The 111333-nt window shown below is 67.2% G+C and carries 118 protein-coding genes and 3 tRNA genes (1 of these 121 only partly in view); 56 read left to right on the top strand and 65 right to left on the bottom strand.

From position 1 onward, the window contains the following. The 5 genes from OQF70_RS00005 to OQF70_RS00025 all read right to left on the bottom strand — a co-directional run. On the bottom strand, positions 1–207 hold a 207-nt coding region (locus OQF70_RS00005; protein WP_280535202.1), incomplete at its 3' end, for a hypothetical protein. Further along, complete coding sequence (locus OQF70_RS00010; protein WP_280535203.1) at positions 192–1052, bottom strand: adenosylcobinamide-GDP ribazoletransferase; 861 nt, start codon at positions 1050–1052, stop codon at positions 192–194. The genes OQF70_RS00005 and OQF70_RS00010, both read right to left, overlap by 16 nt. Further along, entirely contained in the window at positions 1049–2065 is a 1017-nt protein-coding gene (gene cbiB / locus OQF70_RS00015) for an adenosylcobinamide-phosphate synthase CbiB (RefSeq protein WP_280535204.1), read from the bottom strand. Before cbiB ends, OQF70_RS00010 begins: the two co-directional genes overlap by 4 nt. Beyond that, positions 2062–2682 carry an HAD family hydrolase gene (locus tag OQF70_RS00020; RefSeq protein WP_280535205.1) on the bottom strand — a complete coding sequence of 207 codons (621 nt, stop codon included), beginning with the start codon at positions 2680–2682 and terminating at the stop codon, positions 2062–2064. The genes cbiB and OQF70_RS00020 overlap by 4 nt, the downstream gene beginning before the upstream one ends. A gap of 124 nt (positions 2683–2806) precedes the next feature. Further along, positions 2807–3412, bottom strand: coding sequence for a translation initiation factor IF-2 subunit beta (locus tag OQF70_RS00025; RefSeq protein ID WP_092815437.1), 606 nt, complete (start codon positions 3410–3412; stop codon positions 2807–2809). 222 nt (positions 3413–3634) lie between these two features. On the opposite strand from OQF70_RS00025, the gene OQF70_RS00030 reads away from it, so the two are divergent. The 5 genes from OQF70_RS00030 to OQF70_RS00050 all read left to right on the top strand — a co-directional run bounded on the left by OQF70_RS00030 (position 3635) and on the right by OQF70_RS00050 (position 7549). Then, on the top strand, positions 3635–4282 hold the full coding sequence (locus tag OQF70_RS00030; protein WP_280535206.1) for a zinc ribbon domain-containing protein: 648 nt from the start codon (positions 3635–3637) through the stop codon (positions 4280–4282). A gap of 217 nt (positions 4283–4499) precedes the next feature. After that, the gene (locus OQF70_RS00035) at positions 4500–4682 is read left to right on the top strand and encodes a ribbon-helix-helix domain-containing protein (protein WP_092813205.1); all 183 of its coding nucleotides are present in this window, start codon (positions 4500–4502) and stop codon (positions 4680–4682) included. 2 nt (positions 4683–4684) lie between these two features. After that, positions 4685–5884, top strand: coding sequence for a cell division protein FtsZ (gene ftsZ, locus OQF70_RS00040; protein WP_280535207.1), 1200 nt, complete (start codon positions 4685–4687; stop codon positions 5882–5884). A 164-nt stretch (positions 5885–6048) separates the two neighbouring features. Beyond that, the gene (locus OQF70_RS00045) at positions 6049–6879 is read left to right on the top strand and encodes an amidohydrolase (protein WP_092813198.1); all 831 of its coding nucleotides are present in this window, start codon (positions 6049–6051) and stop codon (positions 6877–6879) included. A gap of 115 nt (positions 6880–6994) precedes the next feature. After that, a complete protein-coding gene (locus OQF70_RS00050) occupies positions 6995–7549 on the top strand; it encodes a GMP synthase subunit A (protein WP_092813195.1) in 555 nt (184 codons plus the stop codon). 46 nt (positions 7550–7595) lie between these two features. Here OQF70_RS00050 and OQF70_RS00055 read toward each other — a convergent pair whose 3' ends face one another. The 6 genes from OQF70_RS00055 to OQF70_RS00080 all read right to left on the bottom strand — a co-directional run bounded on the left by OQF70_RS00055 (position 7596) and on the right by OQF70_RS00080 (position 9440). Then, positions 7596–7793: an HVO_0649 family zinc finger protein gene (locus OQF70_RS00055; protein WP_092813187.1), complete on the bottom strand. Its 198-nt coding sequence runs from the start codon at positions 7791–7793 to the stop codon at positions 7596–7598. A 97-nt stretch (positions 7794–7890) separates the two neighbouring features. Then, positions 7891–8160: a DUF3194 domain-containing protein gene (locus tag OQF70_RS00060; RefSeq protein ID WP_092813184.1), complete on the bottom strand. Its 270-nt coding sequence runs from the start codon at positions 8158–8160 to the stop codon at positions 7891–7893. Next, positions 8161–8544 (bottom strand): prefoldin subunit beta, encoded by a 384-nt coding sequence (locus tag OQF70_RS00065; RefSeq protein ID WP_092813181.1) that lies wholly within the window; start codon positions 8542–8544, stop codon positions 8161–8163. 78 nt (positions 8545–8622) lie between these two features. Next, positions 8623–8973: a KEOPS complex subunit Pcc1 gene (locus OQF70_RS00070; protein WP_303650979.1), complete on the bottom strand. Its 351-nt coding sequence runs from the start codon at positions 8971–8973 to the stop codon at positions 8623–8625. Between the two features lie 66 nt (positions 8974–9039). Further along, on the bottom strand, positions 9040–9174 hold the full coding sequence (locus OQF70_RS00075; protein WP_092813175.1) for a DNA-directed RNA polymerase subunit P: 135 nt from the start codon (positions 9172–9174) through the stop codon (positions 9040–9042). Further along, positions 9174–9440, bottom strand: coding sequence for a hypothetical protein (locus tag OQF70_RS00080; RefSeq protein ID WP_092813173.1), 267 nt, complete (start codon positions 9438–9440; stop codon positions 9174–9176). The genes OQF70_RS00075 and OQF70_RS00080 overlap by 1 nt, the downstream gene beginning before the upstream one ends. A gap of 128 nt (positions 9441–9568) precedes the next feature. Between OQF70_RS00080 and OQF70_RS00085 the strand changes: the two genes are divergently transcribed. Beyond that, positions 9569–10669 carry a TRC40/GET3/ArsA family transport-energizing ATPase gene (locus OQF70_RS00085; RefSeq protein WP_280535208.1) on the top strand — a complete coding sequence of 367 codons (1101 nt, stop codon included), beginning with the start codon at positions 9569–9571 and terminating at the stop codon, positions 10667–10669. Between the two features lie 63 nt (positions 10670–10732). On the opposite strand, the gene OQF70_RS00090 is transcribed toward OQF70_RS00085, so the two are convergent. The 3 genes from OQF70_RS00090 to OQF70_RS00100 form a co-directional block, all read right to left on the bottom strand. Then, positions 10733–11644: an SDR family oxidoreductase gene (locus tag OQF70_RS00090; RefSeq protein WP_280535209.1), complete on the bottom strand. Its 912-nt coding sequence runs from the start codon at positions 11642–11644 to the stop codon at positions 10733–10735. Between the two features lie 123 nt (positions 11645–11767). Next, entirely contained in the window at positions 11768–12646 is an 879-nt protein-coding gene (locus OQF70_RS00095) for an endonuclease V (RefSeq protein WP_280535487.1), read from the bottom strand. Positions 12647–12762: 116 nt separating this feature from the next. Further along, positions 12763–13701, bottom strand: coding sequence for a rhomboid family intramembrane serine protease (locus OQF70_RS00100; protein ID WP_280535210.1), 939 nt, complete (start codon positions 13699–13701; stop codon positions 12763–12765). A gap of 204 nt (positions 13702–13905) precedes the next feature. On the opposite strand from OQF70_RS00100, the gene OQF70_RS00105 reads away from it, so the two are divergent. Continuing rightward, positions 13906–14172, top strand: coding sequence for an HAH_0734 family protein (locus OQF70_RS00105; protein WP_280535211.1), 267 nt, complete (start codon positions 13906–13908; stop codon positions 14170–14172). Between the two features lies 1 nt (position 14173). Here OQF70_RS00105 and OQF70_RS00110 read toward each other — a convergent pair whose 3' ends face one another. Next, positions 14174–15262, bottom strand: coding sequence for a tubulin/FtsZ family protein (locus OQF70_RS00110; protein WP_280535212.1), 1089 nt, complete (start codon positions 15260–15262; stop codon positions 14174–14176). Positions 15263–15388: 126 nt separating this feature from the next. On the opposite strand from OQF70_RS00110, the gene OQF70_RS00115 reads away from it, so the two are divergent. The 11 genes from OQF70_RS00115 to OQF70_RS00165 all read left to right on the top strand — a co-directional run bounded on the left by OQF70_RS00115 (position 15389) and on the right by OQF70_RS00165 (position 28141). Then, positions 15389–16282, top strand: coding sequence for a hypothetical protein (locus OQF70_RS00115; protein WP_280535213.1), 894 nt, complete (start codon positions 15389–15391; stop codon positions 16280–16282). Beyond that, entirely contained in the window at positions 16279–16767 is a 489-nt protein-coding gene (locus tag OQF70_RS00120; RefSeq protein WP_280535214.1) for a hypothetical protein, read from the top strand. The genes OQF70_RS00115 and OQF70_RS00120 overlap by 4 nt, the downstream gene beginning before the upstream one ends. A gap of 93 nt (positions 16768–16860) precedes the next feature. Continuing rightward, on the top strand, positions 16861–18906 hold the full coding sequence (locus OQF70_RS00125; protein WP_280535215.1) for an ATPase, T2SS/T4P/T4SS family: 2046 nt from the start codon (positions 16861–16863) through the stop codon (positions 18904–18906). Further along, a complete protein-coding gene (locus OQF70_RS00130; RefSeq protein ID WP_280535216.1) occupies positions 18903–20720 on the top strand; it encodes a type II secretion system protein in 1818 nt (605 codons plus the stop codon). The genes OQF70_RS00125 and OQF70_RS00130 overlap by 4 nt, the downstream gene beginning before the upstream one ends. A gap of 79 nt (positions 20721–20799) precedes the next feature. Beyond that, on the top strand, positions 20800–21285 hold the full coding sequence (locus OQF70_RS00135; protein ID WP_280535217.1) for a hypothetical protein: 486 nt from the start codon (positions 20800–20802) through the stop codon (positions 21283–21285). Continuing rightward, a complete protein-coding gene (locus OQF70_RS00140; RefSeq protein WP_280535218.1) occupies positions 21266–21718 on the top strand; it encodes a hypothetical protein in 453 nt (150 codons plus the stop codon). Before OQF70_RS00135 ends, OQF70_RS00140 begins: the two co-directional genes overlap by 20 nt. Then, a complete protein-coding gene (locus OQF70_RS00145; protein WP_280535219.1) occupies positions 21715–22236 on the top strand; it encodes a hypothetical protein in 522 nt (173 codons plus the stop codon). Before OQF70_RS00140 ends, OQF70_RS00145 begins: the two co-directional genes overlap by 4 nt. Next, complete coding sequence (locus OQF70_RS00150) at positions 22223–25465, top strand: hypothetical protein (RefSeq protein WP_280535220.1); 3243 nt, start codon at positions 22223–22225, stop codon at positions 25463–25465. Before OQF70_RS00145 ends, OQF70_RS00150 begins: the two co-directional genes overlap by 14 nt. A 54-nt stretch (positions 25466–25519) precedes the next feature. Then, positions 25520–25948, top strand: coding sequence for a DUF5791 family protein (locus OQF70_RS00155; RefSeq protein WP_280535221.1), 429 nt, complete (start codon positions 25520–25522; stop codon positions 25946–25948). Continuing rightward, positions 25949–26842: an SDR family oxidoreductase gene (locus OQF70_RS00160; RefSeq protein WP_280535222.1), complete on the top strand. Its 894-nt coding sequence runs from the start codon at positions 25949–25951 to the stop codon at positions 26840–26842. It begins immediately after the preceding gene. Positions 26843–26965: 123 nt separating this feature from the next. Next, positions 26966–28141 carry a DHHA1 domain-containing protein gene (locus OQF70_RS00165; protein WP_280535223.1) on the top strand — a complete coding sequence of 392 codons (1176 nt, stop codon included), beginning with the start codon at positions 26966–26968 and terminating at the stop codon, positions 28139–28141. 39 nt (positions 28142–28180) lie between these two features. Here the strand turns inward: OQF70_RS00165 and OQF70_RS00170 are convergent, their stop codons facing one another. Then, a complete protein-coding gene (locus OQF70_RS00170) occupies positions 28181–28621 on the bottom strand; it encodes a DUF5788 family protein (protein ID WP_280535224.1) in 441 nt (146 codons plus the stop codon). 79 nt (positions 28622–28700) lie between these two features. Between OQF70_RS00170 and OQF70_RS00175 the strand changes: the two genes are divergently transcribed. Next, positions 28701–29534 (top strand): YkgJ family cysteine cluster protein, encoded by an 834-nt coding sequence (locus OQF70_RS00175; RefSeq protein ID WP_280535225.1) that lies wholly within the window; start codon positions 28701–28703, stop codon positions 29532–29534. A gap of 123 nt (positions 29535–29657) precedes the next feature. After that, positions 29658–30065 (top strand): TRAM domain-containing protein, encoded by a 408-nt coding sequence (locus OQF70_RS00180; RefSeq protein WP_280535226.1) that lies wholly within the window; start codon positions 29658–29660, stop codon positions 30063–30065. Positions 30066–30086: 21 nt separating this feature from the next. Here OQF70_RS00180 and OQF70_RS00185 read toward each other — a convergent pair whose 3' ends face one another. After that, positions 30087–30803 carry a methyltransferase domain-containing protein gene (locus OQF70_RS00185; RefSeq protein ID WP_280535227.1) on the bottom strand — a complete coding sequence of 239 codons (717 nt, stop codon included), beginning with the start codon at positions 30801–30803 and terminating at the stop codon, positions 30087–30089. A 197-nt stretch (positions 30804–31000) separates the two neighbouring features. Here OQF70_RS00185 and OQF70_RS00190 point away from each other — a divergent pair, with 197 nt between their 5' ends. From OQF70_RS00190 to OQF70_RS00200, 3 genes are all read left to right on the top strand, one after another. Further along, positions 31001–31273 carry a winged helix-turn-helix transcriptional regulator gene (locus OQF70_RS00190; RefSeq protein ID WP_092813118.1) on the top strand — a complete coding sequence of 91 codons (273 nt, stop codon included), beginning with the start codon at positions 31001–31003 and terminating at the stop codon, positions 31271–31273. 105 nt (positions 31274–31378) lie between these two features. Then, positions 31379–32335 (top strand): glycosyltransferase family A protein, encoded by a 957-nt coding sequence (locus OQF70_RS00195; protein WP_280535228.1) that lies wholly within the window; start codon positions 31379–31381, stop codon positions 32333–32335. A 32-nt stretch (positions 32336–32367) separates the two neighbouring features. Continuing rightward, positions 32368–33030, top strand: coding sequence for a hypothetical protein (locus tag OQF70_RS00200; protein WP_280535229.1), 663 nt, complete (start codon positions 32368–32370; stop codon positions 33028–33030). A 49-nt stretch (positions 33031–33079) separates the two neighbouring features. Here the strand turns inward: OQF70_RS00200 and OQF70_RS00205 are convergent, their stop codons facing one another. From OQF70_RS00205 to OQF70_RS00235, 7 genes are all read right to left on the bottom strand, one after another. Further along, a complete protein-coding gene (locus OQF70_RS00205) occupies positions 33080–33994 on the bottom strand; it encodes a class I SAM-dependent methyltransferase (RefSeq protein WP_280535230.1) in 915 nt (304 codons plus the stop codon). A gap of 49 nt (positions 33995–34043) precedes the next feature. Next, the gene (locus OQF70_RS00210) at positions 34044–34520 is read right to left on the bottom strand and encodes a hypothetical protein (protein WP_280535231.1); all 477 of its coding nucleotides are present in this window, start codon (positions 34518–34520) and stop codon (positions 34044–34046) included. Between the two features lie 70 nt (positions 34521–34590). Continuing rightward, positions 34591–35430 carry a deoxyribonuclease IV gene (locus OQF70_RS00215; RefSeq protein WP_280535232.1) on the bottom strand — a complete coding sequence of 280 codons (840 nt, stop codon included), beginning with the start codon at positions 35428–35430 and terminating at the stop codon, positions 34591–34593. Positions 35431–35535: 105 nt separating this feature from the next. Next, entirely contained in the window at positions 35536–36357 is an 822-nt protein-coding gene (locus OQF70_RS00220) for a biotin/lipoate A/B protein ligase family protein (protein WP_280535233.1), read from the bottom strand. 57 nt (positions 36358–36414) lie between these two features. Continuing rightward, positions 36415–37371, bottom strand: a complete 957-nt coding sequence (locus tag OQF70_RS00225) for a metal ABC transporter permease (protein WP_280535234.1) — start codon at positions 37369–37371, stop codon at positions 36415–36417. Beyond that, positions 37368–38153 (bottom strand): metal ABC transporter ATP-binding protein, encoded by a 786-nt coding sequence (locus tag OQF70_RS00230; RefSeq protein WP_280535235.1) that lies wholly within the window; start codon positions 38151–38153, stop codon positions 37368–37370. The genes OQF70_RS00225 and OQF70_RS00230 overlap by 4 nt, the downstream gene beginning before the upstream one ends. Before the next feature lie 29 nt (positions 38154–38182). After that, complete coding sequence (locus tag OQF70_RS00235; RefSeq protein ID WP_280535236.1) at positions 38183–39292, bottom strand: metal ABC transporter substrate-binding protein; 1110 nt, start codon at positions 39290–39292, stop codon at positions 38183–38185. 156 nt (positions 39293–39448) lie between these two features. On the opposite strand from OQF70_RS00235, the gene OQF70_RS00240 reads away from it, so the two are divergent. Both OQF70_RS00240 and OQF70_RS00245 read left to right on the top strand, forming a co-directional pair. After that, the gene (locus OQF70_RS00240) at positions 39449–39658 is read left to right on the top strand and encodes a hypothetical protein (RefSeq protein ID WP_280535237.1); all 210 of its coding nucleotides are present in this window, start codon (positions 39449–39451) and stop codon (positions 39656–39658) included. Positions 39659–39754: 96 nt separating this feature from the next. Further along, positions 39755–40189: an acyl-CoA thioesterase gene (locus tag OQF70_RS00245; protein WP_280535238.1), complete on the top strand. Its 435-nt coding sequence runs from the start codon at positions 39755–39757 to the stop codon at positions 40187–40189. A 194-nt stretch (positions 40190–40383) separates the two neighbouring features. Here the strand turns inward: OQF70_RS00245 and OQF70_RS00250 are convergent, their stop codons facing one another. Then, the gene (locus OQF70_RS00250) at positions 40384–40734 is read right to left on the bottom strand and encodes a type II toxin-antitoxin system PemK/MazF family toxin (protein ID WP_280535488.1); all 351 of its coding nucleotides are present in this window, start codon (positions 40732–40734) and stop codon (positions 40384–40386) included. After that, a complete protein-coding gene (locus OQF70_RS00255; RefSeq protein WP_280535239.1) occupies positions 40734–41105 on the bottom strand; it encodes a helix-turn-helix domain-containing protein in 372 nt (123 codons plus the stop codon). Before OQF70_RS00255 ends, OQF70_RS00250 begins: the two co-directional genes overlap by 1 nt. 227 nt (positions 41106–41332) lie before the next feature. Between OQF70_RS00255 and OQF70_RS00260 the strand changes: the two genes are divergently transcribed. Both OQF70_RS00260 and OQF70_RS00265 read left to right on the top strand, forming a co-directional pair. Next, positions 41333–42247, top strand: coding sequence for an RIO1 family regulatory kinase/ATPase (locus OQF70_RS00260; RefSeq protein ID WP_280535240.1), 915 nt, complete (start codon positions 41333–41335; stop codon positions 42245–42247). A gap of 237 nt (positions 42248–42484) precedes the next feature. After that, positions 42485–45088: a heavy metal translocating P-type ATPase gene (locus OQF70_RS00265; RefSeq protein WP_280535241.1), complete on the top strand. Its 2604-nt coding sequence runs from the start codon at positions 42485–42487 to the stop codon at positions 45086–45088. Between the two features lie 176 nt (positions 45089–45264). On the opposite strand, the gene OQF70_RS00270 is transcribed toward OQF70_RS00265, so the two are convergent. Continuing rightward, the gene (locus tag OQF70_RS00270) at positions 45265–46128 is read right to left on the bottom strand and encodes a hypothetical protein (RefSeq protein WP_280535242.1); all 864 of its coding nucleotides are present in this window, start codon (positions 46126–46128) and stop codon (positions 45265–45267) included. Next, the gene (locus tag OQF70_RS00275; protein WP_280535243.1) at positions 46125–46430 is read right to left on the bottom strand and encodes a hypothetical protein; all 306 of its coding nucleotides are present in this window, start codon (positions 46428–46430) and stop codon (positions 46125–46127) included. The genes OQF70_RS00270 and OQF70_RS00275 overlap by 4 nt, the downstream gene beginning before the upstream one ends. A 138-nt stretch (positions 46431–46568) precedes the next feature. On the opposite strand from OQF70_RS00275, the gene OQF70_RS00280 reads away from it, so the two are divergent. Beyond that, positions 46569–49667 (top strand): hypothetical protein, encoded by a 3099-nt coding sequence (locus tag OQF70_RS00280; RefSeq protein WP_280535244.1) that lies wholly within the window; start codon positions 46569–46571, stop codon positions 49665–49667. Between the two features lie 472 nt (positions 49668–50139). Here the strand turns inward: OQF70_RS00280 and OQF70_RS00285 are convergent, their stop codons facing one another. The 4 genes from OQF70_RS00285 to OQF70_RS00300 all read right to left on the bottom strand — a co-directional run bounded on the left by OQF70_RS00285 (position 50140) and on the right by OQF70_RS00300 (position 52822). After that, the gene (locus OQF70_RS00285; RefSeq protein ID WP_280535245.1) at positions 50140–50559 is read right to left on the bottom strand and encodes a hypothetical protein; all 420 of its coding nucleotides are present in this window, start codon (positions 50557–50559) and stop codon (positions 50140–50142) included. Positions 50560–50678: 119 nt separating this feature from the next. Then, entirely contained in the window at positions 50679–51347 is a 669-nt protein-coding gene (gene npdG, locus OQF70_RS00290) for an NADPH-dependent F420 reductase (RefSeq protein ID WP_280535246.1), read from the bottom strand. 54 nt (positions 51348–51401) lie between these two features. Beyond that, entirely contained in the window at positions 51402–52274 is an 873-nt protein-coding gene (locus OQF70_RS00295) for a TIGR01548 family HAD-type hydrolase (RefSeq protein ID WP_280535247.1), read from the bottom strand. Between the two features lie 74 nt (positions 52275–52348). After that, positions 52349–52822 (bottom strand): UPF0146 family protein, encoded by a 474-nt coding sequence (locus OQF70_RS00300; protein WP_280535248.1) that lies wholly within the window; start codon positions 52820–52822, stop codon positions 52349–52351. A 39-nt stretch (positions 52823–52861) separates the two neighbouring features. Between OQF70_RS00300 and OQF70_RS00305 the strand changes: the two genes are divergently transcribed. After that, positions 52862–53383, top strand: a complete 522-nt coding sequence (locus OQF70_RS00305; RefSeq protein WP_280535249.1) for an archaemetzincin family Zn-dependent metalloprotease — start codon at positions 52862–52864, stop codon at positions 53381–53383. 173 nt (positions 53384–53556) lie between these two features. On the opposite strand, the gene OQF70_RS00310 is transcribed toward OQF70_RS00305, so the two are convergent. Both OQF70_RS00310 and OQF70_RS00315 read right to left on the bottom strand, forming a co-directional pair. Continuing rightward, positions 53557–53937: a secondary thiamine-phosphate synthase enzyme YjbQ gene (locus OQF70_RS00310; protein WP_280535250.1), complete on the bottom strand. Its 381-nt coding sequence runs from the start codon at positions 53935–53937 to the stop codon at positions 53557–53559. Continuing rightward, a complete protein-coding gene (locus OQF70_RS00315) occupies positions 53937–55061 on the bottom strand; it encodes a DUF373 family protein (protein WP_280535251.1) in 1125 nt (374 codons plus the stop codon). Before OQF70_RS00315 ends, OQF70_RS00310 begins: the two co-directional genes overlap by 1 nt. Before the next feature lie 203 nt (positions 55062–55264). Here OQF70_RS00315 and OQF70_RS00320 point away from each other — a divergent pair, with 203 nt between their 5' ends. Continuing rightward, a complete protein-coding gene (locus OQF70_RS00320) occupies positions 55265–56263 on the top strand; it encodes a radical SAM protein (RefSeq protein ID WP_280535252.1) in 999 nt (332 codons plus the stop codon). A 75-nt stretch (positions 56264–56338) separates the two neighbouring features. Here OQF70_RS00320 and pyrE read toward each other — a convergent pair whose 3' ends face one another. Beyond that, positions 56339–56908, bottom strand: a complete 570-nt coding sequence (gene pyrE / locus OQF70_RS00325) for an orotate phosphoribosyltransferase (protein WP_280535253.1) — start codon at positions 56906–56908, stop codon at positions 56339–56341. A gap of 129 nt (positions 56909–57037) precedes the next feature. Between pyrE and OQF70_RS00330 the strand changes: the two genes are divergently transcribed. From OQF70_RS00330 to OQF70_RS00345, 4 genes are all read left to right on the top strand, one after another. Continuing rightward, positions 57038–57220: an HVO_0416 family zinc finger protein gene (locus tag OQF70_RS00330; protein ID WP_280535254.1), complete on the top strand. Its 183-nt coding sequence runs from the start codon at positions 57038–57040 to the stop codon at positions 57218–57220. A 271-nt stretch (positions 57221–57491) separates the two neighbouring features. Further along, complete coding sequence (locus OQF70_RS00335) at positions 57492–59039, top strand: single-stranded DNA binding protein (RefSeq protein ID WP_280535255.1); 1548 nt, start codon at positions 57492–57494, stop codon at positions 59037–59039. 201 nt (positions 59040–59240) lie between these two features. Next, positions 59241–59672, top strand: a complete 432-nt coding sequence (locus OQF70_RS00340) for a histone (protein ID WP_280535256.1) — start codon at positions 59241–59243, stop codon at positions 59670–59672. Between the two features lies 1 nt (position 59673). Then, complete coding sequence (locus OQF70_RS00345) at positions 59674–60678, top strand: histone deacetylase (RefSeq protein WP_280535257.1); 1005 nt, start codon at positions 59674–59676, stop codon at positions 60676–60678. Positions 60679–60777: 99 nt separating this feature from the next. On the opposite strand, the gene cca is transcribed toward OQF70_RS00345, so the two are convergent. Next, positions 60778–62175 carry a CCA tRNA nucleotidyltransferase gene (gene cca / locus OQF70_RS00350; RefSeq protein WP_280535258.1) on the bottom strand — a complete coding sequence of 466 codons (1398 nt, stop codon included), beginning with the start codon at positions 62173–62175 and terminating at the stop codon, positions 60778–60780. Between the two features lie 168 nt (positions 62176–62343). On the opposite strand from cca, the gene OQF70_RS00355 reads away from it, so the two are divergent. From OQF70_RS00355 to OQF70_RS00365, 3 genes are all read left to right on the top strand, one after another. Further along, positions 62344–62447 (top strand) — tRNA-Asn (locus OQF70_RS00355). A gap of 128 nt (positions 62448–62575) precedes the next feature. After that, positions 62576–62651, top strand: a tRNA-Ile gene (locus OQF70_RS00360). A 107-nt stretch (positions 62652–62758) separates the two neighbouring features. Then, positions 62759–63382 (top strand): MBL fold metallo-hydrolase, encoded by a 624-nt coding sequence (locus tag OQF70_RS00365; protein ID WP_280535259.1) that lies wholly within the window; start codon positions 62759–62761, stop codon positions 63380–63382. A gap of 73 nt (positions 63383–63455) precedes the next feature. Here the strand turns inward: OQF70_RS00365 and OQF70_RS00370 are convergent, their stop codons facing one another. Both OQF70_RS00370 and trxA read right to left on the bottom strand, forming a co-directional pair. Then, on the bottom strand, positions 63456–63605 hold the full coding sequence (locus OQF70_RS00370; RefSeq protein ID WP_280535260.1) for a 50S ribosomal protein L40e: 150 nt from the start codon (positions 63603–63605) through the stop codon (positions 63456–63458). Positions 63606–63740: 135 nt separating this feature from the next. Further along, the gene (gene trxA, locus OQF70_RS00375; protein ID WP_092813022.1) at positions 63741–64016 is read right to left on the bottom strand and encodes a thioredoxin; all 276 of its coding nucleotides are present in this window, start codon (positions 64014–64016) and stop codon (positions 63741–63743) included. Positions 64017–64133: 117 nt separating this feature from the next. On the opposite strand from trxA, the gene OQF70_RS00380 reads away from it, so the two are divergent. From OQF70_RS00380 to prf1, 4 genes are all read left to right on the top strand, one after another. Then, a complete protein-coding gene (locus OQF70_RS00380) occupies positions 64134–64295 on the top strand; it encodes a preprotein translocase subunit Sec61beta (RefSeq protein WP_092813019.1) in 162 nt (53 codons plus the stop codon). Positions 64296–64394: 99 nt separating this feature from the next. Then, entirely contained in the window at positions 64395–64988 is a 594-nt protein-coding gene (gene pdxT / locus OQF70_RS00385) for a pyridoxal 5'-phosphate synthase glutaminase subunit PdxT (protein ID WP_280535261.1), read from the top strand. Then, entirely contained in the window at positions 64985–65326 is a 342-nt protein-coding gene (locus OQF70_RS00390) for a phosphoribosyl-ATP diphosphatase (RefSeq protein ID WP_280535262.1), read from the top strand. The genes pdxT and OQF70_RS00390 overlap by 4 nt, the downstream gene beginning before the upstream one ends. Before the next feature lie 130 nt (positions 65327–65456). After that, entirely contained in the window at positions 65457–66707 is a 1251-nt protein-coding gene (gene prf1, locus OQF70_RS00395; protein WP_092813013.1) for a peptide chain release factor aRF-1, read from the top strand. A gap of 34 nt (positions 66708–66741) precedes the next feature. Here prf1 and OQF70_RS00400 read toward each other — a convergent pair whose 3' ends face one another. The 10 genes from OQF70_RS00400 to ahaH all read right to left on the bottom strand — a co-directional run bounded on the left by OQF70_RS00400 (position 66742) and on the right by ahaH (position 76299). Continuing rightward, entirely contained in the window at positions 66742–67122 is a 381-nt protein-coding gene (locus OQF70_RS00400; RefSeq protein ID WP_280535263.1) for a DUF6276 family protein, read from the bottom strand. Positions 67123–67233: 111 nt separating this feature from the next. Then, complete coding sequence (locus OQF70_RS00405; RefSeq protein WP_280535264.1) at positions 67234–67923, bottom strand: V-type ATP synthase subunit D; 690 nt, start codon at positions 67921–67923, stop codon at positions 67234–67236. A 248-nt stretch (positions 67924–68171) separates the two neighbouring features. Continuing rightward, complete coding sequence (locus OQF70_RS00410) at positions 68172–69590, bottom strand: V-type ATP synthase subunit B (RefSeq protein WP_092812995.1); 1419 nt, start codon at positions 69588–69590, stop codon at positions 68172–68174. 2 nt (positions 69591–69592) lie between these two features. Continuing rightward, positions 69593–71365 (bottom strand): ATP synthase subunit A, encoded by a 1773-nt coding sequence (locus tag OQF70_RS00415; RefSeq protein WP_280535265.1) that lies wholly within the window; start codon positions 71363–71365, stop codon positions 69593–69595. A 1-nt stretch (position 71366) separates the two neighbouring features. Next, positions 71367–71696, bottom strand: coding sequence for a V-type ATP synthase subunit F (locus OQF70_RS00420; RefSeq protein ID WP_280535266.1), 330 nt, complete (start codon positions 71694–71696; stop codon positions 71367–71369). Next, positions 71693–72739 carry a V-type ATP synthase subunit C gene (locus OQF70_RS00425; protein ID WP_280535267.1) on the bottom strand — a complete coding sequence of 349 codons (1047 nt, stop codon included), beginning with the start codon at positions 72737–72739 and terminating at the stop codon, positions 71693–71695. The genes OQF70_RS00420 and OQF70_RS00425 overlap by 4 nt, the downstream gene beginning before the upstream one ends. Further along, a complete protein-coding gene (locus tag OQF70_RS00430; RefSeq protein ID WP_280535268.1) occupies positions 72736–73314 on the bottom strand; it encodes a V-type ATP synthase subunit E in 579 nt (192 codons plus the stop codon). Before OQF70_RS00430 ends, OQF70_RS00425 begins: the two co-directional genes overlap by 4 nt. Positions 73315–73336: 22 nt before the next feature. After that, positions 73337–73591: a hypothetical protein gene (locus tag OQF70_RS00435; RefSeq protein ID WP_092812980.1), complete on the bottom strand. Its 255-nt coding sequence runs from the start codon at positions 73589–73591 to the stop codon at positions 73337–73339. A gap of 232 nt (positions 73592–73823) precedes the next feature. Beyond that, on the bottom strand, positions 73824–75962 hold the full coding sequence (locus OQF70_RS00440; RefSeq protein WP_280535489.1) for a V-type ATP synthase subunit I: 2139 nt from the start codon (positions 75960–75962) through the stop codon (positions 73824–73826). Between the two features lie 4 nt (positions 75963–75966). Then, a complete protein-coding gene (ahaH, locus tag OQF70_RS00445; RefSeq protein WP_092812974.1) occupies positions 75967–76299 on the bottom strand; it encodes an ATP synthase archaeal subunit H in 333 nt (110 codons plus the stop codon). Positions 76300–76450: 151 nt separating this feature from the next. Here ahaH and OQF70_RS00450 point away from each other — a divergent pair, with 151 nt between their 5' ends. Further along, the gene (locus tag OQF70_RS00450) at positions 76451–77986 is read left to right on the top strand and encodes a P-loop NTPase (protein ID WP_280535269.1); all 1536 of its coding nucleotides are present in this window, start codon (positions 76451–76453) and stop codon (positions 77984–77986) included. Between the two features lies 1 nt (position 77987). On the opposite strand, the gene OQF70_RS00455 is transcribed toward OQF70_RS00450, so the two are convergent. Together OQF70_RS00455 and OQF70_RS00460 are read right to left on the bottom strand one after the other, a co-directional pair. Continuing rightward, positions 77988–78698 (bottom strand): DUF502 domain-containing protein, encoded by a 711-nt coding sequence (locus tag OQF70_RS00455; RefSeq protein WP_280535270.1) that lies wholly within the window; start codon positions 78696–78698, stop codon positions 77988–77990. Positions 78699–78804: 106 nt separating this feature from the next. Next, entirely contained in the window at positions 78805–79644 is an 840-nt protein-coding gene (locus tag OQF70_RS00460) for a proline dehydrogenase family protein (RefSeq protein WP_280535271.1), read from the bottom strand. 204 nt (positions 79645–79848) lie between these two features. On the opposite strand from OQF70_RS00460, the gene OQF70_RS00465 reads away from it, so the two are divergent. Further along, complete coding sequence (locus OQF70_RS00465; RefSeq protein ID WP_280535272.1) at positions 79849–80391, top strand: CDP-2,3-bis-(O-geranylgeranyl)-sn-glycerol synthase; 543 nt, start codon at positions 79849–79851, stop codon at positions 80389–80391. Between the two features lie 28 nt (positions 80392–80419). Here OQF70_RS00465 and OQF70_RS00470 read toward each other — a convergent pair whose 3' ends face one another. The 4 genes from OQF70_RS00470 to OQF70_RS00485 all read right to left on the bottom strand — a co-directional run bounded on the left by OQF70_RS00470 (position 80420) and on the right by OQF70_RS00485 (position 86146). Then, positions 80420–82030, bottom strand: coding sequence for a carboxypeptidase M32 (locus OQF70_RS00470; RefSeq protein ID WP_280535273.1), 1611 nt, complete (start codon positions 82028–82030; stop codon positions 80420–80422). Between the two features lie 103 nt (positions 82031–82133). Continuing rightward, complete coding sequence (locus OQF70_RS00475) at positions 82134–83294, bottom strand: M20/M25/M40 family metallo-hydrolase (protein WP_280535274.1); 1161 nt, start codon at positions 83292–83294, stop codon at positions 82134–82136. A gap of 107 nt (positions 83295–83401) precedes the next feature. Next, positions 83402–84343, bottom strand: a complete 942-nt coding sequence (locus OQF70_RS00480) for a UbiA family prenyltransferase (RefSeq protein WP_280535275.1) — start codon at positions 84341–84343, stop codon at positions 83402–83404. 111 nt (positions 84344–84454) lie between these two features. Next, entirely contained in the window at positions 84455–86146 is a 1692-nt protein-coding gene (locus tag OQF70_RS00485) for a histidine kinase N-terminal 7TM domain-containing protein (RefSeq protein WP_280535276.1), read from the bottom strand. Between the two features lie 203 nt (positions 86147–86349). Between OQF70_RS00485 and OQF70_RS00490 the strand changes: the two genes are divergently transcribed. The 3 genes from OQF70_RS00490 (at position 86350) to OQF70_RS00500 (ending at position 91110) form a co-directional block, all read left to right on the top strand. After that, complete coding sequence (locus OQF70_RS00490) at positions 86350–88248, top strand: PINc/VapC family ATPase (protein WP_280535277.1); 1899 nt, start codon at positions 86350–86352, stop codon at positions 88246–88248. A 183-nt stretch (positions 88249–88431) separates the two neighbouring features. Beyond that, positions 88432–89580 (top strand): citrate synthase, encoded by a 1149-nt coding sequence (gene citZ, locus OQF70_RS00495; RefSeq protein ID WP_280535278.1) that lies wholly within the window; start codon positions 88432–88434, stop codon positions 89578–89580. 87 nt (positions 89581–89667) lie between these two features. Beyond that, positions 89668–91110, top strand: a complete 1443-nt coding sequence (locus OQF70_RS00500) for an FAD-linked oxidase C-terminal domain-containing protein (protein ID WP_280535279.1) — start codon at positions 89668–89670, stop codon at positions 91108–91110. On the opposite strand, the gene OQF70_RS00505 is transcribed toward OQF70_RS00500, so the two are convergent. Continuing rightward, entirely contained in the window at positions 91053–92603 is a 1551-nt protein-coding gene (locus OQF70_RS00505; RefSeq protein ID WP_280535280.1) for a stage II sporulation protein M, read from the bottom strand. The genes OQF70_RS00500 and OQF70_RS00505 overlap by 58 nt on opposite strands. A gap of 420 nt (positions 92604–93023) precedes the next feature. Between OQF70_RS00505 and ilvA the strand changes: the two genes are divergently transcribed. The 4 genes from ilvA to OQF70_RS00525 all read left to right on the top strand — a co-directional run bounded on the left by ilvA (position 93024) and on the right by OQF70_RS00525 (position 95085). After that, complete coding sequence (ilvA, locus tag OQF70_RS00510) at positions 93024–94235, top strand: threonine ammonia-lyase (RefSeq protein WP_280535490.1); 1212 nt, start codon at positions 93024–93026, stop codon at positions 94233–94235. 117 nt (positions 94236–94352) lie between these two features. Next, a complete protein-coding gene (locus OQF70_RS00515; RefSeq protein WP_280535281.1) occupies positions 94353–94733 on the top strand; it encodes a Rid family detoxifying hydrolase in 381 nt (126 codons plus the stop codon). Continuing rightward, positions 94734–94976: a hypothetical protein gene (locus OQF70_RS00520; protein WP_280535282.1), complete on the top strand. Its 243-nt coding sequence runs from the start codon at positions 94734–94736 to the stop codon at positions 94974–94976. A gap of 27 nt (positions 94977–95003) precedes the next feature. Further along, positions 95004–95085: transfer RNA gene (locus OQF70_RS00525), tRNA-Ser, on the top strand. 67 nt (positions 95086–95152) lie between these two features. Here the strand turns inward: OQF70_RS00525 and OQF70_RS00530 are convergent. Continuing rightward, a complete protein-coding gene (locus tag OQF70_RS00530; protein WP_280535491.1) occupies positions 95153–95671 on the bottom strand; it encodes a helix-turn-helix domain-containing protein in 519 nt (172 codons plus the stop codon). A 406-nt stretch (positions 95672–96077) separates the two neighbouring features. Between OQF70_RS00530 and OQF70_RS00535 the strand changes: the two genes are divergently transcribed. Together OQF70_RS00535 and OQF70_RS00540 are read left to right on the top strand one after the other, a co-directional pair. Beyond that, a complete protein-coding gene (locus OQF70_RS00535) occupies positions 96078–96554 on the top strand; it encodes a VOC family protein (RefSeq protein WP_280535283.1) in 477 nt (158 codons plus the stop codon). Positions 96555–96804: 250 nt separating this feature from the next. Further along, positions 96805–98412, top strand: a complete 1608-nt coding sequence (locus OQF70_RS00540; RefSeq protein WP_280535284.1) for a long-chain-fatty-acid--CoA ligase — start codon at positions 96805–96807, stop codon at positions 98410–98412. Between the two features lie 206 nt (positions 98413–98618). Here the strand turns inward: OQF70_RS00540 and OQF70_RS00545 are convergent, their stop codons facing one another. From OQF70_RS00545 to OQF70_RS00580, 8 genes are all read right to left on the bottom strand, one after another. After that, positions 98619–99104 (bottom strand): Zn-ribbon domain-containing OB-fold protein, encoded by a 486-nt coding sequence (locus tag OQF70_RS00545; protein ID WP_280535285.1) that lies wholly within the window; start codon positions 99102–99104, stop codon positions 98619–98621. Then, positions 99101–100291, bottom strand: coding sequence for a beta-ketoacyl synthase N-terminal-like domain-containing protein (locus tag OQF70_RS00550; RefSeq protein WP_280535286.1), 1191 nt, complete (start codon positions 100289–100291; stop codon positions 99101–99103). The genes OQF70_RS00545 and OQF70_RS00550 overlap by 4 nt, the downstream gene beginning before the upstream one ends. 2 nt (positions 100292–100293) lie before the next feature. Further along, the gene (locus OQF70_RS00555; RefSeq protein ID WP_280535287.1) at positions 100294–102234 is read right to left on the bottom strand and encodes a 3-hydroxyacyl-CoA dehydrogenase NAD-binding domain-containing protein; all 1941 of its coding nucleotides are present in this window, start codon (positions 102232–102234) and stop codon (positions 100294–100296) included. A gap of 126 nt (positions 102235–102360) precedes the next feature. Continuing rightward, complete coding sequence (locus tag OQF70_RS00560) at positions 102361–103068, bottom strand: ABC transporter ATP-binding protein (RefSeq protein ID WP_280535288.1); 708 nt, start codon at positions 103066–103068, stop codon at positions 102361–102363. Then, positions 103065–103943 carry an ABC transporter ATP-binding protein gene (locus tag OQF70_RS00565; protein WP_280535289.1) on the bottom strand — a complete coding sequence of 293 codons (879 nt, stop codon included), beginning with the start codon at positions 103941–103943 and terminating at the stop codon, positions 103065–103067. Before OQF70_RS00565 ends, OQF70_RS00560 begins: the two co-directional genes overlap by 4 nt. Further along, entirely contained in the window at positions 103940–105037 is a 1098-nt protein-coding gene (locus tag OQF70_RS00570; protein ID WP_280535290.1) for a branched-chain amino acid ABC transporter permease, read from the bottom strand. Before OQF70_RS00570 ends, OQF70_RS00565 begins: the two co-directional genes overlap by 4 nt. Beyond that, positions 105034–106056, bottom strand: a complete 1023-nt coding sequence (locus OQF70_RS00575; protein WP_280535291.1) for a branched-chain amino acid ABC transporter permease — start codon at positions 106054–106056, stop codon at positions 105034–105036. Before OQF70_RS00575 ends, OQF70_RS00570 begins: the two co-directional genes overlap by 4 nt. A 6-nt stretch (positions 106057–106062) precedes the next feature. Continuing rightward, on the bottom strand, positions 106063–107370 hold the full coding sequence (locus OQF70_RS00580; RefSeq protein ID WP_280535292.1) for an ABC transporter substrate-binding protein: 1308 nt from the start codon (positions 107368–107370) through the stop codon (positions 106063–106065). Between the two features lie 286 nt (positions 107371–107656). Between OQF70_RS00580 and OQF70_RS00585 the strand changes: the two genes are divergently transcribed. From OQF70_RS00585 to rpiA, 3 genes are all read left to right on the top strand, one after another. Then, entirely contained in the window at positions 107657–108727 is a 1071-nt protein-coding gene (locus OQF70_RS00585) for a methyltransferase domain-containing protein (protein ID WP_280535293.1), read from the top strand. A 109-nt stretch (positions 108728–108836) separates the two neighbouring features. Then, positions 108837–109961 (top strand): ORC1-type DNA replication protein, encoded by a 1125-nt coding sequence (locus tag OQF70_RS00590; RefSeq protein WP_280535294.1) that lies wholly within the window; start codon positions 108837–108839, stop codon positions 109959–109961. A 35-nt stretch (positions 109962–109996) separates the two neighbouring features. Next, positions 109997–110731: a ribose-5-phosphate isomerase RpiA gene (gene rpiA, locus OQF70_RS00595; RefSeq protein WP_280535295.1), complete on the top strand. Its 735-nt coding sequence runs from the start codon at positions 109997–109999 to the stop codon at positions 110729–110731. A gap of 126 nt (positions 110732–110857) precedes the next feature. On the opposite strand, the gene OQF70_RS00600 is transcribed toward rpiA, so the two are convergent. Beyond that, positions 110858–111025, bottom strand: a complete 168-nt coding sequence (locus OQF70_RS00600; protein WP_021075019.1) for a DUF1931 family protein — start codon at positions 111023–111025, stop codon at positions 110858–110860. 212 nt (positions 111026–111237) lie between these two features. On the opposite strand from OQF70_RS00600, the gene larB reads away from it, so the two are divergent. Next, on the top strand, positions 111238–111333 hold the 5' end (the start) of the coding sequence (gene larB, locus OQF70_RS00605) for a nickel pincer cofactor biosynthesis protein LarB (RefSeq protein ID WP_280535296.1). 726 nt of this gene lie beyond the right edge of the window; only the first 96 of its 822 coding nucleotides appear in the window; the start codon lies at positions 111238–111240; its stop codon lies beyond the right edge, outside the window.

The raw sequence follows: 111333 nt of genomic DNA on the forward strand, positions 1-111333 counted from the left end.
GTCTCTTCTTCCGACCAGTGGACCGCCGCCGCCTCTAACCCGCGGCCTCTCCTCGATCGCATCACCCGTCGGCTCGCCGGCGAGCCGGGTCCCTCGTCCGCCGCACAGGACGATCGCGGGAACGGGAACGTCGACGTGATCGTCGGCGGCTTCGGTGTGATCGTCGGCGGCTTCAGCGTGATCGTCGACAACTACACGATCGCCCACGCGATCACCCCCGCGTGCAGCGCCAGGGCGCGGCCGACCTCGTTGATCGCGCCGAAGACGTCCCCGCTGACGCCGCCGAGCCACGACCGCGTCCGATGGACGACCACCAGCGCGACCGCCGACCCAGCACACAGCGCGGCGATGACGGCGAGTAACGTCCCCGCCGGGACGTCGAACGGGGCCGAAAACGCGATCGTGACGGTCGAAGGAACGACCGCGACGGGGAGAACGACCGCGACGACCGGGAGTGCGACCGCGAGGGTCGGGAGCGCGTCGGCTGGGGTCGCCGGATCCGCAAGACCGGACCCTAATCCCTCGTGAGCTGCGGTTCCGAAACACGCCGCGAGCGCCATCCCGAGCTTCGCCCCGACCTCGGCCGCGAGGACGATACCGGCGGCCACGAGGGGGTTCATCGTCGGGAGCGCGATCGCGGCGGCGCCAAGCGTGGTCACGAGCAGCGTTACCCCGAGAAGGAGGACGCCGCCGACGCCGAGATCGGCGTCCGCTAGCACCGCCCGGCGGCGGTCCGGGTCGTGGGCTGCGACCGCGTCACCCAGATCCGCCAGTCCGTCGGCGTGGGTGACGCCCGAGAGGGCGTACAGGAGACAGAGATACCCCGCGACGATGGTCGGCCAGGGTATCGACGCGAGCCCGGCGGACAGGACGAACGCGGCGAGCGCGATCCCGATGACCCACCCGACGACGGGGATCGTCCACGGGGACGTCCGAAAGTCGTCCCAGTCGCTCCGGCGGCCACCGGGGATCGGGAGGCGGGTCAGGAACGTGACGGCACCGCGAACCGCGCCGATCCGCCGCCGTATCGGGCCTCGTGTCGACGACGTCATCCGGCGGTCACCACCCCCGGTCCCGCAACGAGCACGTCGAGAGCCAGACAGCAGCCGACCGCACTCGCGATTCCGAGCCAGGCTGCGCGATTCACGAGTCGGATGCCGCGCCGCGCCGCCGCTGCAGTCGGCAGATCGGCAGTCGGCTGGAGGATGTACGTCCCCGGCTTTTCGAGCCGAACGTCCAGGACCGACGCGATCGTCGCCATCGGCCACCCCGAGTTGGGCGAGTCGGGACCACGCGCCCACCGGCGAGCCGCGAGCAGCGACGCCGGTCGGCCGGCCGCGACCGCGATCACGATCGCCGACAGCCGCGCGGGGATCCACATCACGAGGTCGTCGAGGCGTGCCGGAGCCCAGCCGGCCCGGCGCGTGCGGTAGCCGAGCATCGAGTCGAGGGTGTTGACCCCCTTCACCCACGCCGCGGCACCGGTTGCCACGGCGAGGACGGAGCCGGTCGTGAGTGCACCCGTGGTAACGTCCGCGACGGACGCCACCACCGCTATCACACCCATAACCGCGGCGGCGGCCGTGAACGCGGTGAGAGGGGCGATCAGCCCATCTGCGAGGTTCTCGGCCGCGCTTTCGACCGCGGCGGAGCGAACGTGGGCCGCCGACAGCGTGTCCGCATCGCGTCCGGCAAGTGCGCGCAGTGCCTCGCGGGCGGCCGGGAGATCCGCGTCGGAGTCGGCAAGCGAGACGACGTGCCCGGCGGTCTCGACGAGCAGTCGCCGACTGAGACACGTGTACAGAACCACCCCGGCGAGAACGCCCGCCAGCAGGGGATCGACCCATCCGGCCACCACCACGGGGACCGCGGCGACGACGGCGAACCCGACAGGAACGAGGACGGCGATCACGACGCCGACCGACCGGGTGTCGGGAAGCGTCCGATCGATCCGGTTGACGATGGATCCGAGAACGGCGACCGGATGGACACGTGCCGGCGGTTCGGCGATCGTCGAATCGAGGGCGGCCGCCACGAGCACCGCGAGGGCGGCCGCCCGGATCACCGCCTGGCCTCCAGCCGGGTCGGGAGCTCCGTGAGCGAGGTCTCGGTGACGTCGATGAACCGTCCGCCGGCCGACTCGATACCCCCGTCAATGGCCGGATCGTCGCCGACGTGCGTGAGGTCGTCGACGGCGGAATCGAGCGCCGCCGCGGCTGCCTCGAAGGCGCGGGGATCGGGCTTGCGCCAGCCACAGCCGATGCTGGTCGTCACGGCATCGAACTCCCCACGAAGCCCGCTGCGGATGAGCGTTCGGGGGACGAGTTCCGGAACCGAACAGTTGGAGAGCAGCCCGACCGGACCGCGATCGGCGGCGGCTCGGATCGCCTCCAGGGCACCATCTCGGCGGGTCACGTCGGGGTCGAAGGCGGCAACGACCGCGTGCCGGGCGGCGTTGTCGGACACGTCGACCTCACGGGAGTCCAACGCGGCGGCGACGTGTGCCGGCAGCGGCACCTCGGCACCCTCTGGGGCGTCGATGTGGACCTCGCCGTAGGCGACGTGCCAATCGTCCGGAACCTGAACCCCGCGCGATTCGAGTTCGCGGGCGACCGCCTCCGCGGGATCGATCGGGTAGTCGATGTCGACGAGCGTTCCGAAGAGATCGAAAGTGAGCGCCACGTTGGCGGCCGTACGACGAGGATCGGATTGAACCTGTCGGTCGGTTCGATCGGCTGGAAGCGGTCCGATCGAGACGGCACGGAGCCCGTCCGATCGAGACGCTCGGGCGTCTACCCCCGGACGGCTAGACCTGTCGCGCGAACGCGAGGTTCCCCGAGACGTTCTCGATGTAGGCGCGGACGGTATCGCCCTCCTGGGCGCCGGGGACGAAGATCGTGTAGTCGCCGCGTTCGGCGACGCCGTCGCCCTTCCGGCCGGTGCCGACGATCTCGACCTCGTAGGTGGTTCCCTCCTCGACGGTCTCGGAGCGGCGCTGGGTCGTGGACGTCTGCTTGGCGACGGGACGGAAGGCACCACACGCCTCACAGCGAAGCATCGGCGTGCGGTCCTCGGTGACAAGGCGCGTGTCCGGAAGGCCACACTCCGAGCAGGTCACGTAGGAGGCGATGTAGGCGTCGAGGGCCGACTGAAAGTCGTCGGCTCGGAAGTTGCCGTTGTAGCGAGCGACGCCGTTCTCGTACTGGCCGGCGGTCCCCAGTTCGCGCTGGATGTTGGAGTGGACGTGCTCGGGGTCACGCGAGAGCGCGTCGGCGATCGCCGAGAGATTTGTCAATCGGGTGAAGGCACCGTCCTTCTGAGCGGTCGGGTCCGGGACCTCGAGGCGCTCGTCCGAGCCGCCGAGATCCGGCAACTCGTCGATCGCGCGGTCGAGACTGGCCTGGTAGTCCATACGGTCGGGAGACGGCCGTGACGGAAAGCGTTTCCGGGTTCGTCGATCCGGTGCGTTCCGGTCGGTCGATCGGTGCGTTTTCGAAGTCGCCGATCACGGACGCCGGGTCGAACAGACCGTCCCGATCGATCGGGCTGTCCGACGCTCGTGTGGCGACTGACGGACGACCGTCAGACACGGAGGAAGATACTTATAGGACCCACGGATATCCGTATTCGAGCGATGAGCAAGATCACGTTCCGCGCCGCCGACGACCTCGTCGAGCGGTTGGAGGAGTACGACGCCTCCAAAAGCGAGGTGATGCGCGAGGCGTTGCGCACCTATCTCGAGTCGGCCGAGCCGGCCGACGGGGAGCCCGGACGGGACGTGACTGCAGGATCCGGATCGTCGACGGGGGAGAACTCGGAGACCGCAAGCGGGATCGACGCCACGATCGCCGACCGTGTCGACGAGTTGATCGCCGATCGGCTGGATGCGGCACTCGACGACCGACTCGGTCGACCGGCCACTCCCGATCACGGCGCGTATACGCCCGCGAGCGGGTCCGATATCAACGTAAACGTCACACTCGACGGGGTTCGTGCCGACGAGTCGGCCGTCGAAACCGACGAGGACGCCGACCGATCGACGACGACCGACGAGCGTATGACACACGGGGACGAGTCGGCTGAACGCGCGCAAACGGACCGTAAAACGTGCGCAAGCTGTGGTGATGAAATGCCGGAAGACCACGTTTACTGTCCGAATTGCGGGGAAAAGCGATCGCATCGCGTGTTCTGTGAATGCGGCGACGAGATCCGGTCGGATTGGGCGTTCTGTCCCGGCTGTGGCCGAAGAACCCCTGCGGCCGACGTCCTCGATAACCCCTAAGACGGCGTAAACAGGTTTTTTCGGCCCGTATACGCCGTTTTCCCGGTGACGTCTTACAACGGGCGGTACTTTTAAGTATCTTCCATCTGTGCGTTCATCTGCGTAAGACGGTTGTCTTACAGACGGCCGCCGCGGCGGCGATCGGCTCGCCGTCCGGCGGTTTACGTGTGTAAGACCCAATGACACGCGATGTCACCGTCTTACCGGGGGAATGACAATGGAGCGTGTGACACTACGAATCCCGAAACAGCAGATAGAGGAGGTCGAACAGATGGTCGAAACGGGCGAGTTCCCGAACCGGAGCGAGGCGATCCGGTCGGCGGTCCGTGAGATGTTGAACGAACAGGACGGCGAATACAACAGCCGTCGGCGCACCGAGCGCAGCTGGGCGAAGGTGTAACGATGCAGGACATCGTTCAGGACGCCCTCGCCAACGCGGAAGCCGAACAGCGTGAGATGGACGTCGACGCCGACGGGGACGACGAGTTCGGCGATCCGCGGATCGTCATCGTCGGCGCCGGCGGAGCCGGGAACAACACGATCAACCGGCTGTACAACATCGGCGTGGACGGCGCCGACACCGTCGCCATCAACACCGACAAACAGCACCTGAAGATGATCGAGGCCGACACGAAGATCCTCGTCGGCAAGTCCCTCACCCAGGGGCTCGGAGCGGGCGGCGACCCCAAGATGGGCGAGCGCGCCACCGAGATGGCACAGGGGACGATCAAGGACGTCCTCGGCGATGCGGACCTCGTGTTCGTCACCGCCGGAATGGGTGGCGGGACCGGGACCGGCGCCGCACCGGTCGTCTCGAAGATCGCGAAAGAGCAGGGCGCGATCGTGGTCGGGATGGTCTCGACCCCGTTCAACGTCGAGCGGGCCCGGACCGTCAAGGCCGAGGAGGGCCTCGAGGACCTCCGCAACGAGGCCGACTCGATCATCGTACTCGACAACAACCGCCTCCTCGATTACGTCCCGAACCTGCCGATCGGGAAGGCGTTCTCGGTGATGGACCAGATCATCGCCGAGACCGTCAAGGGGATCTCCGAGACGATCACTCAGCCCTCGCTCATCAACCTGGACTACGCGGACATGTCCACGATCATGAACCAGGGCGGCGTCGCGGTGATGCTCGTCGGCGAGACCCAGGACAAGAACAAGACCCAGGAGGTCGTCAACGACGCGATGAACCACCCCCTGTTGGACGTCGACTACCGCGGCGCCTCGGGCGGGCTGGTCCACATTACCGGCGGTCCGGACCTGACGCTCAAGGAGGCCGAGGGGATCGCGAACAACATCACCGAACGCCTGGAGGCCAGCGCCAACGTCATCTGGGGCGCACGCATCCAGGAGGAGTACAAGGGGAAGGTTCGTGTGATGGCGATCATGACCGGCGTCCAGAGCGCACAGGTACTGGGTCCCTCGACCCAGAAGCAGGCCGACCGCTCCCGTGCCAGTCTCGACGGTACGAACGCCAACGACGGGCCCGGTGGAGCAGGCGGAACGAGCGCGACCGGCAGCGCCGACGCCGCAAGCTGGGAGTCCGACGGCGGCACCGAGCCGACCGAGAAGCAGAACGGACTCGACGTCATCCGATAGCCCGCATTCGGTCGAAACGACCCGAGCGACCACACTCGCTCGGGCCATAGAACCCGTTTCGGGTCACCACGCGATGGACGTGCCGCCCGACACCCGTTTTTTGCCGCCAGTCACCCACGTGAACGATCGACAGACACAGGTATCCGGGGCCGGACGTACGGACGATGCTCGGGTTGGAACACGGGTTCCGGATCGTCGACGTCCACGCGACGCTCGATCCGGACGAGGAGTCGGTCGCGGCCCACGGCCGCGACATCACGCCCGAGCGGCTCGAACGGGAGATGCACCAGGCCGGCGTCGTCCGCGCGATCGTCTCCCCGGGAAAACGACCGGACGGGGAGAGCTACCTGCGCGTGAACAACGCCGTCGCCCGGCTGAGCGTCGAGCGACCGTTCCTTGCGTTCGCCCGCCTCAACGGCCCCCGCGACCCGGGATCGACGCCGATCGGAAAACTGCGAAACCTGCGGACCGAACGCGACGATCACCACACCCGTCCCGACGACGTCGAGCAATACGCCTACGACGATCGGTTTCACGGCTTTATGCTGGCACCCGCCGTGGACGGGATCCCGGAGGATGACGTCCTCGAACGGCTCGCAAAGGCGGACCAGCCGGTGCTCGTCGACGGCGGGACGTCGTTTTCCCCGGATCGGCTCGCGGAGACGCTGCTCCCGTACGGGTTCCCGGTGGTGCTCGGGAGCTTTGGCGGGTATCCGCTCCGGGAGTCGATGATGCGGTCGTCCTTCGAGCACCTCCAGAAGTACGACCAGCTCTATCTCGACACCAGCGCGGTCCGGTTCCGGGACGTCCTGGAGACGGGACTGCTCGAACACCCCGACCGGATCCTCTTCGGGAGCGGCGTGCCGGACGTCCACCCGAACGTGGCGGTGATGGAGATCCTCACCCTCGACGTCTCCGAGGACTTCATGCGACGCGTGTTCACGAAGAACCCGTCACGGGTGATTCCGGGGCTGGCGGCCGGAGCGGATCTGTGAGATCTCCGGTATCGATCCAGATATGTGGATCAAGTAGCCGTATGATCGAACGAATAGGACACGTTCCTGTGTCGGGTTCCGATCCGCTTTTGAGTCGCTCGTCCCTATCCGAGGTATGACCCGTATCGTCGTGGTTGACAACCACGGACAGTTCACACACCTAGAACGGCGTGCCCTCCGGGATCTCGGCGTGGATACCGAGTTGATAGATAACGACACCCGGCCTGCCGACATCGACGCCGACGGCATCGTGCTCTCGGGCGGCCCCGACATCGACCGCATCGGTCGCTGCCCCGACTACCTCGATCTGGACGTGCCGATCTTCGGGATCTGTCTCGGAATGCAGATCATCGCCGACGAGCTGGGGGGCACCGTGGGCGGGGGTGAATACGGCGGCTACGCCGACGTCGATGTGGAGATCACCGACACGACGGACCCGCTCGTCGGGACGCTGGCTCCAGAAACACGGGTGTGGGCCTCACACGCCGACGAGGTGAAGACGGTCCCCGAGGGCTTCACTCGAACCGCCCGCTCGGACGTCTGTTCGATCGAGGCGATCGCGAACGCCGAGACCGACCGCTACGGGGTCCAGTGGCATCCCGAGGTCGCACACACCGAACGGGGCGAGGAGGTCTTCGAGAACTTCATCGAGGTCTGCGAGTCGCGCTGATCGACGGTCACGACAAGGCGTTTCTCACGGTCGATCCGCTCGCGCCCTACAGCTGATAGGTCCGCTGAGCGACGGCCCCACAGCTGTCACACGTGCGCCGGTACTGCACCTGGCTTCCGGTCGTGACTGCCTTCCAGGACGGATCCGAATGCACGTATCCACAGGAACTACAGACGTGGCTCGTCCTGTCGAGCCGGTCCCGCAGCCGGTCGAGCGCCGTCGTTCCGATCGCTTTCCCAGACATATGTTACCAATTAACACTCGAAGGAGAAATACGTACCGGTGGGATCGGTCGCATCGATGAGGGGGGATAAGACGTCGAAAAACGGCCGAAAACGCGATCAGGCTTCGAAGAGGTCGTCGACGGCGTCGGCAGCTGCCGCGACGGCCTCCTCGGCGACCGCCTCGGGATCGGCCTCGTCGTCGGGCGCGTTGAGGTAGACGTCGACGTCGAGGACGTCGTCCTCGAAGGTCACCGTAACGTCGAGGTCCTCGACGTCCGACTGGCGGTACTGGGCGAAGACGACGCCTTCTGCCGCCCGGGCGGCGGTCCGAACCACTTCGTCATCGGTCGGATCCGACGACCCGTCCGCGTCGTCTCGGTCGGTCATTTACGCGCCGCCCGCGCCCGGACCGCCGGGACCCATCGGGCCGCCGCCGGCGCCACCCTGCAGGAGCTGCTGGAGCTCCTCCTGGAGGCTCTCGAACTGCTGTTGGACGCGCTCCTCCTGCTTTTTGAGCTGCTCGACGCGGACCTCGAGGGAGTCGACCTTTTCGTCAAGGTCCTCGTGAGCGCTCTCGTAGTCCGTCTCGACGAGAATCTCGCCGACCTCGCGGTACATCGTGGCGCCCTCGTCGACGTCCTCGAGCGCCTCGAGGGCGGTCTTCGAGTCGTTGAGCGCCGACTGGGACTGCTCCTTCTGCTGGGCGACCTGTTGGGCCGTCTCCTGTAGGTCCTGCAGCTCCTCGATCTTCTCCTGTGCCTCCGGCGGCATATTGCCCTGCATAAACGGGAGGACACGTCCCGGACTGAAAAACCCACGTTCTTCGTCCCGCAGGGACGATCCCCCGGATCACGCCGTCGAACGCCGCGTGACGGCCGTTTCGGCTGCCGCTTCCGCGACGTCGACGAGCCGGATCCAACTGTTGGTCCCGGCGCGCAACGCGGTCAGATCCCGGGCGAGCACCCGAACGATCACGGTCGCATCCTTCCGAGCGAGTCGGACCCGTGATCGGGGATCGTCGACGCCGTCGATCTCGGGCGTGAGGGCGTTCGCGATCGTCCGTGCTCGATCCACGGATGAATACCGGAACCGGAGCGTGACCGCGTGAACGTATGGCGATTCCGCACCGGGTTGGTGATCGTCGATCTCGGCATCAGCGTCGATCTCGGCATCAGCGTCGATCTCGGCATCAGTTGGCATTATGGAGTCAGGATCGAAAGCGACCGCGAGTCACCGGCTCGACAAGCGGGGAGAAACGGGCAGCGACTATTCGACGGTGACTTCCTTGACGTCGCCGCCGCGTTCCTTCAAGAGCACGCGGTGACCGCAGTAGGGGCAGCGGACGCCGCCGTACTCATCGAGCGTGACGTCGCGCTTACAGCGGGAACACCGGTAACTCATTATTCCTCGTCCGCGAGTGCCGCGCGGATCGACCGCCGAACGGTGCGTCCGCCGGGCGTTTCGGGCCGGTAGGCGCCACCGGCGAACGTCTCGCCCGTCTCCTCGTTGACCCAGATGCCGGTTCCGATCCGGGTGACGTCGTCGCCGTCGACGGTCGCATTGCGCATATCCGCCTCGATCTCCTGAACGCGCTTCCGTGCGACGCGGCCGTATCGTGCGCCGAAACGACCCGAACTCCCGGTCGATCGTGCCTTCTGCTCAGCCATAGTACCGCTTGATACAGCCAGCACGAGTAAAAAGGCTACGAGTTGCCCTCGCGGATCCGGCTTGCGGGGTGACGACGGCACGTATCCACACCGACGGGCTGACAAAGCCGGCGCGCACAGGCGCCCGTATGGACGAAATCGACGTCGAGCCGGTCGACAGCGTCGATGCGGGATCACGAACCGACGTCGACGCCGACCTCCCGGCCGGGATCGACGCCCCCGAATATGTTCTCTACGGGGGCAAAGGCGGTGTCGGAAAGACGACGATGGCGGCGGCCACGGGCCTCTCCTCGGCCGCCGGCGGGGTCGACACGCTCGTCGTCTCGACGGACCCTGCCCACTCGCTGTCGGATACCTACGGCGTCGACGTGCCCGCCACGCCCGCCCGGATCCGCGAGGACATCCCGTTGTACGCCGCCGAGATCGATCCTGACGACGCCATGGAGGAGGGACTGTTCGGCACCGATGGCGACCCGCTCGGCGGGCTTGGCGACCTCGGCGAGATGGCCGGTGGGGCGGGTGGAGATCACGATGGCCTCGACGACCCTGCCGACGGACCAGCCGGCGGGCTGCTCGATGGAACGATGCCCGGCGCCGACGAGGCGGCGGCGATGCGCCAGCTGCTCGAGTATCTCGACGACCCGCGGTTCGACCGCGTGATCGTCGACACCGCGCCGACGGGACACACGCTCCGGCTGCTGGAACTTCCCGAGCTGATGGACTCGATGATCGGCCGGGTGATGAAACTCCGACAGCAGTTTTCCGGAATGATGGACGGCCTCACGGGGCTGTTCGGCGGGGACGGCGACGACCCCGACCCGAGCGAGGATCTCGACGCACTCCGCGAGCGGATCGAACGTCTGCGGGACGTTCTCCGTGATCCCGATCGAACCGATTTCCGCATCGTGATGATCCCCGAAGAGATGAGCGTGGTGGAGTCCGAACGACTCCGCGACCAACTCGGAGCGTTCGGTATTCCGGTCGAGACGATCGTCGTCAACCGGGTGATGGAGGATCTCGCGAACGTCGCCGACGTCGATCCGGAGTGGGTCGTCGCGCCGAACCTCGAGGACTGTGCGTTCTGTCAACGCCGCTGGCAGGTCCAGCAGAACGCCCTGGAACGGGCGAGCGACCTGTTCCGCGGCCGCGAGGTGAAACGCGTCCCGCTGCTGGGGGATGCGGTTCGCGGGGACGCGGCGCTTCGGGTCGTGGCCGCCTGCCTCGAGTGAGCCATCCGCGCCCGATACGGTAGCACCCGATAGGTAGCGGCAGGGGTAGGGGCCGGGGATCGCCTATCTCGTCACCTTGGTGAGGAGGTCGTAGGCGGCATCCAGCATCGGGTCCGGCAGGAACCGACCGAGAACCGCGACCCGGGGCAGCGTCCCCGGCTGGACGCGGGCGGGGGGCTGCGTCGCGCTTGCAGCGTTACAGATGGCGTCGGCGACCACCTCGGGTTCGACCGAGCCGGGGCCGTCGCCGGCGACGAGCTGGGTGTCCTCGAAAACCCGGTAGAACTCCTCGTAGGCGCCCGATCGGTCGATGCTGTCTCCGTCCTCCTCGTTCGCGTTCTGCTCGTCTCCGTCTGGTTCCGCCCCGTCCCCAGCAGCGACCTCCCGACCGGCGCGGTCCGAGAAGTTCGTTCGGACGGGACCGGGTTCGACGACCACGACGTCGACGTCGTACTCGGCGACCTCGTTCCGGAGCGCGTCCGACATCGCCTCGATCGCGTGTTTCGAGCCGGCGTAGACGCCGGTTCCGGGGAGCGCGATCCGGCCGAGGACCGAGGAGACGTTGATGATCGTCCCGTCACGCTCCCGACGCATCGAGGGGAGCACGGCCCTGATGAGCCGGTGAGGACCGTAGACGTTCACGTCGAACTGGTCGTGGACTCGGTCCGTGGGAACGTCCTCGAGGGGGCCGAACTGCCCGTACCCGGCGTTGTTCACGAGACAGTCGATCGCGCCCTCCTCGTCGAGGATCCGGTCGACGACGCGGTCGACGTCGTCGCCGTCGGTCACGTCCAGGGTCGCGAGTTCACACCCCTCCTCGCCGAGCGTCTGGATGTCCGCCGGGTTCCGCGCCGTCGCGTACACGGTCCAGTCCTCCTCGAGGAACGCGCGCGCCGTCGCACGCCCGATTCCCGACGAGCACCCCGTGATGAGTACCGTCCGTTGCACACCCGTGTCCTCGTACGGGAGCGCCATAACTTCCACCGTTCCGTCCGCGCCCACTTCATCCGTCCACCGTTCCGCCCCGTAGCCACGATCGTCGGACGGGGAAGGAAAGGAGAAAGGAGGGAACAGGACAGGACCCCTGCGCCGCTCGACTCAGGAGTCGGCGATCGACCGCTTGACCACGTCCGCGTACGCGTCGGCAATCCGGGTCGGTTCCGGCAGCTTGTATCCGGCACACAGTGCGTCGACGATGTCCACCGTGGTCGCGGCGGAGACGCGGTGGCCCGGGCTGACGTAGAGGGGATTCACCCGCCGGCTGTTCGGATACTGGCGCGACTGGAACGCGTGACCGATCACGGTCCCATCGACCGTATCGGTGCATCCCGTGGGGGATTCCACACGCCCATCGGCGCGGATCGGGGTCGACCACCCCTCGAGGCGCCCGTCGACGTCCGCATCGGGCGTGCCACAGAGGAGGCTCTTGGCGACGCCGACGCTCGGCAGGTCGAGCACGACGCCGATGTGGGTCGCGATCCCCGCCTGCCGGAAGTGGATCCGCCCCGAGCCATCCAATACCGCAAGGTCCGGATCGACGGACAGCGTCGCGAGCGCATCCAGGATCGGTCCGCCCTCGCGAAACGCGAGCAGCCCCGGGATGTACGGGATCGAAAGCGGCGAGACGGCGTGAGTCCGTTCGACGAGCCGCCCACCGCGAAACGCGACGACCGCCGAGACGACCGCGTCCTCGAGGAACGCCTGATCGATGCCGACGACGATCGGGGGATCGGAGGAAGAGATGGAAGAAGAGGAAGTGGAGGAAGAGGAGGAAGATGTGGAAGCGGAGGAGCACGACCCGGTAGCGGAGCCGAACCGTTCCTGAACGGTGTCGTGACCCGGTTCCGGAACGCCGTCGGTGAGATCGGTGGCCTCGTCGATCGCGATCGAGTCCGGAACGGCGGAGCCGCCGAATCCGTCAGCAAGGTCGTCCGTGAAGACCGCGGCGGCAGCGATCTCGCGCTGGAGATCCTCCATCTCCTCGCGGGACAGATCCGGATCCGGAACGAATTCGGAACGATCGAGATCGAGCGTGGTTCGGGGACGATCGTCCCTGAACGAGTCGTCGTGTGAGTCCGGCGGCGCCACGACGATCACCGCCGACGGCCGGGACCGCCTGGTCCGCCAGGACCTCCGGGACCTCCGGGACCGCCTGGACCACCGAACTGGAGCTGCGTGGGCGCACGCATCTCGTCCTTGACGCGCTTCCCGTACGCCAGCCCGACGAGGAGTCCCGCGAGATGTGCCCAGTGAGCGACCCCGCCGGCGACGCCACCGAGGCCGAAGAAGACGCTGACGACGGCGAAGCCGATCGTCAACAGCCACAGCGGCATCGGGATGAAGAAGTAGAGATACACTCGGAGGTGCGGGTTCAAGACGGTGAGTACCCCCATAATCGCCATGATCGCTCCGGAGGCACCGACGACGCCGGGGCCGACCGGACCGACCAGAAAGCCCATCCCGATCTGGGCGAGTCCGGCGAGGGCGCCGGCGCCGAGGAACAGCAGGGCGAACCGCTTCGACCCGATACGGTCCTCCACGGCCGGCCCGAAGAAGTAGAGGACGATCGAGTTGAGCGCGATGTGCGGAAAGTTCCCGTGTGCGAAGACCGCGGTGATCCAGGTCCAGACGTACTCCAGCCGCTCGGGGCGGAGGACGAAAAGCGACCGGGACAGCTCCTGGCTGATGAACCCGCTGACGAGGACCTGAAGCAGGAACGTCGTCCACATCAACCCGAGGAACAGGAACGTCAGATTCCCACGGAAGTACCCGAGGAATCCGCCCGTCGACGTCGTACGGGCAACGCGTGCCCGGATTCGGTCGGCCACCGATCCGGATCGCGGCGACCGTGTCTCGCCAGACGGGGAGTCGTCGAACCCGCTTTCGAAGACTCCGGAGGGATCGTCCCACTCGCCGAGTCCGGGACAGTCGTGGTTCTCCGGCAGCCGGTGGTCCGCACAGAACGTTCGTCCGCACCGGTGACACTGGTACGGGAGGTTCTCGTAGGCACCACACACGTCGCACGTCGCCATTACCGTGACGTTGTGGCGGCGCGGGTAAAGCGGTTTGGCCTCGACGACGACGATGAGAGATCGGGATCGAACGGAAGGCGCGGTCGAACGGAAGGCGGGGTCGGACGGAAGGCGGGGTCGACGAAGGCACGGTCGGACAAAGACACGATCGAAGCCAACCGGCCTATCGAAGCGATTAAGCGGCGGACACACGAACCGCGACCTATGCAGCACCTCATCATCCGTGGCGACCCCGGGATCCGCCGAGACGCGGTGATCAACTACGACGGCCAGGAGATGATCTGCTTTTCGGTGAACCGACAGGGCGACTGGCACGGCCCCGACGAACCCCAACTGTGGTGTACGATCGGCACTGAGGATGAGTACGAGACGTACGCGAAACGAGAGTACGTCCCGCACTGGCTCGAGACCGAGTCGATCGACGCCGAGGATCTCGACGTCATCAAGGCGAAAGGCGACCTCGCGGTCTAGGTCACAACAACCCGTCCAGGTCCTCGTTATCGAACGCGGCGGCCGGATCGCTCCGATCGCGGTCCTCGGTCTCCGTCTCGGCGGCCGCCTGTCTGGCGCGTTCGAGGAAGGTTTCGACGCGACCGGACCGTTGGATGCCGCCGAGAAGGACGATCGTCGCGAGCCGCTCGGACTGAAGCGGGAAGTCGCCGCCGCGAACCTCCATCGAGCCGGTTTCGTCCTCGAGCCATCGCCGTGACTTCTCGACGCCCTTGCGTGGGATCCGGTCGACGTCGCCGGCCGCGATCAACAGCGCGCGATCGGCGTTCGTCGCTTCGGGAACGCTGAGTCCGGTGGTCACCGCCTTTCGCGTCGTACTCAGTAGCGCGGTGATGTTCTCCGCCGGGTCTTCGGACGCAAGGGCACTCGCGTACCCGACCGCCGCGATCCCGCCGGCTCCGAGGGTGTTGATCACCTCGCTCGTGTCGACGACGGACTCCCCCACGCCCTCCGTCGCCTCGCCGGCGGCCAACAGCAACCCGATACGCTTGGCCAGCTTCCGGTTGAGACTCTCGTAGCCCCCCTCGACGCTGTCGTCGGCCGCCCGCCACGCGTCGTTATCGAGGAGGAGGGTGGCGTCCGCCTCCCGGATGAGCGTTTTCAGTGATCGCCCCGCGTTCACCTGGTACAGTGCTCCCTCATCCCGTGCGGGAAGCACGCCGAGGGCGTAGACGGGAACGTCGTAGACACGGCTGAGTTCACGCACGAGCACCGGCGAACCGCCCGATCCGGTGCCGCCGCCCAGCCCCGCGACGACGATGATCGCCTCCGCCTCGGCGGTGATCCGCCCCGACAACGCGTCGAGAACTTCGACCACGTCCTCGTCCATCACCGTCGCGCCGAGCTCGTTGTCGCCGCCGACGCCGTGTCCGTTGACACGGGATTGGCCGATCAGGCAGGTGTCGATCGGCAGGGGATCGAGATCCGTCGACGCGGTGTTGACCGCGAGGGCGCCCCGTACCGCACCGAATCCCATCTCAGCGTCGAACTCGGCCAGGGCGGTCGTGACCTTTCCGCCCGCCTGTCCGACGCCGACGAGGACGGCCTTCATACGGAATGATCCACACACCAGCGTATCAACGTTTCCCCGACGACACCGCGAGCGATCGAACGCGGCTATGCCGTCGACGACGCGTCGCCGCCGGAGGTTTATATATGGATCCGACACAGCGACCCTATGTCCGAACGTGACCCGGCGAGACCCGGACGGAGCGAAACCGCCAGTGTCGGGACGGGATCGACGGTCGATGGCGACGGTGGCGGAAACGGGGGCGTGATAACTGGGACCGGGGGATTCGCCGGCGGCGGCGATGTCGGTGATGGTGGCGGTGGCGGCGGTGGCGGTGATGGCGATGCTGGCGACGAGAGCACTGATCACCTCGCCGAGCGCGTCGACGCGATCGAGCGCGCCATCACGGGGGATGACGCCGATGTCGACCGCGGCGACCGAGCCGCGCTGGAGTCACGGGGTGCACTGGAGTCACGGGTTGTGGCGCTCGAAGGGACGATCGACACGATCGAGCAGCGTCTCGAGGAGCTCGATGCGGCGACCCAGGCGGTCCGTGGATACGTCGGCGGCGTTCGCGCCGTCAATCGCGAGATCGAGAGTCGGGCCGATCTCGCGCTGGCGAAGGCGACCCGCCTGGAGGAGGGCCAGACCGGACCGAAACGACCCCGGGAGACGGCCCCAACCGGGGAACCACACACATCGACTCGCCACACCGCGACCGACCGAAAGACGGCCACCACCGGATCGACGGACACCGACGGAAGCGAGCCCACCAGCCGCTGGAGCGAGCCCGACGACGGCGAAACCGCTGTCACCGAGCCGACCGAGACGGCCGGCGAAGCGACCGACAGCCGCCCGGATCGACCCGGCGTCAAACGAACCGGCGGCAAACGAACCGGCGGCAAACGAACGGACGGCGGCCAGTCCGATCCGAGCTATCCGCCGGCAGCCGCGGCAGCGGTTCCGGACGCCGACGAGGTCGGACGGGTTCCGGATCTGGCGGACGACACGCGTGAGACCCCCGAGTCAGGTGTTCTCGCGCGACTTCGAGACGTCCTGTGATCCGAACGGTGCTCGCAGTCGTCGTCGCCGTCGGACTCCTCGCGACCGCGTCGCCGGCGTTTGCGGACGCACAGCACCAGACGACACGGACCGAACTCGAGACCGTTGCGGAGCAGCTGGATCGGATCGCGACCGGACTGGCGACCGACTCGACGGCCAGCACCGAGCCGTCGCTTGCGGCACGGACGACCGTGACGATCGGGCTCCCGTCCGGGTTCGGGTCGGCGCCGATCGAGTGGGCACGGATCGGTTGTCGACGGGACGTCGTCCCCGCCCTCGAGTCGGACGGTCGCCCCGGAGCGGACTGCCGATTGACGTTCGCGTATCGACTCCGTGGATCCACGATCGACGCACACGCCATTCCGGACGCGACGCTTGCACCCGAGGTCTCGGCGATCGAGGTGACCACGGCGGGAACGGCCATCCGGCTTCGGTACGTTCGTCGTGGGAACACGGCGACGGTCGAACTGGCCCCGCTCGAGTGAGACCGGACGCCGGCCGAACCGGCCGCGGAGACCGGTGGATGCGTGCGACCGTCTCGGCCAACGGTTTAAATACGATACCGCGGCACTCGGCGTATGTCACCGGGTGAGCGGGTCGACGACCGCCGTTCGGATCGCCTCGATTCCGCACTCGCGGACGGTCTCGAGTCACACCTTCCCGATCGCGTCATCGACGGTCTCACGGCCGTTCAGCGGAGACTAGTCGATCAGACGGACGACGCGAAGTCGATCGTTCCCGCAAGCGAGGGGTGTACCTGCCGGGTGACGGTTCCCGAGTCGGAACCGGGCACCCGATCCGATCGGACGATTCTGGCGGTCGACGCCCGATCCTGTCCGGGCGACGGAACGCTGTCCTCCGAACCGGCGTGCCGGTCGACCGTGGTTCGTGCGCTCGCGAAACGCGACGTCGACGTCGTTCGTGTTCGGTCCCGGGGTCGACGCTGCAGCTACCGCGACCGATCGCTTGCGCTGTTGCTGGCGGCGGGGCGGTTTTACGATCGGATCTCCGGGATCGAACCGGGAACGGCCGACGTGGCCGCGCGGGACCCGCTTCGAGCCGCACACGATGCGATCGGCCGCGCCGGCCCGGTCGTCGAATCGGCGGCCGAAACGGGACTCATCGAGACGGCGCGATCGGTTTCGGGATACGAGGAGGCCCTTCGACCGTCCGTCTCGCCCGCGATCGCGACCGCCGAACTCACGCTCCAGCCACCGCCCGGAGCTCAGCTCGCTGACCGGTGGACGACGGACACCGGAGCGACGGTCCGGATATACGACCACGAGGGCGCGTTCAGAACGTATCACCTCACGCCGTCGGAAACGTCGCTCACAGGGCGGGAGCTGGAGATCGTGACCGCAGCCAGACGTCGACTTCTCGAGCGGGGCGGTGATGACGCGCGTGAACCGGTCCGGGCGATCAGGGCGATCGGCCGAGAGTACGACGTCCGGATGGACAACGAGCGGGAGCTTGCAAACGTTCTACGGCGACACACACGGGGATACGGCGTGTTGGAGGACGTCTTCGCGGACGATCGTGTCTCGGACGCGTTTCTGACCCCGCCCGTGGCGGAGACGCCGCTCCGGGTCGTCGTGGATGGCGAGCGATTCCCGACGAACGTACGGCTGCCGCCACGGGGAGCCGGAACGCTGGCCTCCCGGCTTCGTCGCGTGTCGGGGGAGGGGTTCTCACGGGCGTCGCCGACGCTCGATGCGACCCTCGAGACCGAGCACGGTCCGGTTCGTGTCGCGGCGACGACGCGGCCCGCAAGCGACGGCTACGGGTTCACGTTTCGCCGCGGCGGGACGACTGCGTGGACGCTGCCCCGGCTCGTGGATGCCGGGACGCTGCCCCCCGCGGCCGCCGGACTCCTGTCGGTCGCGATCGAACGCGGCGTCGCCGGGCTCGTCGCCGGCGGTCGCGGAGCGGGGAAAACGTCGACGCTCGGTGCGTTGCTGTGGGAGCTTCCGGCGTCGACCCGGGGGATACTGATCGAAGACACGCCGGAGTTGCCGGTCGATCGGCTGCAGGATGGCGGCCGTGACGTACAACGGCTCTCGGTCGGGGACGGACGCGAACTCTCCCCGGCGGATGCAGTACACACCGCGCTTCGCCTCGGGGACGGGGCGATCGTGGTCGGTGAGGTTCGTGGCGAGGAGGCAGCTGCCCTCTACGAAGCGATGCGCGTCGGTGCCAGCGGTGAAACGGTTTTGGGGACCATCCACGGAACCGATCCGGAAGCAGTTCGGGAACGGGTCGTCACCGATCTCGGAGTCCCGCCGACCGCCTTCGCGAGCACCGACCTCATCGTACTCCTCGATTCACACCGCGTGGTCACCGTCGTCGAGGTTCGATCCGGACGGGACGGGGTCGTCTTCGATCCGCTGTTCGAGCGGGACGGCGACGATCTGGTGGCAACGGGCCGGATCGATCGGGGAACGAGCCGACTCGTGAACGGCCTGGCCCGCGGAACGGAGTCGTACGCGGACGTACGAGCGGCGATCAGGGAGCGCTCCGCGACCATCGCTGCACACGTCGACGCCGGGCGAACGGCACCGGACGCGATCGGTGGCGGGAGTGGACGGTCGGCCGACACGAACGGTGACGGAGGTCGTCGACGATGAACGGTGGCCGGCAGGAGACGTTCCGGGGCGACGATCCGAAACCGACTGACACGGAACTCGCGCGGGCGCTCAGGTTCCTGGATGACGAACGGACGGCCGCGGACATCGAGCGGATCGCACGACGGATGGGGCTCCTCATCGGGTGTCTCGGATCCCTGATCGGTATTGCGATGACCGGCGGCATCGGTGTGATTCCGATCGCGGCGGCGATCGGCTGGGCGGCCTACGAGGGTCGCCGTCGAAGTCCCCGCTGGCTCGCCGCACTCCGGCGAACGCGTGCCCTGGGAGCTGCCCCGGGTATCGTCGGGCGGATCGTGCTCCGGATGCGGTTGGAACCGTCGACCGAGCGCGCGGTGGAGTTCGCTGCCGCGACCGGATCCGGGCCCCTCGCGGAGAGCCTCGCAGCGTCGGCCGCCCGCTCCAGATCGAACCCGGGATCCGGGCTTCGAACGTTCGCCGAGGAGTGGACGCCGTGGTTCCCCGCGCTCGAACGCGCCGGGACGCGGATCCGGGCCGCCGCATCAGCACCCAGGGAGCGACGTGAACGGGGGCTCGATCGCGCCCTCGAGGCGGTCACCGCGGGAACGACGGATCGGATGGCCGCGTTCATCGGGGACGTGCAGGCACCGGTGTCGGGGATCTACGCCTTCGGCGTCCTGCTTCCGCTGGCGCTGATCGCCCTGCTGCCGGCCGCACGGGCGACCGGGCTTCCGGTCGGTGCTTGGACGATGGGCGTGGTGTACGTCCTCGTGCTCCCGTCGGTGCTGCTGGCGGCGAGCGGGTGGCTCCTGTTGCGTCGTCCGGTCGCGTTCCCGCCGCCACGTATCGGACCGAATCATCCCGACGTACCGGCCGGATACGGGCGTCCGATCGGTGCCGGGGTACTTGCGGGGATCGGGGGATGGATCATCGGCGGAGCGGTGGTTCCGTGGAGTGCACCGATCGTTGCCATCGGACTCGGCAGCGGGGTCGGTATCGGCCTGTTCGCGCTGCCGCGACGCCGCGTCCTCAGTCGGGTTCGATCGATCGAGACAGCGCTCCCGGACGCGCTCTCGAGCATTGGCGGTGCCGTCGCCGACGGGGTCGCGGTTGAACGGGCGGTCCGACACGTCGGGGAGACGATGGACGGGCCCGCCGGTGCGGCGTTCGCCGCGGCCGGCCGGCGGAGTCGAACGCTGCGGGTCGACGTCGAGTCGGCGCTGGTCGGCGAGGAGGGACCGTTCGCCGACGTGCCGAGCCCCCGCGTTCAGGGAGCGGTCGCGCTGCTGTCGATCGCTGCACGCGAGGGGCAGCCGACGGGCGACGTGGTCATCGAACACGCCGACCAGCTCGAGGAGCTGCGATCGCTCGAGCGGGATGCGACCAGGCAGCTACAAACCGTCACCAGAACGCTGTCGAACACTGCAACCGTGTTCGGACCGCTGGTCGGGGGTGCGACGGTCGCACTCGCGGCCGGGATGGACGGCGGGGCGATCGCCGGCAGTGGCGGGCTGGATCCCGCGATGGGATCGATGTTGTCGGGGACGTCGGCTACGGGGGCTGGTGCCAGCGCACCGGCGGCAGCCGCTACAGCCGGGTCGGGGACAGCAACGAGCACGGGTGCAGCACCGATCGTCGATCCGATCCCGGTTCCGGTTCTGGGCCGGATCGTCGGAACGTACGTGCTCTTGCTGTCGGCCATCCTGACCGGCCTGTCGACCACCATTGCGAGCGGGCTCGATACGACCCTCATCGCGTACCGGATCGGCATTGCGGTGCCGACCGCGACGGGGACCTACATCGCCGCGTTCGTCGGCGCGGGGCTCGTGCTGTGAAGACGGGTGCTGTGACGATCCGCGCCGTGAAGACGGATGCTGTGAAGGTTTATATCGCATCCCGGGACCACCCCGGGGTATGATCGATGCACCGATCGAAACGTGGTATACGTGGCTGGGGATCGCGGCCGTCAGCGTCCTGGCCCTGGGAACGGCCGTGGGTATCCCGTCCGGACCGACACCCGACGCAAACGGCGTCGCGGACACCATCGACCGGGTCGCTGCCGACGAGTTCCCGGCGACGGCCGAACACGGGATCGCGGCCGATCGGATCCGGCTGTCCCCGACTCGGGTCTCCCTGCGCGGCCCGGGCGGGTCAACGACGGCACCGATCCGGTTCGGGCCGATAACCCCGGCCACGAACGCCGAAAGCGACGATCGGCTTCGGCGAGTGCTCCACGGAGAACCCCCACAGCGCGTCTTCGACTCGCCCGACGCGTTGGACCGCGCGGCGACCGTCTCACGGGGACGGTACGACCGGAACCCGCGATGGGAACGGGCACCGAATCGGCTCCGCGTTCGATCGATCCACTGGGAGGGACTGCGTGTCACGCTCGTCGGCTGAGTGCCGCAGCCGTGGGCCGGGAGGGCCTCCGAAACCCGGACGTGATCGCGGACAGACGGAACCGATCGCCGCGCTCGTTGCGCTGCTTGCGGTCGGCGTCGGCTTGGCGGTGTATGCCGGCGTGATCGCGGACGCCGATCCGGGAACCGATCGTCGTGCCACCGCGGATATCGTCCTCGACCGCGTCCACGATCGGGTCGTCGTGGCCGGCGTCGCACATCCGGACCGACTGGCGGTGCCGGCCGATTCGGGGATCGATCGGGGACGGATCGGGATCGTGATCGAGACCGCGGAGCGGCGCTGGCACGTGGGCGAGCGCCCCGCGACACGACCGTACCCACCCGACGCCGACGTCGCACGACGGTCGGTAAGCGTTCGGTCCGCACCGGGCCAGCAGCGACGAGGCGAACTCCGGGTGGTGGTCGGCCGATGACGAGCACCGTTCTCGACGTCGGGCTGTTCCTCCTGTGCGTCTCCGCAAGCGTTGGGACCGTCACGGGCGTCGTACCGACCGGGACCGATCCGGACCCACACGTCGACGACCTCGCCGACCGGATCGCGACGGAGACGGCGACGATCAGCTACGACACGGATGCGGGCCACGAGCGTCGCCACCACGCAACCCTCGCCGAACACCTGGCCCTCACAGCAGTCGTCTCCGAAGGCGGGAACGAGGGCGCACGTCGCTCGGAACGAACGTACCGACACGCCGTGTCAACCGCCGTCGAGCGACGACTCGACCCGCGAACCGCGGTCACGGTTCGTGTGCCGTCCACGATCGAAGATCCGGGTTCCGAGGACGGTAGTATCGATCGCCGGACCGCAATGGCCGTCGGCGGAGAGCCACCGTCGACGGCTCGTGTGTGGACCGCGGTCGTCGACGTCCCGATCGGGGAGGGCAACGCGACGACACGTCTCGTGGTACGGAGGTGGGATCGTGCGAGCGTCTGATCGGCCCACCATCTCGATCGCCGAGGATCGACGCGGGCGGGTTCCGTTCGCGCTCGTCGGAGTGTTGCTGCTCGTCTCGAGCACGGCGTACGCGAGCGGGCTCGCGACGACCGGCGTCACGGTCGACCGGTCAGTCGAGCGGGCGATGGACCGCGCGAGCGCCGACCTGACGCCGACGCTCCGGAGCGCGACCGCCGAGGCAGCGCGAACGGCGGCCGCACAACCGGTGACGCGTCCCGATCCGGCGCTCGCCGGAACCGTGATCCGGAACGAGTCCGCCTTCGAGGACGCGCTCCGGGTCCGGATCGGACTCGCAGTCGTCGAATCCATCGAGACGGCGACTGCTCGGGCCGGAGACGTACACGCCACGACCACGGTGTCGTTCGACGATCCGGTTCCTCCGGCTCACGACACCATCGACCCCCCGGAGGACGATGTGACGACCCTCGCGGAGGTTCGCGACGGCGTGACGATCGCGCCGGCGGCGAACGGAACCGCGCTGGCGGCAACCGTCCACAACGTGACGACCACCGCACGGCGGGGTGGGCGAATCGTCGGGAACCGGACCCGTGACGTCACGGTCGTGGTCCCGGTTCCGGTGCTGGCGGCCCACGAGCGGACCGAGCGTTTCGAGCGCGCGCTGAACCGTGGCGCGCTTGAGGGACCGGGTCTGGGCCGACAGCTCACGGGCCGGCTCTACGCGATCGCCTGGGCACGAGGGTACGCACAGCGGTTCGGCACGCCGGTCCAGAACGTCGTCGGAAACCGCCACGTCGAGCTGTCGACCAACGCCGGGATCACCGCGGTGCAACGGGAGTCGTTCGGGGCCGCCGATCCGAACGCGAGCGCGGGCGTCAGACGTGCCGCGGTTCGAACCGGACTCACGGACCTCCTCGAACCGACCAGCCTCGACGAGGGCGAGTGGAGCCGGTTCGTCCTCGAGACGTCGATCCCCGACCCGGACGACGCCGCGGAGACGGCCTCCGGGACCGCCGAAACGGTGATGGGCGATGGGAACGCGTCCGGCGCGGCCGGCGCAAGCGGCGTCGCCGATGCGACTGATGCGGCCGGCACGAACGGCATCGCCGACGCGACCGGTGTGAACGACGCAGTCGACGCGAGCGAAACGGCCGAAACCGTCACCGCCGGTCCGGCCGCGGACGCTGCACTGGTCGAGACCCTCGACCGGACGGGGTCGATCGCCGAATCCGCCTATCGGGTAGAAGCGACGCGGGAGGTCCGAACCGACCGGGTCGGTGGGCAGCCGTCTCCGCCGTCGCGCCGGTCACCGGGCGCGAACTGGACGTACGTCGGCGAACGGACCACGAGCACGGCGGACGCAGCGGGATCCGGCGGCGAGAACGGGTTCGAGACGGCGACGAGACGGGTGACGGTGGATCACCGAACGACGCGCTACTGGACGGACGGATCGAGCCAGCGGACGACGACGGTCCAGTGGAGTCAGCGATATCGAGTCACCGTCGCGGTTGACGGCCGGTACGCGCCGTCGGCCGGCGCTCCCGATCGGCCGACGTCGCCGACGTTCGAGCGCGGCGGCGCGATCGACGGTCCGAACCTGCGCGACGCGCCCGCAGCCGCCCGCCGCGATCTCGACGCGACGACCGTGGACTCGATCGCCGAACGGGCGGTCGAGTCCGGCGTCGAGACGCCGCGACGGACCGTGGTGTACGGGGATCGTCCCGCGGCCCTCTCGACGTGGATGCGTGACGACATCGCGGTGGTACACGAAACCGTTCGCGGGATCGAAACCACGGTCGAAATGCGTGAAGTCGCCGCCGGCGAGGCGAACCCCTACGGGGAGTTGGCGGCGACGATTCGGGCGAAGCGTCACCAGCTGATCGATGCACCCCGAACGTACGACGGAGCTGCCGACCGTGCCAGGGTGGCGGCTCGACGCGCGTACGTCGACGCGACGATCGCGAAGCTCGAACAACGTGCACGAACGGCCCGGGAGGTACACGCCGACGCCGAGGAGGCGGCGGCGACGGAGGGACGGAATGACGGGGGCACGAATGCTGCCGACGGATCGTCGCTCGGCGAGTACATCGCGGCGAGCGGGCGGACGACCGACACGGACCCGTACGAGATCGGCGAATCCGGGCCGGGCGGTGCCGTCTCGTTTCAGCCGGCCGGATCGCCGGGATACCTACCACGGACGACGATCGACGCAGCATCGCCAGCCGCCGATCCCGGTAGCCAAACCCGGCCCCTCGTGACGCGGAACGTGAACGTCTTCACCGTCCCATACGGGGACGTCGCCGGCGGGATCGTGGATGGGGTCCTCGATCTCGGATCCCGCGTCCCGCTCCCGCAGGCGGGGCGGACGCTCGCGGCGACCGAACGGACGCTCCGAGAGACCGACGACCATCCCGAGGAGCTGCGTCGATCACACGACCGTCTGGAGTCGGACGTTGCCGGATCGGTCGACCACATCGAGCGCCGTGTCGAACATCGGCTCGGTGGCACCACCGATCTCTCCGGGTCCGAACGACGGGCCGTCGTCGACGCGGCAAACGATCGCTACGCGACGACGGGAGCGCTCGCGACCGCGGTGGGGAACGGACAGTACGCGGAGACGATCGTCGCGGAGGTGGCACATCGAACGACCCTCACGGACGGTGAACGGGCACGTCTGGCCGCCGAGATCCGGACGACCCTGCGGTCGGCGATCGCCTCGGACCGAACGAGCGTCTCGAAATCCCGCGTCACCAGCGCGGGCGAGATCACCCGCAAAGTGGCTCGCAAACGGATCGAATCGGCGGTCGAGGACGAGCTGCGGCGAACGAGCGGCGAGGCGGTCGACCGGCTCGGCGAGGAACACGAGTGGGCAACCGAGGTGACCACACAGGTCGGGGCAGGCCTGCCGGTCGCACCGGTTCCGGGCTACTGGTACGCCACGGTGAACGTGTGGCACGTGGACGTCGCGGGAACGTATCCCCGATTCGTGCTCCGGTCGGACACGGGCCCACCCGGCGAGCCGTTTGAGTACGTTCGGGAGTCGGGGCGATCGACCGTCGCCGTCGACGGCGAGCGGGTGACGCTTGGATACACCGACCCGGTCCGGTTCGAAACGGGAACGACCGTGGTCGTCGCGGTCCCGCCCGGACCGCCCGGCGTCGGCGACGTGGACGGGACGTGGAGCGAGCGGTCCGCCGGCTGGCCCTGTCCCGGCCCGGAACGGCGGGAGTGCTCGGCCGGATCGGGATGAGGCCCGGACCGCGCCGACCGCAGTGGTTTTCAGCGCCGACGGCCGAGGATCGGTATGCTTCACGAAGTCACGCCGGCGGACGAGGCCGACACCGGCGCCGACGCGATACTCGACGCCTATCGGCAGGTCCTGCAGGAAGCAATCGATGCGGTGGGCGTCGAAACGGCACGAGCCGAGACGGAGGTTGACGGTGACCACCTCGAGGAGATCGCGGCGGGCGGCATCACCGACCTCTCGGTTGAGGAGGCGGCGTCGATCCTCGCGGTCGGGACCGACCGGGATCCGGACGCGATCGTGTATGAACTCCGTGATCACCTCCTGATGGGGATGACGACCGCAGTCGTCGACGTCGATACGCTCGCGGGAGCGATCGACGCCGATCTCACGGGACAGGAGCTCCAGCAGGCGCTCGAAGGGCGTACCCGGATGACGCTCGGACAGCTCGCGCAGATCAGCGCGGCGCTCGAGGATCGGAGCCCGTAGATGCGCGTCGCCATCGTGGGGTGTGGCTACGTCGGACTGGAACTCGGCCGCGGCCTCGTCGGGAACGGCCACGACGTCTGGGGCGTCCGTCGATCGGCGGACGGCGCGAGTGCGGTCGAGGCAGCCGGGCTCGTGTCGGTCCGAGCGGACGTCACCGATCCGGACTCGCTAGGCGTGCTTCCCGACGTCGACGCGGTCGTCTTCGCGGCGAGTTCCGGCGGCCGCGACGCGGAAGCTGCACGATCGGTCTACGTCACGGGACTCGAGAACGTGATCGCCGAGTACGGCACCCGCGAGACCGTTCCCGATCGGCTCGTCTACACCTCCTCGACCGGCGTCTACGGCGACCACGACGGCGACTGGGTGGACGAGTCGACGCCGATCGACCCGCAAACGGAGAAAACCCGTGTGCTGGCCGCGGCCGAACGCGTCGCGCTCGAGACGAGCGCCGACGTCGGGATCGACGGGACCGTCACCCGATTTTCCGGACTGTACGGCCCGGATCGATATCGCCTCGAGCGATACCTCGAGGGGCCGGTGACCGAGGGCTACCTGAACATAGTTCACCGTGACGACGCCGCGGGGGCGATCCGGCACCTTCTCGAAACGAACCAGGGACGCGGCTCGGTCGTGCTCGTCACCGACGACGAGCCGGTCGCGAAACACGCCTTCGCCGACTGGCTAGCCGACGAGTGTGGCGTCGATCGACCGCCGAAACGGTCGAAAGCCGAGCGGCTGTCCGATCCGGAAATATCGGACCGTGTCGCACGTCGTGTTCGGACGAGCAAACGCTGTACGAACGACCGCCTTCGGGAGCTCGGGTACGAACTCGCGTACCCGACCCATCGGGAGGGCTACCGGGAAGCGATCGCGGACTACCGGAGTGAAAACTGACTGCCGCGATGGGTGAGTGACTGTCGCGATGGGTAAGTGACTGCCGCGGTGGAGTGACGGCCGCCACCGAGACCGAAAACCGTCTGGGGGTTTCTTGTAGGCCGAGCCGGTGTGAGGTGGTGTATGGGACAGGTCACCGCGGGCGAGGAGTGGTTCGCTGCCGTCGAGCCGTTCATCCGCGAGAACCCCGAACTGACGGTGGCGACGGTTATCGCCGTCGTGGTCGTGCTCGGAAGCCTGTACGCGTTCGTTCGGCTGCGCCGGGCACACGGCGTCCGGTTCCGCCGACTGATCGCCGATGCCGACGAGCTGACGGTGCTGATGCATCCGAATCCCGATCCCGACGCGATGGCGGCCGCGGTCGGCGTCGTCGAGTTGGCTGCCCAGGTCGACGTTGACGCGACGATCCAGTACCCGGGGCAGATCCGCCATCAGGAGAACCGCGCGTTCCGGACGGTTCTCGACCTGGAGCTTGACCAGATCGACCACGTCACCGACCTCGCGTCCGAGTCGGTCGTTCTCGTCGACCACAACGAGGCGCGCGGGTTCGGCGGCGCTGACGGCATTCTTCCGCTGGCGGTGATCGACCATCATCCCGGTGACGGGGCGGGCGAGGAGTTCACGGACGTCCGGACCGACTACGGTGCGACAGCGTCGATCGTCGCGGAGTACTTCGAGGACAACGACGCGACCCCGGTGCCGCCGGACATGCACGCGAGCGAGACCGACGGGAGCTATACCCTCCCCACCAGCGCTGCGACCGGGCTGTTGTACGGGATCCTCGCCGACACGAATCACCTCACCGTCGGCGCGAGCGAGGCCGACTTCGCGGCGGCCAGCTACCTGTATCCGGGCGTCGACCAGGACCGACTCGACCGGATCGCGAACCCGGCGGTCGACGCCGAGGTCCTCGAGGTGAAGGCGCGAGCGATCGCGGGTCGGCAGGTCGAGGGGTCGTTCGCCGTCGCCGACGTCGGAGCCGTAAATAACGTCGACGCGATCCCACAGGCGGCCGACGAGCTGATCCAACTCGAGGGCGTCACCGCCGTCGTGATCGTCGGCGAGCGGGACGGAACGATCCACCTCTCGGGACGATCGCGCGACGATCGGGTCCACATGGGGAAGGCGATCGAGGAGGCGCTCGCCGACGTCCCGAACGGCGACGGCGGGGGCCACGCCCGAATGGGAGGCGGCCGGATCACCCCCGACGTCGATCCGACGGACGACTCGATCGAGGAAGCCGTCGACCGCGACGCACTCTCGGCGGCGTTGTTTCGGGCGATGGCCGGCGACGTGTGACGCGTCGCTGGTCGGAGCGCGGGGACGGAACTGGGGGATTCAGAACCGCGTTCGGCCCGAGGATGCGTCCTCGCGGCCAAGCGCCTGCTTGAGGAAGTTCATCCAGCGTTTCGTGTCGACGGCGTCCTGCCGTCTGGCCTCCGCCTCGACGTCCGCGGGATCGAGGGATTCGAGCGCATCGAGCGCCCGGTCGATGCCGATGATCGCGTCGGCCAGCTCGACGCCGGTCTCGTAGGACACCTCCCCCGCCTCGATGCGGTCGAGACGCTCGATCCGCTCGCGCCGGAGGTTCCGTTTCGCCCGCTCGACGCGCTCACGCTCGCCCGGCGGGACGGCGTCGCGTCGTTTGATCTCGAAGACGAACTCCCGGAGGTCGATCGGCTCGCCTTGCACCTCGATCGTTTCGGGGATCGAGGCCCCGATCGTCGCTGCCTCCCGATTGACGCGTTCGAGCAGCTGTTTGCGGCGATACTCCTTCACACGCGCACACAGCGGTTCCGACCACTTCGCTCTGTCGTCCGATCGTCGCGGTTTACCGCGTGGAGACGCGAGGGAACGTATGGAGAGCCTCGAAGCCGAACTCGACCGTGCCCGCGATCTCGAGACAGGTGACCTCGCGGACGCGATCGAGTCGATCGGGTTCGAGTGTACGCGCTGTGGGGCCTGCTGTCGGGGATATGTCCCCGATGGGGACGATGACGCCGCGTCCGGACCGGACACGGAACCACACACGGCGACGGTCTTCCCCGACGAGGCCCGGGAGTTGCTCGCGGCGCTCGAGGACGGACGTCACACCGGCGACCGACCGAGCGAGAACGGGGAAGACGGCACACCGGCAGCAGCCGGAGACGACGCCGCGAGAGCGGCGGCTGACGGAGACGACGGCGAGGCAGCCGAGAGCTACGACTGGCGCGATGTCGCTCGGCCGATGCCGTACGGCCTCGAGGAGACGCCGGACGGGGATCCCGTCGGCGAAACGTTCGAGTGGGCCCTCCAGACGGATTCGTGTGGCGACTGCACGTTCTATCGGGAAACGGACGGCCAGGGCGCCTGTACCGTCCACGAGGACCGCCCGCTCGTGTGTCAAACGTACCCGTTCAGCGTCGCGCTCGGCGGCACGACCCAACCGATGGGCGAGGCGGTCGACGAGGCCGGGATGGTACGGGCCCACGAGTGTGAGGGGCTCGGTCGGGACATCTCCCGGGACGAGGCCGAGGAACTGGCGGGCGCATTGAAACGGCGGGCGGTTCGGGAGCTCGAGGAGGCGATCGCCGTTCGAGACGCCTATCGCCCGTCGACCGGCGTCGATGGCGTCGTCATCCACGACTCCGAGGGTCAAAAGCGGCCGGACGGAACCCCGATCGACGATGGGGACGCCGACCGGGAACGGTGAGCGGGACCGCCGAACGGGACCGCTGACCGGAACCGCTGGCCCGGTCCGTGGACCGGCTTGAACGCGATCCGCTGGCGGTACACCTATTATTCTCGGTCGTGAGTACCCGATAGAGGTCTACATATGGAAATTTCGGAGAAACTCCTCTGTCTGTTCAGTGCGGACGTTCGAGAAACGGACGATTCCTACGTCGTCGAGGTACCGAAACGCGAGGTCGAGACCGGCACGGTCGACGTCGGCGACACGTATCGGGTCGCGCTCATCGCCGGCGCCGGCGAGGACGACTACGACGGCGAGATCGGCGAGACGAACGCCGAGACCGGCGACGGTCCCCAACCGCCCGTCGAGCCCGGCGAGATGCGGTACGTCGAGATCGAGGACATCGGGAAACAGGGCGACGGGATCGCTCGTGTCGAACGCGGCTACGTGATCATCGTGCCGGGCGGCGACGTCGGGGAGCGCGTAAAGATCGAGGTCACCGAGGTCAAATCGAACTTCGCGGTCGGCGAGATCGTCGACGAGGACGTCTAACGACGGGACGAGTGACGGGCGTCACTCGTCGTCGGAAACGCGGGCGTCCCAGTAGGAAACCGAGGCGACGTAATCGCCCGGGATCGTTCGGCCGATCGCCTCGTCGACGACGCGGAACCCCCTCGCGACGGCGCCGGGCAGGTTCCGGTAAAAGCCGTACGGGAGGACGAAGTCGTGTTGCTCCCCGGCGAGAGAGAGGTCGGCGGCGGAGAGCATCGAGACGACCTGGTCCTCCGAGTAGAGCCGCGACCCCATCGGCAGCAGCCAGGTGTACAGGACGCGCGCGCTCCGGCGGTTGAACGTGTCGAAGACGATCTGGTCGGCGCTCACCCGAGCCAGCTCCGAAAGGAACGGGATCGGGTCGTCCATCAGGTGGAAAAACCGCATCGCGAGGACGGTATCGAAGTGGTCGTCCGGAAACGGGAGCCGCGAGGCGTCGCCACGAAGGAACTCGACGTGGTCGTCGATCCCGGCGTCACGAACCTTTCGGCGCCCCTGTTCGAGCATCTCGCGGGAGATGTCGAGTCCGACGATGTCGGCTCCCTGGTCGGCAAGCATCGTGGTGAATCGGCCGGTTCCACAGGCCACCTCAAGGACGCGTTTCCCCTCGATGGGAGCCAAAGACGACAACACCGCCTCCTTCTCCCGGCGGTCGATGACGCGTCCGCCGTCGGCGAACCGGATGTCGTCGTACTGCTCCGCGACGTCGTCCGCCTGGTACCAATCCTGTCCTTTCACACTAGGATGTCCTCACGCCCCGAACGACAAAACCGTACTGGATATCGAACCGGGACTGCGGCGGGTCGGCCCCCGCTGTGGGTCGGCAGGTGTCGGCGGACGGGGCGCCGAGAGATATATTAAGACATTATATTGTCGATATAGAATTCCCCTATATATAGCCAACCTTTACGATGGATCGATGGCACCCACCCGATATGAGCACTCGTTCCGCGGAGACCCACGACCCCACGATCCTGACCGAATCGGAGTATCGCGATCGTCTCCGTGAGCTCCCCCCGAGCGCGAAGCTCGTCGCGAAGGTTCTCGAGACCGACGCACCGCTCTCGCAGGGACAGCTCGCCGAGGAGTCGCTGCTGCCCGACAGGACGGTCCGGTACGCGCTCAACCGGCTCGAGGAGTCGGAGATCGTCGACTCCCGGTACAGCTTCAAGGACGCACGCAAGCAGGTCTATTACCTCCGAACGTGATTCCGTCCGTCCGCGACGCCGCCCGACCCTGACGCCGCTCGTCCGCGGCTTGACCCGATCGCTTCACGAAGAGTCTTTTAGGCGGCGTGTCGTACGGGTCGAGGTATGAACATCTCGGTCGTGGTCCCCACGCTCAACGGACGGGACCAACTGGCGGACGGACTGGATGCGCTGTCCGCCCACGCGCCCGCGGCCGAGGTGATCGTCGTCAACGGACCCTCCGCTGACGGAACCACCGGAATGGTTCGCGACCGCGAGGACGTCGACGTGCTCGTGGAGATCTCCGACCGGAGCGTCACCGTCGCTCGGAACGCCGGCATCGAGGTGGCAACCGGCGAGGTGATCGCGCTCGTCGATTACGACAACCGGATCGATCCCGAGTGGATCGAGGGCGTTCGGGCGGGACTCGAACACGCCGACGTCGTCACCGGTCCCGTCGCGCGCCCGCTCCGTGCCGGGCAGACGGCCGATAGCGCCGAACGACGACGGATCGCCGGGCGAAACGTGACCTACTTCGCCGGCGGCAACGTCGTGTTTCGATCGGACGTCCTCGAGGATCTGGACGGCTTCGACGAATATCTCGAGATCGGCGGCGCACGCGACGCCGCCCATCGTCTGGCGGGGCTCGGCTACGAGGTGGGGTGGGAGTCCGCCCTCTCGGTCGAACGGGACGCGGACGCATCGACGGCCGCGGACGGGGGGCGACCCGACCGCGATTGGGGCTGGAAATATCGGGCCTTGGCCTATCGACTCGCGAAGAACTACGGCCTCCGACCGACCGTGATCCGTCGGATCGCCGCACACGCGTTCGGCGACTCGACGTCCGTCGCGCGGGAGGTCATCACGGGTGCCGCGACGCCGACGAGCTGGATCGCGAACGGCCGCGACGTCCTCCTCGGAACGACGACCGGGTTTTCCGACGGAATGGTTGCCCGCGCACGTGATCGGACCTCGACGCGGAACCCGTACGGGCTCTCGAAACGGGCCGACAGGGCGGTTGCGAAATACGATCGGCGTGGTGACGCCGAGGATGCGTCCGCGGCGGATACCGCGGGGACGTAACCGGTTTCACCGCGGCCGCCGAACGGCCGACGATGGAGCGTACTGCCGCGATCGACCGGGTGGAAACGATCCTGGAGACCGTCGAGGCCGACACGATGCCGGTCCCGGTTCGGGAGGTGTGGGTCTACGGCGACGTTGCCGTGGGACTGGACCCGATCGACCGTCTCGACGTCTACGTCACGAAGGACGTCCTCCTCGGCGAGGGACGGGACGGGGATCCGAGCACCGAGACGGGGTCGGATCCGGATGCTCTCGAGGGCGTCCGTGGGATCGGCTCGACCGTCCGTGCGGAGTGGGCGCGTCAGCATCCCGATCTGGTACGGACGAACGCGAACGGGTATGCGGCGCCCGAGAAGTGTCTGGCTGCCCACCTCCTCCCGACCGATGAACCGGTGCATCTGGAAGTCTGTAACACGGGGTTCGACCGAAACGTCACCCAGCGTCTCACCGGTGCCGTGGCCCGCGAAACGTACACGGAGGTCCTCGACCCGCGTGGAGTCTGCCTGTGGGTCGACGGGGAGCGCGACGCCGAGGCGCTCGACCGACTTCGGGAGGGCTCGTTCGCGATGCCGACGCTCGAGGCGGCGCTGTCGATGTTGGGTGCCGAGGAGGCCGCCGCCGCCGAGGCCGCCGAGACGATGCGACGCGAACGAAACCGATCGACGGGGTCGTCGGTACGCGGCGACGTGGTGTGAGGGGCGGATGACGACGGTGCCTGCCATACCGACCCGACGCGGCCGACGCTCACGCTGAGCCGACGCGGCCGACGGTCACGTCGAAGGGGACGACCTCGACGCGCTCGTACTCGCGGTCGCGCATCGCCGCGACGACGTCCCGTCCCATCGACCGCCAGCGTGATCGCAGGTCATCGTATTCCGCCGGCGACAGCGCCGCCTCGAGCTCGGCGCGGTGGTCGGCGAGACCGGCGCCGCTGGCCTTGCGGGCCGCAGCGGAAACCGACTGCTCGGAATACGGCGGCTCGATCCGTTTCTCGTGGTAGTAACGGCGGGTCGTAACCGACTCGATCCCCTCACGCCGGAACAGCTCCCGGACCCGGTCGCCCAGCGCGACGTTCGTCCCGACGCCGTCGAGATAGGCGGTTCGCGCCTCGCGCTCCAGCCGCTCCTCGGCGTCGACCGTCGAGGAGACGCCGACGTCGGCGTTGTTGGGCTCGATGGCCGCCACGAGGTCACTCGAGACGCACCGGAACTCGCGGATCGCCGCCCGCGGCTCGGGCAGGTTGATGAGCAGCGCCTGGCAGACGACGAGATCGACCGCGGCGTCGGCGACGGGCAGTCGCGTCGCGTCGCCGGCCAGGTAGGCCGGAGTGGCCGCGGTATCGTCGGGAGCACCGGAACCGGCGTCGGGATCGGTATGAGTGTCGTCGGGAGCGGGAGGAGCATCAGGAGCGGTGTCAGCATCGTTCGCGTGCTCGCGCGCTTGCGCTACCCGAAGCAGTTCCCGGTCCGCATCCGTCCCCAGAACGGTCGCGTCCGGCGACGTCTCCGCCGCGAGAACGCGCGTCAGCTCCCCGGTCCCACAGCCCACGTCGAGAACGCGGTCGCGCTCCGAGAGCCGAAGCGGGGACAGCGCCCCCCGGTCGTCGTCCCACATCCCACGACGCGTCCGGTCGAGGTATTCGGGGCTGAACCGTCGCACGGCGGGAGTTCGTCACGAGGGGTTTAACAAGTGTCGAGTGTGCCCCGGACTAGCCATCTGCACCCTGACCGCCGCTCTCACGAAACGCGTCAAGCGCGAGAACGGCGGTAACGCCGGTGCAGTAGCCGACGAACGCGCTGGAGAGGCCGACGATCGAGAAGCCGACGGAGAGCCCGATCGAGAGTCCAAGGCCCGCCGCGTCGGCCCCCGTACCGGGGATACCGAGCAGTCCGCCGATCACGACGATGGCGCCGAAGACGACGCCGGGAACGACGCCGGCCGACAGACACGCCGGCGCTCCGCATCGCGCGTACGCCCCGACGGCCGCCACCGGGGCGGGAACGTACAGCAGAACCGAGGGGAGCGCGCCATCGGCCAAAAACCGGGTGAGTGGGTGTGATGGAGACACATACTCAAGCGTCAACACGGCGAGGAGGATGACCGCAGTGAGGGCGGCGAATCCGCCGATCAGCAACAGACCCCTGCGGCGTCCCTCGCCGAACAGCAGCGATTCGGTGGTGACCACGATCCGAACGACGGTCAGCAGCTACAAAAATCCGCCCCCTGTGGAGACACCGGACCATCGGGGGACCACCTCACTCTGCAGATCGGAGCTGTCGGACCCGGTCGACGTTCCACGCGTAGCTCCGGCCGTCCTCGGTCGGCGTCTCGAGGACGAACGGAAGCTCCCGGAGGTCGGGATGAGTGACGATCCGCTCCATCCCCTCATCGCCGATGTGACCCTCGCCGATGTGGGCGTGTTCGTCCTTGTTGGTCCCGCAGTCGTGTTTGGAGTCGTTGAGGTGGAGACACCGGAGGTGCTCGAGCCCGACGACGTCGTCGAACTCCGCGATCGTCTCGTCGACGCCCCGCCTCGTCGAGAGGTCGTAGCCGGCCGCGAAGGTGTGAGCCGTATCGAGACAGACGTCGAGGTCCGTCTCGGCGCGGTCGAGAACCGTCGCGAGGTGTTCGAACTGCCCGCCGAGCTTCGTCCCGGATCCGGCATCGGACTCGATCAGGATCGTGACCCCGTCGGGGACGTCGAGGGAGTCGAGGACGCCGGCCGCGTTCTCGAGGCCGGCCTCGACGCCCGCGCCGGTGTGGGCGCCGAGGTGGACGTTCACGTACGGGATGTCGAGGGCCGCGGCGGCGTCAAGCTCCGCCTGCATCGACGCGCGGGACTTCTCGCGAAGGTCCTCCTTGGGCGTACAGAGGTTCACGAGGTAGGAGGTGTGGACCACCCACGGGCCCGCGAGGTTCTCGGTCGTTCCCGCACGGAAGCGCTCGGCTTCCTCGTCGCCGATGTTCGGGTCCTTCCAGACCTGTGGGGAGTGAGTGAAGATCTGTCCGCAGTTGCCGCCGACCTCGAGCTGGTTGTCGATCGCGTTGTCGACCCCGCCCGCGATCGAGACGTGGGCGCCGATCCGGAGTGTCATACCGAAAGCAGGGGATCGCGGGCCAAAGCCGCTTCGGAACGCGCCGTGGCGCCGGGAACCGGGACGGTCGCGACCCGGACGGGAGGAGACGAAACGAACGGGGGCTTACGACCGTGACCCGGGCTGCTCGTGCACCCACGAGTCGGATCGGTACTTCTCGTCCGCACGCTCGCGTGCCTGCGAGAGCTCGGCGTCCGTCCACGACCCCTCGGTGGCCGTGGCCCACTCGGCGAGCGTCCCCTCGAGCGTCTCGACGACGTCGTTCCGGTCCAGATCGACGAGTTCGTCCATTCCGACGACCCGGTCACGGAACCCCTCCGGGTCGATCGGCGGGTCGTCGAAGACGCCGAGATGGCGCTCGGCGTCGACGCTGAACGTCAGCGATCCGTGTTGGATCACGGCGTCGTTGCGCCGATACTGGGCGTTGCCGGCGATCTTTCGGCGGTCGTCAGCGGGCCCCGCCACGACGTCGTGGGCCGGGTGCAACTCCCGGAGGTAACACGCCGGGTGATGGATCTCCGGGACGGACTCCGCGACGTAGTCGGCATCGACGCCGATCCGGGAGAAGAACTCGAGGATCGGCTCACAGAGCTGGTGGTAACAGTCGAGCAGCTCGCCGGGAACGACGTCGGCCGGAACCGCGATCGAGTAGGCGATGTCGCCGACCGTGTCGTGGTAGATGCCGCCGCCGCCGGTCTGGCGCCGGGTGACGTCGACGCCGTTGGCCCCACACCACTCCCAGTCGACCGAGTCGGGATCCTGCCGGTAGCCCATCGTGAGACAGCTCGGGTCCCACCGATAGACGCGGACCGTCCAGGGCCCGCCCTCGGCGGCGGTGTCGGCCGCGACCTCGTCGAGCGCCATCTGCATCGGCCCCGGTCGGGCCTCCTCGCGGATGAGTCGCCAGTCACCGTCGGGTGCGTCCATACCGCGCGTTCGGATCGTGTCCGAAAAACCGTTGCGGTCCGCCGAACGCGGTCCTCGTCATCCGTCGATCGCATCGGTCTCGGGAGCCGCCGTGTCCGCCAGTGCGTCCCCCAGCTTCCCGAGGACGGACGCGACGACGTAGAGCCCGACCGCGACGAGCACGATGACCGGGCCGCCGGTCGCGCCGCCGTAGTAGGCGACCGCGATCCCGAGGACCACGGCGAGCTCAGCGAGAACGACCGCGATCAGGATCGACTCGGTGAAGCTGCGCGCGAGTTGGGTCGCGCCCGCAACGGGGACGACGAGCATCGCCGCGACCAAGATCACGCCGAGGATCTGCATCGCGCCGACCACGACGAGCGCGGTGAGCACCACCAGCAGCCGGTTGTACCAGTTCACGGGGATCCCCGAAACCGCCGCCGCGGTCTCATCGAAGGTCACGTACAGGAGTTGGTTTCGGGCGAGGACCACCGTCGCGACGACGACCAGACAGAGCGCGAGCAGGACGACTGCGTCGAAGGGGGCGACCGTCGAGAGATTGCCGAACAGGTACTGATCGATCCCCACGGAGAGCCCGCCGGCGTTGAGGCTGATGAGCGTCGATCCGAGCGCGAACCCCGTCGAGAGGACGATCGCCATCGAGACGTCGTTGTAGACGTCGGTCGCCTCCGAGATGAGTTCGATCGCGAGCGCCGCGATCATCGCGACGACGACCGCCGTCAGGTACGGCGACACGCCGAAATCCAGCACCGCGTTGACGAACAGGCCGACCGCGACGCCCGCGAACGCGGTGTGGGCCAGCGCGTCCCCGATGAGCGCGAGCCGCCGGTGCACCAGGTACGTCCCGATGAGCGGGGCCATCACCCCGATACACAGCCCCATCAGGATCGCCCGATAGAGGAAGGTGAAGCTCGGATCGAGGATCTCCAGTCCCGTGAGACCGTGGAGCTGTATCATCAGCCAGTACCACAGCTCGAGCACGCGGTACAGCGGAGCGAACACGAGGTCGATCATTCGCGGTCACCGCCATCGGACGCGGCGCCGACCGTCGCGCCGAACGCCCGGGCGAGCGCGTCGCTCCCGAGGAACTCCTCGGTCGAGCCGTCAAAACGGACCGTCCGGTTGAGACAGACGACGCGCTCGGCGTGGTCGGTGACGGCGCCGAGGTCGTGTTCGATGAGCACGATCGTCATCCCGTCCTCGTTGAGCGCGTCCAGGAGGTCATAGAACGCCTCGACGGACTCGATGTCAACCCCGACCGTCGGCTCGTCGAGGACGAGGAGGTCGGCCTCTCCCGCCAGGGCGCGGGCGATGAACGCACGTTGGCGCTGGCCGCCGGAGAGCTCCCCGATGCGGCGGGTCGCGAATCCCGCCATTCCGACCGTCTCGATCGCCGCATCGACGACGTCCCAGTCCGCATCGGAGAGGCCGCGAACGCCGACGTGGGGAAACCGACCCATCTTGACCACCTCCCGGACGGTGATCGGCATCCCGACCGCGGCGTCGGCGTGCTGCGGGACGTAGCCGATCCGCGCCCCGTTATCGAACGATCGGGACGGTTCGCCGAAGAGTCGTGCGCTCCCGGAGTCAGGCGTCACCAGCCCGAGGACGACCTTCAGGAGGGTCGACTTTCCGGACCCGTTCGGCCCCACCACGGCGGCGTACTCGCCGGGATCGACCGCGAGCGAGACGTCCTCGAGGACTGGCGTGGCCGTGTAGCCGAACGTGACGGTCGACAGGTCGATGACCGGATCTCGGTCGGCTCCCGCGTCCGTGGAGTTCGTTGCGTTCGTCATATCCGGAGTGTCGATCGTGTCCGACATCGTCACTCGAAGTTCCGCCACTGGTCGGCCCACCCGTCGGGGCCGACATCCTCGGGGACGGCGTTCCCGAGAACCACCTCGAAGGTCGGCATATTTATCCGGCGAGCGATCTCCTCGTAACCCCACCCTTCGGCGACCCAGTCCTCGCGAACACCGGCGTAGGGCGTGACCGGAAAGTAGGCGTCGACGGCTGTCTCCCTGAGGAGCTGCTGGGCCGGTCGTCGGGTCTCGAAGACCGCGGCGGCGATGTACTCGATGTCGTGCTCGTCGATGACCCGCTTCGCCTCGGTGATGTCGGTCGGCTTGACGTCGCCGCTGGCGGCCAGGTTGACCACGAGTGGACGCATCCGGACGTCGTAGGTGACGCCGATGTACTGGAAGGCGTTGTGGGCCGCGAGCTGGACGACGTCGCGGTCGGCGGTCTCGAAGATTCGCCGATACGCCGCGTCGATGCGCTCGAGAACGTCGCGTTTGTACGCGTCGGCGTTGGCGCGGAGTGCGTCCTCGTGGTCGGGCGCGATCCGAACGAGCCCCTCGGCGATGGTGTCGACCGACCGCATCGCGCGGTTCGGGTCGAGCCAGAAGTGCGGGTCCTTGCCACGTTGCTCGCCGACCCCCTCCTCGTCGCGGTCGAGGCTGGCGGCGAGATCGACGAGGTCGATCCCCGCGCGGGCGTTGATGAGGTCGGTGTCGGCGCCGTCGGCCTCGATCGTCTCGATCGCCCGGTCGGCCCACGGCTGGAAGTCGGGGCCGACGTGGATGAACGCGTCCGCCTCGATGATCTCGCGGGTGATCCGCGCGTTCGGCTCCCACCCGTGTCCGTGGAGTCCGGTCGGAACGAGGTTCCGCACCTCGACCGGCGTTCCCGCGGCGACGTGGCGAGCGAAGTCGTAGAAGCTGAAGAAGGACGCGACCACGACGGGAGCGTCGCCGGCCCCGGTTGCGGTGTCCGTTTCCCCCTCGGCCCTCACACCGGACGACGCCGAGCGGTCGCCGGGGATAGCGCTCCCGAGACAGCCGGCGGTCCCGGTCGTGAGAAGGCCACCGGCAGCGGCGATCGCGTCGCGACGTGAGAACCGGCGTCGTGGACGCTCCGGGTCCGTGTTGAACATACGTGTTTTGGAGTAATTCACCTAACTAAATAATTCTTTGTATCAAAGTATATTTTTAGATTAGTCTAATTATGGTGTGGCAAGAAACGAGACGGTGCCCTGAGACGTCGACGAACACACCCCGAGGCTTAACCCCGTTCACCGTCTCGATCCGGTATGAAGTCCCGAATCACTCGAGCCGTGAACCGTGCGAAATACGCCGCCGTCTTCGCCGCCATCGGCGCCGGGATCGGCGGCCTGTTCGGCCGAAGCACCGCCAGCAGCGGCGGCGCGCTGGGCGCGCTCGTGGGAGCGACGCTCGGCGAGAAGGAACTCACGACGAGCCTGCTCGCCGAGAAGCTGGAGACCCCGACCGACGACGAGTAACGAGCAGCGTTCGTCCGGCCCCGGAAAGCGATCGCCGCCGTCGCCGTCCATCCCTTCAGCAGTGGCCTTCATACGGGAGCCCGACGAAGGCGAAGTATGGTCGATTTGGTCGAGACCTTCATCGAGGACCGGAACCGGATCCAACCACACCACGCGAACAACCACGGAACCGCACACGGCGGGAACATCCTCCGGTGGATGGACGAGGTCGGCGGAATGAGCGCGATGCGGTTCGCCAGCGAACCCTGCGTCACGGCCCACATCAACTCCGTGGACTTCGAGCTCCCGCTGGAACTCGGCGACATCGCCTTCATCGAGGCATACACGTACGCCGCGGGCCGGACGAGCGTCCGCGTCCGCGTTCGGGTCTACGGGGAGGATCCCCTCACCGGGGACCGGGAGCTGACGACCGAGTCGTACTTCGTGTTCGTGGCGATCGACGAGGATCGGTCCCCGGTCCCCGTGCCCGAGTTGACCGTCTCGACATCGAGAGGGGAACGGCTTCGCGATCAGGCGTTGGCCGCGGAGTAGCGCGTCGGGACCGCGACGGCGATCGCCCCCCGATCGATGTCCGTTCGATCGTCCCATCCGTCGATCGTAACGAGCGAATCGTCCGGAGTCGCGTCGTTCGAGAAACCAGTATTCTGGTCATCACGGGGACAGATATCTCCGTATGGCCCCCTGTGTTCATTCGCCTTGGTCGCCAGTGAAATCGAGGAATATCGCTACTGAAGCTCTGCAACGAGTGAAGCAACCGCCTCGTCGACGACGTCTTCAGCAATACGACCCTGCCAGAAGTCGATGTCCGCGTAGTCGATCGATTGGACGCCCCACGGGACGATCCGACTCTCGTCCGGTGTTCCGCCGCGAATCCAACTCTCCTCCGGAACAGCGATGAGACCGTCCATCCAGGACTTCGACGTGAGGGTCACTGCGATATACTGCTCGCCGTAGAACGGACGCCCTTCGTGGTTCGAGAGAACGAGCCAGGGCCGAGCGTCCTCATCACCCTTGAACGGATCATCGCCGTAGACGACATCACCCCGTTCGAAGAGCGGAGCTTCTTCTGCGTCGATCACCGTTCATCCTCGACGCTTGGGTGTGGTTTCTGCGGCGCGTGCTCGCGCCATTCCTCCTCGTCCTCGACTCCGAGTTGGGCGTTGAACAGTTCGGTCGCCCGCTCGTAGCCGCTATATCCTTCGAGGCGCTCGACGTCGTCGGTCACTGCCCAGTACGTTGCCTTGTGCTCGACCAGGCCTCGATTCTTTAATCGCGAGAGGGCGGTGCTGACTGCGCCCTCTTCGACGCCGATCTGAGAGGCAATCTCGCGTGCTTTGAATGCGCGCTCCTCGTTAGTGGCGAGAAACCCGAGAACCTGATCCGGGATCGAGAGATCCGCGAGCTCGTCCTCGGCCGTGTTCTCGAAGGTATCGCGGTCGATGGACATCCGTGAACGGGGATACGGTATGCACTGAAAAGAGTGTTCGGCATGAAAGCGACGAAAATGGCGAAGGAAAACGCGGATTCAACCACAGGCGGTTGGGAAATCGTGTGCATCGAGAAGGTTCGTCTCGATTCCCGATGACGTCAGATTTGGTATCGTAGTATACCATTTATCGCGACGCAGAGGGCGGATCGCACGTTCCTTTTAGGAGTCGCCGGAGTACGGCCCGTATGGTCAGGAACATCGCGGGACTGATGGCCGACCTCGAGCCCGAGGACTTCTATCTCCTCTCGGGGGTCGAGCAGGGGATGCGCTTCTCGGAGTGGGTCCGCCGCAACAAACTCCCGGAATACTCCGAGCTCACGGCCGAGGAGGTCGACTACCGGATCGATCGCTGTCTGGACGAGGAGCTGATCGAGCGCAAGACCATCCAGTATGAGGGTTACAAGCTGACCTTCGAGGGCTATGACGCCCTCGCGTTGCGAACCTTCGCCGAACGGGACACCGTTCAGGGAATCGGCTCCCCGCTCGGGGTCGGCAAGGAAAGCGACGTCTACGAGGCCCGGTCGTTCAAGCCGCTCGCGTTGAAGTTCCACCGCGAGGGATACACCAACTTCCGCGAGGTGATGAAGGAACGCGAGTACACTGCGGACAGACAACACGTCTCCTGGCTGTACACCGCCCGGCAGGCGGCGGAACGGGAGTACGAGGCCCTGGAAACGCTGTATCCGGACGTGGCGGTTCCCCGCCCGATCGATCAGAACCGGCACGCGATCGTGATGGACAAGTTCGAGGGAGTGGAGCTGGCCCGCGCGAAACTCGAATCGGACCAGGTCGTGGGCGTGCTCGATCTGGTGTTGACGGAGCTGACGACCGCCCACGAGGCGGGGTGGGTCCACGCGGATATGTCCGAACACAACGTCGCGATCGCCGAAACCGGCATCACGATCTTCGACTGGCCCCAGGCGGTGCCGACCGACCACGAGAACGCTCGGGAGTTCCTCGAGCGCGACGTCGAGAACCTGACGGGATATTTCGCCCGGAAGTATCCCCACGAGACGCCGGACTCACCCGACGTGGCGGCGATCGCCGACGCGATCGTGGACGGAACCTTCGAGACGGTTCGCTCGTTCGGCGAGAAATAAATCACATACCGCGATAGGAAATTGGAGATCGACCGGAACCAAGGCCACGGTTTGGATTCGACGAGATCGTCACGCGATCGCGTGCCGGCTCACGATCACTCACGGAGTCGTTCGGATCGATTTGGATGGTCTCGATCGGGACACGAGGTCTCACTTTGGATTCGAAACTATTCACTCGCGATCGCTGAACTTCCGAAAGGGAAACCCGGTTGAATACGGAACCCGTATGTACGGATAATGAGTCAGCGAAACAGTCAGATCAACATCCAGGGGATGAGTTGCGCGAACTGTTCACAAACCATCTCCGACGCCGTGGGCTCGCTCGACGGGGTCTCGGAGGCGAACATCAACTTCGCCACCGACGAGGGGTCGGTCGCGTACGATCCCGAGGAGGTCTCGCTCGGCGAGATCTTCGACGCGATCGAGGAGGCGGGCTACTCGCCGGTGACCGACTCGGTGACGATCGCCGTCACCGATATGTCGTGTGCGAACTGCTCGGAGACGATACGGGACGCACTCGAACGACTCCCCGGCGTCGTCGACGCCGACGCCAACTTCGCGACCGACGAAACGCGGGTCACGTACAACCCGGCCGAGACGGAGCCGAAGGACTTCTACGACGCGATCGAGGAGGCGGGCTACTCGCCCGTCCGGGAGGATGCAGGAGGCGGCGATGACTCGGGAGGGGATGCCCGAGAGGCTGCCCGGCAGGAGGAGATCGATCGGCAACTCCGGCTGACGCTGTTCGGCGCAGTGCTGTCCCTGCCCCTGCTGGTGTTCATGGTCGACCACCTGCTGGCGCTCGGACTCGTCGGCGACGAGCTCTTCGGCCTTCCGTCCGGATGGGTTATGTTCGCGCTGGCGACGCCCGTCCAGCTGGTGCTCGGTAGGCCGTTCTACGAGAACTCCTACAAGGCGCTCGTCACGAACGGCCGCGCCAACATGGACGTGCTGATCGCGCTGGGCTCGACCACCGCGTACGTCTACTCCGTCGCGGTCCTGCTGGAGCTGATCGCCGGCGGACTGTACTTCGACACGGCGGCGTTCATTCTGGTGTTCATCACGCTCGGCAACTACCTCGAGGCCCGCTCGAAGGGGCAAGCCGGCGAGGCGCTCCGGAAACTCCTCGAGATGGAGGCGGACACCGCGACCGTGGTTGACGAGGACGGGAACGAGAAGGAGATCCCCCTCGAGGACGTCGACGTCGGCGACCGGATGAAGGTCCGCCCGGGCGAGCAGATCCCGACCGACGGCACCGTCGTCGACGGCCAGTCAGCAGTCGACGAGTCGATGGTCACCGGCGAGAGCGTGCCCGTCGAGAAGGGCGAGGGCGACGAGGTGGTCGGCTCGACCATCAACGAGAACGGCGTGCTCGTCGTGGAGGCGACGAAGATCGGGAAGGACACCGCCCTCCAACAGATCGTGCAGACGGTCAAGGAGGCCCAGTCCCGTCAGCCCGACATCCAGAACCTCGCGGACCGCATCAGCGCGTACTTCGTGCCCGCAGTCATCGCGAACGCCGTCCTCTGGGGGGTCGTCTGGTACCTGTTCCCGGCGACGCTCGCGGGCTTCGTCGAGGCGCTCCCGCTGTGGGGACCCGTCGCGGGTGGCCCCGTCGCCGCCGGAGGCGTCTCAGTCTTCGAGTTCGCCGTCATCGTGTTCGCCTCGTCGGTGCTGATCGCCTGTCCCTGTGCGCTGGGCCTGGCGACGCCGGCGGCGACGATGGTCGGAACGACTCTCGGTGCACAAAACGGTGTCCTGTTCAAGGGTGGCGACGTCCTCGAACGCGCGAAGGACGTCGACACGGTCGTCTTCGACAAGACCGGGACGCTCACGAAGGGCGAGATGGAGCTGACCGACGTGGTCGTGTTCGGCACCGGTGACCACCCCGTCGCGGACGGTGGCGACCCTGCCGCCGACGGCGGACAGCTCACTGCGCGTGAACGACTCGGCGAGGACGACGTGCTTCGGCTCGCGGCGATCGCCGAGAGCGGAAGCGAACACCCCCTCGCCCGCGCGATCGTCGCGGGTGCCGAAGCGCGCGGCATCGACGTGGCCGACCCCGACGACTTCGAGAACGTTCCCGGCCACGGCATCAAAGCGACCGTGAACGACGGCGAGGTGCTGGTCGGCAATCGGAAGCTCCTCCGTGACAACGGGATCGACCCCGCGTCCGCTCAGGAGACGATGGAGCGGCTGGAGAACGAGGGGAAGACGGCGATGCTCGTCGCCTACGACGGCAATCTCGTGGGCGTCGTCGCCGACGCCGACACGGTCAAGGAGAGCGCGACGGACGCCGTGAGCCAGCTGCAGGAGCGCGACGTCGACGTGATGATGATCACCGGCGACAACGAGCGCACCGCCCACGCGGTCGCCGAGCAGGTCGGGATCCCTCCCGCGAACGTCCGCGCGGAGGTGCTTCCCGAGGACAAATCGGACGCCGTGGAAGCCATTCAGGACGACGGTCGAAGGGCGATGATGGTCGGCGACGGCGTCAACGACGCCCCCGCGCTCGCGGTTGCCTACGTCGGGACGGCCATCGGTTCGGGGACGGACGTCGCCATCGAGGCGGCCGACGTCACGCTGATGCGCGACGATCCGGTTGACGTCGTGAAGGCGATCCGGATCTCGGAGGCGACGCTCCGGAAGATCAAACAGAACCTCGTGTGGGCGCTCGGCTACAACACGGCGATGATCCCGCTGGCGTCGCTGGGACTCCTCCAGCCGGTGCTGGCGGCCGGCGCGATGGCGATCTCGAGCGTCTCGGTGTTAACGAACAGCCTGCTGTTCCGGCGGTACGAGCCCGATCGGGACTACCGGCTGCTGGGTCGGTTCCGCTAGCAGCTGCTGGGTCGTTCCGCTATCGGCTGCTGGGTCGTTCGGCTATCGGCTGCTGGGTCGTTCGGCTATCGGCTGCTGGGTCGTTCGGCTATCGGCTGCCGGCCCGCTTCCGCGACCGGTATCTGCGTCGGCTCCGCTCGTCGATCGTCCCGTCGAGCCCCGGACACGCCGTGTGGTCACACCCGTCGCGTGAGATGATCTCGAACTGAACGTTGACACGACTCACAGCAGTCGATCAGCCGAACGACGGTTGACAACACCGGATGCGTCGTCGGGAACTCGTCGACGTCGCCGTAGAGATGGGCAACGAGCGACCGGTGCGTGAGGCCGGCCTCGGCGCCGTGTCCGGTCGCGGAGCCGAGCGTCCGCTGTCGCTCCGAGAGGCGGCTCTCGCAGCGCTCGCGATGGCGATCGAGCGTCTCGTGCCGGTCACGAAGCGCCTCGAAGCCGAGTTCCGAGAGGGGCGTCTCGTCCGCACTGGCGATCCAGGAGACGACCGCGTCGACGTCCTCCCGAGCGGACCGAAGCGACTCGCGCTCCCGGTCGAGCGCGGCCCGAAATGCCCGAAGCTCACCACGTCGCCCCGCGATCGCCGACTGCAGGGCTCGTTTGACCGGGGGTGTGAACCGGGCGTTGGTACCGGGAGCCAGAGCGACCGCGATCTCGTCGCCGAACTCCGAGCGAAGCCCCCGGAGAACCGTCGGCGTCGACGCGGACGGAGATGAGTTGGAGCCCTCGTCGCGGACGGACAGTACCGTTTCGGCGAACGCGTCGCGAACGACCGCGGCGTGATCGACGTTCCCCGCCGCATTCCGGGACTCACCGGGGTGGCTGGCCCGGAACTCACGACGAGACGCAGCCGCGATCCCGCCATCGGCCAGTCGCGTCGGCTCCTCCGATGCGGGAGCCCGATCGTCGACCGGGTCGAGGTCACGAACCGCGGTCTCGAACCGCCGGAGCGCGGGCGTCAGCGAGTCGACGCGTTCGATCTCGGCGTCGACACGAGCGATCGCCGCGTGAACCATCGTCTCGACGCTCACCGTCGATCACCGGCCGTGCCGACGTGTTGGACCGCTTCGGGCACCGAACCGGCGGGCGTTACGTCGTGGCGTTCGTGGATCACGAGGTCGTAGTACGGAACCGCCTCGTCGTAGCGACGAAGCGATGTACGATACGTTCGACACGCACGGGCGGCCGCGCGAGCCGCCTCACGACTCTCGAAGGAGAGCCCCGCGACGGGGGTCGGTCGATCCCCGGTTCGGGCACAGGCGAGATAGTACCGACCGGTGTCGCTGGCGAGCGATTCGATCCGCCTGCGGGTGTCGGCGAGCGTCTCCGCCATCATTTAGGTCGTCCTAAAACATCGGAGGATAAATATTTTAGGCACACCTAATATTCTGGTGCGGATCGGACTCTCGTGGCACAAACGCGGATTTGAGTCTTCACAACGGCTTTTTGGGGTGCGTGGATGGATCCGACCATGGCGAGACCCTCCAGACGGGGCTTCCTCGGCGGAAGCGCCCTCACGCTGGCCGCGCTCACGGGGACGCTCGACCCCGACCGCGTGGTCGACTCGACGGCGGAAACCGATCGGCGAAACCTCGACGATCTATCCGACTCGGCCGCGAGCGCACTCGCAGCGCTGCCCGACGACGGCTCGATCGAGCCGTCATATCGGTTGGTGGTGGCGGTGAACGTGGCTGACGGGGACACGTCCGAGGAGCCATCGTACGAGGTGCAAACGGTGACACGGACGCTCGACGTCACGACCGCGGATCTCTCGACGGTCGTCACCGCGATCACCCACGATCACCGGCGCCGGATCACGGTGGCTGCCGGCTCCCTCGAGCAGCTCGACCGTGGCGAGGAGGTGGCGACCGTCGGCAGCTGGCGGATCGCCGACGAGGGGGACGACGAAGGAATAACGACCGTGAGTACGGACGGCATCGCGGCGTTCGTCGCGGGCGAGGACCGATCCGGCCGCGTCGAGACGGCGCGGGCGATCGCGGCGGCGGCCGCGGGCGAGGAGGATGTGGACCGACTCATCGATGCCAACGCGGACGCCGAGGCGGCGTTCGGACTGGTCGAGTCGTTCGACACCGTCCTGTTCGCGCCCGATGCCGCGGAGTCCGGCTTTCGGACCGCGGGCGCGCCCGCAGTCGGAGCCGGAACGATCCGCGCGTTCGCCGGCGGCTTCGAAGTCCACCCGACGCGATTGCGCGGCACCGACGAACGCGCCGAGAACCGCTATCTGCTGTTCACCGACGACCCGAGCACGCCCGGCGATCGAGCGGTTCGATCCCTGATCGAGACGATCGGAACGGGGATCGTCGAGGAGGCCACGATCGAGCGGTCCGAGGGAACGGGGACGATCCGGGTGAACGCGGTCCTCGAAGCGCCGCCCGAACACGACCGCGAGAACGCGCCCGAGATCCGGGTCGGGACGACGGTCGACCGGGAGGCGGGCGGCGTCACCCTCGAGCACCGCGGCGGCGAGACGGTCACGGGCGAGGCCCTCGAGTCGCTCCAGCTGTGGGTCGACGGCGAGCTCACGGAGCGCCAGCCGGCTGACCGGCTGGACCGGTTCGAGCCGGGCGACACGCTGACCGTCGAGACCGATACCCTCGCGAGCGTCGTGCTCCGTTGGTTCGACGCGGAGCGGAACGCCCACCGCGTCTACGCGAACGAGGCGATCGATTCCGAGGCGTTCTCGATCGATCACGACGTCGAGTCGGAAACGGTCACGGTCACGTACGTCAGGGACCGCGAGGCCGATGCCGGGAAGGTGACGGTGACGCACCGCTCGGACGACGGGATGGTTCGAACGCCCGCCGGATCGTTCGGGAACGGGGAAGAGGGCGGGAACGAGGGCGACGGCAGCGACGGAGGCGAAAGCGGAACGCTCACCGGCGGGGACACGCTCACGATCGAGAACGTCGGGATGGGTGACGCCGTGTCCGTGAGCCTGACCGTGCCGTCGATCCCGGGCGTGAACCAGCGCCCGTTGCAGCGCTTCCGCGCGTCGCCGCCGCGTATGTACGTACACGACCACCCGGACCGTGGACTCATCGCGACCTATCACGGCGAGGAGGAACGTGATGCGTCGGCGTTCCGGGTACTCGTCGACGGCGAGCCGGCCGACCGGCAGATCGACGACGAGACCGAGACGCTGTCCCGGGGGTCGGAGGTCCCGCTCGGGGATCAGCCGATCGACAGCACCGTCACGATCGAGTGGACCGCTCCCGAGGAACCGGTCGTGGTGGCCGAACACGAGGTCGTTCCCGAGGCGTACGTCGACGTCGAATACGACCCCGAGGCGGGGACGGTTCGCGTCGACCACCGCGAGGGTGACGCGATGGCCGCCGACCGCGTGGAGCTGCGGGCCGACGGGGAGTCCCTCGGGACGCAGCCGAGCGACGAGTACGAGCAGTTCGGTCCCGGCGACACGCTGACCGCCGAGGTCCCGCCGTTCGCCCGGGTCGAGGTCGTCTGGGTCGGCACGGACGCCGACGCGGAGGGCGAGAGGGAGAACGAACGGGAACACCACCTCGCCGGGGTCACGACCGCGCGCGAGGCGCTTTCGGCACACTACGACCCCGCCGCGGCGGAGATGCGGCTGACCTACGTCGGGGCGCAGCCGGCCGATCCCGAGGGACTGCGGATCGCGACCTACTCACCGGCGGAGCGGACCGGCGACGGCGAGCGCAGTCGCCCGCGCAACGAGGAGCGTGAGACCCTCGTGGTTGCCGAGGAGTACGACGAGCTGACGGACGGGGACACGATCACTCTCACGGACGTCGAGATCGGCGACCGCGTGACCGTGAGCATCCGAACCGAGACGGCGAACGCGGTGAGTGAACGGTCGGTCGGCCACTACACGACCGAGCCACGTCACGGGTTCACGTTCCGAACCGGATCGGAGTCGGGACCCGAATCGGGGACCCCCCAGCCGGTTGCTGAGTCCGACGACGGCATCGAGGCCGTCTACCGCGATCCGGTGAACCGCGACGCCGCGGAGTTCCGGCTGCTCGTCGATGGCGAGGCAGCCGACACGCAGCCGGCCGACGAGCACGACGTGCTCGAGCGCGGGGACGTGGTCCCGCTCGGCGAGTTCGATCCGGGGACGACGTTCACCGCGGAGTGGACGCCGCCGACGGAACCGATCGAAGCCGGTAGCCACGTGATCGCGCCGACGGCGGAGTTCGCAGTCAACTACGACGCCGAGGAAGAAGCCGTTACCGTGACCCACGACGGCGGCGGGGCGATCGCCGCCGAGAACCTCTCAGTCGTCGTCACGCCGGATCCGGGCGAGCCCGAACCATGGGACGGTGACGCGGCGACAGGGTCCGTCCAGGACGGCGATTCGACCACGATCGAGGTGACTCAAGAGCCCCACCGCGCGTTCGTGCTGTTCGGCGAGCACGAAGTGATCCACGAGGCGCGGATCGCGGACCCCGAGACGTCCGAAGAACGGGCCACGACGACCGAGACGGTGGAAGCCGAAGCATCAAGCGGATCCGCAGCCGAAACAGCAGACGGATCCACAGCCGAAGCGTCCGCTGACGCCGAGGCGGAGTAACGGCCCGACGATCGGACGGCGACCCGGCTCGGTGCCGGCCTATTTATAAGTAAACCCGTGAGCCGACGTCAGTTCTCGACCGGGAAGCCAAGCGATCCACGACTGCCCGCGGCCAACGCCTCGTGATTCCGTCGGGAATCGATCACCGTTTCACACGCAGGACATTCGTAGGTGAGGGAGTCAGCGCGTACGTGGATGAGCCAGTCGCCGTTAATGCGGCTTTCGTGACCGCACGCAAAGCAGTGGAGCATCGCCTTGTCGGGCGGCTGTCGCTCAGTGGTGGAAGTGGAGGGCGTCATTTCCGGAACTACTCCCCGAACGGGGATAACCGTATCGTCCGTCGCCCCTGCGTGCCAACTCGTCCCCCGGCGAGGGAACGGATCCGGCGGCGAAACCGGGAATTTGCGGCGCCGCCGTCCGGTTGCGGCGGCGCCGTCCAGTTGCGACGTCGACCAGTCGGTTACGACGCCGATCAGTCGTCGGCCGGCGCGACGCCGGTCGGGCCCGACCCCGATCCGGTCGCGTCCCGAGTCGCGGCGACGTACGCCATGATCAGCATCGCGACGATCAGGGCGCTCCCCCACAGCAGCGTGGTGGGAACGAGGAACGCGAGCCCGAGGCCCTCGCCGAGCCAGACCGCGCCGGGAACGCCCCACTGCCCCGCGATGAAGAGACCGGTGACGGCGGTCCGAAGGGTCCCGGTCACCTCGAGTGCGGGGACGGCAAATCCCATCACGATCGCGAGGATCGACAGGACGCCGAGGTGGGCGTGCCCGCCGATCATCCATCTCGGCACGGCATCGCCGCCGGCGAGGATCATCGCCTGATGCAGGCCGACCGCCATCATTACAGCCAGTCCGACGAATCCGGATACCTTGAACGGCTTCGTCATACTCGGGAGAATCATTCGATTCGTCGACAATAAATATCGGGGCGGATGCAACGTTCGCCGGACGCAGCTGGGCTGCGATCACGATCGGGCCGGGAACCCACCGACGACCGACCAACCGATCAGGAGAACCGGACGCCGAGATCGTGGAGCCCGTCGTTGTGCATCGCGAGGGTAACGAGCAGGGGCGTGATCGACTCGACCTCGGGGGCATTGGCGATCCCGCCGGCGTCGAGTGCGCGGAGTCCGTCGATGTCCTCGGCGAGCATCCGGACGATGTCCGTCGCGTCCTCGTCGTCGCCGAGGATCAGGGTGTCGATCCCGAGGTCGGCGTCGAGGTTCGCAAGCCGGGCCGCGGGGAGGTTGTGGAACGCGCCGACGACCGATACGTCATCGGGTGCGGCGTCCGCCGCGATCCGCGTGACGCTACCCGCGCCGGGACGGTGGTACCGGAACCCCTCCTCCTCACGTTTCATTCCGACGGCCGGGGAGACGAGTACGTCGTCCTCGTCGAGTCGGTCGGCGATCGACTCGACCGTGTCGCCGACGTGGTACGGGGGGACGGCGAGGACGATGACGTCGCCGCGGTCGGTCGCCATCCCGTTCTCGAAGCCGTTGATCGTGACGTCGACGCCGCGGCTGTCGAGCTCGGTCTCGTACTCGTCGGCCTTCGTGTGCGCCTTCTCGGCGTCACGCGAGCCGATGATGACGTCGTGGTTCGAGTGGAACGCCCACCGGAGCGCCAGCCCTTCGCCGATGTCACCGGTACCGCCGAGGATGGAGATTCGCATACCGGGAGTGCTCACGGCGGGGCCTTAGCCGTTGCGTCACCGGAGCCGGAGCCGCTACTCGAGCAGCTCGAGGAGTTCGTTCACGTCGGCGACCACGGCGTCGGCGCCGGCGTCGACGTATGCGCGGCGTCCGGACTCGCCGGTCAGCCCGCCGGTGAGTACGCCGATCCCGTAGTAGACGCGCTCGGGGTCGGCCTCGTCGGCGTTGCGAGCGGTTCGGACGTCGTCGAGCGTGTCGCCGACGAAGGCCACGGTCGTGGCCTCGAACCGGTCGGCGAGCGTGACGAGCGCTGCGGGGTGTGGCTTGCCCTCCTCCCAGTCGTCCATCGTGAACCGGTGGATCGTGGGCAGATCGAGCCCGACCCGGTCGAGCGCGATCTCGGCCTCGGCGGCCGGACGGCCCGTAACCACCCCGACGTCGAACCGCTCCCGTAGGGCATCGATGGTCTCGGGGTCGACGAGCACCGGCTCGTCGTGAATGTATCCGTCCGTCTCGACCGGCGGATCACCGCCCTCGAGGTCGCGGTATAACTCCGTACCGAGGTACAGCGCCTGAAACACGTCCCGGAGCCGCTCGGAGTCCCAGGCCTGGCGAACCGTGTCCCACGTCTCGGGAGCGAGCGCGTCGGCGAGCACCGCCTTCGCGCCCGCGAGTCCGCCACCGGCGTCGGCGACGCTGTCGGCGAACGCGGGAACCGAGAGGTCGATCCCCTCGGTCTGTCGGCCGGCGAGCACGTACAGCGCCGCGGCGTCGGTCAGCTCCCAGTCGTTGTTGAACCCGCCGGCGTCCTTGAACGGCTGGACGTCCTCGCGCGCGATCGTCGCGCCGTAGACGCGGTCGATCGACTCCACGATCGCTCGCCGGTAGGAGTCGGCGACGTCAACGAGCACCCCGTCGATGTCCAGCACGACTGCGTCGACCTGCATACGCCCGCATCCGGGGGCCGCGAGAAAAACCGTTCCGACTGGCGCCGACGCGTCCGTTCCGATCGGAGATCGCCTCAATCGGAGAGAATGAAGACGGTCTCGGTCCCGATCGCCCGGCGTTCAAGCGACGGAGGGAGGGCCGGCGAGGGGGATTCGAACCCGAGCGTCGTGAACGCGAGCGGAGCGTCGACCCGGCTCGCGAACCGGGCGGCCGCGGGCTGGATCTCCGCCGGGAGGTTCCGTGCGTAGACGGCGTCGATCGGCGGGGTGGAGAGCGGGGCGTCGATCCCCGTCTCGCTGGCAAGGGTCACAGTCCCGTCCGCGAGATCGTGGACGTCCGCCCTGGAGAACGTAACGCCGGTCGGAACGTCCCGTTCGGTCACGTCGATCGCGATCACGTCGTGACCGGCGTCGACGAGCGCGCGAGCTGCCTCGGGACGTCGACCGATCCCGACCTCGACGGTGGTCCATCCCGCGGCGCGCGGTCGCTCGGGAGCGAGAACCTCGGCGACGGCGGCGACGATCGGCGGCGCGTCGGATCGGGTCACGTCGGGTCATTTATGCCAGGGGGGAGCATAACGCCTTCCATGCTCGTGGACATCGTTCCGGTGGGTGAGGTCTCCGCGCGTGTCAAACGGGAGGCCTCGAGCGCGCTGCGGTCGGTATACGGCTGTGAGGTGACGGTACACGACGAGCAGTCGATCCCGGCGTCCGCCTACGACGACGGCCGCGATCAGTACCGTGCGGAGGACCTGATCGAGACCGTGGGCCAGGCCGGGACCGGCGAGAAGAACATCGGGATCACCGCGCGGGACCTCTTTTACCGCCGTCGGAACTACGTCTTCGGGCTTGCATACCTCAACGGAAACGGATCGGTCATCTCGACCTACCGGCTCCAGACCTCCTCGGACGGCGGCATCACCTCGAAGCCCCAACGCGAGGTCGTCGACGACCGGGTCCGCAAGGAGGTCGTCCACGAGATCGGCCACACACTCGGGTTGGAACACTGCGACAACAGCAAGTGCGTGATGTCCTTTTCGCCGACCGTTCGCGAGGTCGACGTCAAAGAGGAGAACCTCTGCGGCTCCTGCTCGCGAACGATACGCTGACCGAGTTACTGGCTGACCGGCTGACTGGAACGAATACGGGACGGACGGAACGGACACGGAACGAGAACGGACACGAAACGGGAACGGACACGAAACGGGAACGGAACGAACACGGGACAGGCACAGAACGAGCACGGAACGGAGACGACGTTTCCTCGACGTCGACGGTGACGTCAGTGGACCAGGACGTCGATCGACCGCGTCCGCGGACCGTCACACTCCACGAGCAGGACCGCCTGCCAGCGGCCGAGATCGAGTTCGCCCGCGGAGACGGGGACGGTGACGCTCTCGCCGAGCAGCGTCGCGCGCAGGTGAGCGTCCGCGTTCCCGTCGAGCCGGTCGTGTTGCCACCCCTCGTCGGGGACCAGATCCTCGAGGAACGTCTCGAGATCCTCAAGCAACCGTGACTCCGGTTCGTTGACGACCACGCCGGCGGTCGTGTGCCGGACGAAGACTGTCACGAGCCCGTCGGCGTCCGCGGGGATCGCTGCCTCGATACGGTCGGTGACGTCGTGAACGGCGGTGGGACCGTTCGTTTCGACGGAGATGGCCATCATACCGGATCGGCGGGCCGGTCCTCGGTCCGTGACTCGGCGACGGCGAACGTGAGCGTGCTCAACACGCCGAGCAGCGTCCCGGCGGTGAGCACGAGCGCGAGGTCACCGAGCAGGAACGATCGCACGCCGGCGACGTCCGGGAGGAAAAACCCCGAGAGCGCGTACAACACCGCCGCGATCGACACGACGTAGACCGGCGCGTTGAGGTACTGCCACCGGAAGCGTCCCGCGAGGTACTCGTCGGTGATCTGGCCGAGGCTGGAGGTGACGCCCGCGGCGGCGGCCCACTGGACGGCGCCGTGAACGACCGCGGCGATCGCCGGTCCCACGGCCATCGGGTCGTTCGGGGAGACCGCGGATCGAACCGTCTCCAGCGTCTCATAGCCCTGGACGCCGCCGATCACCAACAGCGCCAGCGCAACGACGTACGTGATTAGCGTCACCCGACCGGCGTACAACACGTTCCGGAGGCGGTCGGCGGTCGAGTCGACGGCCGACTCCAGCCCCAACCCGCGAAACAGCGAGTACAGTCCCAACAGCGCGGAGATGATCCCGAGCACCATCGCCCCGGCGACGTCGAAGAGGTTCGCGAGGACGACGAGCGGGTAGATGAGCAGCAGGATGCCGAGCGGAACGAGGATGGTCCCGCGCGTCTCCGGGTCGGCAAGTACCTGCTTCATCGTGTAGTACATCGACTCGAGGTTCTGCGCCTGCCGGACGACGACCCGACGAACGCCGTCGACGGGAAGCCGTGAGCGGATCACCGGCAGGACGGACTCGTCCTGGGCGCCGTCGGTGATGACGATCGCACGGACCTCCTCGCGGCTCGAGATCTCCGCGAGCACCCGGTCGACCTCCTCGCCGACCTTTCGGTTGGCCTGGATGTCGGAGCCGTCGACCCCGGTGACGGCCGCGACGGCGACCTCCTCGTCGCTCGTGGCGGCCAGCTCGTCGTGGACCGTGACGCCCTGGAAGAGGACGTTGACGTCGGAGTCCTCCGGGTCGACCGTCGCGAGCGCGACCGCGGCCTCGGTGACGGCGTCGCGGCCGACGACGGGGGTATCGGTTCCCGTCTTCCGGCCGAGGTCGTCGTCGAGGTCGACACAGAGGACGAGCAGCATCGTTCCCGGCTACGATGCGGGCAGGCATATGCTTTCGGTCGATCGACGTCGGGAGACCATCAGGTCGATCGGCATCGGGGTACCGCGGAAGGAGCCGATCGATCCGGGATGACGTACCACAGGTTCGCCGTGTGCGCGACCCCGCCACACGGGACGTGACGGTTCGGACGCTTTTTGAGGCCCGAGCCGCTATTCGGAGGCAGATGATATCGAAGGGCTGTGAACAGTGCGCCAAGGGCGGGAAGATGGTCCTGTTCGTCTACGGGTACTGCGACCAGCGGGACTGTTTCTACTGTCCGCTCGGTGAGAAGCGCAAGAACGTCACTGACGTCTACGCCAACGAGCGCCTCGTGGAGGACGACGAGGACGTCATCACCGAGGCCAAACGGATGGACGCGCTGGGGACCTCGATCACGGGCGGAGAGCCCCAGGAAGCCCTCGAGAAGACCTGTCGATACCTGCGACTGTTGAAAGACGAGTTCGGGGAGGACCACCACACGCACCTATACACCGGAATTCCCGGTGGACGGGAGAACATGCGCCGGCTGAGCGAGGCGGGCCTCGACGAGATCCGCTTCCACCCGCCGCTGGAGCTGTGGGGTGACCTCCACGGAACCGAATGGGAGGACATTCTCTACATCGCCCGCGAGGAGGGCCTCACGCCGGCCTTCGAGATCCCCGGCATCCGAGCGGAGCCGGAGTTCATCGAGTTCCTCGACGAGGGCGCCGCCGAGTTCTGCAACGTCAACGAGTTCGAGATGAGCGACGGCAACTACCGGCGGATGCAAGAGGAGGGCTTCGAGCTGCAGGAGGGGCACATGTCCGCCGTCGAGGGGTCGAAGGACGAGGCGATCGTCGCGGAGATGGCGAGCCACGAGAAGGTCTACTTCTGTACCTCCGTGTTCAAGGACGCGGCTCAACACCGGAACCGGCTCAAGCGGATGGCGAAGAACGTCCGCCGGGAGTTCGACGAGATCACCGACGATGGAACGCTCGTCTACGGAAAAACGAACGCCGATCCGGAGCGTTTCGACGCCCTGGGCGTTCCCGAGGAGTTCTACACGGTCAAATCGAACCACGTCGAGATCGCCTGGTGGCTTCTCGAGGAGATGATCGAGGACGGAGACCTCAACGATGGGGAGATCGTCGAACAGTATCCGACGGTCGACGGGACCGTCGTCGAGCGCACACCGGTGGCCTAGTCCGGCTGCGACGCTCCGCGCTTGTTCCGCCGTCAGGACCGCCTTTTTGAGTACGGACGCAGGACGAATGGACCGCTAGTCGCGGTCGGCGTCGGCCAACAACTGTGAGGCGCTCACGAGCGACTCGAGTTCGATGTCGTGGTCCGCCAGCAGCTCCCGGGCGCCCTCCTCGCGATCAACGACGACGAACACCCGGTCGACGACCGCGCCCGCCTCACGAAGCGCCTCGACGGCGTCGAGAGCGGACTGGCCCGTCGTCGCGATGTCCTCGAGGACGACGACCTCCTCGCCGTCGTCGAGACGACCCTCGATCCGGTTGCCGGTGCCGTACTCCTTGGCCTGCTTGCGCGCGATGACGTAGGGGCGACCGAGTTCCGCCGCGGTGACGGCCACGAGCGGGACGGCACCCAGGGCGACGCCGGCGAGTTTCGCGTCGACGTCGGCCAGTCGGTCCGCGAACGCGGCCGCGACCAGCCGGAGGCAGTCGGGATCGGTCTCGAAGAGGTACTTGTCGACGTAGTAGTCGCTCGTGCCGCCGTGGGAGAGTTCGAACTCGCCGAAGCGCACGGCATCGGCCGCGCGCAGCGCGGCGATGATCTCGGCGGTCTCCGCCGTCACGCCGGACGGTGTCTCCGTGTCGTCCATACGTCGGTAGCGCGGTCACATAGGTATAAACCGGTCGAAACGGCCGAACGTGGCGGCCGTGAGACGGTCCGGCCGACCGGTTGCGCGATCGGAAACACTAAAGTACTGTCACGGTATACCATACCGTGTATGTCGTCAGCACCCAGCACGAGCGACGGTCTGTTCGACGAATTCCTTGAGGACCGCGGTCACGAGACCGAGATCGGACGCTGGGAGCGATCGTATAACAAAAAGCAGTGTCCCGAGTGTGGCGGCCTCCACGAGGAGTCGGCGAACGAGTGCCGCGTCTGTGGCTGGGATCCGTACGCGTGAACCACCCGTACTGAGCCGTCGGACCGTGGCGAACGTCCACGACCGTTTTTATACGATACCGACCCCACCGGTGAGTGATGACCGAACGGCACTCAGGACGACCGTCGGGAACCGCCACAGCCGAGCGGACGCCGGAGCCGACCATCGATCCGGACCGTCGATCCGGGCGGACCGAACGACGGAAACCGATCCCCGACGCGACCGGGTCGGCGGCTGAATCGGGACAAGGACAACGCTTAACCGCCGAGTCACCCTTCCGTGAGGTACGACTATGGGTGTGATCGAGGACGTCTACGAGGACCTCGAGACCGACGTCGAGTTCGACGCGTTCGAGGCGGCGGTCAAGGACAAGGTCGAACAGATGGGCGGGCTCGCGGACGAGGAGACGGCCGCGATGCTCATCGCCCACGAACTTCGCGACGAGGAGGCCGAGACGATCGCGGACATCGAACCGGGGATGGACGAGGTGAAGTTCCTCGGCAAGGTCACCTCGATCGGCGAGATCCGGACCTTCGATCGCGACGATGAGGACGACGACCGGGAGGAGGGGCGCGTCTGCAACGTCGAGATCGCCGACGAATCCGGCTCGGTCAGGGTCGCTCTCTGGGACGAGATGGCGACCGGCGCCGTCGAGGAGCTCCAGGCCGGCGACGTGTTGCGCGTGATGGGACGCCCGAAGGAGGGCTACAACGGCCTCGAGGTGAGCGCGAACAAGGTCGAACCCGACGCGGACGCGGCGGTCGACGTCCAGATACTCGACACCTACCGCGTCGAGGACCTGACGCTCGGCGCCTCCGACGTCACGCTCGTCGGGAAGGTACTCGAGGCGGGCAGCATTAGGACGTTCTCGCGCGACGATGGCTCCGAGGGACGGGTGGCGAACCTCACCCTCGGCGACGAAACGGGGCGCGTTCGCGTGACGATGTGGGACGACCGGGCCGACCTGGCCGAGGAGTTCGACGCCGGGGAGGTCGTCGAGGTCGTCGACGGCTACGTCCGCGAGCGGGACGACGCCCTCGAGTTGCACGTGGGGAACCGCGGATCGATCGAACGCGTCGACGAGGACGTCGACTACGTCCCGGAGACGACCGCCATCGCCGACCTGGAGATCGGCACCACCGTCGACATCGCCGGCGGCGTGATCGAGACGGACCCGAAGCGGACCTTCGACCGCGACGACGGCTCCGAGGGACAGGTCCGAAACGTCCGGATCAAGGACGAAACGGGCGAGATCCGCGTCGCGCTGTGGGGCGAGAAGGCCGACGCCGAGATCGACCTCGCCGACGAGGTCGTCGTCACCGACGTCGAGATCACCGACGGGTGGCAAGACGATCTCGAAGCGTCGGCCAACTGGCGGTCGACCGTCAGCGTCATCGACGACGGGTCCTCGACCAATCGATCCCGGGATGGATCGAGTGGCGACGGCGATTCCACGGAAGCGACGGGAGCACGGTCCGAAAGTGAGGGCCTCGGCGCGTTCGCTGACGGATCGAGCGGAACGGGAACGAACGGGACGGACGACGGGACTGCAGCCGGCACCGGCGGGGCCACACGCGCTCAGTCCGACGGCGGCGCCGCCGCAGCGACCGCGGACGCGTCGGGAGCCACCGAGGCGGGCGATTCACGGGAAATGGAGGAGTCGGCCGACGATCCGGTCGAGTTCACCGGCACGGTCGTCCAGGCCGGAAACCCCGTGGTACTCGACGATGGGGACCGGACGAAGAGCGTCCAGACGGACGAAACCGTCCGGCTCGGCGAGGAAGTGACCGTTCGTGGACCCGAACGGGACGGCCGGATCGACGCCGAAGAGGTCTTTTGAGCGTCCCGTGAACTGCCTTGTTCATCTGTAGACGACGCCGATCGACGTGGTCGATCCCCGGTCGGTGCCCGGCGAACCGATGCGGATTCCCACCGTGGGCAGCGTCCGGATGGCGGCGCGAGCGCACCCGACAGCGGCTACCGGAAACGGAGACGAGAGGTAACGGAAAGCGTTATACGGCGGACCGACCCCAGTGTGTGTATGAGTGTCGAGTTGCCGTTCGCCCCGGTCGACCAGATCATCCGGCGGAACGCTGGCGACCTCAGGGTGAGTGCGGACGCGGCCGAGGCGCTGGCACGCCGCGTACAGGACCACGGCGCATCGGTGGCGGCGGACGCCGCCGAGCACGCAACCGCGGACGGGCGAAAGACGCTGATGGCCGCCGATTTCGACGTCGGACAGGTGATCGACCGGGAGGATCTCACGCTCCCGATCGCACCGGTCGACCGGATCGCGCGGTCGCGCATCGACGACCGCTATCGGGTCGGGATGGACGCGCGGATCGCGTTGGCGGACGTCCTCGAGGATTACGCCGATAACGTCGCCAGCGCGGCGGCGACGCTCGCGCGACACGCCGACCGGCGGACCATCCAGGCCGAAGACATCGAGACCTACTTCGCGTTGTTCAACTAGTATGCAGTTCGGCTACTCCGAGGTCTGTCTCGAGCACGACACCGGCGATCGACACCCCGAAACGCCGGATCGGCTCCGGGCGATCCGACGGGGGTTGCAGGACCGTCACGACGTCTCCTATCACGAGGCGACGCCGGCAAGTCGATCGGCGGTCGCCGCCGTCCACGACGAGGCGTACGTCGACGACGTCGAGGCGTTCTGTGCCGACGGGGGTGGAAACTGGGACCCCGACACGGTCGCCTGCGAGAAGACGTGGGACGCGGCACTCGCCTCCGCCGGCCTTGCCCAGTGGGCAGCACGGGAGGCGATCGACGGAGCAACCGGGCGAAAGACCCCGTTCGCGATCGGCCGTCCACCGGGTCACCACGCCGTGACCGACGACGCGATGGGGTTCTGCTTCGTCAACAACGCGGCCGTGGCCGCACAGACGGTTCTCGACGAGGACCTGGTCGACCGGGTCGCGATCTTCGACTGGGACGTCCATCACGGCAACGGCACGCAGGACATCTTCTACGACCGCGGAGACGTCTTCTACGCGTCGATCCACGAACAGGGGCTCTACCCCGGAACGGGCGAGATCGACGAGACTGGCGAGGGTAACGGCGAGGGGACGACGCTGAACGTTCCGCTGTCCGCCGGGGCCGGCGACGTCGAGTACTGCACGGTGGTCGATGAGGTGCTCGACCCGATGCTTGCGGAGTTCGATCCGGGCCTCCTGCTCGTCTCGGCCGGCTTCGACGCCCACCGTCACGACCCGATCTCGCGGATGCGGGTTTCCTCGGAGGGGTACGCCCTGCTCACCGACCGGGTTCGGGGGATCGCCGACCGGACTGACGCGGCGCTCGGGTTCGTGCTCGAGGGAGGGTACGGGCTCGATACCCTCGCCGAGGGCGTCGGAATGGTTCACGAGACGTACGACGGTCGCGATCCGATCGAGCCGGAGGGCGACCTCAACGGCTCGACGCGCGTCCTCATCAACGACGTCGAGTCACAGTTCGGACGCTGACCGGCCGAACCCACCGTTCGGGGCTGATCGACGAGACTCCGCTGGCCGACGTGACCGCCACCAGCCGCAGAACTGCGCCGCCGTCGGCCAGAACCAGGATCAGGGTCGCGGCTCGAAGTAGGACCGAAGCTGCGTCCCGAACCCGTCCGCAAGCGACGCGATGTCCGTCCCGACGAGTACCTCACGGCCCGCGATGGCTTCGGTCAGCTGTGCCCCGAGGCCGACGTCGGAGAGGTCCCCCTCCGCGAGAAACCGCGCCGCGCTCGTGACCGTCCGCTCGCGCTCGACGACGTATCGATCCCCGTCGAGGAACGGCCCGTAGGTATACGGGTCCCCGTCCCCGGCATAGGCGTCGTAAAACCCCTCGGCGTGCTCACGGACCGCCACGGGCGGACCGCGATGGGTGGCGACGGCGGGCAGCGAGTCGTGGAGGGGTTCGACGAGGACGACGGCGCGGACGTGATCGGCGGTATCGTCGTCGACCATCGTCCGTGACCGGAGCACCTGGAACTGACGCTCCTCGAGCGCGCGCACGATCCCATCGCGGGATTTCCGGAGCTGTGGCCACAGTTGGTCGTCGACGAGCGTCGGCGGCTCGAAGACGATCGCGATCGGCGTCGTCTCCCGTCGATCGATGTGCTCGCGAATCGCGTCCGCCGACAGCGGCTCGCGATCGGGCGGGAAAAAGGGCGTCTCGGTCGGGTCGGCGAGGAACGCGCGCGCGTGATGTTGCAGCCGGGCGAGGTTACGCGCGGAGCAGACGGCTGCCACGTTCCGCTCCGGATCGGTCGGGTCGATCACGACGAGCGGGTCGTCGAAGGTCTCCTCGCCGTGGTTCTCGGGATCGATTCGGACCGGCGGGTGCCAGTCGGCGGCGGCCCGCAGGAGCGGTTCGAACCCACCGAACTCGACGACGAGGAGCTCGGACAGATAGCCCGAGAAGCCACGGGTTCGGAGATCGCTGCCGTACGCGCCGATGCCCTTGAGAAACCGTTTCGTCAACAGCACGTCCGCCGCGCGATCGTCGGTGAGACGCTCCGAGAGGTAGGCGTCGTGAAACGGCGTTCTGTCGACCGCCGATCGGATGGCGCTCGCGTCCGCGACGTCGTAACACGGGACGAGATCGACCTCGAACCCGTCAAGGGTCCCCGTGACGTAGGGGTGTTCGGCGTATTCCTCGTGGCCGTCCGGCAGAACGGCGTGTCCGACCGCCAGTCCGTACCGCTCGAGGTCAGCTCGGGGCAGGTCGGTCGGGAACCGGACGAAGAGGTCGATGTCGCGATCGCCGGCCAGCCACGTCCCGCGGGCGGTCGATCCGACGCGGACGACGTCGACGTCGCCGGCGGGACCGGTCGTCAGGTCCGCGTCGAGGTCATCGACTGCAGCCCGTGCCCGGTCGACGAGTCGCTCGGCGATCGACTCGAGGCGGTCCCGCTCGGCCGGGTCGGGGGTGATCCGGTCGAGGATCGATCGCCGCACCGATTCCAGATCGCTCATACCGACCGGTTCAGTCGGTCGGCGTGAAAGGATGTCGGTCGGCGTCGTCGATCCCGAGACGGCGATCGGGACGGCCGACGGTCCCCCGTGTGGGATACGGGATCGTACCGCCGCCGTCGGGTGAAAACGAAAGCCCTATCAAAAAGAGACCAATACGAACAGGTGCACGCCGAAGTAGCTCAGTTGGTAGAGCGCCTCGCTGTTAGGACGATCGGCTCGGTCCGTTCGTCGCAGTCACGAGGCGGTCCCAGGTTCGAGTCCTGGCTTCGGCGCTTCTTCGATCGGCCATTTCCGGAAAGCGGCGCCGTCGTCGAACGGGCCGATCTCGGCCGCAACGCGAGGAGGACGCCCGACGGAAAGACGGTACGCTAAAGAGGCATCGACGGATAGCCCGTGGTGAGGGCCCTTAGCTTAGTCCGGCTGAAAGCGACTCGCTCATAACGAGTTGAGCGTTGGTTCAAATCCGACAGGGCCCATCCGTTTGACTTGCGATTCCTGGCCGATACCGGACCGGAGGTAGCAGTCCCGATCCCACGTCGGGACGCGACGCCTCGTTTAAGAGGCTCGTGGGCCAACGGGCGCTATGGATCCGATCAACGTCACCGCCGCCGCCGAGGAGTTCACGTGTAACGCGTATCTCGTGCCGGGCGAGACGACGACGCTCGTCGACGCCGGGACGATGCCGAACGTCGAGGAGACGATCGCCGACAACGTCGAAGATCTGGACCGCGTCGTCCTCACGCATCAACACGCCGACCACGTGGGCGAGCTCGACGCGGTGCTCGACGCCTTCGACGCCGAGCTGTACGCCTACGACGACCACCCACGACGGGACGTGGCGCTGGCGGACGGCGAGGAGGTCACGATCGGTGACGAGCCGTGTGAGGTGGTGTACACACCGGGCCATGCCGTCGATCACGTCGCGTTCGTCGGAGACGAACGCGTTTACAGCGGCGACGTCGTGGTCTACAACGACGGCGCCTTCGAGAACGGCTCCTTCGGACGTACCGATATGACGGGCCAGTCACGCGAACGACTGATCGAAAGCCTCCACGACCTTCTCGATCGGCTGCCGGACACCGTCTCCGAACTGTATGCCGGCCACGGCGACGCCTACCGGGCGGCGGACGGCGACGATTCGGTGCGGACCGTGATCGAGCGCGCGCTCGAACGAGCCGAACGACGAGCACCGAAGTACGACGAATAGGCCCGACACCGGACGCACGGCTCCGATACGGACAGTGAGGCTGGAAAAAACGGCGCGTGCGAGTCGAGAGCGACTACGCGGCGCGGCGCTCGGTCGCCTTCGGACGGAGGTTCTTGTACCCGCACTTGCGGCACTCGTCGGCGTCTTTCGGGTTGCGGGCGTTACAGCGCATACACACGAGCTTCTCGAGCGTTCGCTTCTTTGCGGCGTCGAACGTGGCCATACGTGCTGATACGCGGGTACGCGCTAAAAGGTTGCGAGACGGGGACGTCCGTCGAGAGGTGGACGCGTCTATCGAACGGTTCGTGAAAGACTGGCGGATGACCCGTGTTGGAGACGCGATCCGGAGCGGAAACGATTACGCAGCGGCGGTGGCCTGGGAGATGGCGTCCTCGAGGTCCTCCTTCTGGGTGACCCCGACGAACCGGTCGACGACGCCGTCGTCGGATTCGACGATGAGCGTGGGCAGGGATCGAACCTGGTACTGGTTCGCGACGTCCTGCTGTTCGTCGACGTCGATCTTCTGCAGTTCGAAGGCATCACCCAACTCCTCCTGCAGTTCTTCGAGGATCGGGTCCTGAGTCTTACACGGGCCGCACCAGTCGGCGTGGAAATCGAGGAGTCGAACAGTCATACTACGCTACCGATGGTTGTGCCGGCGTGCGCATAAGGGTTACTCACGCGGCACGTTTGTAACCCGTGTGGCGACCGTGTCGAAACGTTTACGCGAGTGGCCACCGGAGGAACGGCTATGAGCAGCGGTCAAAACTCCGGCGGACTGATGTCCAGCGCGGGACTGGTCCGGTATTTCGACTCCGAAGGCCGGGACGCGATCAGGATCGATCCGAAAACGGTCATCGCCTTCGCGGTCCTGTTCGGCGTGCTCGTCCAGCTCGTCTCGCTGATGGTCTGAGCGGTCGAGCCGAACGGTCACAACACGCACACCCGGGTGGAATCGACGCAGGCGGCCGAGAACGCGCCCTTTTTGAAAGCCGCACGCGCAGTGATCAGTATGAAAGCAGGCGTCCTCGCCGTCCAAGGCGACGTGTCGGAACACGCCGCGGCGATCCGGCGTGCGGCCGCTGCCCACGACGAACCGGCTGCGGTCGTCGAGGTCCGGGAGTCGGGAGTCCTCCCGGACTGTGACGTCCTCCTGTGTCCGGGCGGGGAGTCGACGACGATCTCGCGACTGATCCATCGTGAGGGGATCGCAACGGAGATCCGCGACCACGTCGCCGCCGAGAAACCCGTGCTCGCGACGTGTGCTGGGCTCATCGTGCTCTCGCAGGACGCCAAGGACGACCGCGTCGAGACGCTCGGGCTGATCGACGCGACCGTCGACCGGAACGCGTTCGGCAGACAGGCGGACTCCTTCGAGGCGCCGCTCGCGGTGGACGGTCTCGCCGATCCCTTCCACGCGGTCTTCATTCGCGCGCCACTCATCGATGCGGTCGACGAGGGCGTCGACGTGCTGGCGAGCTGGGAGGACCGGCCCGTCCTCGTTCGGGACGGGCCGATCGTCGGCTGCTCGTTCCACCCCGAGCTGACCGACGATCCGCGGATCCACGACCTGGCGTTCTTCCCGGAGCTGGAGGCGGGCGTATGAGCGACGAGCCGGGACGCGGCAAGGGGTCGGCCGGGGCCGACACGGACGTCGCCGACGACGTCCTCGACGAGCTGTGTGCGACGATCGAACAGCGAAAACGGAATCTCCCCGAAGGGTCGTACACCGCCTCGTTGTTCACCCACGAGAAGGGGGAGAACGCGGTTCTCGAGAAGCTCGGCGAGGAAACCACCGAGACGATCCTCGCGGCCAAGGACGACGACGAGGCGGAGCTGCTCTATGAGAGCGCGGATCTCGTCTACCACCTGCTCGTCCTCCTCGAGATGAAGGACCTCGACGTCGATGACCTCCGGGAGGAGCTCGCGTCGCGGTTCGGCTAGCCGAACACGGTCAGACGAGCGTGGGGAGACGCTGACGCCGATCCCGCTTCGGCGCGGAGGACGGCCGGACCGTACCCCGAGAACGGGCAGGTCAAAGCATACTTACCGCCAGCGCGGCGATGACTACCCAATGAGTACAGAGACGGAGGGGACGACCGAGGACCGGCGGAAATACGAGTTCCGCAAGGTCATCGAGGAGCTCCAGGAGTACGAGGGCTCCGGCACCCAGCTCGTCACGATCTACATCCCCGAGGACAAACAGATCTCCGACGTCGTCGCCCACGTGACCCAGGAACACAGCGAGGCGTCGAACATCAAGTCCAAACAGACCCGGACGAACGTGCAGGACGCTCTGACCAGTATCAAGGACCGGCTCCGGTATTACGACACCTTCCCTCCGGAGAACGGGATCGTCATCTTCTCGGGCGCCGTCGACTCCGGCGGCGGTCGAACGGAGATGGTGACGAAGACGCTCGAGTCGCCGCCGGACCCGATCGAGTCGTTCCGGTATCACTGTGACTCGGACTTTCTCACCGAGCCGCTCGAGCATATGCTCGCGGACAAGGGCCTGTTCGGGCTCATCGTCCTCGATCGCCGGGAGGCCAACGTTGGCTGGCTGAAGGGCAAACGCGTCGAGCCCGTCAAGTCCGCCTCCTCGCTCGTGCCGGGCAAGCAGCGAAAGGGTGGCCAGTCCGCACAGCGGTTCGCCCGCCTCCGGCTCGAGGCGATCGACAACTTCTACCAGGAGGTCGCGGAGATGGCGAACGACCTCTTCGTCCCGAAACGACACGAGTTGGACGGGATCCTGGTCGGCGGCCCCTCCCCGACGAAGGACGAGTTCCTCGACGGCGATTATCTCCACCACGAGCTCCAGGACACGGTCCTCGGCAAGTTCGACGTCTCCTACACCGACGAATCCGGCCTCTACGACCTCGTCGACGCCGGACAGGAGGCGCTTGCCGACCAGGCGATCGTCGAGGACAAGAACCTGATGGAGGAGTTCTTCGAGAACCTCCACACCGGCGAGAAGGCGACCTACGGCTTCGAGCAGACCCGACGGAACCTGATCATGGGGTCGGTCGACCGCCTCCTCCTCTCGGAGGACCTTCGGTCCGACGTCGTGGTCTACGAGTGTCCCAACGGCCACGAGGAGTTCGAGGTGGTCGACAGCCGCCACTCCACCCCGGACCACGAGTGTGCCGAGTGTGGCGAGGAGGCGGCCGTTCAGGAGCGTGAGGACGTCATTGAGCATCTGATGGCGATCGCCGAACAGCGCGGCACCGAGACCAAGTTCATCTCCACGGACTTCGAGAAGGGCGAGCAGCTGCTGGACGCCTTCGGCGGGACCGCCGGCCTCCTCCGGTATTCGACCGGCGTCTAGACTCGACGATCCTCCTTCGACGATCGAGTCCCGGCTAGAGAAACTCGTCAACCTGTTCCATTCGTCTCGACACGTCGAAATGCGGGTTCGGGACCGTATCTGCCAGCCGGTCGAGCGTCAGATAGACGTCGACGCCAGCGGCTTCGGCATACTCGAACAGCTCGACGATCGCCGGGCGGTGGAGCGCCAGCGAGCCGAGTTTGCCGCAGGCGAGCAGAAACGCCACGCCGCCGTCGCCGTCCGGGATCGACTCGTCGACGGCGCTCGGAGTGGCTGGCTCGGCGGCACCGGCGTCGATCGGCTGCACGCGGAGACAGTCACGACAGACAGCAACCGTCTCCGAACCGGCGTGATCACGCAGGTCGGCGGGGACTCGGAGCGTGACGCGGTCGCCCCCACAGTCGGGACAGGACATACGGGATCGATGGGGACTGAGCGACGATAAAAGGACGCAGGATCGAAACCGGGAGCGAACGCGGAAACCGAACCGGAAGCGAGCGCGAACCCAAACGACGGGGCAGGCGCCTCAGTCCGCGGAAACCGCTTCGGCGGCTGCATCCGACTCGGCCTCGGCCTCCGCTTCGGCTTCCTCCTCCTCTTTTTTCGCTTTGATCTTCTTGAGACGGAAGATCTCCTCGCGCTCCTGCTCCTCGAGCTTCTGTTCGATGTACTCCTGGTTCTCATAGAGCTGCGGGAGGAGCGTGAACTCGAGGGCGTTGACGCGGCGTTTGGTCGTCTCGATCTCCTCGAGCATCTTCTTCATCGCCGTCTCGACCTCGGCCGCGAGGATGATCGTCTCGAGCAGTTCCTCGTAGGCATCGGCGGCCTCGTCGATCCGTGCCGAGGAGCCGAGCAGACCGTAACCGCGCTCGTCAAGCGACTTCTGCACCTTCGAGGACTCGATCTGGGGGACCACGACGCCCATGATGTTCTTCGACTGGGTCGTGATCTCCGGGTGTTCCTTCAGCGCCGCGGCCGCGCCGCGGACCGCCACGTCGCCCTCCATCGCCCGCGCCATATCGATCTTGCGCTGGGCGGTCTCGTAATCCTCACCCAGGTCGGAGCGAACGTCCTGTGCCTGATCGAGGATGTCCATAAACTCCATAATGAGGCCGTCCCGCTTCTGTTCGAGGGTATCGTGGCCCCGCTCGGAGAGCTGGATGCGATCCTCGATCGCCATGAGGTTCTTCCGAGTGGGTTTGACGTCCTTGGCCATCTGTTGGCGGGAGATTGCTCCCGCAGGAGGTTAATAGTTGTCTGTTCGGAGCGTCACGGTGGCGTGTGAACCGGGGTTCCGCAGGCTCCTCGGTACCCGTGGTGGCCGCAGTCGCTACCCGCTCAGCGCAGCCGCTATCGGAGTGTTCATCGGCGTCGTCGGGGGAGACAGTGACGGACTTCGGACGACCGTTTCCGGCGTGAAAGAAGCCCGAAACGGGCGGCGTCTCGGCGAAAGCGGTGTGCGGATTAGTCAGCCGCTTCGACGATCTCGCGCTCGGAGTCGTCCTCGCGGTAGTACTCCTCGATGAACTCCTCGTCGACGCGGTTGAGCGCGTCCTTCGGGAGCATCGACAGGAGGTCCCAGCCGATCTCCAGCGTCTCCTCGATGGTGCGGTTCTGGTCGAAGCCTTGGTCGACGAACTCCGACTCGAAGGCGTCCGCGAAGTCGAGGTACTTGTTGTCGAGCTCCGAGAGCGCCTCGCGACCGACGATGTTCACGAGGTCGCGAAGGTCCTCGCCCTCCGCATACGCCGCGAACATCTGGTCTTTCGCGTCGGCGTGGTCCTCACGGGTGAGTCCCTCGCCGATGCCGTCGTCCATCAGTCGCGAGAGACTGGGAAGCACGTTGATCGGCGGCTGCAGACCCTGGCTGTTCAGGTCGGGATCGACGTAGATCTGCCCCTCGGTGATGTAGCCGGTCAGGTCCGGGATCGGGTGCGTGTCGTCGTCGCCCGGCATCGTGAGGATCGGGATCTGGGTGACCGACCCCTCTCGGCCCTCGATCCGGCCGGCGCGCTCGTAGAGCTGCGCCAGGTCGGTGTACATGTATCCGGGGTAGCCACGTCGGCCCGGAACCTCCTCGCGAGCCGCGCCGATCTCCCGGAGCGCCTCGCAGTAGTTCGTCATATCCGTCAGAATGACGAGGACGTGGTAGTCCTTCTCGAAGGCGAGGTATTCGGCGGTGGTAAGAACCATCCGCGGCGTGACCGTCCGCTCGACGGCGGGGTCGTCCGCGAGGTTCATGAAGACGACCGATCGCTCGAGCGCGCCCGTGCGCTCGAAGTCCTGCATGAACTCGTTGGCCTCCTCCTGAGTGATACCCATCGCGCCGAAGATAACGGCGAACTCGGAACCGTCCTCGCCGTCCTCCTCCTCCTCCGGCACGGACGCCTGCCGTGCGATCTGCATCGCAAGTTCGCTGTGCGGCTGGCCGGAACTCGAGAAGATCGGCAGCTTCTGGCCACGGACGAGCGTGTTCATCCCGTCGATCGCGGAGACGCCCGTCTCGATGAACTCCTCGGGATACTCCCGGGAGTAGGGGTTGATCGCCGCGCCGACGATGTCCTGACGCTCCTCGGGGACGATCTCCGGACCGCCGTCGATCGGCCGGCCGGATCCGTCGAGCACCCGCCCGAGGAGGTCCTCGGTGACGGGCATCTTCATCGTCTCGCCCAGGAAGCGGACGGACGCGTTCTGGTCGATGCCGCTCGTGCCCTCGAACACCTGGATGGCCACGAGGCCCTCCGAGGATTCGAGCACCTGGCCGCGCAGGGTGTCGCCCTGGGCCGTCTCGATCTCGACGATCTCGTCGTACCCGATCGCCTCGTCGACCTCGGCGTACACCAGCGGGCCACTGATCTCGGTGATGGTTTGGTACTCTTTCATTGTTAGTAGAGACTCCGGAGTTCCTCGGTGATCTCGGCTTTGAGATCCTCGATGTACTCCTCGTAGTCGTCCTGGACGCCGATCCGGTTGATCTTCGGGGGGGCGTCGGTGTCGATGATCTCCTCGACCGGAACGCCCGCCTCAAGCGCCGCGAACGCCTCGTCGTTGAACGTCTCGATCGTCGTCAACATGAGGTACGTCTTCTCCGGCGGACAGTAGGTGTCGACCGGGTGGAAGGCGTTCTGCTGGAGGTATGCCTCACGGAGGTAGCGAGCGACCTCAAGGGTCAGCTGCTGGTCCTCCGGCAGGGCGTCCTTGCCGACGAGCTGGACGATCTCCTGGAGTTCGGTCTCCTCGTCGAGCACGTCGACGGCCCACTGGCGCTTGTCGGGCCAGTCCTCGGCGACCTCGTCCTGAAACCAGGGGTCGAGCTGATCTTTGTACAGCGAGTAGGACTCGTTCCAGTTGATCGACGGGAAGTGGCGGCGCTCCGCCAGGTCCGCATCGAGCGCCCAGAACGTCTTCACGATGCGCAGCGTGTTCTGGGTGACCGGCTCGGAGAAGTCCCCGCCGGGCGGGCTCACCGCACCGATCGCCGAGACGGACCCCTCCGTCCCGTTGATGTTCTCGAAGTAGCCGGCGCGCTCGTAGAACTGTGCGAGCCGGGCGGCGAGGTACGCGGGGTATCCCTCCTCGCCGGGCATCTCCTCGAGTCGGGAGGAGATCTCGCGCATCGCCTCCGCCCACCGCGAGGTGGAGTCGGCCATCAGCGCGACGTCGTAGCCCATATCGCGGTAGTACTCCGCGATCGTGATGCCCGTGTAGATACAGGATTCACGCGCCGCAACGGGCATATTCGACGTGTTCGCGATGAGCGAGGTTCGGGCCATCAGCGGGTTGCCGTTGGCCGGGTCCTCCAGTTCGGGGAAGTCCTCGATGACCTCGGTCATCTCGTTGCCGCGCTCGCCACAGCCGACGTAGACGATGATGTCGGCGTCGGCGTACTTCGCGAGCTGGTGCTGGGTGACCGTCTTCCCGGAGCCGAACGGCCCCGGAATCGCGGCCGTCCCGCCCTTCGCGATCGGGAACAGGCCGTCGAGGATGCGCTGGCCCGACACGAGCGGCTGTCGGGGCGTCTGCTTCTCGACGGTGGGCCGTGCCTCACGGACCGGCCACTCCTGACGCATCGTGACCTCGACGCCGTTCGACAGCTCGGCGACGGTCTCGGTCACGTCGAATGAACCGGCCTCGATCGCAACGACTTCCGCGGTCTCGTCCTCCTCGACGGCGTCCGGCGGCACCATCACCTTGTGGTCGATGGTGACCGTCTCCTCGACGACGCCGACGACGTCGCCGCGGGCGACCTCGTCACCCTCCTCGACGGTCGGCTCGAACTCCCATTTCTCGTCGAGGTCGATGCCGGGGGCGTCGACGCCGCGATCGAGATAGGGGCTGTCCATCTTACCCTCCAGCACGTCCAGGGGACGCTGGACGCCGTCGTAGATGGCGTCGAGCATTCCCGGACCCAGGTCGACCGACAGCGGCTCGCCCGTGTTCTCGACGGGTTCACCGGGGCCGACGCCGGAGGTCTCTTCGTACACCTGAATGGTCGTTATGTTGCCCTCGATCTCGATGACTTCACCCATAAGCCCTTCGTCGCCGACGTAGACGACGTCGTTCATACGGGCGTTGAGGTCGCGGGCACTCACGACCGGACCGCTCACGCTCTGGATGACACCGTTGTCGGTGGTCTCCGTGGATTCTGCTTTGCTCATATTAGTCGTCCTCATCCATCAGGTCGATCCCGATGGCTCGTTTGATCTGGTCGCGCAGCCCGCCCCCGCCGGCGCCCGACGCGCCGAGCGTGACCAGGACGGGCTCGATGCTGCCTTCGACGCGCTTTCGAACGCCACGCGAGAGGTGCGAGAGGTCCTCCTCGTGCATCACGATGATGCCGACCCCCTCGTCCTCAAGCGTGCGTTCGACCGCACCGTCGAGCTCCTCGTCCTTTCGATCGTCCGGCACGTTCTCGAATGCCCGGACGCCGGCCAGACGGAACCCCGTGGTGAACTCAGGGCTGCCGATGACGGCGATCTCTTGGCTCATAGTATCACCAGTTCCTCCTCGATCTCAGCGTCGCTCAGACCGGCCTCCTTCCCGCGGGCGATCGCCCGAATGTTCTGCACCTCGCGCTCCTTGGCGAGGATGTAGGAGATGACGGGCGTCACCGAGACGGGGTGAATGGTACCGAGTTGGTCGCCGTAGGCCAGCAGTGCCGCATCGGTCGCGTGTTCGAACGCGATGAGACTGTCGGCATCCTCGAGCTCGCGCAGCGCGGGACCGAGGTCGTCCGCGTACTGGCTCTCGGCGATGTATTCGACGAGCTCGTCCAGGTTCCGGGCGAGCCGGGCGAGCGTGTCGCGGGTGAAGAGGTCGCCGCCGTCGATGAAGTACTCGGCGGGGTCGATGTCTGCACCCGACCGGGCGAGCCGAAGCGCGTTCCGCGCGTTGCGGAAGTCGATCTCGGCCGTCAGGAACGCCTCGTACTGGCGGGTCGGTTCGTCGCGGCCGAGTCCCGACAGCAGGTGGTCGTAGAACGTCCGGTCGACGGCGTTCTCGAGCGGCACGAGGATTCCGGACTCCTCGTAGTCGGCGTAAGCCTCCTCGAGGGCCGGTCCGTATATCGTGTCATCGAGGGCTTCGATGACGCCCTCGATAGATTCCGCCTCGAGGAGCCGACGGATGCGCCGGTCGTCGAACTCGCCGGCACGGATGAGGTCGACCTCGATCTCCTCGGTGGACGCGCCGACGTAGACCCCACGAATGATGGTCTTGACGTTTCGAGCGTCGAACTTCCGGAGGTATCGGGCGATGAGGTCGTAGAGACGCCCCTCGCTCCAGTCGAGGATCCCCTCGAACTGCTTTGCGAGGTTGCGGTTGAGCGTGTACTCGATCAGGTCCACGCCGCCGTGGCGGCTGCCGAGCGCGTTGATCTCCGCTTCGTAGGTCGACTCCTCCATGAAGCGGGCGATCTCGGCCGGCCCCATCCGGGTGAGCTTGCGATACTCCTCATCGCTGTACAGCTTGCCGCGGCGGGCGCGAACCCTCGCCACGACGTACTCCGGGTTCGAGCTGCCGACGGCACTCATTGGTCGAACAGTCGCTCCGAGAGGTTCTTGAGCTCGTCGTCCCAGACGTCCTCCAGGACGGAGTCGAAGGTGTTGTTCACGCGAACGCGGGAGGTGTCGCTCTCGCCGACGACGCCGCCGAGACAGTCGACGGGCTCGCCGACCGTGGCGTCGCGGCCGTCGACGAGTTCCTCGAGGAGATCGATGTCCGCCTCGCAAGTGGCGACGACGACCTCCTGGTCGTCATCGAACTCCGCGAGCGTCGCCGCAAGCAGCGTCTCGGTGAGATCGTGGCGGCGATCGTCATCGAGCTCGTCGATCGCCGTCTCGACGTCCTCGCGGACGTCCTCCAGGACGTCACGACGAGCACCGAGGCGCTCCTGTTTGGCCTCGAGTTTGGCCGACGAGAGCGTCTGTTCGCGCTCCCGTTCGATCTCCCGTTCGGCCTCCGCGAGCTTCTGGTCGCGGATGCGCTCGGCGTCGGCCTCGGCCTCGGCGATGATCTCCTCGGCCTCCGCGTCGGCCTCCTCGCGGATCTCCTCCGCACGCGCGCGGGCCTCTTCTCGTATGTCCTCAACGACGGTGTCCAAACTCATTGGTTGGAAAGAGGGGGGCTGGTTAGACCAGGAAAACGACGACCAGCGCGAGGATAACGAGCGTTTCAGGCAGCACCGTCAGGATGAGGCCGTTCGTAAACAGCCCCTCGTCCTCGGCCATCGCGCCGACGGCCGCGGATCCGATACCACGTTCCGCATAGCCCGCGCCGAGCGCCGCGAGACCGACCGCGAGTGCGGCGGCGGCGGACGGGTTCGTGAGCGTGCCTTGACCTTCCTGCAGTACGACGTTCCCGAGTTCGCTGGTAGCTTCAAACATTGGTAGTAGTTGTGGGTGCTCGTCTCCGAACAGTTCGTATTCCCCCTACTGGAGACATAAAACTTCCCAAAACGAACGACGAAAACGACCGCGAGAACCGCTCAAAGCGACGGTTGTGAGGAATACACACACCGAGGTGTGGCCGGGGAACACCGATCGATGCAAAAAACGCCCTCGATCGACGGAACGTCGTGCCCCACCGATGGAAGCCCGACGGGCGGCCGACGATCGACTACTCGTTCGCGGTGTACTCCCGGTCGTGGCCGAACGGGGAGTACGCCTCGCCGCCGCCCTCGTAGAACTTGCCGAAGAACTCGACGTACTCGAGACGCACGCCCTGAATGCCCGCGGACGTGATTCCGAGCAGAAGCACGACGATGTGCCCGACGATCGCGACGAGCACGCCGACGACGAGCCCGACGATCGGCATCTCGGCGGAGGTCGTCAGTCCCGCGAAGACGAGCTCGTAGGAGTCCGGATGGTTCTGCACGTACTCGAGATGACTCGGGGTGAAGATGAAGTGGAAGCTCCCCTCACCGCTTTCACCGATGTACGCGCCGAACGCGAGCAGGTTCACGGCCAGCGCCATCCCGCCCTTCGCGAGCAGCACGGCCATGATCCGGGCGTAGGAGACGACGTTGACGATCGGCGAGAGCACCTCAACGAGCTCTGCGGGTTCGCCGATGGCCAACAGCAGGGCACCGACGCCCGCAAGCGCTAGCCCGAGGTACCCGACGACGACCGGGAAGCCGGAGAACTCGACGGCGCCGAGCGTGAGCACGGAGATCGAGTCGAAGAGGAACGCCGGCTTCGGCCCGGCAACGTGCTGGCTGAAGATCCAGAGCCACGCGCCGTTGAGCAGCAGCAGCCACGAGCCGCCCTCATAGAGCGCGTGCTCGAGGTCGTGGATCCGGTAGTTCTTCAGGAACGACAGGACGAACCCGACGTTCAGGTGCAGGATGCCGAACAGCACGCTGAGCACGAGCCAGCTCAGCGCCCACTCGGTCGCGCCGGGACCGAGTCCCTTCGAGATCGCCCAGTGTTCGAATCCGAAGTGGGGGTAGGCGTGGTACCCGAAGACGTCGAATCCGTAGTAGACGCCGAACAGCATCGTGAACAGACCGGCCCAGATGGCGATCGCGCCCATCTCGCGGATCGTTCCCTCGAAGGACTTGTACAGGTAGACGCCGAGGCCCGCATAGAGGACGCCGTACCCGAGGTCCCCGATCATAAAGCCGAACATGAGCGGGAACGTGAGGAAGACGAGCAGCGTCGGGTCGAACTCGGCGTACTGCGGCCGACCGAAGCTCTTCACGAGCAGCTCGAACGGGCCGGCGATGTCGCCGTTGTTCTGGACGACCGGCGGCGTGTCCTCGCTCGCCTCGTGGCCGCCGTCGGTGGCGGCTTCGTGGCCCTCGGCGTCGACGGCCTCGGTGTGATGGTCCCCATCCGGGGTGAACTCGGCCCGCTCGATCTCCTCGACGTCGGCGTGGTCGCCGACCGCGTCGTCGATGGCCGCCGCGAACTCCTCGACCGTCGATGTCGGGATCCAGCCCTCGGCGATGAAGGCGTTCTCCGTCGTCGCGAACGAGAGCGGCGCCTGCTTCTGCTCGGCCTCGATGGTGAGCTGCTCTTCGGCGCGCAGGAGGAAGCTGGCGGCCTCCTCCCTGACCGAATCGAGCTCCGCCTCGACGTCCTCGAGGTCGGCCTCTATCTCGCGCTTTTCGGCCGCGAGATCGTCGACGTACTCGGTCGGACTCGTCTCGGCCTCGGGGACCTCGAGCAGGGCGATGTCCACGCCGACGAGGGCGTCCTGCAGGACGCCCTCGTCAGCTCCCTCGGCGGGATACGCGAAGGCTGCGATGACCCCGTTGCCCGAGAAGACCTCGAAGGCCCGGATGCCGTCGGCCGCGGCGAGCGCGTCCTCGACGGGGTCGGCTTTCGCCTCGCCGACCACGACCTCGAGGGTGTCGTAGCCGCGGAGCAGATCGAGGTCGATCCCGAGCTCCGCGAACGGCTCCATCCGGTCGATCTCCTCCTGATGATCACGGACGCGGTCGCGGAGCTCATCGCGCCGGTCGGTGAGCTCGTTGACGCGCTCGCGGACGTCCACGAGTTCCGCCTCGAGTTCCTCGTCGTCGAGGACGCCCGTCGGCCCGGCATCCTCGTCGTCGACCTCGAGGATGCTCTCGAGGGACCGGACGGTGACGAGGCGGTCGTTGACCTCCTCGGCGCCCTCGAGGGAGTCACCCGGTTCGAACCCCTCGTGGGTACCGTCGTAGTCGGTGACGTGCAGCGAGTGATGCTCATAGGCCGTCTCGATGACGTCGTCGATGACGCGCTTGGAGCCCGTCACCGACACCTTGCTCATCCGCTCAGGCCTGAGCATTCACCGCCTCCTCGAACCGGTCGATCGCGTAGTCGACCGCCTCGTCGATGCGGTCCCGTGCATCCGACTCGAGGGCATCTCGATCGGCGCGTCCGTCTTCGAGTATTTCCTCACGCCGGGACTCGATCTCTTCGCGAGCGGCGTCGAGCCGCTCGTCGGCCTCCGCGGACGCCTCCGCCTCGGCCGTCGAGCGGATCTCTTCCGCCCGCTCGCGGGCCTCGGCGAGGGTTTCCTCGGCGTCGGCTTCCGCCTCGGCGATGATGTCGTCCGCCTCGCGTTCGGCCTCCGTCACTCGTTCGAGCACCTCTGGTCTCGGCATACTCACTAATCGTCAGAAGTTCCAGCAGCGACGTATAAGGTGTTTGCGAAAGCCATCGGCAGCTACGGGGTCACCTCTCCGTCCGTAGTCCGTGGTGTCGTCGGCCACGTCCTCGCGTACCTTTAAGTACTCACTGCCGGTCCAACGAGGTATGGCAACGGTGTATACGATCGCCTCGGCGAAGGGCGGCGTCGGAAAGACGACGACGGCGGCGTCGATCGCGACGCTCCTTGCGGACGGATCGGAGGCAGTCGTGGCGATCGACGCCGACCTCGGGATGGCGAACCTCGCCGGCGCGCTCGGGATCACGGTCGAGGGCGAGACGATCCACGACGTGCTTGCCGGCCGTGCGGATCCCGAGGCGGCAGTTCAGGACGGCCCGCGCGGCCTTCGAGTCCTTCCGGGGGAAACCGACCTGGACGCGTACGCCGAGGCTGATCCCGCCCGTCTCGGCGACGTCGTCGACGCGTTCGATGAGGCCGACTACGTGATCCTGGATGCCGGCGCGGGGCTCTCACACGACTCGGCGCTGCCGCTGGACATCGCCGATCGAACGCTGCTCGTGTCGACCCCCGAACGGGAAGCGCTGCGGGATACGGCGAAAACAGGCGAACTGACCGATCGGCTCGGCGGGCGGGTCGACGGCGCAGTTATCACGCGCGTCGATCCCGACGACCCCCACGGGCACGATGACCTGATCGTTTCCCACCTCGACGTGCCGATCCACGAACGGATCCCGGAGGACGACGCCGTCGCGGCAGCGGTCACAGCAAGCGAGCCGCTCGTCACGTTCGCACCGACGGCGCCCGCAACGCGAGCGTATCGGACGCTAACCGAACAGCTCACGGGAGTGTCGATTCCGGATCCGGAACCGACTGAACCCACCGCAGTCGAGGAGATGGTCGAGTCCGCCGCGGTCGGAGACACGTCCGAGTCCACCACAAGCGGAGAGGCAAGTGATCCTGATCCGGGGATCGATGCCGACGGCTCGACGCCGGAACCCGCGGATGGGTCCACCCCCGACGTCGAGATGACGACTGGCGATCTCACGGACAGGGATCGGGAGGGAGGCACCCGGGACGTGGATGCGGACGGGGAGATCATCGGTCAACAGGATCCACCGACGATCCGCGATGCCGAGGGAGACGCCGTCGATGACGCACCTGGAACGGATGGGGCGGACGAAGCGGATACCGCGGACGAAGCGGATACCGCGGACGAAGCGAGCGAGACGGATGAATCGGATACCGCGGACAAAGTGGATACCGCGGACGACGCCGACGACGAGGGAGGACGGGAATCGACCGTCGACGCAACGGCCGACGTCGATACGGACACCGACACCGACGTCGGAAGCGTCCCGTTCCGTGATGACGACGGGCGTGAGCCGGAATGGGGGGCAAACACGGCCGCCGAGGACGGTGCAAGCGACACGAACCGGGTCGCTGCTCACACTGGTGGAGAGGCGGACGTGGACGGATCGACGGTGAACGACGACCGATCCCGGAGCGAGGACGGGGCCGATGACGACGGTCGGAGCCGGAGCGAGAATGACGATCGTGATTGGGGCGACCGCAGTGACGAGGGCACGGGTGACGACGAGGGAGAGAGTGGCGACGTGGACGAGGGCACGGGCGACGACGAGGGCGACGACCGTGGGTTCTTCGGCCGGCTCTTCGGTCGGTGACTCACGGCGCCGTGTCGGGGTCGGTCCGGTCGGCATCAGCCGCCTCCGCATCGGTCATATCCGCGTTGCCCGCGGCCTTGGCATCGGCCGATCCCTCGCCCATCCCGTCGATCAGGTCGCCGTCGACGGAGACCTGATGGGCGGATTCGGCGAAGCCGGCCGAGAGGATCCGCGTCATCGCCTCTTCGACCGACTCGCCGGTGTCGGTGACGCGCTCAGGTTCGACCTCGATGACGTATCCGGAGGTGATGTTCGGCGCGGTCGGCATAAAGAGTACGAGCTTCCCGTCGCGGGTCTTCTTGCCCGTCTTAAACGCGGTCATCCGGATCCCCTTCCACGTTTCGAGGTGGACGGGATTCTGAAGGTCCTCGGTCCCCGAAAGCGCGGTCTCGACCGCCAGCTTTGACGCGTTATAAACCACCCGAAGGGCGGGAATATGGTTGATCGACTCGTCGATCCGGGTCTCCACGATCCGCCCGAGGGTCGTCCGCATGAAGTAGCCGACGGCGAGCACGAGGGTCGTGAAGACGACCAGAGCGATGACCACACGGTACAGCGGGAGGATCGGCTCGAGGAGCCACTCGGGTTCGAGCGTGCTGATGAGGGGGATCGACGCGATGTGCCGATAGATCCACCCGATGACGAGCAGCAGGACGATGAGCGGCACCAGCACGATGAGCCCGCTCCCGAAGTCGCGTTTCCACGTGGACATTCAGTTGTACCGATATGTGTCGGCAGGCCTTATCAGCCCTCTGAACGGGTGGCGGTTCGATCGGCTCGTGGCGATTCACCCCGGCGATGCCGGCGTCAGCGGTCGGTTAGCGGCCGAGGATCGCCCGAAGCGCGAACAGCGCGTTCCCCTTCCGCTCGCGGACACGCCGGTAGAAGTACGAGAGCCACTTCCCGCCGTAGGGGACGTACTGGCGGACGTCGATGCCCTGCGCGGCGAGGTCGTGCTGGGCGTCCGTACGGACGCCCATCAACATCTGGATCTCGTAGTCGGTGCCGTGCTCCTCGCCCAGCCGGCGGGCCAGTGACACCATCTCGGGGTCGTGGCTACCGACGGCGACCCCGCGATCCCGATGTTCGAAGAGGAACGCGATGTCGTCGCGGTAGGCCTCGTTCACCCGTGATTGCTCGGTGTAGGCGATCGACGCCGGTTCGTCGTAGGCGCCCTTGACGATCCGGATCGCGCCCGGGACGTCGACGACACGCTCGAGGTCCGCACGCGTGCGCTTGAGGTTCGACTGGAGACACTGGCCCACGGTCCAGGGGTGATCCCGTGCGACGTCGACGAAGGTGTCGAGAGTGACGTCGGTCGTGTCGGAATCCTCCATATCACACCAGACGAAGACGTCGTGATCGGCGGCGTGGGCGACGAGCGAGCGGTAGTTCCGTGCGAACAGCTCCTCGGAGACGTCGAGGCCGATCTGGGACGGCTTGACCGAGACGCACGCGTCGAGGTCGGCCCGCGAGACGTCCCTGACGAGCTGGCGATAGGCCCGCATATCGGTGTCGACGTCCGCGGGGTCTCCGTAGTGCTCCCCGAGCAGGTTCAACAGGACCCCGATCCCGTCGTCGTTCATCGATCGGGTATGGTCGAAGGCGGCAGCCGCGGTCTCGCCGGCGACGAACCGGTTCGCGATCGGCGGGAGCATACGCGACCGTTCCGGCGGGACGGTAATCAGCGTGTCGTCGATCCGAGCTATCTGGCGAGTCGAACGACGGTCGATACGCATCCGTCGAGTCGACCCGGTCAGCAAGCCGGTCGACCGGCGATCCGCGGCCGACGATCCGTGGCCGACGATCCGCGGCCGGCGAACACCACAGAAGCTAACACCACACCGGTTCACCGGGCGGGTATGGTCGGATCACTCGTCGCGAGCGCGCTCTGGGCGATGTTGCCGGCGTACGTTCCCAACAACGCCGCGGTGCTGGCCGGCGGCGGCCGCCCGATCGACGGCGGCCGGATGTGGAACGGCGCGCGCGTGCTCGGCGACGGCAAGACGTGGCGCGGAACCGCAGTCGGGACGGCAGTCGGCGTTCTGCTCGCGCTGGTGCTGAACGCGATCGTTGACCCCGCCGCGACCGCGCTCGGGGTCGACCTGCCGACGTTCCCGCTCCGCGCGGCCGTCGGTCTCGCGCTCGGTGCGATGGCCGGGGACATCGGGGCCTCGTTCCTCAAGCGACGGTCGGGCCGCGAACGAGGCGCGGCGTTCCCCGGACTCGACCAGCTGGACTTCGTCGTCGGTGCGCTGGCGTTCGCGTGGCTCCTCGCGCCGGCGTGGTTCGACGAGTGGTTCACACTCCCGGCGATCGCGGTCGTCATCGTCGTCACCCCGATCCTGCACGTCGTGACCAACGTGATCGGGTTCGCGCTCGGCGTGAAGAACGAACCGTGGTGAGTGGGGACGAATCCGCACCCGATCTCGATCAGGGTGACACGTCGTACAGCGCGCCGTACTTCGACTCGACGTAGTCGGTGAAGGCATCCGCCGAGAAGTCCTGACCGGTCGCCCGCTTCACGAGTTCGTTCGTCTCGTAGCGCGACCCGTGACGGTGGACGTTCTCGGCCAGCCAGTCGTGGATGGCGTCGAACTCGCCGGCCGCGATCCGGTCGTCGAGTGACGGACCGTCCATCGCCGCGACGTCGGCCTCGGCGGCGGCGTACAGCTGGGCAGCCATCACCGACCCGAGCGAGTAGGTCGGGAAGTAGCCGAAGTTGCCGTGGCTCCAGTGGATGTCCTGCAAGCATCCCTCGGCATCGGTCTCGGGGCGGATGCCGAGATACTGCTCGTACAGGTCGTTCCACGTCTCGGGGACGTCGGCGACGCCGAGGTCGCCGCGGATCAGGTCGCGTTCGATCTCGAACCGAACCAGGATGTGCAGGTGGTAGGTGAGTTCGTCGGCCTCGACGCGGATGGGGTTGTCCGGATGGACCTGGTTGACCGCCTCGTAGGCGTCCCGGATGGACGCGTCCGCGGTGCACGGGAAGTGCTCCTGGAACGTCGCCAGGAAGTGGTCCCAGAACGCCCGGCTCCGGCCGACGTGGTTCTCCCAGAGCCGCGACTGGGACTCGTGGACGGAGAGGTCACGCGGCTCGCCGAGCGGCGTCCCAAACTCGTCGTCCGGGAGCCCGAGGGTGTACCGTGCGTGGCCGAACTCGTGGATCGTCGACCCGAGTGCCGAGAGGGGGTCAGCCTCGTCGAACCGGGTCGTGATCCGACAGTCGAACTGGTTCCCCGAGGTGAACGGGTGTGAGGAGACGTCGAGTCGACCGCGGTCGAAGTCGTGTCCCAGCCGGTCGAGCGCCGCCCGCGCCAGCTCCTCCTGGGTCCCCGTGTCGAACGAGCCCTCGAAAGTGTCGACCGCGAGGTCGGCGTCCGACTCGCGGATCGCCTCCAGCAGCGGCACGAGCGTCTCGCGTAGCTCCGCGAGGATCGTCTCGGCGCGTTCGAGCGGGAGGCACGGCTCGTACTCCTCGAAGAGGACGGCGTAGGGATCCCGGTCCGGATCGATGTGGGCAGCGTACTCGCGCTTGAGCTCGACGTTGCGTTCGAGATGGGGCGCGAACGCCTCGAAGTCGTTCTCGGCTCTGGCACGCTCCCAGGCGCCGAGCGCCTCCGTCGACGCCTCCGAGATCCGCTCGACGAGGTCCCGCGGGACCGCGTCCGCACGCTCGTACTCGCGACGGATCTCCCGGACGGCCGCCGACTGATCGCCGGATAGGTCGGCGTCGTCCAGATCTGTGAGGTGCTCGCCGGTCTCCGGTGCGGTGAGCAGGTCGTGCTGCAGCGAGGAGAGCACCGAGAGCTGCTTCGACCGCGCGGGCGTCCCGCCCTCGGGCATCATCACCTGTTGGTCCCACGAGAGCACGCCCGAAGCGCTCGAGACGGTGTTCCAACGACGGGCGCGATCCAGAAGGGCCTCGTAGGCGTCGGGAGCGTCCACAGCGTTTGCGGCGTCCGTGGCGTCCGCGGTGTCCGCGGTGTCTGCGGATTCGTCGGATCCCGACGCGTCGGTCGTATCGGCGGAGTCGCTCATCGGGAGTCGATACGACGTCATCACGGAAGAACGTCGCGCCTCCAGTGACGAACCGGCCGCAGGATCGGCGATCGAGACGATGGCTGCGGTCTCGACGAGCGAACTACCCGGAGTCGGGAACGTCCCGTTCCGCGATCCCGTGATAGATCCGCCGACACCGCCGAAGGACGTCGATCGAGACGCTCTCGGTTTCGGTGTGTGCCTCGCCGGGTTCGGAGGGGCCACAGACGACGCAGGCGGTCCCGGCGTCGGCGAGCCAGCCGGCATCCGTCGCGTGGGGTTTCACGACGTGGTCCGGGGACCCGGGATCCGACCAGTCCGCGACGCCGGCGTCAGCTCGATGGGCCGCGCTGGCTGCGGCGAGCACGGCATCGGCGAAGCCCGCGTGCGAACACGCCATCGGGGGCAGGTCGCCATCGACGGTCCACTCGACCCCGTCGATCGTCTCGACACGCTCCAGGGGCGCGCGCTCGGCCGGCACGGTTCGCTCGTCGACGGTGACCGTACACCGGTCGGGGATCACGTTCATCGCCGTTCCGCCATCGATCCCGGTGACCGCGATCGAGCCGGCGAGCTGCTCGTCGAACACCGTCGTTTCGGGTGCAGGGAGATCCCTGACGATATCGACCGCATCACACGCCCGGTAGACCGCGTTCTCGCCGGCCTCGGTCTCGGAGGCGTGTGCCGATTCGCCGGTGGCGACCAGCGTCGATCCGCGCCGACCCTTGTGGGCCACCGCGACGTCCGTGACGACGTGGGTGGGCTGATCCGGCGCCGCCGAGTAGCCGGTCGACCCCTCCGCGACCACGGCGAAGTCGGGCCCGAACCCGCGGTCGATCGCCGCCCTGGCGCCGACGCCGCCGTCCTCCTCGCCGACGAAGGAGGCGAAAACGAGCTCGCGATCGTCGGGAACGGTCGCGTCGCGAAACGCGAGCAGACAGGCGGCGAGCGCGCCCTTCATGTCGGCGGTCCCTCGGCCGTACAGCCGTCCCTCACGCTCCTCGACGACGTACCCGTCGTCATCGAGGAGCTGGCGATCCGCGGGCGGGACGACGTCGTGGTGCCCCACGAGCGCGAGGCTGGTCGACGCGCCGGGATTGCGTCGGGCGATCACGTTCCCGTCGGGATCGCGGTCGACGGCCGCGTCCGTCTCCGACCGGAGCCACGATTCGACCGCGTCGCCGGCCGCGGTCTCGTCCTCGTGGCTCGGGATCGAGACCAGTCGCCGCGTGAGATCGACCAGTTCGTCGGCGGAGTCGGTCATACCCCACGGTCGGGCGACGGAGCGTAAAAATGGACGGGCAGCGAAGGCGGAGGGGCAGCAAAGGCGGAGGGACAGCGAAGGCGGAGTCGATCGTCGGACGCTGCCGACTAGAGCCCGACGGTGACGAGGACGAGCACGCCGAGAGCCGGAACCCGGGAGAGCTCCGCCGAGATCGCGAGCCGTCGCTCGGCGTCGCTCCGGCCGAGGAAGGCGATCGTGGTGACCAGACAGACGAGACCGGCGAGGAGCGCCAGCGCCGCCGCGGGCACGAGCAGCCCCCGCAGGACCGCGTACGCGATCAGCCCCAGCGTGAGCAGCACGACGCCGTACAGCGACTGCCGGGTTCGGCGCACGCCGACGACGACCGGGAGCGTCGAAACCCCGGCGGCCGCATCGCTTTCCACGTCGGGAACGTTCGGGATCTCGGTGTTCACGAACGTCGCGAGGAACAGGTAGCCGAACAGGACGCCGGCGGTCGGGGTGATCGGGGCGTTCGTGAACGCCACCGGCATCCCGACGATCGTGACGGACCAAGCGAGGGCGACGACGGCGGAGTTGACGATCAGGACCTCCTTGAGCCGCCGGATCCGGCTGCCGAGTGCGGCGAAGTAATCGAGCGCGTAGAGCACCCAGAACGCGCCGGGCAGCAGCGTCAGCCCGAACGCGAGGGGACCGCCGGAGACGGCGAGCGCGACGGCGACGCCGTAGGCGATCGCGCCGGCGACGTACAGGACGCGCTGGTGACGGCGAACGAAGGCGGTCCGGTTCGGCGCGACCGCCTCATCGGTCTCGAGGTCGGCGAGCCGGTCGTTGACGTACACCGCAAAGGTGACGAGACCGACGACGAGCGGCGAGAGGTTCACCGGAAGCGAGAGGACGATCATCACGAGCGCGACCTCGGCGGCTGCGACCAACGCGAGGTACGTCGAGCTATACAACAGGGCGTTTCGAAGGCGCTCGAGCACGGTGCGGGCCCGAGAGATGGTCGAACGGTTCCAAAGCGCGGTCGATCCAGTCGGCCGTGACTGGGTGGATGGTTCGGATGCCATACCGACCGCAAATATCGACCAGTTGATATTAACGACGGGGGATACCTCTCGGGTTCCGGACCGGTTTGACGGGCGACGCCGACCCCGGCGATGGAGAGACCGTGTGACCCGTCAAGGGGGCCGCGATCGGATCGGAACCTCGACGGTGGCGATCGTTCCCGTCGGGTCGGCGTCGGCGAACTCGATCCGGCCGCCGACGATGTCGATGCCCCACGTGATGAGCGAGAGGCCGAGCCCGCTCCCGTGACGCAACGGCGTCTCGGCTTCCTCCTCGAGGACGGCGAGTTCCTCGTCGTCGATGCCGGGGCCGTTATCGGCGACGATGACACGGACGACGCCCGACTCCGGCTCCCCGATCCGAACGTCGACCTGGATGTGCGGCGCCGGATCGGCGGTCGTGTTGTGTTCGGCGGCGTTCTCGATCAGGTCCTCGAAGACGACGGTCAACAGCTCGTCGACGTAGACGTCGTCGGGGACGCCATCGTAGTCGACCGAGACGGCCGGTCGGGCGTCCCGCGCCGAGTCGATCGCGTCGCGCAGGATCGAGTCCAACGGGAGCGGGCGCCGGTCGGCCCGATCGCGGTCGAAGAGATCGATCGCCCGACGGACCTTCTCGCTGAGGTCCTCGATCGCCATCGCGTGGTCCTCGATCCGGTCGGCGATCCGCCCGGCGTCATCGTCGATCTCCGATGCGCACCCGAGAATGAGCTGCGTGGTCGTTCGAACGTTGTGTCTGAACACCCTGTTGAGCACGGTGAGCCGCCGTTGACGACGCAGGTGGGCACTGACGTCATGAAGGGTGATCGACCGGCCGATCGTGCGCCCGGTGTAGTCGACGATCGAACACGCCGAGACGTCGTAGGCACGGGTGCCGTCGTCCGCCTCGAGCACCATACGGTCGTTCGGGCCGACACAGTCGACGATCCCGGCAACCTGTGGGAGCGCATCGGCGAACGCTCGCCCCAGGATGTCGTCGGGATCGGTCCGGAGGAACGTCGCGGCGCGCTCGTTCAACTCGACGACGTATCCGTTCGAATCGAGAACGATCGCGCCCTCCTCCATCCGGTCGAAGGCCAATCGCCGTGCGTATCTGATCGGCGCAGGGTTCGTCCCGAACAGGCGAAACCGGGTGAGTGCGCCGAGGTAGGCGACGCCGGAGACGGCGAAGCCGATCGGCGTGGGATCGACGCCGTAGGTCGGCAGGGTCCCGAGGAGGTACAGCACGTTCGTCAGCCACGGCACGACGATCCCGACGATGAGTGCGAGGCTCTGGGCGCGGAACGCGAGAACGTCGCTCGTGATCAACTCGAGAAGCGGGAGCGTCCCGAGCAGCCCGAGGAGATAGGTGTAGCCCGCGGCGATCCAGAACCACGGACCGGGCGTCCGATCGAGCATCGTCGCGCCGTTGATCTCCACCAGCGTGGACCGGACGTACATCAGCTCGTGGGCAGTGTTCGTCGCCCCGATGACCGCGATACACAGGGGCACGATCGAGGCCACCGCGACGTATCGCGGCTGGACGTACTCGTGATACCCCGAATACTCGAGCGAGAAGAACAACCAGGCGACGGGGATGACCGCGATCCCGACCCAGGAGACGTCGACCCAGAAGCCTTTCGCGGCGATCCCGACCGCGTCGATCCGGAACAACAGCGTGACCGACCACCAGCACTGGCCGGCCAGGAGGACGGCCAGCGGGACCGATCCCGGGGTCGGTCGCTCGCGCCAGGCGATCAGTCCGCCCGCCATCCCGATCGCGACCGTACAGATCAACGCGGCCTTGAGGACCGTCAGTGGGATCACGGCTCTAAATGGTGGTGACCCCAGCCGGTAATCAAGATTGTGGACCTCGTGGCCGTTCCACGAGGACGCCCGATCGTTGAACGACGTTCAACGTCTCCGCGATCGGTTCGGGTGGGCGTCGTCGCCCGACCAGCCGGTCGGTCGCGCACCCTTACAGCCGGTCGGTCGAACACCCTTATACCGATCCCGCCCGCAGGACCGGTATGAAGGTTGTACCGGACACCAGTGCGGTCATCGATGGCCGCGTGTCCGAACGCGTCGCGGACGGCACCTACGAGGAAGCGACGGTCCTCGTCCCGGAGGCCGTGGTCGGCGAGCTCGAGTCGCAGGCGAACGACGGCCACGACCCCGGCTGGGACGGTCTCTCGGAGCTCCAGCAGCTCGCCGAGTTCGCCGACGAGGGGACGATCTCGCTGTCGTACGTCGGTCGACGCCCGAGCGCCACCGAGACGAGGGCCGCCAGCGAGGGCGACGTCGACGCGATCATCCGGGACGTCGCCGAGGACCACGACGCGGCCCTGCTGACGAGCGACGTCGTGCAGGCGGAGGTGGCGCGGGCAAAGGGAATCGCCATCGAGTACGTCGAGCCGGTTACCCGCGGCGTCGTCGAGGAGCTGCCGATAGCCGACTACTTCACCGAGGAGACGATGTCGGTCCACCTGAAGACCGGGACCAAGCCGAAGGCCAAACGCGGGACCCTCGGCGAGATGCGCTACGAGATCATCGAGGAGGAACCGACGAGCGAGGACCGGATGGGCGAGTGGGCGACCGCGATCGTCAACCTGGCCCGGGGGTCGAACGACGGCTTCGTCGAGCTCTCCGAGGAGGGGATGGACATCGTCCAGTACCGGAACTACCGGATCGCCGTCGCCCGCCCACCCTTCGCGGACGGGATCGAGATCACCGCGGTCCGGCCGATCGCCAAGACCGACCTCGACGACTACGAGTTCGCCGACGAGCTCCGGGAGCGGTTCCTCGAGTCGAAACGCGGGGTGCTCATCTCCGGCTCGCCGGGTGCCGGCAAGTCGACGTTCGCACAGGCGGTCGCGGAGTTCCTCAACGACAACGACTACGCGGTCAAGACGATGGAGAAGCCACGGGACCTCCAGGTCGGCCCGGAGATCACCCAGTACGGCGCGCTCGGCGGCGACATGGCGAACACCGCCGACTCCCTGCTGCTCGTCCGGCCCGATTACACGATCTACGACGAGGTTCGGAAGACCGCCGACTTCGAGGTCTTCTCGGACATGCGGATGGCCGGCGTCGGAATGGTCGGCGTCGTCCACGCGTCCCGGGCGATCGACGCGCTCCAGCGATTGGTCGGGCGCGTCGAACTCGGAATGATCCCGCAGATCGTCGACACCGTCGTCTACATCGAGGCCGGTCGCGTGCACACGGTCTACGACGTCGACACCGAGGTGAAGGTCCCCGAGGGACTCACCGCGGAGGACCTCGCGCGACCGGTCATCCGTGTTCGAGACTTCGAAACCGGCCGCGCCGACTACGAGATCTACACGTTCAATCGGCAGGTCGTCACGGTGCCGATCGGCGCCGATGGCGATGGCGGGGGCGAGAGCGGCGTCTCGCGCATCGCCAAACAGGAGATCGAACGCGAGATCCGGTCGGTCGCCCGGGGACACGTCGACGTGGAGTTGCAGGGCCGTGACACCGCCATCGTCTACGTCGAGGAGGACGACATCTCCTACGTGATCGGCAAGGGCGGGGGCCGGATCTCCGACATCGAGAACCGGTTGGGCATCGACATCGACGTCCGCACCCACGACGAGCGACCGGGCGACGGTGCGGGCGGGTCGGGTGCGGCCGGCAGCGCCAGTAGCGCCGGTGCGGGAGGCTCCGGCCCGATGGGCGGCGATCGCGGCGCGGTCGTCCAGCCGGAGATCACCTCACGACACGTCGAGATCCCCGTCGAGGAGGACGTCGGCGAGACGGTCGAGGTACGCGCAGAGGATGAATACCTCTTCACCGCGACCGTCGGCCGGGGCGGGGAGATCCAGGTGTCTCGGGGTTCGGCGATCGCCGAGGAACTCGAGGACGCGATCGACCGGAAACGAACGATATCGGTCGTCCCCGCGCGTGGGTGATCCGAGCGTCTTCACCGGTTGATCGAACCGTTCAGCCGGATGGTCGCGTCGAGGATCGGGTCGTTTGACCGGCGCCGTCGTCGCCGATCGGCCCGAGATCGTCGTGCTGGCGTTCGACGATCGACGTCACGAACGCCTCCGAAACGGCAACGCTTTTTTCGAGGTGGCGGGAAGGGTCCGCATATGTCAAACGAGCTGGAGCGCGGTTTGGAGGGCGTTCTCGTCGCCGAGTCGGATCTGAGCTACATCGACGGGAGCGACGGGACGCTCCTGTACCGCGGCTACCACATCGAGGACCTGGCGACGCGTGCGGACTTCGAGGAGGTGCTATACCTGCTGTGGCACGACGATCTGCCGACGCGTACGGAGCTCGAGACGTTCACGGAGAAGCTCACGGCGGACCAGCACGTCGATGACGACGTTCTCACCGCGGTCGCGGATATGGCCGACGCCGACGCCGACCCGATGGACGCGCTCCGAACGGCGGTCTCGCTGCTGCCGACCTACGACCCCGAATCCGACGCCGACACCGACGACGCCGCGGTGGGTCGCCGGCAGGGTCGCCGCATCACCGCGAAGATCCCGACGATCCTCGCCGCGTTCGACCGTGCCCGCCGCGGCGAGGAGCCGGTCGAGCCGGACGACGACCTCGGGTACGCCGGGAACTTCCTGTACATGTTGACCGGTACCCGGCCGGACGACGTCGCCGAGGAGACGTTCGACATGGCGATGACGCTACACGCCGACCACGGGCTCAACGCGTCGACGTTCGCGTCGATGGTCATCGCCTCCACGATGGCTGACGTCTACTCCTCGGTCATCGGCGGGATCGGCGCCCTCTCGGGGCCGCTCCACGGCGGCGCCAACGAGGACGTGATGGAGATGCTCGAGGAGATCGACGAGGCGGGCGCCGATCCTGTCGAGTGGGCCAAAAAGGCCCGCGCCGACGGACGTCGCATTCCGGGCTACGGGCACCGCGTCTACCAGGTGAAGGACCCCCGCGCGAACATCCTCGAGTCCCGCCTCCGTGACCTCTCCGACGCGAGCGGGGACACGACGTGGCTCGACTACACGACCGCGATCGAGGGACACCTCGCCGACGAGGGGCTCGTCGAGAAGGGCATCGCGCCGAACGTCGACTTCTATTCTGGCTCCGTCTACGACCATCTCGGGATCCCCACGGACATGTACACCCCCATCTTCGCGATGGCGCGGGCCGGCGGCTGGATCGCCCACATCCTGGAGTACCAGAGCGACAACCGACTGATCCGCCCGCGAGCCCGGTATACCGGCCGGACGGACGCCGATTTCGTCCCGATCGACGAGCGGTGAACGCCGATCGCGCAGGAACACCGATCGCAGGGTGAACGCCGATCCCGCAGCGGTGAGGTTTAATCCACCACCGTCCCCAGTTGGTGTATGCAACACGACTGCTCGTTCCTCGACGATCTCGACATCGAGGGGGAGGTGTCGCGCGGTCCGTCCGACAAGCGGACGCACGCGAGCGATTTCGGGACGCGGGAGGTACAGGCGGTCGAGCCGGACGCCGTGGTGTTTCCGGAGTCGACCGCGGACGTCTCGGCGGTGCTGTCGGCGGCCAACGACCGCGGCGTTCCGGTGACGCCGTACGCGGCCGGGACCGGCCTGGAGGCGAACGCCACACCCGTCCACGGCGGGATCAGCCTCGATATGACGCGGATGGACGCGGTCCTCGAGGTTCGCCCCGCCGATCTGCAGATCGACGTCGAGCCGGGCGTCATCGGCGAGGCCGTCAACGAGGCGGTCGCCGGTGACGGGCTGTTCTTCCCGCCGCTGCCCTCCTCGGGGTCGATCTCGACGATCGGCGGGATGATCGCCACCGACGCCTCCGGACAGCAGACGGTGAAGTACGGGGAGGTGGCCGACTGGGTGCTCGAGCTCGAGGTCGTACGCGCGGACGGCACGGTGGTGACGGTCGGCAGCAAGGCGGCGAAGACCTCGAGCGGGTACAACCTCTGCGACCTGTTCGTCGGCAGCGAGGGAACGCTCGGCGTCGTCACGCGGGCGACGCTCGAACTCGCCGGGCGGCCCGAACAGGTGAAGGGTGGCCGCGCGGTCTTCGAGACCCTCGCCGACGCGACCGAGGCGATCTCGGACGTGATCACCTCCGGGGTTGACGTCGCCAAGCTCGAGCTGATCGACGAACGGACCGCGCGGATGGTCAACGCCTACGCCGACGTCGAGCTGCCGGAGCGACCGATGACGTTCCTCGAGTTCCACGCCAACCACGGGATCGACGAGGAGATCGCGTTCTGCCGGACGATCTTCGAGGCCCACGACGTCGCGGCGTTCGAGATCGCCGGCGGCGAGGAGATGGCCGAGCTCTGGCGGGCGCGCGAGGAGATCGCCTACGCGAGCGAGGAGTTCAACCCGGATCGGGAGATGGAGGGCTCCGGCGACGTGACGGTCCCGATCGGACGCTACCCCGAGATGATCGCGGCGGTTCGATCGGTGGCCGAGGAGTACGACCGCTTCATCCCCTGTTTCGGCCACGCTGGCGACGGAAACCTCCATTACGGGGTCTTTGCGGACCCCGACGATCCCGAGGAGGTCGAGCAGGCGCGGGCCGCCCACGCCGCGATCGTCGATCGGGCGATCGAGCTGGGCGGGACCGCAACCGGCGAACACGGGATCGGGCGCGGCAAGCGGAAGTTCCTCGAGCGGGAACACGGGACGGCGGGCGTGGACGCGATGCGTGCGGTCAAGGAGACGTTCGATCCGAACGGGATCTTGAACCCGGGGAAGGTGCTTCCGGACGCCGACGGTCAGGCGAGCGCGTCCGCGACGACCGGCTCCACGACCGGCCGGACGAACTCGAAGTAGTACGGACTCACGAACCCCTCGATCAGCGCCGCGACCAGCAGGAGGATCCCAACGCCGACGAGCACGCGAAACGCGCGTTCCAGGTCGTCCGCGAGGGCGATCCGGGGAGCGGTCCCACGCCAGGTTCGCCACCCCGATCGGCCGAGATGGAGGCCGACCGCTCCGGCGATGACCAGCGCGGGGATCTCGAGGAGTCCGTGCGGAACCACGAAGCCGACGAGTTCGAGCAGATCCGCCTCGAGCCGGAAGACGATCCCGAAGACGAAGCCGTTGAACCAGATCGCGACGACGGTCGGCACCGCGAGGACGACGCCGGCGAAGGCGGTCCCGAGCGCGACCGTCCAGTTGTTCGCGAAGAACTCGAGCGCCGCGGCCGGCGGGAGATGCCCCTCGAGACGCGCTGCGATCGAGGCCGTGACCATCTCCTCGAACGGACCGGCAGCGATCCAGCCGAGCGCGAAGCTCGCGCCGGCGATCGCGACGACGAGGCCGTGGGTGAGGGGAGTCGATCGGACGAACCCCGTCAGCGCCCGCCAGCTGCCGCCGATGCCGGCACTGATCGACGCGCGGAGTGATCGGGTCGGCGGGGCAGGTGGCGCGATCGTGCCGCGCCATCGGCCGAAGAGACCGGTCTTCACGAGGTCGAGTCCCGGTGCGACCACGAGCAGGGTCGCGAGGCCGAGCGAGCTGGGCGCCTCGAAAAACGCGAGCACGCTCCCCGCCGACGTGACCGCGACCAGGGTGGCGATCGTCACCGCGTAATACCCGAGCGCATCGCCGGGGTTCGACCGAACGTATGCAAGCCCCGCATCGACCCCGCCGAGGGCCCCGACGTCGTCGACGACGACCGCGACCGGCGCGAACGCGAAGACGGCCCGAGTACAGATGACGATGACCGTCCAGCCCAGCAGCGCCGCAAGCGCCGCGAGAACGCCGAGGATCGGGTTGACGATCGACGCGGCCGTGATGGCGATCGCGGCGCCGAAGGTGGCAGCAAGCCAGATCCCGACCTCCAACAGGGAGAGCCCGAGGATCGACGGCCAGTACGAACGAACGCCGCCGATCCCCGCGAGGGTACCACGCTCGTCACGGAGGCGGGCGAGAGAGACGGCGTATTGGCCGGCCGAGACGCCCGCCGAGAGGAGAACGGTGAGGACGACGGTGGCCACCCCCGCCGCAACGAGGGCCGCAAGGACGACGGGATCAGCAAGCGGCAACAGCACGTCGCCGAGGGAGTCCGTCCACTGTTGGAACGCCGCCGGGTCGGCCTCCGGGTCGGGCATCGATCCGAGATCCGTCTCCGAGAGGGCCGTCCGAACCCGGGCGATCCGACCGGTCACCTCGAGGTACACGTAGGCGACGGCGAGCACGGCGGCGACGAGCGCACGGGTGATCACCGGGATCGCGGCTCCGAGCACGTAGAAGGGCAGGAGGTCCGCGGGGCGCCGCCGATAGACCGCGACGGCGTTCGTGAGGGCGGATGACAGGTCCATATCGGGGGACACGGCGAGGAAGAACTTAAAACGAAACGCTGGTCGCACCGCCGACGTCGGTCGGAGCGCACGGCCGGGAAGGGGGAGTGTCCCGCCGAAAGGAGAATGGAGCGGTACGCCGAGACTGGGGAGATCGGTCGAAACGGGAAAGGGGCGGCCCTCTCGGGCTGTTTCACTTTCACTCCGCCAGCCGGACCTTTTTATGACCGGGGATGTACCCTACAGATGCACGTCACACGCGTGCATTCCCCCTTTCCCCACCCCTTGTCCCGGGAGCGATAGCGTTCGCGAGCGTACCCCGGCAGTGACGGCGTTCGCGACGGCGATCCGGCGCTCCATACGGCGCCGCGTGCGCTGGCCGTGTCGGTTCCGGCGATCGGACCCGAAACCATTAGCGGTCGCGGACGCCAGATGGAAACGATGCTGTCGCTTGCCGACGTCCAGGCCGCCCGCACGCACGTCGAGGAGGTCGCACGGCGGACCCCGCTCGAACGGTCCCGAACCTTCTCCGAGCTGACCGGGGCGGACGTCCACCTCAAACTGGAGACGTTTCAGCGAACCGGCGCGTTCAAGATCCGCGGCGCGGCAAACCGGATCGCCACCCTCTCGCCGACGGAGCGGGAGGCCGGCGTGGTGACCGCGAGCGCGGGCAACCACGCCCAGGGCGTCGCGCTCGCGGCCACGCGGGCCGACGTCGATTCGACGATCGTGATGCCCGAGTACGCACCGGTCTCGAAGGTGAAGGCCACGCGCGGGTACGGCGGAGAGGTGGTCCTCCACGGGATCGATTACGAGGAGGCGCAGGCACGGGCCCACGAGATCGAGGCCGCGGAGGACCGGACGTACGTCCACGCCTTCGACGACGAGGCGGTGATGGCCGGCCAGGGAACGATCGGCCTGGAGATCGCCGAGGACTGCCCCGAGCTCGACACCGTGGTCGTGCCGATCGGGGGCGGCGGGCTCATCGCGGGGATCGCGACGGCGATCGCGGGGGAACTCGACGACGTCCGCGTCATCGGCGTCCAGGCCGAGGGGGCCGCATCGGCCGCCCAGTCGCTCGCGTCCGGGCACGTGGAGAGCATCGACCGCGTCGACACGATCGCCGACGGGATCGCGACGCGGTCGGTCGGCGAAACGCCGTTCGAGGTCATCCAGGAACGCGTCGACGAGGTGGTGACGGTCTCGGACACGGAGATCGCCCACGCGCTCACGCTGCTGTTGGAGCGATCGAAGGTTCTCGTGGAAGGGGCGGGAGCCGTGCCGCTTGCGGCGATCCTCGCGGAGGCGTTCGAGTACGAGGACGGGGAGACGATCGTGGCCGCGCTGTGTGGCGGCAACATCGACATGAACCGGCTGACGACCGTGGTGATGCGCGGACTCATCGAGATGGGCCGGTATCTGAAGGTGAAGATGGCGCTGAAGGACCGTCCCGGGGAGTTGGAACGCGTGGCGAGCATCGTCTCCGAACACGGCGCGAACGTCTATGCGGTCCATCACGACCGGACCTCGCGTGACGTCGCGGTCAACGCCGCGGAACTCGAGGTCGAAATGGAGACCCACGACGCCGAGCATGCGGCGGAGATCGTCGCCAGCCTTGAGGCGGACGGCTACGAAGTCGACGTGCTCGCGTGAGGCGGTGGATCGGTGCGTGATGGGGTGCGTGCTTGCGTGAGGCGGTAGATCGGTGCGTGACGGGGTTCGTGCTTGCGTGACGGGGTGTTTAAATACGCGAGCGCTCGATCGGCGAGTATGACGGATATCGTACACACCGACGAGGCGCCGGCGGCGGTCGGCGCGTACAGCCAGGCGACGAGCAACGGCGATCTCGTGTTCACGGCCGGACAGATCCCGATGACGCCGGACGGCGAGCTGCTCGCGGACGCCGACATCGCGACACAGACCGAACGGGCCCTCGAGAACCTCACGGCGGTGTTGTCGGCGGCTGGCGCGGACTCGAGCGACGTGCTCAAAGTGACCGTCTTCCTGGCCGACATCGACGACTTCGAGGCGATGAACGAGGTGTATGCGAGCTACTTCGACGAGGAACCGCCGGCCCGATCGGCGGTGCAGGCGGGCGCGCTCCCGAAGGGTGTGGGCGTCGAGATCGAGGCGATCGCCGTCAGCGAGTAGATGGTGTCCGCAGACCCAGGGGAATCGACTGCGACTGCAGCCCGCGTGAAGTCGGCGATCCTGTGGGGGCTCGTCGGCGGGGTCGCGTTCCTCGCGGCGTTTCAGGGCTATCGACTGGTTCGGGCCGAAACCCTCCCGATCGGCCTGGGTGGAGCGGCGGTGATCGCGGTCGTGATCACGGCCGTCGTCGCGGCGATCGCCTACGCGGTGGAGCACCGCCTGCGTGCGAACAGAAGGGTTTAACAGTCGGACGGCAGTAGGACGAATCGAGCCGGGATGGCCGAGTGGCAAGGCGCACGCCTGGAAAGCGTGTTCCCTCACGGGATCGAGGGTTCAAATCCCTCTCCCGGCGTTTCTCCGCGACGACGTGACACCGAACGGTGAGCACTGCCGGCGGGCGAGTGCACACCGACCGCCGATCACTGCTGACCGTCGGTGATGTTCTCGAACAGCTCCGGATCGGTGCCGAACTTGAGGACGTTGGTCAACGCGTGGTTCCGGAGGTTGTTGATCACTTTGCCGTGTTCCTTGTAGAACTCGTGGATCCACTTCGACTCGGCCTCGCCGTCCGGGAACATCATCACGGCGCGCCACTGGTAGGCGCCGTCACAGAGGAAGTAGAACAGCGTGCTCTTGTCCTCCCGGATGTGCTCCATCGCGTCGCGCCAGCCCTCCTCGAAGTGTTCGGGGTTGAACTGGAACTCGAACAGCGAGAAGCTGAAGTACGCCTCGTTCGGCAGGATGGCCTCCCGGAAGACGTTCGCGTCGCGCATATTCCGGATCGACTTGCTCACGGTGACGTGGGAGACGTCGATCCCGTGTTCCGCCTCGAGGACGTCTGTCAGCTCCCGGGCCGACAGCTGCGGATCCCGAGCCAGCTCCCGGAGGATCAGTACGTCGCGCTCCTTGAAGTCCCACTCGGGTTCGGTGTCGGTCATCTCACGTAGGGAGTGGCGTTGCCCGGCGGGTGAGAAACTTTCGGTCGGATCCTCGGCGGCGTCGGCTTCGGAGGGTTCGTCTTCCGAGCCGGTCGTTCCGTCGGCCGTTTCGTCGGCGTCGCTCATCGATCGACCACCGTCGCCCCCCGGCGATCCCGGATGTGAAATACTGAGTGGTAATTCATACCACAATGTATGTTGTGGGTGGTAAATAATTCCACCGTCCGACGCCGCGTCGGAAACGGGATCGTGAATGACGCCGACGGCAACGAGCGGCGACGACAGCAAGTGGCAACGGTGCGCGACACGGCAAGCGGCGACGGAGAGCGGTGACGGCAAGTGGAGACGGCAAGCGACGACAACGATCGACGGCAATAATTAACAATGTGTACGGCAATGACGACCCATGGGCGAAGACGCACCACGCGCGCGGGTCGACCACGTCGGAATCGCCGTCGAGGACGTCGAGTCGGCGGAGCCGCTGCTGACGGCGTTGGGATGTCGGCGGCTGGTCGACGACGTCGTCGAGGACCGGTTCCGCTGGGTCTACTACGAGCTGGGCGGAGGCTCCCGGATCGAACTCATCGAGCCGGTCGCCGAGGAGTCGTTCCTCACCGACTACCTCGACCGGAACGGACCCGGCCTCCATCACGTCACGATCGAGGTCACCGACATCGACACGATGACGGCGACGCTCGAGGCGGCCGGCTTCGAGATCGTCGATCGGGCGGCGTACGACGAGTGGATCGAAGCGTTCGTCTCCCCCCGCAATCCGACGGGTACGCTGTTCCAGCTGATGGAGTATACGGCACGCTACGGCGAGAACGGGGAGCATACGGCCGCCGACCTGGTCGTGGGCGATCGGCGCCTCTCGACTGAGTGACCGCGCGGTGAGCGACCGACTCCATCCCGACGACGTCGATCACCATCGATAGTCGATCGTATCGATTGGAAAGAATTCCCGAAAGTTTAAATTACTATGTAAAATATGGACTCCCGTTGGCGAAGACATCGTCAGAGAGTCACACTCACGTGGCGATCGACCGCCGCAATCACCGGCGGAGGCCGCGCCGAGGCGGATGCCGCGACGCGCTGGACGACCACGACCCACCACACGTCACTGAACGACACCCATGAAACGACCACTACTCACGACTGACTATCTCGATCGGGCGGTCACGCTCTACGGCGACGACGTCGGCGTCGTCGCCGAGGACGGGACCGAGTTCACGTATAACGAGCTGAACGACCGCATCAACCGCCTCTCGAACGCGCTGCTCGAGTGGGGCGTCGAGAAGGGCGACCGCGTGGCGCTGCTGACGCCGAACTCCCACCGGTTCATCGAGACGCTGTACGCGACGATGCAGATCGGCGCGCTGTTCGTGCCGCTCAACTTCCGGTTGCAGCCGAACGAGTACGACTACCTCGTCGACGACAGCGCCCCGTCGGTGCTGATCGCACATACGGGATTCACCGAGAAGGTCGACCACCTCAAGGGGACCGACGCCGAGGCGGGAACCTCGGTCGAGCAGTGGGTCGCCTACGACGGCGACGCCGCCGGCGAGGGCTGGCACGGCTACGAGGACGTGCTCGCCGAGCACTCCCCGGAGCAGCCGGACCGTCCGGACATCTCCGAGGAGGACGACGCGACCATCCTCTACACCAGCGGCACCACCGGCGATCCGAAAGGGGTCGTCCACACCCATCGGATCCAGCACTACCACGCGCTGATCCACTCCCACCACGTCGAGTTCGAGGACGACGACACGCTGTTGTGGACCTCACCGATGTTCCACATCAACGGCTGGGGACACATCTACGGTCTCACCGGCATCGGCGGCAAACACGTCATCGTCGAGCAGTTCGACCCCGAGACCGTCTTCGAGCGCATCGCCGACCACGACGTGAGCTACCTCGGTGGCGCACCGACGGTGTTGAACATGCTCTTGGACTACTACGAGGACGCCGACGTCCCGTCGACGGGCGAGAAGCCGGTGCGCGTCGAGACGGCCGCGAGCCCGCCGCCGAAGAGCACGATCCGCGAGGTCGAGGACGAACTCGGCTGGCGGATCATCCACGCCTACGGCGCCACCGAGACCGGACCGCTCGTGACCACGAGCAACACGCACCGGAAGATCCAGCAAGGGGACAAATACGACATCATCAACAAGCCCGGCTTCGCGACGCTCAACACGGAGGTCCTCGTCGTCGACCAACACGGCGATCCAGTTCCGACCGACGACGAGACCCAAGGCGAGGTCATCGTCCGCGGCAACCAGGTGCTGGACCGCTACTGGAACAAGCCCGACGAGACCCACCGGGCGTTTCACGACCGGCGCGACGACTGGTTCCACACCGGCGACATCGCCACCTGGGACGAGAACCGGATGCTCACGATCGTCGACCGGAAGAAGGACGTCATCATCTCCGGCGGGGAGAACATCTCGACGATCGAGGTCCAGGACGTCATCTACGAGCACCCCGACGTGCAGGTCGCCGCGGTCATCGGCGTTCCCCACGAGAAGTGGGGCGAGACGCCGAAGGCGCTGGTCGTGACCCAGGAGGGAGCAGACCTCACCGAGGACGAACTGATCGAGTTCACCCGCGAGCGGCTGGCCCACTACAAGTGCCCGACGAGCGTCGAGTTCCGCGAAACCCTCCCACAGACCTCGACCGGAAAGATCCAGAAGTACGAGCTCCGCGAGGAGTTCTGGGACGACGAGGAGAAGAACGTCGGATAGCGCGCCTGCAAAGCCCCCGATCGTGACCGGTTCGTTCCCGGACCGGTCGCCCCGTCGAATCCGACTTTTGCGATTTTTCACGAGTACCGTCGACGTCCAGTCGGAGCGCCACCGAGAGCGGCGTTAGCGTACCGTCGGAGCGTCACGAGAACATCGGCGAACGGGTCCGCGACCGATCTCGAGACCGGCTCCAAAACGAATCCGACTCAGTCCTCGACCGGCACGAACCGGTAGAAGACCCGGTCCTGGTCGGTCGGCCCGTCGATGTCGACGATCTTCAGCCGGACTGGATCGCCGATCGCGAGGTCCTCGTGGCTCGCGTCGTCGACCCGTGCGGACAGCCGCACGTCGCCGAGGTCGACGACGCCGGCGACGAACGGCGTGTCGTCGGTCATCCCGATCGCCGCGGTGCCGCGGACCTCGGTGAACGAGTGGAGCGTCCCCTCGTGGGGAAGCGACGTGTACGAGAGGTCGTCGCTCAGACACTCGGGACAGACGATCCGGGGCGGGAAGTGGACCGCCCCGCAGTCGTCACACGTCGTCGTGGTGAGTTCCCCGTTCCGGAGGTTGTCGTAGAACTCGTGGATCCCGGTGTGCTCGGCGTCCTGCAGGTCGTAGAAGTCGAGCAGCCGCGGGAGATCGACCTCGTTCGGGATCGAGATCGTCTCGCGGGGCGGGTCCTCGCGCGTCATTGCGGATCCCTCCCGAGCGTCATCACGCTGTGAACCGACCCGCTGCCGCTCAGGTTGTGGATCAGGCCGGTCTCAGGGTCGCCCGCAACCGCACGCGCGTCCGGCACGTCGCCGGTGAACTGTCGATAGACCTCGAGCGCCTGACAGACGCCGGTGGCACCGAGCGGATGGCCACAGCCGAGCAGGCCCCCGCGGGGGTTGACCGCGACGTCGCCGTCGAGCTCGCTGCGACCCTCCTCGATGAAGGCACCGCCCTCGCCCTCCTCGGCGAAGCCGAGCTGTTCGTACTCGATCACCTCGCTGATCGAGAAGCAGTCGTGGACCTCCGCGACGTCGATCTCCGCGAGCGGGTCCTCGATGCCGGCCTGGTCGTAGGCCTTCTCGGAGGCCTCCCGCGCTTGGGGCCAGGTCGTCATCGACGGCAGGTTGTTGATCGAGTTGCTCGAGAGACACGACTGGCCGCTGCCGGTGATGTAGGCCGGGGTGTCGGTTACCTCCCGCGCCTTCTCCTCGCTGACGAGCAGCACGCCGGCGGCGCCGTCCGTGATGCCGCTGCAGTCGAGCAGGTTCAGCGGCGGCGCGATCGGATACGACTCGAGGACGTCATCGACCGAAACCTCCTCGCGGTACTGCGCGAAGTCGGTCGCGGCGGCGTGGCTCTTGTTCTTCGCGCTCACCATCGCGAGCTGCTCGCGGGTGGTACCGTGTTCGTGCATGTGCCGCTGGGCGAACTGCGCGAAGTGGGAGGGGCCGTTGAGCCCGTTGACGCCGTCGAACTCGCGGTCGAGCACGTTCGTCATCGTCGACTGCATCTCGGGCATATACTCCTTTCCGAGGTTCATCTTCTCGACGCCGAGCACCAGCGCGACGTCGATCTGGCCGGCGGCGATCGCCAGCCACGCGTACCGGAGCGCCGCCTGACCGCTCGCACACGCGAGCTCCGTCCGCGAGATCATATCGGCATCGATTCCCAGCAGTTCCGCGACGAGCGGCGCGACGTGGCTCTGGAAGGCGAACCGCTCCGGCTGGACGGCGCCGACGAACAGGCCCTCGACGTCCGACTGGTCGAGACCGTCGACGTCGTCGAAGGTCGCCTTGCCGGCCTCCTGAGCGAGGTCCTTCCAGGTGGCCTCGCGCTCGCCCCACTCGGTCAGGCCGCCGCCGACGATCGCTGCGGTGTCAGTCATCGTCACTTGAACTCCGGTTCGCGGTCGTTTCGGAAGGCGTCGACGCCCTCGATCACGTCGTCGGTCGTCGTCAGCAGGCCGAAGCCCTGGCTCTCCATCGCGAGGCCGGCCTCGAGACTGGCGTTCTGGCCCTCGTTGATCACCTTCTTGGCCACCTTCAGCGCCGTCTTGGGCCCGGTGGCGATGTCGTCGACGAACTCGCCGACGACGTCCTCGAACTCGTCGCCGGGGACGGCGCGGTTGAGGAGCCCCCAGTCGGCAGCCCGCTCGGCGGAGACGTGGTTGCCGCGGAAGACGAGCTCCTTCGCGCGCGTCTCACCGACGATCCGGGTGAGTCGCTGTGTGCCGCCGCCGCCGGGGATCAGCCCGAGGTCGATCTCGGGACTGCCGAGCGTGGAGCGCTCGGAGGCGATCCGAAGGTCACACGCCAACGAGAGCTCGAGGCCGCCGCCCAGACAGAAGCCATCGATCTTCGCGATCGTCGGCCGGGGGAACTCGTGGACGGTCTCGATGGACTCCTCGACGTCCATGATCTCGGTGGGGGCGTTCGTGAGGAAGCCGGTGATGTCGGCGCCGGCGGAGAACTGGTCGCCGGCCCCCGAAAAGACGACGCAGGAAACGTCCTCGACGGGCGCGTCCTCGAGGGCGCGCTGGACCTCGGCGAACATCTCCTCGGAGAAGGCGTTCAGCCGTTCGGGGCGGTCGAACTCGATCGAGAGCACACCGCGGTCGTCGAGGTCGACGTTGAGGAACTGGTAGGGCCACTGGCCGTGGTAGTCGTAGAAGCCGATGCCGGCGTCCTCGCCGGTCTTCCCCGCCTCCACGAGCTCGACGAGGTGGTCGGCCGGTTCGTACCGCTGTTCGCCGTACTCCTCGTGAAGCGACCGGAGCTTCTCGAGAACGACGTCGAGACCGATCTGGTCGGCGAGCCGGCAGACGCCGATCGGGAACCGACCGCCGAGCCGAATGCCGAGGTCGACGTCCTCGGCGGTGGCGACGCCCTCGCCGATGAGCCTGGCGGCCTCGTTGATCATCCGCACTTCGACGCGGAGGGTGTCGAAGCCCTCGCGGTCGTGGAAGTCGTAGGTCGTCCCCTCACCGTCCTCGTACTCGTAGAACCCCGTCCCGGTCTTGCGCCCGAGGTCGTCGTTCTCGACCTTGCGCTCGATCGGCGGCGGCGCCTCGTACCGGGAGTCCTCCCGGAAGTGGTAGCCGATGTCGATCCCGCTGTAGTCGGACAGCTCGAAGGGGCCCATCGGATAGCCACGCTGATAGACCATCGCCGCGTCGGCCTCCTCGATCGTCGTCAGTCCCTCCTCGAGCATCCAGGCCGGCTCCTCCATAAACGGCACGAGGACGTTGTTGACGACGAAGCCGTGGACGTCCTTTTTGACGTCGATGGCGGTCTTGCCGACCGAGTCGGCGTACTCGTGCATCGTTTCGATCGTCTCCTCGCTGGTCTCCTCGCCGTGGACGACCTCGATGAGGTCCATCCGGATGGGCGGGTTGAAGTAGTGCGTCCCGACGACCTGCTCGGGTCGGTCGGTCGCGGTCGCCATCTCGGTGATGGACAGTCCCGAGGTGTTGCTCGCGAGGATGGCGTGATCGGGGGCGTACTCGTCGACCTCGGCGAAGGTGTCCTTCTTGATCGACATCCGCTCGGGAACGGCCTCGATCACGAGGTCCGCGTCCTCGACGGCCGCCTCAAGGTCGGTGGTGCCCTCGACGCGGGCGAAGACGTCCTCGGCCGACTCGTCGATCCGGCCCTTCTCCGCGAGCTTCCCGAGACTCCACTCGATCTGTTCGAGCCCGTCCTCGACGAGCTCGTCCTCCAGGTCGCGGACGACGACGTCGTAGCCGCCGATCGCCGCGACCTCGGCGATTCCGTGTCCCATACTGCCCGCGCCCAGTACCGCGACGCGGTCGATTGTGTCTACGGTCATCACCCGTACTTCGTTAACATACTCCTTCAAAGTTGTGGTTAAAAAATACAGTATGAAGATTAGAGGAGAATTAAGAATACACTGTTAACCAGATCGGTGATGGGGGAGCGGCGAGCGCGTCGCCGACTAGACGCCGAGGTGTCGCTGACGCAGCTCGTCGTCCTCCCGAAGCCGGTCGGTGGTGACCTCCTCGACGATCCGGCCCTCATCCAGGATGTAGTGACGGTCCGCGACGGCCATCGCGGTCGCCACGTTCTGTTCGACGATGAGCACCGTCACGCCGCGTTCGTCGTTGATCCGGGTGACGACGTCCTCGAGCCGCTCGACGATCTGGGGGGCAAGCCCCTCACAGGGCTCATCGAGCAACATGAGGTCCGGGTTCGACACGAGCGCGCGAGCGATCGCCAGCATCTGCTGTTCACCCCCGCTCATGTTCTTCGCGTGCCGATCACGCATCTCGTCGAGTGCGGGGAACAGATCGAACATCTCCTCGACCGGAAGCGGGTCTTCGGCCGCCGAGGCGGCAATGTGGACGTTCTCGGTCACCGTCAGCCGTGGGAACAGCTGGCGTTCCTCCGGCACGAAGCTGATCCCCAGCTCCGCACGGTCGTAGCTTTCCCGATCGAGCAGTTCCGCGTCGCGGTAGCGGACCGAGCCGTCGATGATCCGGGGCAGATCGGCGCCCATGATCGCCCGCATCGTGGTGGTCTTGCCCGCACCGTTCCGGCCGAGCAGTCCGACGGCTTCGCCCTCGTCGATCGCGAGGTCGATCCCGAAGAGGATCTGTCCGGTCTCGTAGCCGGCTTCGAGTCCCGAGATCTCGAGCAGATTCACGGCGATCCCTCCTCGTCACGCTCGCCGAGATAGGCCTCCTGTACCGCATCGTCGTTGCGTATCTCCTCGGGCGTGCCGGTCGTCAGTACCTCACCGCGGTGGAGAACGGTGATTCGGTCGCTTCGTGAGAGGACGATGTTCATATCGTGTTCGATCAGCAACAGGGTGAGCCCGAGTTCGGACTGGATGTCCTCGATGAGGTCGGCGGTGGTCTCGGTCTCGACGGCACCGAGCCCGCTGGTCGGCTCGTCGAGCAGGAGCACGCTCGGGTCGGTCGCCAGCGCCATCGCGATCCCGAGCCGGCGCTGGTCACCGTGGGAGAGGTTCTTGGCCGTTTCCTCGGCGAGATCATCGAGCTCGGTCAGCTCGAGGACCTCGTGGGCGCGTTCGGTCGCGAGATCGCGACCGCGCCCGAGAAGGTCCAGCGAGAACGCGCCCTGTTCGGCGGTCTGGGCGACGATCCGGACGTTCTCGTGGACCGTCTGTTCGGTGAACAGCTGGTTCGACTGGAACGACCGGACGAGCCCGTCGTGTGGCCGGGCGTACTGGGGCGTGTCGGTGATCTCCTCGCCGTGGAGATAGACGGCGCCGGCGGTCGGCTCCAGCGCGTTCGTCAGGACGTTGAAGAACGTGGTCTTGCCCGCGCCGTTCGGGCCGATGATGGCGCGGAGTTCGCCCTCCGGGACGGCGAGGTCGACCCCGCCGACCGCGGTGAGCTCGCCGAACCGCTTCGTGAGCCCGCGTGCACCGAGGGCCGCCTCGGTCGGGTCGAGCGATTCGTGGTCAGTTCCCGGGTCAGTCACGGACGCCGGGTCGGTCGCGTCGTCGGTCACGCGTTCCGCTTCGGTCGCGTCGTCGGACGATGTGTCGGTCATTCACGGATCACCTCGGTAAGGCGGCGTCGCACGCGGTCGGCGATCGACCGAACGAATCCCCACAGTCCCTCCCGCGGCGAAAGCACGATCACGACGACGAAGAGGAACCCGAAGAAGAACCGCCAGTAGCCGAGGATCGGGCCGACGTCGACGGTTCCCAAAAGCGGAACGGCCACCATCTCCAGGTTCGTGAGGTACTCCCGCGCGAAGAACCAGGAGAACGCCCCGGCGATCGGGCCGAAGAAGTAGCTCATCCCGCCGAAGATCGACATCAGGATGACCTCGGCGCCGGTCATCATCCCGAAGTTCTCGAGGGAGGCACCCGAGTTCCGGATCACGAGCAGCGTCCCGGCGATCGCCGAGAAGATGCCCGACAGGGTGAACGCCCACACCTGGTACCGGGCGGTCGAGATTCCCATCGCCCGTGCGAGCTCCTCGTTGTCGCGGATGGCGACGAGCGTCCGGCCGAACGGCGACCGGACGATCTGCCAGAGCGCGAGGCTCGCGAGAACGAAGACGATCGCGACGAAATAATAGAGGTCGAACTCGCCGCCGCCGAGCTGGACGACGCTCTGTCCGCGGAAGCTCTCGATCCACGCCGGCGTCGTGCCGGAGCGAAGCCCGTCTGCGCCGCCGGTCAACCCGAAGGGATCGGCGTTGACCACGAAGTGGATCGCCTCCGCGAACGCGAGCGTCAACATCGCGAAGTAGATCTCCCCGTAGCCGACGATGAGCCGGGCGATCCCGTAGGCGATCAGCCCGGCGACGATCACGCCGATCGGCGCGGCAACGAGGTACGGGAGATCGAAGTGGCGCAACCCGATCGCGACCCCGTAAATGCCGGTGCCGAGGAAGATCGCGTGGCCGAACGAGAGCAGCCCACTGTACCCGTACAGGAGGTTGAACGCGGCCGCAAACAGCATCCAGATCAGCATCGAGGTTGCGATGTAGCTGCTGCCCAACAGGGCATCGTGGGCGATGACGGGACGCAACAGACCCACGAGCAGCAGGATCCCGATGGGGACCTGGTAACGGCTGATGGCCGCGAGCAGCCGGTCGCGTCCGTCCGCCGTCGGTTCGGTCGCGTCGCTCATTCGAGTAACCCCTCCTCACCGAAGAGGCCGCGCGGACGGACGAGCAGGACGCCGATCATCACGAGGAACGGCATCAGCCCGCCGATCCCGGAGACGTACAGCCACTCGAGGCCGGCCACGGTCGTGATCGCGCGCAACATCACCGGCGTGACGAAGACCGCGACGCCGATCAACAGCGCGCTCACGACGCTCCCGAAGATGCTGCCGAGCCCGCCGACGACGATGACGACGAACGCGAGGATGACGAAGTCCATCCCCATCCCCAGGTCCATCCCGACCTCGGCACCACGGAGCACGCCGCTCAGCCCGGCGATCGCCGCGCCGATGAAGAAGACGATCGTGAACCGTTTCGGGATGTCGATGCCGAGGAACTCGGCCATCTGCTGGTCCTGGAGCCCGGCACGGATCGAGAGCCCGAAGTCGGTTCGGTACATCAACAGATAGAGTCCACCGACCACGAGCGCGCCGACGGCGGCGGTGAACAGCCGTGTTGTCGCGATCTCGAGGAATCCAACCTGGACGGATGCCCGCAGCACGGCCGGTGGATCGAAGCTCAGCGGCGTGCCGCCCCACTGGGCGCGGGTCGCTTCCTCGAGCATCAACGCGACCCCAAAGGTGGCAAGCAGGCCGATAAGCGGGTCCTCACCGTAGAGTCGCCGGAGGACCGTCACCTCCATCAGCACCCCGATCAGCCCGACGCCGATCGGGACGACGATCAGCGCGAGCCAAAAGGGGAGCTCGAACAGCGCGACGGCCTGATAGGCCCCGTACGCACCGAGCATGAACAGCGCGCCGTGTGCGAAGTTGACGACGCCGAGCAGGCCGAGGATCAGCGACAGCCCCAGCGCGATCATCATCAGGATCATCCCGTAGACGATCCCGCCGACGAGGTTGCTGATGAACAGCCCCGGGCGCACGGCGAGAGTGACGATCACCACCGCCAGCAACGCGAGTCCCGCAAGTACCCACGGGAGCGAGGGCAGTTCGTCGGGCGTCGACGCGAGAGTAGCGGCCGACATCGACCCTTACAACTCGCACTCCGCGCTCGGTTCCCCGGCGGCTTCCTCGCCGGGCATCCGGTCGATGACATCGAACCAGCGATCGGGTTCGGATTCCATATCCTCAACCGCCCGGCCCGCGCTGGCGTAGACCGGCTGCACGAGCTGGTGGTCGGCGGCGCGCCAGTAGAGCGACTCCTCGGAGGGCTGTAGCGCCCGAACGCGCTCGCTTTCGACCTCGTGACCCTCGAGTTCGTTCTTGATCGCTTCACCGTCGGTCGAGTCGGCCCGAACCGCGGCACGGACGAGTTGGTCGACCGAGGTGTAGCCCATGTAGTGGCGGACGTAGGGTTCGTGCTCGGAGATCTCGCGGATCTCCGAGATCCAGTCCTCCGGAACGTCGAGGGAGGGGAGCCACCCCTGGCTGGCGACGTCGATCGCGGCGGCGGCCTCCTGGCTGACCCCCCAGAGGTTCACGTCCTCGAGCTGGTGCATCGCGATCGTGTAGTCCTGCTCGAGGCCGACGCTGAGCAGCTGGTTCATCGAGGTCCGCTGGTCGAGTCCGGCGACCAACAGCGCGATCCCGTCGGGGTCGGCGTCGTCGGCCGTGTTGAGGTAGGAGGTGTAGTCGTCCGCCGGGAACGGGACCGCCGAGGAGCCGACCACGTTCGAGCCGTTCTCCTCGAGGACCTCCGTGAAGACGGTCTCTGCGGTCTGTCCCCAGGTGTAGTCCGAGTAGAGGATGTACCAGTCGTCGGCCTGTTCGGCCATCTGCGGGGCCGCGACGGAGGCCTGCATCGAGTTCCCGGAGTAGGTCGCGAACATGTATTCGGAACACTCGGCGCCGGTGATGTCGTCGGAGGCGCCGTGGGGACAGAACGGAACGCGGTTGTCCGACCCCCACGACCCCATCGCGATCCCGACCGCGGAGGAGACGCCGCCGTAGGCGACGTGCACGCCGTCCTCGACGACCATCCCCTCGAGCCGTTCGACGGCCACGGAGGGGTCGACCTCGGTGTCGGCCGTGACGAGGTCGATCGAAACGTCGAGATCCTCCTCGAGGTGGCGGATGGCGAGTTGGCCGCCGTCGCGCTCGGCCTCGCCGTTGGGCGCGAAGGCGCCGCTCAGCGCGGTCGGGCAGCCGACCGTGATCTCGAGTGTGTCGCCAGTCGTGCCCGCTGTCGCACCGTTACCGCCGCCATTGCCGTTGCCGCCGCCGTTCCCGTTGCCGCCACCGTTTCCGTTCCCCATACACCCGGCGAATCCGAACGTTCCGGCCGCGGTCGCGGCCCCGCCGAGTCGTCGCAGCACTTGTCGCCTGTTAGATCGTGACATTCTGAACGCCTATTCCGGACGCCCGAATAAATAACTTTGGTAACTATATCCGGGTTTGCAGACAGAGTGTTAACCACAAGAGTCGGGTGACGCCGAATATCGAACGATCGGTCACCAATACACGGTCCGTCCTTTCCAACGAATCTGTCGAGGATGTTGAAACCGGACGGCTGGTCACCGAAAGTTGGAGCGGGACGACCGATGAACGAGACGGCACGGGGGACGGCGGTGGGAGCAGCCACCGCCGACCGCTATCCTCATTGCGTGCGCGACCGGATTCGGACTCGTGTACTGGCTCGAACTCGCCGGGGAAGAGGACGCGTTCGCGACCTACGAGGCCGGCTGCCTGGTGCCGGGCGTCGAACTCCTCGCGCCCGGGATCGCTCGCGCCGGTCGAGTCGGCGATGAGGTGGTGCGGCTTGCGTACACGCGGGCCGCCCACGAGGCGATCGGCCGAACCGACGCGACGATCGCCAGCGCCGTCGCCGCGTTGCGAGCGACGAGCATCGACCGCACCGGCAGCGTCGCCGTGCGGGCACGCGACGTGCGCGGAACGGCCGAGATCTCGACCGAACGTGCCGAACGCGACCTCGGACAGGTGCTGGTCGACCGCGGGTTCGACGTCGATCTCGACGATCCCGATCACGTCCTGCGGGCGCTGTTCGCGGCCGGTGACCGTGCCGACCACCGGGCCGTCGAGGGGGCCGACGGGGAGGTGGCCGACGTCTGTGTCCTGGGGTGGCGGACGGTCGTCGCCGATCGGGACTTCGCCCGAAAGCCCACGGATCGACCGTTCTTCCAACCCGGAAGCATGGCGCCGGTCGACGCCCGCGCGTACGTGAACATCGCACGGGCGGGACCGGGACGGACGCTGCTCGATCCGATGTGTGGAACCGGCGGGATTCCGCTTGAAGCCGGCGCCGTCGGCGCCCGCGTCGTGGCGGCGGACGCCCAGGCGAAGATGGTTCGTGGGACGCGCCGAAACCTCCGAGCGTTGTTGAACGGGACCGACTGGACCGTGCTCCGTGGTGACGCGACACGACTGCCGATCGTCGACGACGGGGTCGACTGCGTCGTCTTCGACGCCCCGTACGGCCGCCAGTCCAAGATCGAACGCCACGAGTTGGCGGACCTGGTGACCGGCGCGCTCACGGAAGCCAACCGGACGAGCGATCGCACGGTGCTCATCGCGGACCGCGACTGGCGCTCAGCGGCGATCGACGCCGGCTGGAACGTTACGGCGCGGTTCAGCCGGCGCGTTCATCGATCGTTAACACGGCACGTCCTCGTGTTGACTGATGGACCGGGAGGGGCGGAGGAGACCGTCATCGACCCACCGACGAAAGCGTCCCGATAGTGAAACGCGACGCCGCGATTCCGAACGGTTCGGGCCGGTTCTCGTGCCGTTTCACTTCCACCGACGCTCCGGGGAACGATTAAGTGTTCCGGGAAACGTGGTGTAGACGATGACCGGGGACCCGGACGGGATGCTCTCGTGGGACGAGTCCGTCTTCCGCGACGAGCACGTCTTCGAGATCGACTACGTCCCGGAGACGTTCAACCACCGCGAGAGCCAGGTCGAGAGCCTGAAGTACGCGCTCCGGCCGGCCGCCCGCGGGTCCCGCCCGTTGAACACGATGGTTCGTGGCCCGCCGGGGACCGGAAAGACGACCGCGATCCAGAATCTGTTCGGCGAGCTCGCCGCCCAAACGGACGTCCAAACCGCACACGTCAACTGCCAGGTCGACTCGACCCGGTATGCAGTCTTCTCGCGGCTCTTCGAGCGCCTGTTCGAGTACGAGCCGCCTTCCTCGGGGATCTCCTTCAAGAAGCTGTTCGGCCAGATAACCGACCGCCTGATCGACGAGGACGAGGTCCTGGTCGTGGCGCTCGACGACGTGAACTACCTGTTCTACGAGAACGAGGCCTCCGACACGCTCTACTCGATGCTGCGCGCTCACGAGACCCACTCGGGCGCGAAGATCGGCGTGATCGTGGTCTCCTCGGACCTCGGACTCGACGTGATCGACGAACTCGACGCGCGCGTCCAGTCGGTGTTCCGGCCGGAGGAGGTCTACTTCCCCGTCTACGACGTGACCGAGATCGCCGACATCCTCGGCGAGCGCGCGGCCCGCGGGTTCCACGACGGCGTCCTCGACCGGCCGGAGCTCGAACAGGTCGCGGAGCTGACCGCCGAGAACGGCGACCTGCGGGTCGGGATCGACCTCCTCCGGCGCGCGGGGCTCAACGCGGAGATGCGCGCCTCGAAGACGATCGCGGCCGAGGACGTCGACAGCGCCTACGAGAAGTCGAAGTTCGTCCACCTCTCGCGGTCGCTTCGGGGACTGTCGGCCTCCGAGCGCGCGCTCGTCGAGGTGCTCGTCGACCACGAGGGCGAGCGTGCCGGCGACGTCTACGAGGCCTTCGAGGCGGAGACCGACCTCGGGTACACCCGCTATTCGGAGATCATCAACAAGCTCGACCAGCTCGGGATCATCGACGCCGAGTACGCCGACGTCGAGGGACGTGGCCGGTCGCGGACGCTCACGCTGGCGTACGACGCCGAGGCCGTTCTCGACCGGCTGGAGTGACGTCGCTTTTCTACGCGGGGGCCGAGGGCACGCGTATGAAGACGACCGGGGGCACGGACGCACAGAAACGACGCGCCGGCGAATCGGCCGCCGAAGCGGTCTCGGACGGGGACGTCGTCGGTCTCGGAACGGGATCGACCGCAGCACACGCGATCCGGGCGATCGGTCGCGCGGTCGATGCCGGGCTGGACGTCCGTGGCATCCCGACCTCCTTCGACGCCCGAGCGTGTGCGCGCGACCACGGTATTCCGACCGTCGGACTGGACACGGTCTGTGGACCGGACGGTCCGGGCATCGATATCGCGATCGACGGCGCGGATCAAGTCGTCCTCACGGGTGAGGGTGGCGATGTTGAGGAAGTGTCCGGGACGCTCATCAAGGGTGGCGGTGCAGCACACGCCCGCGAGAAGGTCGTGGATGCGGCCGCCGACCGGCTCCTCGTCGTCGTCGATCCCTCGAAGGTGACGAACGAACTCACCGCCGACGTGCCGGTCGAGGTGCTCCCGGAGGCGCACACCACTGCCGCCGCAGCGATCCGTGACGCCGGCGGGGACCCGACGCTCCGACGCGCCGAGCGCAAGGACGGCCCGGTCGTCACCGACAACGGGAACCTCGTCCTCGACTGTTCGTTCGACGCGATCGCCGATCCGGACCGACTGGCGGGGACGCTCTCGGCGATCCCCGGCGTACTCGATCACGGCCTCTTCGTCGATATGGCGGACGAGGTCCACGTCGGGGGCGACGACGGCGTGACGGTTCACGAGACCTAACGCCATAGCGTGACGTCGACACGGTTCAACGCGACGGCGTGGCGGCGTGACGGCAACCCGATCCGACTCGACGGGGCCGCCGCTCGTGGACGTGACGGACGAAATAACGGAAAGAGGGGGACCGAGTTAGAGGTCGCGCGGCTGGACCGTCTTCCGGTCGTTGGCTTCCGCGCGTCGCGCGGCGTCGGCGAGCAGCTCGTCGACTTCCTCGTCGAGCGCCTCGTAGAAGTCGGAGGCGACGTTCTTCTCATCCAGCGCGTCCTTGACCGCTGCTTTGACAATGAGGTCTGCCATGCGATCGAGGATATCCATCGACACTTAATAAGAGTTCCTGAATTCGCCCGATACGAGGCGCGTAAGGGCCGTTCACAGGATTCAATACCCTCCGGAATACACACGGTCGCGGATCGATCGTGATCGAGGGACGATCGATCGCCACCGTGGAACCCGCAGATCCCGGTCTGCGGACCGACAACTACGAACCGTTCGGGGCCGCATCGGCGCGTATGCGTGAGGTACTCGAATCGCTCGTGTCCGGCGAGATCGGGGTGCAGGAGGCCGAATCGCGGCTGGCCGGGTACGCGACGACCGACGCCGGTCGG

It is taken from the genome of Halopenitus sp. POP-27 (assembly GCF_029889855.1).
GTDB lineage: Archaea > Halobacteriota > Halobacteria > Halobacteriales > Haloferacaceae > Halopenitus > Halopenitus malekzadehii.

Coding starts and splice junctions, on each gene's coding strand:
- OQF70_RS00045 (WP_092813198.1), top strand. CDS start 6,049: ATGCTCGGGTTGGAACACGGGTTCCGGATCGTCGACGTCCACGCGACG.
- trxA (WP_092813022.1), bottom strand. CDS start 64,016: ATGACTGTTCGACTCCTCGATTTCCACGCCGACTGGTGCGGCCCGTGT.
- OQF70_RS00565 (WP_280535289.1), bottom strand. CDS start 103,943: ATGACCGACACATCGTCCGACGACGCGACCGAAGCGGAACGCGTGACC.
- OQF70_RS00400 (WP_280535263.1), bottom strand. CDS start 67,122: ATGTCCTGTCCCGACTGTGGGGGCGACCGCGTCACGCTCCGAGTCCCC.
- prf1 (WP_092813013.1), top strand. CDS start 65,457: ATGAGTACAGAGACGGAGGGGACGACCGAGGACCGGCGGAAATACGAG.
- OQF70_RS00425 (WP_280535267.1), bottom strand. CDS start 72,739: ATGAGTGCCGTCGGCAGCTCGAACCCGGAGTACGTCGTGGCGAGGGTT.
- OQF70_RS00235 (WP_280535236.1), bottom strand. CDS start 39,292: ATGTTCAACACGGACCCGGAGCGTCCACGACGCCGGTTCTCACGTCGC.
- OQF70_RS00175 (WP_280535225.1), top strand. CDS start 28,701: ATGGAGAGCCTCGAAGCCGAACTCGACCGTGCCCGCGATCTCGAGACA.
- OQF70_RS00555 (WP_280535287.1), bottom strand. CDS start 102,234: ATGACCGTAGACACAATCGACCGCGTCGCGGTACTGGGCGCGGGCAGT.
- OQF70_RS00130 (WP_280535216.1), top strand. CDS start 18,903: ATGAACGGTGGCCGGCAGGAGACGTTCCGGGGCGACGATCCGAAACCG.
- OQF70_RS00255 (WP_280535239.1), bottom strand. CDS start 41,105: ATGTCCATCGACCGCGATACCTTCGAGAACACGGCCGAGGACGAGCTC.
- OQF70_RS00065 (WP_092813181.1), bottom strand. CDS start 8,544: ATGCCGCCGGAGGCACAGGAGAAGATCGAGGAGCTGCAGGACCTACAG.
- OQF70_RS00225 (WP_280535234.1), bottom strand. CDS start 37,371: ATGATCGACCTCGTGTTCGCTCCGCTGTACCGCGTGCTCGAGCTGTGG.
- OQF70_RS00135 (WP_280535217.1), top strand. CDS start 20,800: ATGATCGATGCACCGATCGAAACGTGGTATACGTGGCTGGGGATCGCG.
- OQF70_RS00245 (WP_280535238.1), top strand. CDS start 39,755: ATGGTCGATTTGGTCGAGACCTTCATCGAGGACCGGAACCGGATCCAA.
- OQF70_RS00200 (WP_280535229.1), top strand. CDS start 32,368: ATGGAGCGTACTGCCGCGATCGACCGGGTGGAAACGATCCTGGAGACC.
- OQF70_RS00035 (WP_092813205.1), top strand. CDS start 4,500: ATGGAGCGTGTGACACTACGAATCCCGAAACAGCAGATAGAGGAGGTC.
- OQF70_RS00145 (WP_280535219.1), top strand. CDS start 21,715: ATGACGAGCACCGTTCTCGACGTCGGGCTGTTCCTCCTGTGCGTCTCC.
- OQF70_RS00535 (WP_280535283.1), top strand. CDS start 96,078: ATGGGCGAAGACGCACCACGCGCGCGGGTCGACCACGTCGGAATCGCC.
- citZ (WP_280535278.1), top strand. CDS start 88,432: ATGTCAAACGAGCTGGAGCGCGGTTTGGAGGGCGTTCTCGTCGCCGAG.
- ahaH (WP_092812974.1), bottom strand. CDS start 76,299: ATGCCGAGACCAGAGGTGCTCGAACGAGTGACGGAGGCCGAACGCGAG.
- OQF70_RS00465 (WP_280535272.1), top strand. CDS start 79,849: ATGGTCGGATCACTCGTCGCGAGCGCGCTCTGGGCGATGTTGCCGGCG.
- OQF70_RS00575 (WP_280535291.1), bottom strand. CDS start 106,056: ATGTCGGCCGCTACTCTCGCGTCGACGCCCGACGAACTGCCCTCGCTC.
- OQF70_RS00430 (WP_280535268.1), bottom strand. CDS start 73,314: ATGAGTTTGGACACCGTCGTTGAGGACATACGAGAAGAGGCCCGCGCG.
- OQF70_RS00180 (WP_280535226.1), top strand. CDS start 29,658: ATGGAAATTTCGGAGAAACTCCTCTGTCTGTTCAGTGCGGACGTTCGA.
- OQF70_RS00520 (WP_280535282.1), top strand. CDS start 94,734: ATGGTGTCCGCAGACCCAGGGGAATCGACTGCGACTGCAGCCCGCGTG.
- OQF70_RS00380 (WP_092813019.1), top strand. CDS start 64,134: ATGAGCAGCGGTCAAAACTCCGGCGGACTGATGTCCAGCGCGGGACTG.
- OQF70_RS00085 (WP_280535208.1), top strand. CDS start 9,569: ATGGACGAAATCGACGTCGAGCCGGTCGACAGCGTCGATGCGGGATCA.
- OQF70_RS00125 (WP_280535215.1), top strand. CDS start 16,861: ATGTCACCGGGTGAGCGGGTCGACGACCGCCGTTCGGATCGCCTCGAT.
- OQF70_RS00435 (WP_092812980.1), bottom strand. CDS start 73,591: ATGTTTGAAGCTACCAGCGAACTCGGGAACGTCGTACTGCAGGAAGGT.
- OQF70_RS00105 (WP_280535211.1), top strand. CDS start 13,906: ATGCAGCACCTCATCATCCGTGGCGACCCCGGGATCCGCCGAGACGCG.
- OQF70_RS00310 (WP_280535250.1), bottom strand. CDS start 53,937: ATGGCCATCTCCGTCGAAACGAACGGTCCCACCGCCGTTCACGACGTC.
- OQF70_RS00335 (WP_280535255.1), top strand. CDS start 57,492: ATGGGTGTGATCGAGGACGTCTACGAGGACCTCGAGACCGACGTCGAG.
- OQF70_RS00165 (WP_280535223.1), top strand. CDS start 26,966: ATGGGACAGGTCACCGCGGGCGAGGAGTGGTTCGCTGCCGTCGAGCCG.
- ilvA (WP_280535490.1), top strand. CDS start 93,024: ATGCTGTCGCTTGCCGACGTCCAGGCCGCCCGCACGCACGTCGAGGAG.
- OQF70_RS00195 (WP_280535228.1), top strand. CDS start 31,379: ATGAACATCTCGGTCGTGGTCCCCACGCTCAACGGACGGGACCAACTG.
- OQF70_RS00405 (WP_280535264.1), bottom strand. CDS start 67,923: ATGGCCAAGGACGTCAAACCCACTCGGAAGAACCTCATGGCGATCGAG.
- OQF70_RS00230 (WP_280535235.1), bottom strand. CDS start 38,153: ATGACGAACGCAACGAACTCCACGGACGCGGGAGCCGACCGAGATCCG.
- OQF70_RS00075 (WP_092813175.1), bottom strand. CDS start 9,174: ATGAGTTACCGGTGTTCCCGCTGTAAGCGCGACGTCACGCTCGATGAG.
- OQF70_RS00050 (WP_092813195.1), top strand. CDS start 6,995: ATGACCCGTATCGTCGTGGTTGACAACCACGGACAGTTCACACACCTA.
- OQF70_RS00260 (WP_280535240.1), top strand. CDS start 41,333: ATGGTCAGGAACATCGCGGGACTGATGGCCGACCTCGAGCCCGAGGAC.
- OQF70_RS00055 (WP_092813187.1), bottom strand. CDS start 7,793: ATGTCTGGGAAAGCGATCGGAACGACGGCGCTCGACCGGCTGCGGGAC.
- OQF70_RS00550 (WP_280535286.1), bottom strand. CDS start 100,291: ATGACTGACACCGCAGCGATCGTCGGCGGCGGCCTGACCGAGTGGGGC.
- OQF70_RS00415 (WP_280535265.1), bottom strand. CDS start 71,365: ATGAGCAAAGCAGAATCCACGGAGACCACCGACAACGGTGTCATCCAG.
- OQF70_RS00295 (WP_280535247.1), bottom strand. CDS start 52,274: ATGCAGGTCGACGCAGTCGTGCTGGACATCGACGGGGTGCTCGTTGAC.
- OQF70_RS00095 (WP_280535487.1), bottom strand. CDS start 12,646: ATGGAGGATCTCCAGCGCGAGATCGCTGCCGCCGCGGTCTTCACGGAC.
- OQF70_RS00600 (WP_021075019.1), bottom strand. CDS start 111,025: ATGGCAGACCTCATTGTCAAAGCAGCGGTCAAGGACGCGCTGGATGAG.
- OQF70_RS00025 (WP_092815437.1), bottom strand. CDS start 3,412: ATGGACTACCAGGCCAGTCTCGACCGCGCGATCGACGAGTTGCCGGAT.
- cca (WP_280535258.1), bottom strand. CDS start 62,175: ATGAGCGATCTGGAATCGGTGCGGCGATCGATCCTCGACCGGATCACC.
- OQF70_RS00265 (WP_280535241.1), top strand. CDS start 42,485: ATGAGTCAGCGAAACAGTCAGATCAACATCCAGGGGATGAGTTGCGCG.
- OQF70_RS00545 (WP_280535285.1), bottom strand. CDS start 99,104: ATGACGCGCGAGGACCCGCCCCGCGAGACGATCTCGATCCCGAACGAG.
- OQF70_RS00345 (WP_280535257.1), top strand. CDS start 59,674: ATGCAGTTCGGCTACTCCGAGGTCTGTCTCGAGCACGACACCGGCGAT.
- OQF70_RS00285 (WP_280535245.1), bottom strand. CDS start 50,559: ATGACGAAGCCGTTCAAGGTATCCGGATTCGTCGGACTGGCTGTAATG.
- ftsZ (WP_280535207.1), top strand. CDS start 4,685: ATGCAGGACATCGTTCAGGACGCCCTCGCCAACGCGGAAGCCGAACAG.
- OQF70_RS00070 (WP_303650979.1), bottom strand. CDS start 8,973: ATGCCAACTGATGCCGAGATCGACGCTGATGCCGAGATCGACGCTGAT.
- OQF70_RS00330 (WP_280535254.1), top strand. CDS start 57,038: ATGTCGTCAGCACCCAGCACGAGCGACGGTCTGTTCGACGAATTCCTT.
- OQF70_RS00450 (WP_280535269.1), top strand. CDS start 76,451: ATGGCAACGGTGTATACGATCGCCTCGGCGAAGGGCGGCGTCGGAAAG.
- OQF70_RS00390 (WP_280535262.1), top strand. CDS start 64,985: ATGAGCGACGAGCCGGGACGCGGCAAGGGGTCGGCCGGGGCCGACACG.
- OQF70_RS00505 (WP_280535280.1), bottom strand. CDS start 92,603: ATGGACCTGTCATCCGCCCTCACGAACGCCGTCGCGGTCTATCGGCGG.
- OQF70_RS00540 (WP_280535284.1), top strand. CDS start 96,805: ATGAAACGACCACTACTCACGACTGACTATCTCGATCGGGCGGTCACG.
- OQF70_RS00315 (WP_280535251.1), bottom strand. CDS start 55,061: ATGCTGCTCGTCCTCTGTGTCGACCTCGACGACGACCTCGGCCGGAAG.
- OQF70_RS00030 (WP_280535206.1), top strand. CDS start 3,635: ATGAGCAAGATCACGTTCCGCGCCGCCGACGACCTCGTCGAGCGGTTG.
- OQF70_RS00500 (WP_280535279.1), top strand. CDS start 89,668: ATGCAACACGACTGCTCGTTCCTCGACGATCTCGACATCGAGGGGGAG.
- OQF70_RS00100 (WP_280535210.1), bottom strand. CDS start 13,701: ATGGCGACGTGCGACGTGTGTGGTGCCTACGAGAACCTCCCGTACCAG.
- OQF70_RS00470 (WP_280535273.1), bottom strand. CDS start 82,030: ATGAGCGACTCCGCCGATACGACCGACGCGTCGGGATCCGACGAATCC.
- OQF70_RS00455 (WP_280535270.1), bottom strand. CDS start 78,698: ATGTCCACGTGGAAACGCGACTTCGGGAGCGGGCTCATCGTGCTGGTG.
- npdG (WP_280535246.1), bottom strand. CDS start 51,347: ATGCGAATCTCCATCCTCGGCGGTACCGGTGACATCGGCGAAGGGCTG.
- OQF70_RS00110 (WP_280535212.1), bottom strand. CDS start 15,262: ATGAAGGCCGTCCTCGTCGGCGTCGGACAGGCGGGCGGAAAGGTCACG.
- OQF70_RS00320 (WP_280535252.1), top strand. CDS start 55,265: ATGATATCGAAGGGCTGTGAACAGTGCGCCAAGGGCGGGAAGATGGTC.
- OQF70_RS00515 (WP_280535281.1), top strand. CDS start 94,353: ATGACGGATATCGTACACACCGACGAGGCGCCGGCGGCGGTCGGCGCG.
- OQF70_RS00490 (WP_280535277.1), top strand. CDS start 86,350: ATGAAGGTTGTACCGGACACCAGTGCGGTCATCGATGGCCGCGTGTCC.
- OQF70_RS00010 (WP_280535203.1), bottom strand. CDS start 1,052: ATGACGTCGTCGACACGAGGCCCGATACGGCGGCGGATCGGCGCGGTT.
- OQF70_RS00240 (WP_280535237.1), top strand. CDS start 39,449: ATGAAGTCCCGAATCACTCGAGCCGTGAACCGTGCGAAATACGCCGCC.
- OQF70_RS00570 (WP_280535290.1), bottom strand. CDS start 105,037: ATGAGCGACGCGACCGAACCGACGGCGGACGGACGCGACCGGCTGCTC.
- OQF70_RS00160 (WP_280535222.1), top strand. CDS start 25,949: ATGCGCGTCGCCATCGTGGGGTGTGGCTACGTCGGACTGGAACTCGGC.
- OQF70_RS00420 (WP_280535266.1), bottom strand. CDS start 71,696: ATGAGCCAAGAGATCGCCGTCATCGGCAGCCCTGAGTTCACCACGGGG.
- OQF70_RS00410 (WP_092812995.1), bottom strand. CDS start 69,590: ATGAAAGAGTACCAAACCATCACCGAGATCAGTGGCCCGCTGGTGTAC.
- OQF70_RS00590 (WP_280535294.1), top strand. CDS start 108,837: ATGACCGGGGACCCGGACGGGATGCTCTCGTGGGACGAGTCCGTCTTC.
- OQF70_RS00480 (WP_280535275.1), bottom strand. CDS start 84,343: ATGGCATCCGAACCATCCACCCAGTCACGGCCGACTGGATCGACCGCG.
- pyrE (WP_280535253.1), bottom strand. CDS start 56,908: ATGGACGACACGGAGACACCGTCCGGCGTGACGGCGGAGACCGCCGAG.
- OQF70_RS00190 (WP_092813118.1), top strand. CDS start 31,001: ATGAGCACTCGTTCCGCGGAGACCCACGACCCCACGATCCTGACCGAA.
- OQF70_RS00305 (WP_280535249.1), top strand. CDS start 52,862: ATGCTCGTGGACATCGTTCCGGTGGGTGAGGTCTCCGCGCGTGTCAAA.
- OQF70_RS00530 (WP_280535491.1), bottom strand. CDS start 95,671: ATGACCGACACCGAACCCGAGTGGGACTTCAAGGAGCGCGACGTACTG.
- OQF70_RS00460 (WP_280535271.1), bottom strand. CDS start 79,644: ATGCTCCCGCCGATCGCGAACCGGTTCGTCGCCGGCGAGACCGCGGCT.
- OQF70_RS00090 (WP_280535209.1), bottom strand. CDS start 11,644: ATGGCGCTCCCGTACGAGGACACGGGTGTGCAACGGACGGTACTCATC.
- OQF70_RS00155 (WP_280535221.1), top strand. CDS start 25,520: ATGCTTCACGAAGTCACGCCGGCGGACGAGGCCGACACCGGCGCCGAC.
- OQF70_RS00215 (WP_280535232.1), bottom strand. CDS start 35,430: ATGACACTCCGGATCGGCGCCCACGTCTCGATCGCGGGCGGGGTCGAC.
- OQF70_RS00365 (WP_280535259.1), top strand. CDS start 62,759: ATGGATCCGATCAACGTCACCGCCGCCGCCGAGGAGTTCACGTGTAAC.
- OQF70_RS00580 (WP_280535292.1), bottom strand. CDS start 107,370: ATGTCACGATCTAACAGGCGACAAGTGCTGCGACGACTCGGCGGGGCC.
- OQF70_RS00440 (WP_280535489.1), bottom strand. CDS start 75,962: ATGAGCAAGGTGTCGGTGACGGGCTCCAAGCGCGTCATCGACGACGTC.
- OQF70_RS00060 (WP_092813184.1), bottom strand. CDS start 8,160: ATGACCGACCGAGACGACGCGGACGGGTCGTCGGATCCGACCGATGAC.
- OQF70_RS00220 (WP_280535233.1), bottom strand. CDS start 36,357: ATGGACGCACCCGACGGTGACTGGCGACTCATCCGCGAGGAGGCCCGA.
- OQF70_RS00280 (WP_280535244.1), top strand. CDS start 46,569: ATGGCGAGACCCTCCAGACGGGGCTTCCTCGGCGGAAGCGCCCTCACG.
- OQF70_RS00475 (WP_280535274.1), bottom strand. CDS start 83,294: ATGACCGACTCCGCCGACGAACTGGTCGATCTCACGCGGCGACTGGTC.
- OQF70_RS00340 (WP_280535256.1), top strand. CDS start 59,241: ATGAGTGTCGAGTTGCCGTTCGCCCCGGTCGACCAGATCATCCGGCGG.
- OQF70_RS00115 (WP_280535213.1), top strand. CDS start 15,389: ATGTCCGAACGTGACCCGGCGAGACCCGGACGGAGCGAAACCGCCAGT.
- OQF70_RS00080 (WP_092813173.1), bottom strand. CDS start 9,440: ATGGCTGAGCAGAAGGCACGATCGACCGGGAGTTCGGGTCGTTTCGGC.
- rpiA (WP_280535295.1), top strand. CDS start 109,997: ATGAAGACGACCGGGGGCACGGACGCACAGAAACGACGCGCCGGCGAA.
- pdxT (WP_280535261.1), top strand. CDS start 64,395: ATGAAAGCAGGCGTCCTCGCCGTCCAAGGCGACGTGTCGGAACACGCC.
- OQF70_RS00275 (WP_280535243.1), bottom strand. CDS start 46,430: ATGGCGGAGACGCTCGCCGACACCCGCAGGCGGATCGAATCGCTCGCC.
- OQF70_RS00370 (WP_280535260.1), bottom strand. CDS start 63,605: ATGGCCACGTTCGACGCCGCAAAGAAGCGAACGCTCGAGAAGCTCGTG.